This window comes from Halorubellus litoreus (assembly GCF_055378595.1).
In genome coordinates this window covers 223,199-332,044 of the sequence record NZ_AP043836.1, presented here as the reverse complement: position 1 = coordinate 332,044, position 108,846 = coordinate 223,199, and the positions used below count along the sequence as shown (strand labels likewise).

Genomic DNA, 108,846 nt, shown 5'->3' with positions numbered 1-108,846 from the left:
AGCCTGGTGGTTCCTGGGCGGTCGGAGCCCGGTGGTCTCTGCGCGTTCGTACCGGACGAGTAACACGTCTCGGAGGGTTCTTGCGAGCGGCAGCGAGCGGGAGTAGGTGAGAGCGCTAGCTCTCACGGTGGTCGTGGACGCGTTTGACCTTCCCGACCTCGGTTCGGTCGATGGTGTCGGGTGGGACGACGTCGACCTCGTCGGGCGTGAGGCCGAGGACGTCGCTCAGTCGGTCGGTGACGTCGTTCGCGAGCGCGTTCCGGCCGGGGGCGGCGAGGTTCCGGGCGGGGTCGACCTCGACGGTCACCTCGATGGTGTCGAGGCGCTTCTGGCGGTCGACGTCGATGCGGTACTGGGGGGCGAGCGCGTCGAACTCGAGGAGGACGTGCTCTATCTCGGTCGGGTAGACGTTGACGCCGCGGACGACGAGGAGGTCGTCGCTCCGGCCGACGACCCGTATCCGCGAGTGGGTGCGGCCACACTCGCAGGTGTCGGTGACCCGTTCGACGACGTCCCCGGTCCGGTACCGGAGGACGGGGACGGCTTCCTTCTGGAGGCCGGTGAGGACGAGTTCCCCGCGGGTGCCGTCGGGGACGCGCTCGCCGGTGTCGGGGTCGACTACCTCGACGAGGAAGTGGTCCTCCCAGACGTGCATGCCGTCGCGAGCGGCCGCGCACTCGGTGGCGACCCCGGGGCCGTAGAGCTCGGTGAGGCCGTAGTTCTCGGTGACGACCGCGTCGAACGCCTCGGCGATCTCCTCGCGCATCGCTTCGGTGGATGCTTCGGCACCGACGGGGACGTACGTGATGGGGAGGTCGCGGGGGTCGCCGCCGCGGTCGCGGACGTGGTCGGCGAGGTAGAGCGCGTAACTCGGCATGCAGACGAACCCCGATACCTCGAGGTCTCGGATGAGGTCGACCTGTCGGCTCGTGTTCCCGCCGCCCGCGGGGACGACGCACGCGTCGAGCGCCTCGATGGCGTCGTGCCAGCCCAGGCCGCCCGTGAAGAGGCCGTACCCGCACGCGTTCTGGACGGTGTCACCGGGCCGGCACCCGGCGGCGTACAGCGAGCGCGAGCCGAGTTCGCGCCACTTCCGGAGGTCGCCCTCGGTGTACGCGACGACCTTCGGTTTCCCGGTGGTGCCCGAGGACGCGTGCACGCGCCGCAGGTCCTCGCGTGGGACCGCGAACAGCCCGTCGGGATACGTGTCGCGGAAGTCCGCCTTCGTGGTGAACGCGAGGTCCGGGAGCGTCTCGTGAGTGAGGTCGCCGGGTTCGAGGTCGGCGTCCGCGAACCGCTCGCGGTAGAGCGCGACGTCGCTCGCGCGCTCGCCGGCGCGCTTGAGGTGCTCGCGCTGGCGGTCCCGGAGCCGCTCGCGCGACAGCGTCTCCACGTCGTGATACGTCATACCAACACGAGCGAGTGCGGCGGGCAAAAACGTTGCCCGCGACCGACGTCGTGATGGCAGGAATCGAGGCAGCCCGCCCCCTGGACGCCAACTGTTAACCGCTCGCACGGAGAAGCGCGACGCATGCCGACCGACCCACCGACTGGCGACGCCGCCGGCGGCACCACCGGCGGCGACGACGCCGGTGCAACCGCCGACGACACCGACCACGGTGCCGGCGAGCGCGCGGACGCGGCCGTCCTCCAGGACCTCCTCGACGACCTCCTCGTGCAGGACGTCGACCGCCACGAGCGCGCGCTCGCCGAACTCGCCGACATCGGCGACGAGCGCGTCGTCGCGCACCTCGTCGACGCCGCCACGCTCCACGCGGTCGCGAGCGACTGGGAGAACCTCGGATTCCCCGAGGTGTTCAGGGACCGCGACCCGCCGTACGCGTTCCAGCACCCCGAGACGCGATTCCCGGGCGTCGTCGACGCGCTCTGCGCGATAGCCGACCCCGACTTCGACCAGCCCGGCGTCGCGTGGCTCCAGTGGGAGTCCTGGTACACCCAGACAGACCCCGAAACCCTAGAGGGCTACGTCGACTGGAAGGTCCGGTTCTACCGCACCTACCACCCGACCGTCGGCCACCTGCTGGACGCCGACCCGAAGCACCCCGACTTCGACGGCGTCCGCTGGGGGAGCACGGACCCGACCGTCCTCCATCCCCTGAACTACCCCGCGTGGACGACCGACGACGCGCACCTCGAGCCCGACGACGACGTCTACGGGTTCCGCGTCGACGGCGACGCGTACGCCGTCCCGCGCTACCTCCTCTTCCCCCACGAGTTCGCGAACTTCGACCTCGGCGGCGAACGCCTCGCGCTCAGCTACTGCACGATGTGTAACTCGCCCGTGCTCTACGACGCCACGGTCGAGAACGGGAGCGTGGGGGGCCCCCGCCAGTTCGCCTCGACGGGCTGTCTCTGGAACGGGAACAAACTGATGTACGACGAGGAGACGCTGACGCTCTGGAACCAGCAGACGGGGACGCCGGTCGCCGGCCCGGACTACGAGCGCCACCGCGACCGCCGGGACGCCGACGAGGACGGCATCGCCCTCGACTTCCGCCCGGTCACGCAGACGACGTGGCGCGACTGGCGCGACGACCACCCCGAGAGCGCGACGCTCGCACCCGACACCGGCTACGACCTCGACTACGCGTTCTACCGGGACTACGACGGCTTCGTGAAGCGTCACTACTGGGAGAACGACGACGTCTTCCACCCCGGCGTGCGCGCCGAATCGAGCGCGCTCGACGACCGCACGTACGTCTACGGCGTCGACGCCGCCGACGGCCTGCACGCGTACCCCGTCGACGCGGTCCACGAGGGCTGGCCGGTCGCGGACGAGGTCGACGGCCGGCGCGTGGTCGCGCTCCCGTTCGACGGCGACGTCGCCGTGTACGAGGCGCCCGACGCTCCCCTGTCCCGGGACGACGTCGGCGACGGCAACGGCTGGGGTGGCGAGACAGTGCTCGTCGACGGCGAGGGACGCCGGTGGACGCCGACGCACGACGCGCTCGTTCCCGAAGGCGGCCGGGACGACGAAGGTGCGTCGATCCGCGACCGCGTGCTCGGCCGCCACGGCCTCTGGCTCGCGTTCCGACCGCACTACGACACCGTCCACGTCGCCGGTACCGACTCGCCTGCACCGCCAGCGAGCGACGATGAGGTGGGCGACCGATGACTCACGGCACCCCCATCCGCGTCGAACATACCGGTATCGCCGTGGCGGACTTCGACGCCGCCGAGAGCGTCCTGCAGGTGCTCGGCGCGCGGAAGTACGTCGACGACACCGGCCCCGACGACGGGTTCCGGTGGGCAGGATACGTCATCGGTGACGCGAGCCGCCTCGAGCTCGTCACGCCGCTCAGCGACGACAACTTCATCCAGACGTTCCTCGACCGGCACGGCCCCGGCCTCCACCACGTCACGTTCGAGGTCGCGGACATGGACGCTGTCATCGACGCCTGCGAAGCGAACGACCTCGCCGTCGTCGACCGCGCCGAGTACGACACCTACGAGGAGGCGTTCCTGTCGCCAGCGAACCCGACGGGCGTCCTCTTCCAGTTCATGCGGTACCGCGACGGCTACGCCGAGAAGTACGACAGCCCCGACACGTACGTGAACGGGATGCCCGTCCGCGAGGCGTTCGCCGACGAGGACTGACGGGCTCGGGGCGTTCACGCGGCTGCGTTCCCGCGAGCGCTCCGCGCCAGCGTTCGCCGCCACGCCAACCGTTAGGTGGCCCGCGAGCGACGCCTCCCACATGACCACACCGTCCGTCTCGCTTCCGAGCGGGGACGCGCTCCCGCTCGTCGGCCAGGGCACGTACAAGCTCGAAGGCGACGCCGTCCGCGACCCCGTCCACGCGGCGCTCGACGCCGGCTACGACCACGTCGACACCGCGGAGGGCTACATGAACGAGGACGCGCTCGGCGACGCACTCGCCGCGAGCGACGTCGCCCCCGACGACTGCTTCCTCACGTCGAAGGTCCTCCCGAAGAACCTCGCGTACGAGAGCGTCATCCAATCGTGCGAGGCGACGCTCGACGCCCTCGGAACCGACTACCTCGACCTCTACCTCGTGCACTGGCCGAACCCCGCCATCTCGATGCGCGAGACCCTCGACGCCATGGCGACGCTGCACGACCGCGGGCTCGTCCGGAACGTCGGCGTCTCGAACTTCTCCACGTACCAGCTCGGCGTCGCCCTCCACATCTCGGACGTCCCCATCGCCGTCAACCAGATCGAGCACCACCCCTACCTCCAGCGGCCCGACCTCGTCGAGTACTGTCAGGACAACGACATCGTCGTCGAAGCCGCCGCCCCCGTCGCGAGAGGCAGCGTCCTCGACGACGACGTCATCGTCGACATCGCGGCCAAGCACGGGAAGACGCCCGCGCAGGTCGTCCTCCGGTGGGCGGTCGAGAAGGACGTGGTTGTCCTCCCGAAGTCCAGCAACCCGGAGCACATCCGCGAGAACCGCGACGTCTTCGACTTCGAACTCGACGCCGAAGACCGCGAGCGTATCGACGCCCTCGACCGCGACCAGGCCGAATACGACGACCGCAAGCGCGACTGGAGCCGGGACACGTTCGGCATCGCGAAGTGACGGCGCGCTCGCCGTCTCCGCCCAAAGCTTACCCCGTCATCGGTCGATGAGCGCCCATGAAGCGCCGACCAGCCCTCCGGGGACTTCTCGCGGCCGGCGTCGGGGCACTCGCTGGCTGCGTCGGCTCATTGGAGCAGACGGCGAAGCAAACGACGCAGCCCCCGAGTGACGACCTCGTCGACTGCTTCTTCCCCGAGGACGGGGTCGGCTTCCACGTTCGCAACGGGACCGACGCCTCGAAGGCGGTCTCGGTCCGAATCGAACGCCACGACGATGGCGACGTGTACGACGAAACCCTGGAGTTGGCCGCGCGAACCGACGACGGAACCGGACACGTCTGGGCGCCAGACGGCGTCTTCCCCGAGCCCGACAGGTACGTCACGACGGTCTCGACGGGCGACGAGCAAGCAACCGACGCTCGACGCGTTGCTACCCAGTGCGACCGCCCCAGTATCCTACTCAGGCCGAGCGAAGGAATCCACATCGGGTACTTCGGTCGCGACTGACGTCTGGAGTCGCGAAAGAGAGGAGGCCGATTCAGTCCGCGAACGACACGCCGAGGTAGCGTTCGACGGTGTCGTCGTCGGCGCGTAACTCCTCGGGCGTCGCTTCGTGCACGATCTCGCCGTGCGCGAGGACGTACACGCGGTCGGCGAGGTCGAGCGCGACGCGGACGTTCTGCTCGACGAGCAGGACGGTGATGCCGGCGTCGCGGACGTCCTTGACGACCTCCATCACGCGGTCGACGATCATCGGCGCGAGCCCCTCGGTGGGTTCGTCGAGCATCAGGAGGTCGGCGCCGGAGACGAGCGCGCGAGCGATGGCGAGCATCTGTTGCTCGCCGCCCGAGAGGTCGCTCCCGCGGTTCTGCCGGCGCTCCTGGAGGTTCTGGAACGTGTCGAACACCCACGGGAGATCCCGGCGGTTCTCGGTGTCTGCGCCGCCGTAGCTCGCGAGTTCGAGGTTCTCCTCGACGGAGAGCCCCGGGAAGATGCGGCGCTCCTCGGGCACGAGCCCGATACCGCGCTGCACGGTGTCCACCGGGCCGAGTTCGGTGACGTCCTCGCCCCGGTACGTGATGGTGCCAGCCCACGGTTCGACCGACCCGAGTATCGTTCGGAGCGTCGTCGTCTTCCCGACGCCGTTCCGACCGACGAGCGCGACCACCTCGCCCTCGTCGACGTGCGCGTCGACGCCCTGGAGGACGCGCGTCTCGCCGTACCCCGACTGAACGTCGTCGAGTTCCAGCATACTCATCGCTCGACACCTCCGTCGCCGAGGCCGGCCGTGCCGGCCGTTGCTGTGACGTGGGTCATGCGTGACTCCCTCCGAGGTACGCCGCCTGCACCTCCTCGTTGCTCGCGACCTCCTCGGGCGTCCCCGTCGTCACGACGCTCCCGCGGTTCAGGACCGTGATGCGGTCGGAGACGTCCATCACGAGGTCGATGTCGTGCTCGATGAGCAGGAGCGTCTGCTCGGCGAGGACGTCGTCGACGAGGTTCATCGTCGCCTCGGTCTCCTCGACGCCCATCCCCGCCGTCGGTTCGTCGAGCAGGACGACCTCCGGGTCGGTCGCGAGCACCAGCCCGATCTCGAGGCGGCGCTGGTCGCCGTACGCGAGCGTCGACGCGCGCGTCTGCGCGTGCTCCGCGAGCCCGACGTCCTCGAGGACCTGCTCGGCGTGCGCGGTGACGTCCCCGAACGCGCCCTTCTCGCGGAACAACTGCGCGCCCGTACTCATCTCGCGACTCGGGATCGCTTGCGCCGCGAGCCGGACGTTCTCGAGCGCCGTGAGGCCCCCGAAGACGTTCGTGATCTGGAACGACCGCCCGATGCCGCGACGCACGCGCTCGTAGCTCGGGAGGTCCGTGACGTCCTCGCCGTCGAAGACGACCTCGCCCTCCGACGCGCGGAGCGCGCCAGTGATGGTGTTGAACAGCGTCGTCTTCCCGGCGCCGTTCGGGCCGATGACGCTCCGGAACTCGCCCGCCTCGACCGCGAGGTTCACCTTGTCGACCGCGACCAGTTCGTCGAAGCGCTTCGTCAGGTCGTGCGTCTCGAGTTTCGCCATCAGTCACTCACCTCCAATCGTCGAGTTGCGAGCATCAGTCGCTCACCTCCACGTCCGGTTCGCTCGTGGACTCGCCGCCGCCGCCACCGCCCGCCGTGAAGCGCGCGCGGAGGGTGTCGGGGAGCGACACCAGGCCCTCGGGGACGTAGATGACGAACACGACGAATATCGTGCCGAGGATGCCCTGCCACTGTTCCAGCAGGTGGCCGACGGGGCCGCCGACCGTCTCGCCGCCGACGAGCAGTATCTCCTTCAGGCCGAGGAACGCGCCGGCACCGAGCATCGGTCCGTAGAGCGTTCCCATCCCACCGAGCAGGGTCATGACGATGACCTCCCCGGACTTCAGCCAGAACAGGAAGCTCGGGCCGACCCCGAAGCTGTTGATGGTCGCGAGCCCGCCAGCGAGCCCGGCGAGCCCGCCGCTGATCATGAACGCGCGGCGCTTGTACGCGGTCGTGTCGTACCCGAGGAACTCCGCGCGGTCCTCGCTCTCGCGGATCGCCTGCAGGACGCTCCCGAACGGCGCACGCATCATCTGGCGCGCGAGCAGGTACGACCCGACGACGAGCGCGAGCACGACGAAGTAGAACAGCTCGATGTCGCCGAGCAGGTTCACCTGCCCGACCTCGCCGATCCCGAAGCCGTACGTCGCGTCGTACCCCGTGTAGAGGCCGTCCGTGCCGCCGGTCTCCTGGAACTTCGAGATGCCCTTGAACGCGAGCTGTGCGAACCCGAGCGTGATCATCGAGAAGTACACGCCGGACACGCGGATGGAGAGGTGGCCGACGACCCACGCGATCGCGAGCGACAACAGGATGCCCGCGAGCAAGCCCACCCAGAAGACCGGCGTGACGTAGATCGCCATCATGACGGTCGCGTACGCGCCGATCCCGTAGAACAGGACGTGCCCGAGCGACACGAGCCCCGCGTACCCCATCACGAAGTCCAGCGAGAGCGCGAACAGCGCCCAGACGAGGATGTTGAGGATGAGCGAGTTCGGGAGGTAACTCGAGTAGAGGACGCCGATACCGAACGGCGCGAGGAACAACAGGGCGACGACGCCAGCGCCGACGAGCCGCCTGGTGCGGTCGTCGAGGAACCCGTCACCGCCGCCGGTGAGGAGGTCGCCACCCTCGTCGCCGTGGTTCTGCCACTCGGGGTTCCCGAACAGGCCCTGGGGCTTGAACAGGAGGACGCCGAGCATCAGGACGTACACGGTGACGCCGCTGAGCGCCGGGACGTACGTCTGCGTGACCGTCTGCACGATACCGATGAGGAGGCCGCCGAGGACGGCACCGCGGAAGCTCCCGAGGCCGCCGAGGACGACGACGACGAACGCCGCGATGATGATGTCGTTCCCCATCCCGGGCGCGACCTGTTGTTTCGCGCCGAGGACGATCCCCGCGAACGCGGCGAGCACGCACCCGAACGCGAACACGAGCGTGTAGTACCGGTCGATGTCGATGCCGAGTGCGCGCACCATCCCGCGGTCCTGCGCGCCGCCGCGGATGATGATGCCGACGCGCGTCTCCGTGAGCGCGTACCACGTCGCGAGCGCGATGACGCCGCCCGCGAGGATGACGAAGTAGTTGTACAGCGAGTACTCGAACCCGGCGACCCCGATGGTGCCCGCGAGCGACGGCGGCACGCTGAACGCCTGGGGCTGGGTGCCCCACGCCAGCTCGATGAGGTCCGCGAACACGAGCACGAGCCCGAACGTCAACAGGATGTGGTACAGCGGGTTCCGGCCGTACAGCGGCCGTATCGTGATGCGTTCGACGAACCCGCCGACGACGCCGACGATGACGGGCGCCGCGACGAGCGCAACCCAGAACCCGACCCCCGCGCCGCCGAGGACGCCGACTATCGAGACCGCGAAGTACGCGCCGAGCGCGTAGAACTCGCCGTGCGCGAAGTTGATGACGTCCATCACGCCGAAGATGATACTCAGGCCGGCGGCGAGCAGCACGTACACCATCCCGACGGTCAGCCCGTTCAGGAGTTGCGTGAGCAGGGCACCTCCCGAGACCATTATAGCGAGCAGTTCGTCGAGCTACACGAGGGGATGGCGTCCGCCCCGCTGACCTTCTCGATGAGCTCTACGTCCGCGATCTCGCCTTCGTCGGGTTCGACGTTCTGCCCGACCCAGACGGGGTTCATCGCCTGCTGGTCGCACTCGCGGAACCGGTTCGCGCCGAGGACGCTGTTGGTCTCCAGGCCAGCGAGCGCGTCCTTCACTTCGGTCGGGTCGGTCGACCCGGCCTCCTGCATGCCGAGGGCGGTCATCCGCACGGAGTCGTAGCCGACGCGCGCGAAGTTCCCTGGCGCGCCGTCGTCGGGGTACTCGCTCGTGTACGCGTCCACGAACTGAGTGTTCCATCCGGCGTCCACCTTCGCGTTGTACCGGACGCCGCTGTAGATACCGTACGCGGTCGTTCCGAGGCCAGCGCGGAGCGCCTGGAAGGACGCGGTCGTCGTGATCATCGGGAGCTGGTCTTTGAGCCCCTGGCTCTCGGCTTGCTTCGCGAACCGGATGAAGTCGCCGCCAGTGGAGCCGACGACGAGCACGTCGGCGTCGGAGTCCGCGATCTGGGAGATGTACGACTCGTAGTTCTGCGCGCCGAGTTCGGCGCGCGTCACGCCGACCTCGTTGAAATCGGCGTCCGCGGCCTCCATGCGCGACCGCCATTCGCGGAGGACGGACTGCCCGTACGCGTAGTCCGCGATGTGGAACCAGACGTCCGACCCGAGGTTCTCGAGCGTCCAGACCGCGGACCCTTGCGCGATCTGGGCGGTGTTCGTCTCGGCGCGGAACACGTACTCGTTACAGCTCTCGCCAGTGATTGGGATCGCTGCCGCGCCCGGGTTGTAGATGACCTCGTTCTCGAGCGCGAACGAGTTCAGGGCGAGCGCGACGGAACTCGAGATGGCGCCCATGATGTAGTCGGCGCCGTTCTGCTCGACGAGCTGGGAGGCCGCTTGCGTGGCGGTGGACGCGCCGGTCTCGGTGTCGCCTCGCGCGATCTCTATCTCGAACTCGAAGTCGTCGGACTCGTTGAGTTGCTGTATCGCGAGTTCCGCGCCGTGACGCTGGAACGGCCCGAGCGAGGAGTACGACCCCGAGATGGGGTTGAGGAGGCCGTACGTGACGGTTCCCCCACCGCCACCACCGATGTTCGAGAGGCAGCCCGAGAGCCCCGCGACGCCGGCGACGCCGGCGGCCTTGAGGACGTCGCGCCTGTCGACGCGCCGTTGGGGTGCTCGCCGCTCCGTGCCACCATCCGTGCGCATGGTATTTTCTGCCACATCCTGAGTGCGTTGGGAGTCCTCTAAAGCGTAGTCGTTTTTATCACGAACTTTTCCCCGAAACATCGTCGCATCCCGTGATTCACCGGCAAGATGGACGAGAACTGGACGCCGACCACTCGTCGCGCGACCCGAAACGCGCTCACCTTCCGCGGCCTGAACCTATATACTGGCGGGCGATATCGTTCCACACATGGTCTACAACGAGGTCGAGACCGCCAGTCGGGACGAGCTCCACGAGCTCCAGACCGAACGCCTCCAGGAGACGGTCGAGCGCGTCTACGAGAACGTCCCATGGTACCGCGACCATCTCGATGAAGCCGGTGTCACGCCCGAGGACATCGACGACATCGACGACCTCTCCTCGCTTCCGTTCACCAGGAAGGAGGACATCCGAGACAACTACCCGGACAAGCTGTTCGCGGTCCCGCACGAGGACCTGCGACGCATCCACGCGTCCTCGGGCACCACCGGGAAACCGAAGATCGTCGCGTACACCGAGGACGACCTCGGCGTCTGGCACGAGGTCATGGCGCGGTCGCTGTACGCCGCCGGCGTCCGCGAAGGCGACATGGTCCAGAACGGGTACGGCTACGGCCTGTTCACGGGCGGCCTCGGGTTCCACGACGGCGTCGAGGAACTCGGCGCGTGCGTCATCCCGACCGGCGGCGGGAACACCACCCGCCAGATCGACATGCTCCAGGACATGGGGTCGGACGTCCTCTCCTGTACGCCGTCGTACTGCCTGTACCTCGACGAGCGCGCCGAGGACATGGGTATCGACCTCTCCGCGCTCGACCTGGAGCGCGTCATCATCGGCGCGGAACCGTTCACCGACCCGATGCGCGAGGAGATCGAGGAGGCGCTCGGCGTCACCGCCATCGACGTGTACGGCCTCAGCGAGATCATCGGCCCCGGCGTCTCCATCGAGTGCGAGCACGCTCAGGACGGCCTCCACCTCTGGGAGGACCACTTCTACCCCGAGGTCGTCGACCCCGAGACCGGCGAGGTCCTCCCCGAAGGCGAGGAGGGCGAACTCGTCGTCACGAGCCTCACGAAGCAAGCGTTCCCCATGATCCGGTACCGGACCGGCGACATGACCCGGCTCAACTACGACACCTGCGACTGCGGCCGCACCATGGTCCGCATGGACAACGTCACCGGCCGCGCCGACGACCTCCTCATCGTCCGCGGCGTCAACGTCTACCCGAGTCAGATAGAGGAAGTCATGGTCGACATCGCCGAGGTCGCCCCGCACTACCGCATCGACCTCTACCGCGAAGGCAACCTCGACACGCTCGAACTCACCGTCGAGCACGCTCACGACTACGACGGCACCCACGAAGCGCTCGAAGACGACATCGAAGCCCGCCTCAAGGAGGTCCTCGACGTCAAACCCGACGAGGTCGAGGTCGTCGGCCCCGGCGTCATCGACCGCACCGAGGTCGGGAAGGTCAAGCGCGTCTACGACCACCGGGATGAGTGAACTCATCCCTGCTCCCGCTCGCTAGCGCTCGCGGGACCACAGAGCCGAGTAACCTCGTCTCTGCCCTCGTTCGCTCGCAAGTGCTGGCGTTCCGGGGCGAGACGGTCGCCGTCCGGTGTCGACGGGACGACCGGCGTGCGGTGACCGGGCTCCAGTCAGAGAACTAACTATCCCGATGCCTTTTTGTTTCGTCCCTGAACGCTAAGAATCATGTTTGACGGTCACGCGGATGGGAGTGCCGAAGCGGTGCGGAGCGAACAGCCCGACGTCCCACCGCTCGGGGTGAAGGTCCTGCTCGGGCTCACGGTCGTCTCGATGATACTCCTCGTCTTCAGTCGCGGCCCCGGCATCGTCGTCCTCGCCGGACTCGCGGCCGGCGTCGTCCGGATCGGACTCCTCGTCGGGCTCCTCAAGATGAAGTCGCTCGCGTGGGTCGGCTACCTCGTGCTCGAAGCCATCTTCGTCGGCCTGTTCGCGTTCCTCTTCCTCGCCGGGAGCGGCTTCGCCGCCATCGAAGTGCTCTTCGGCCTCCTCGTCATCACGTACCTCGTCAGCATCCGCGATCTGTATCGCTCGGACGCCCCGACCAGCGCCTGACTCGAGCGGACGCGGACGACCCCCGTAACGCCTTCGGGCGTCGCCGTCGAAGCACGAGGCATGACCGACGCGGACGACGGCGCCGACGGACCGACGACGTACGGCGGGCTGTCGCCCGTCGACGCCCTCGCGCTCGTCGGGAACGAGACGCGCGCCGGCATCCTCTTCGCGCTCTCGAACGCGCGCGAGAGCGAGGGCGACCCGCCAGTCCTCTCGTTCAGCGAGCTCCGCGAGCGCGTCGCACCCGACGTCCCCTCCAGCCAGTTCAACTACCACCTCCAGGAGCTCGTCGGCCAGTACGTCGAACGCCGCGACGGCGGGACGCCCACCGGCGACGTCGCGACGCTCCACGACGACCACGGCGCCGGGTACGCGCTCCGCTCCGAGGGCACGTTCCTCACGCGACTCGTTCGCGCCGGCACCTACACCGGACCGCGGACGCGCGGCCCAATCGACCTCGGCGTCGACTGCTATCACTGCGGCGACTCGCTCGCGCTCGAGTACGCGAACTGGATCGCGGAGGTCCAGTGCGACGGCTGCGAGCACGTCTACGACCACAACCTCACGCCGCCGGGCGTGCTCGCCGACGACCCCGCGGTGACGGTCGCGCAGGTCGCCGAGTTCAACCGCGCGCACCGTCTCGCGTTCGCTCGCGGCTCCTGCCCGCTGTGCGGGCATCGCGTGACCGCGTCGTTCGTCGACCCGGCGACCACGTCCTACCCGCGTCCCGACCACCGCGAGGTCCTCGTGCATCGCGGCTGCGAGGGCTGCGGGCACCTCGACTACCTCACCGTCGGCGAACTCCTGCTCGTCGACCCCGCGGTCGTCTCGTTCTGCTGGACGCACGGCGAGGACGTCACCACCGCGCGCATCTGGGACCTCGCGTTCGCGATGACCGACGACGCGGTCACCGTCCGCGGCCGCGACCCGTGGCGCGTCGCGCTCTCGCTCGACCGCGACGGCGACCGACTCGAGGCCGTCCTCGATGACGACGTGACCGTCGTCGAACGCACCCGACGCTGACCGCCGAACGCGCTCCCGTCCCCACTCCCCGAGTAGCCGGTCGCTACTCGCGGGTCCGCGTCCACTGTCCGCAACGCTTGCGGCCGTCACCGGTCGCAACCACCCATTACGGGTTCGTGTCGCCGAACCTGTCCTTGTTTCGTCCTGATGAACAAAGGCGTAGTTTTAAGCAGGCGCTGCGAGGAATCTTCATCGTATGATGGACGAGCGAACGCGGCGAGCCGGCGAACGCGCAGCGCAAGCGCGTCGCCGCGCGTTCTCGAACGGCGACGTCGCGCGGCGTCGCGCACGCCCGCTCGGCGTCGTCCCGGTCCTCCTCCTGTGCCTCGTCGGCGCGGTCGTCGACGGGTACGCCGTCGTCGCGTTCACCACCGCTGGCGCCGGGTTCGCGTTCGTGAACGTCGGGCTCGCCGCGAGCGCGCTCGTCGCCGCGTTCGCACTCACCACCGAACTCTCGTGGGCGTGGACGGTGACGTGGATGTACCTCGCACTCCACGTGTTCGTCGACTTCCTCACGGTCGACGTCGTCGGCCCCGTCGGGTTCGCTATCGCCGCGGTGTACGCGCTCGCGTTGACGTACGCCACCGCGCGCCGCATCGGCGAAGCCGCCGGTGGCACGACGACTCCACCGGCGAGTTCGTCGGTCGGTCAGGCGTCCAGCAGGTAGACGCGCCCGCGGAACGTCGCGACGCGGTCGCCCTCGGCCGTCACCTCGACCTCGTACTCGGCGGTTCGTCCGCCGACGTGCGTCTCCTCGGCGGTCGCAGTCAGTCGGTCCCCGACGTCGACCGCGTCGAGGTAGGACATGTTCGTCTCGAGCGCGACCGCGGGGTCGCCCCGGGAGTTCGACGCCGCGGCGAAGGCGGCGTCGGCGACCGAGTACACCGCGCCGCCGTGAGGCGTCCCGTGGAAGTTCAGGAGGTCCTCGGTGACGACGAGTTCGGTGACCGCGTACCCGGGTTCGACGACCGCGAGCTCGATGCCGAGCGTCTCGCAGAACGCGTCGCTCCGGATGCGCGCCGCGACCTCCTCCTCGACGCCGTCCTCGCCCGCTGCGGACGTGTCCTCTGTCATGGCCGAACGAACGACGTGCGACCGCAAAGTCGTGTCGGCGCCGCCACCGGCCGTCGAAGAGAGGGAGAGTCGTGTCGGCGCCGCCACCGGCCGTCGAAGAGAGGGAGAGTCGTGTCGGCGTCGCCGCTGGCCGCTGCTGCAAGTGTTGGCCAGGGCGGGTGTGCGTGTCGGTTCGAACGGATATCGCCGACGTCGTCAGGTACTTTGATGTACTCGTGGGGCGCGCTTTGGGACATGTACGAGCGAACGTTCATGGAGGGGACGCGCGGCACCCAGGCGGTCGACTGGGAGGAGCGCATCGACGTCAAGCGCATGCGCACCGAGCGCTACGAGAAGGCGCTCGACCGACTCCAGGACTCCGAGCTGGGGTCGATGCTCCTCGTCTCGGACCCGAACATCCGGTACGTGACGGGGCTGGCGATGACGGGCGGGAGCGGTGCGGACCACTACACGCTCCTGACGGAGGACGGCGACGTCGTCCACTGGGACACCGCGGACCACGCGTCCAATCAGCGGTTCAACTGTCCGTGGCTGACGGACATCCGGTACGCGTGCCCGGGGCTCGGGAACGTGCCGCGCGCGAGCGGTCGGGACTCGGCGCGTGACTTCCTCAAGCAGAAGATGGCGGACCTCGTCACGGAGGCGATGGAAGAGTACGGCGTCGACGACGCGCCGATGGGGCTGGACGTCGGGAACGCGGGCCTCATCTCGGCGTTCGAGCACAACGACGTCGACGTCCGCACGAAGGAGTGCGTGGACCTGATGCACGACGCGCGGAAGGTGAAGACCCGCGACGAGATCGAGTGCCTGCGGATGGTCGCCGCCATCTGCGAAGCCGGGTTCCAGCGCATCACGGAGACCGCCAAGCCCGGGATGAAGGAGAGCGAGGTCTGGGGCGAAGCCGTCCAGGAACTCTGGCGTCACGGCGCGATGGCTCAGGGCGGCTACGTCACGTCGGGGCCGAACACGTGGCCGAAGCACCAGGCGAACACGACCGACCGCCAGATGCGCCCCGGCGACATCGTGTACGCGGACTTCTACAACATCGGGTACCTCGGCTACCGCTCGTGCTACTACCGCACCTTCTCCCTCGGCGAGCCGACGCAAGCCCAGAAGGACGCGTACGAGATCGCTCGCGACAACCTCTACGACGTCCTCGAACGCATCGAGCCGGGCGCGACCACCGACGAGATCTGCAAGGGCTTCCCGGACATGGAGGGCGAGCACGCGGACTGGTACGACGCCACCGACCACTGGCAGATGACCACGAATCACTGGGCGCACGGCCTCGGCCTCCAGCTCTACGAGCAACCGCTCATCTGGCGCGGCCTGTCGCCGGAGCACCCCATCGAGATCGAGGAGGGGATGACGATGGCCGTGGAGACGATGGAGCCCGCGGAACGCCAGGGCGTCCGCGTCGAGGAGATGGTCGTCGTCCGCGAGAACGGCGTGGAGATACTCAGCCAGTGGCCCGTCGAAGAGATCACGCAGATCGACTACTGACCCGGCACGTCGCGCGCTGACCCGGCACGTCGACTCCTTCTCGCGCCGGGAGAATCAGGGCTGGCGATGATGCTCGCTGCGCGCGTCCCTCCGAACGAGCTGATCGCCGTGTCCCCGCCGTCTCCCAACCACATGTCCAGTCCCCGAATCGTTCGCCGAGCCCTCGCGGTCGCGCTCGTCGCGGTCGTCGTCGCAACGGTCGCGACCGCCGGGGTCGCGTCCGTCCTCGCGGGATCGACGGCGGGCGCGGCGACGACGGCCGAGCCGTCGGCGAACGACTGGTCGCACCCGCATCACGACGCGCGGTACTCGGGGTTCAACCCGCACGCGACCGGGCCGACGACCGAGGTCGGCCCGACGTGGGTGACCCGGGTCGGGAGCGTCGAGACGGCGGTGTCGCCGACGGTCGCGGACGGAACGGTGTACGTCGGGAACCGCGACGGGCGCGTGGTCGCGATGGACGCGGAGACCGGGCGCGTGGACTGGCGCGCGAACGTCGAGGGCGTGGTGACGACCGCTGCTGCCGTCGGTCCCGAGCGCGCGTTCGTCGTCGCGCAGACGGTCGCCGAGGGAGACGGGACCGAACCGGACTCGTTCGCGGTCGTCGCGGTCGACCGCGAGACGGGCGAGGTCGACTGGCGGTACCCGCTCGCGGTCGACGGGAAGCCGTACGTGCACGCGGAGGACGCGCTGACGTACGCCGACGGTCGCGTGTTCGTCGCGGCGTTCGCGGGCGGTCGGGACGTCGAGAGTGCGAGCGTCGCGTTCGCGGTCGACGCCGCCTCGGGCGAGGAGGTCTGGCGGCACGTCGCCGAGCGCCCCGGCGAGTACCACCTCGCCGCGCCCGTCGTCGCGGACGGCGTCGTCTACCTGCTCGACGGCGGGTACGGCGCGAACCGGAGCACGTACGTCACCGGCGTCGACGCCGCGCGCGGCGACGAGGTCTTCGAGGTGGCGCTCGACGTCCAGGGCCAGTCGTTGCTGTACGCGAACGGCACCGCGTACGTCGTCGGTGACGCGCTCGCGACAGTGGACGTCGCGGCGAACGGGACGCCGGTCGTGGGGCGCGTCGACGGCGTGAACGCGACGCCGTTCGAGCGCGTCGCGATAGCGAACGGGACGCTGTACGCCGCGGTCGGGAGCGTCGGGTCCCCGAGTGCGGTCGCCGCGTACGACCTCGCGACCGGCGCGGAACGGTGGCGCGCGCCAGCGGACTACGTCGACACCGCACCGGCGGTGACGCGCACGATGGTCGTCGTCGGGACGCTCGGCGAGGGTGTCGTCGCGTTCGACCGCGACACCGGCGAGCGCCTGTGGTCCCAGAACCCCCACGAGCACTTCGGCGTCGACCGCCCGGTCGCGGTCGTGAACGACACGGTCTACCTGTACGCGCCGTGGCACGTGTACGCGCTCGGCGACGAGGGGACCGCGGTCGCTGGCGGGTTCCTGGGCGCGCTCGGCGACCTCCTCCAGGAGAACGCGGCGCTCGGGTTGCTCGTCGGGACGCTCGCGACGGCGGCGCTCGTCGGCGTCGGCTACGGGCTGGTCGTCGTCGCCGCCGGCCGGTTCGGGCTGTCGCGGTCGCCGCCGACGTTCCTCGCGGCGCGACTCTTCCGGACCGCGCCCGCGGACGTCTCGCGCGGCAAGCGGGTCGCGGCGGGCTTGGTTGCGAGCGTCGCCGTGGCGTTCGCGTACGGCGTCCTCGGCAGCGCGGCGACCCTGCTCGCGCCGCTCCTCTCGAGCGTCGGGCTCCCGGGCGGTCTCCTGTTCGTGCTCGGGCCCGTGACCGGCGTGGTCGCGGGCGTGTTCGTCGTCGGCGGTGCGTGGTGGCTGCTCGTCAATCGCGTCCTCCCGGCGGACGAGTCGCTGCTCGACGCCCCGCTCGCGACCGTCCGCAGGGAGTGGGCGCTCGTGCACGTCGGGTACCTGCTCGCGCTCGCGGTCGTCTACCCGTTCGTGCAGTTCATCGTCCTCCTGCTCGTGTTCCGACCGATCTGAGAAACGGAGGGTTCGGCTGCGCGAGCGCTACTCGCGCCCGAAGTGCGTCCAGTCGCTCGCGGCGTCGATGGCGGGTGGGTCGCGCATCTCGACGGCGGTCGCTTCGGCCTCGACCGTCGGGTCGCCGCCTTCGGGGCCGGCTTCGCAGACGACGGTGGTCTTCGGGCCGACGTCGCCGTCGACCCACGCGCGGAGGTGGATGGGTTCGTCCATCGGCGTCGGCGCGAGGTACCGCGTCGTCAGCTCGCCGGTGACGTACATGTGCAGCGGGTCGTCGTCGAGGAGTCGGCGGCCCTCGTCGAGGTAGCGGGCGGTCAAAGCGGTCCAGATGCTGTGGCAGTCGACGAGGCTCGCGAGCAGGCCGCCGTACGCGAAGTCGGGGTAGCCCGCGGCGTGCGTGGGCTCGGGGTCGAACGTCGCGACGAGCGCGTCGCCGTCGTCGGCGAGGTAGCTCTCGAGCTGGTGGCCGTCGGGATTAGCCTGCCCGCAGCCGTAGCACGTGTTGTGCGGCCACGCGGCCTGCACGGGCTCGTCAGCGGGCCAGACGTCGGGGACCGTCTCCGCCTGCGCGTCGTTCATTCCACGCGGCGGTACGCTCGAACTCGTCTTGACGCTTGGGAAGCGCCGTCGCAATCGTCGAGGTTTCAGCCGTCGGTGCCGACTCAGAGGTACTTCAGGTAGACGCGTTCGTCGTAGCCGTCGCCGCCGATGGTGGTGGTGTCGGTGGCGACGTGTTCGAACCCGAGGCGTTCGTAGAACGCGGTCCCGGGGTCGTTGCGGGCGAGCACCATGGCTTCGGCGCGCTCGCAGCCGCGGTCGCGGAACGCGTCGAGGGCGGCGTCGACGAGCCCGCGGCCGAGGCCGTCGCCGCGGGCGTCGGGGTGAACGTACGCGCGCAGGAGCGTCCCGCAGTCGCCGTCGACGACGGCGTGCACGAACCCGACGACGGAGGCGTCGGCGTCGTCTGGAGCGCCATCGTCGTCGGCCGCGCCGTCGCCGTCGTCGGGAGCGCCGTCGCGGCGGTCTGCGACGAGGACGAGCGCGTCGCCGCGGCGGACGTCGGCGGCGAGCTGGTCGGCGCCGTACCACGATTCGACGGTGTCGGTTATCGCTTCGCGGTTCACGACGGTGGGGTAGTCGGCCTCCCACGTCGTTCGGGCGACGTCGCGGATGGCGTCGACGTCGTCCGCGGTCGCTTCCCGGTAGGTGACGCTCGCGATGCTTGCCATACGATACCATACGTCGGCGTCCGTCCAAAGCGTTGCGGACGCTGCGGCGAGGGCGCCGTCCGGCGCGGCGACCGCGAGCTACTCGGCGCGCCAGCCGCGGTCGCTGTGGTTCAGTCGCTCGCAGCCGTCCTCGGTGACGACGACGAGGTCCTCGATGCGGACGCCGAACTCGCCGTCGAGGTAGACGCCGGGTTCTATCGAGCACACCATGCCCGGTTCGAGCGTGCGGTCGTTGCCGTCCACGACGTACGGCGGTTCGTGCACGTCGAGGCCGACGCCGTGGCCGGTGCGATGCACGAACGCGTCGCCGTAGCCCGCGTCGGCGATGACCTCGCGAGCCGCGGCGTCGACCGCCTGTGCTTCCACACCTGGTTCGACCGCGTCCACGCCTGCCTGCTGGGCCTCGCGGACGACGTCGTGGACGCGCTCGAACTCCTCCGGAGGGTCGCCAGCGAACACCATCGTCCGCGTCTGGTCGCCCGGGTAGTCGTCGACGAACCCACCGAAGTCGAGCACCACGGGGTCGCCGCGCTCGACGACGCGGTCGCCGTGCGTGTGATGGGGCATCGCGCCGTTCGGCCCGCTCCCGACGATGACCGGGAACGCCAGCCCGCTCGCGCCGCGCTCGCGGAGCTCGCGCTCTATCTCGCCCGCGAGCTCGGCCTCGGTCATCCCGACGACGTCCTCGCCGCGCGCCCGCACCCACTCGCTCACGGCGTCCGCGACCCGGCCGGCCTCGCGGAGCGCCGCCAGTTCCGCGTCGTCCTTCCGGACTCGAACGGATTCGAGCGCCTCGCTCGCCAACTCCCACGACGCGCCCGGGACTACCTCGCGGAGGTCCTGCGTGAACGTCGCCCACATCGAATCGTCGACGAGCACGCGCGGCTTCCCGTCGACGCCCCACAGGACGTCGTCGAGGACGTCCTCGACGACCGCAATCTGGTCGTCGCTGTCGGCGTACCCGCGGACGTCCTCGACCCAGGACTCGCTCGCGACCTGGGTCTCGTAGAGGGCCGGTACCACGAACACGGGGTCGCCGTCGCGCGGGACGAACAGGAACAGGTGGCGTTCGGCGGGCTCCTCGTCGAACCCCGCGACGTAGTGCAGGTTCGAACTCGGGAAGAGAACGGCGAGGTCGGCGTCCGCGTCGCCGAGTGCGCGCTGCACGCGCTCGGCCCGGTCGCGGAAGGTCGTCTCGTCGACGTGCTCGGTCATACCCGAGTCCTCGACCGCACGGGGCTTCAGGGTTCCCCACCGCGATCCGTCCCGACACCTCTCGACGCGCGAGGGGGTCCGTGGTCCCCCACGGTTCAAGAGGCCCGCGGTCGGATACTCGAGTATGACCGACCGAACGCGAGCGCACGTCTTCGTCTCGGGGCGCGTCCAGGGCGTGTTCTTCCGGGACACCACCCGACAGACCGCGCAGACGGAGGGCGTCGACGGCTGGGTGCGGAACCTCGACGACGGCCGCGTTGAGGCGGTGTTCGAGGGTCCCGAGGACGCCGTCGAGGCGATGCTCTCGTTCTGCCACGATGGCTCCCCCGCGGCGCGCGTCGACGACGTCGACGTCGAGTACGGCGACCCCGAGGGCGTCGACGGATTCCGCGTGCGCCGCTAGACCCGCCCTCGCTCGTTCCCTCGCCCCCGTGCCGTTCTCGTGACCCTGTCGACGCCTCCTTTTTCACGTCGGCGAGCGAACCTCCGACCATGATTTCGAGCGACAGGATGGCGGTGGTCGACGCGAACGCGGCGGCGCTCGGCGTCCCCCGGAAGCAACTCATGGAGAGTTCGGGGAACGCCGTCGCGCGCGCCGTCCGCGAGCACGTCGACGCGGACGCCGGCGACCGCGTGGTGGTCGTCGCGGGCCGCGGGAACAACGGCGGTGACGCGTTCGTCGCCGCGCGATTCCTGGACGAGTACGACGTCACGACCGTCCTCCTCGGCGGCCCGGACGACATCGGGACGGACATCGCTCGCGAGAACTGGGACGCGCTCCAGGCCGGCGAGTACGACACGCGGACGGTCGGGGACTCCACCGGGTTCTCGCTCCCCGAGTGCGACGTCGTCGTGGACGCGATGCTCGGCACGGGCGTCACGGGCGCGCTCCGCGAACCCGAGGCGACCGCCGCTCGCACGATCAACGACGCGGACGCGACCGTCGTCGCCGTGGACGTCCCCAGTGGCGTGAACGCGGACACCGGCGAGGCCGAAGGAGTCGCAGTCAGTCCGGACCACGTCGTGACGTTCCACGACCAGAAACCCGGGCTCGTCGACGTCGACGCCGCGGTGACGGTCGCGGACATCGGCATCCCCGATGCTGCGGAGACGTTCGTCGAACGCGGCGACCTCCAGGCTATCTCGCGACCGACCGACGCGCACAAGGGCGACTTCGGACGCGTGCTCGTCGTCGGCGGCGGCCCGTACACGGGCGCGCCGGCGCTCAGCGGCCAGGCTGCGATGCGCGCCGGCGCGGACCTCGCGTTCGTCGCCACGCCCGCCCGCGTCGCGGACGTCGTCCAGGGGTACGAGGAGGGTCTCATCGTCCGCGAGCTCGCGGGCGACCTCGTGCTCGAACGGCACGTCGACCAGCTCCTCGACGAGGCGCTCGACGCGGACTGCGTCGTCCTCGGCCCCGGCCTCGGCGCGTCCGAGGGGACGCTCGACGCGGTCCGCGCGTTCCTCGAATCCTACGACGGCAGGGCGGTCGTGGACGCGGACGCGCTCCGCGTCGTCCCGGACGTGGACACGGACGCTGAACTCCTCTGTACGCCCCACCAGGGCGAGTTCGCACGGATGGGTGGTGAGCCTGCCGACGACTGGCGCGAGCGCGCCGAGCACGTCGAATCGCTCGCCGCGGACCTCGACGTGACGCTGCTCGTGAAGGGCGCGCACGACGTCGTGAGCGACGGCGATACGACGCGCGTGAACCGAACGGGGAACCCCGGGATGACCGTCGGCGGCACCGGCGACGTCCTCGCGGGCGTCTGCGGCGCGCTGTTCGCCACCCACGACGCCGTCACCGCCGGCGCAGTCGGCGCGTACGTCAACGGCGCCGCCGGCGACGCCGTCGTCGACGACCAGGGGTACGGACTGCTCGCGAGCGACCTGCTCGACGAGGTCCCGCGAGCGATGTGGGGGAGCGAGGATGCCTGAGGGCGACGACGTCGCTGACGACAGCGGCTCGGACGGCTCGCGGGACGACCTGACGCACGTGGAGGACGGCGCGGCGAGCATGGTCGACGTCGGCGACAAGCCCGAGTCGGCGCGGCGCGCGGTCGCCCGCGGCCGACTCGCACTTTCACCAGCGTCGGTCGCCGCCATCCGCGCGGACGACGTCGAGAAGGGCGACGTCCTCGCGACGGCGCGCATCGGTGCCATCCAGGCGGTCAAGCACACGTGGGAGACCATCCCGCTCTGTCACCAGATACCCATCACGAACGTCGACACCGAGTTCGCGCTCGACGACGACGCCCTATCGCTCACCGTCGCCGTCGAGACCACCGGGCAGACCGGCTGCGAGATGGAGGCGCTCGAAGGGGTGACGACCGGGCTGAACGTCGTCTTCGACATGGTGAAAGCCGTCGAGAAGGACGGCGACGGCGGGTATCCGACCGCCGCCATCGAGGACGTCCGCGTCGTCGAGAAGACCAAGCGGTCACTCGAGGACTGACCGGCGAGCGGACGACGCGTCACAGCGCAGCGGCTCCGTCGCGTCGAGTGTTCGGAGAAGCGATCGCCAGTTCGGTGGTGCTGCCGGCGCGTTCAGGGAGCGGTGTGCTCGTAGGCGCGCTCCGTGGCGTCGACGAGACGGTCGACGGGGAGCGTGAACCCGAACCGACGGGTGATGAGTGCCAGCGGGAGGAGCGCGATGCCCATCGCGATGGTGACCTGGTACAGCGCGAACAGCGTGGCAGCGAGTGCCCGTTCTATCATCGGACTTCACCCGGACGCTACGCGACTGCCTATATAAGCTTGTCGGGCGGATTGCGGGGAGGGGTGACTGGGTCTCTCTCGCAGACCCCGGCGCCGTCTGCGGGTTCAAGCGGAGTTGTCTCCGAGACGACCTGAGTGGTGCTCGGGGCGTCTCCACGGGTCTCCAACCTCGCGCCAACCACGGTCGTTCACCCCTCGTCGCCGTGGCATCGCCATAACTTACGCAATGACGAGCGCTCTGGTCGGTGGGCGTGACGCGACCGACGACCTCGCGCGTCGAGGGAGTGATCCGAATGTCCACGGCTGCGCCGACGGGAGGCCGTGGCACGCCACGCCGGCCCGTGGGGGCGGACGAACCGCAAACCTAGCCTTGCTCGAACCCACACGGGTTGGTATGAGCAATTACCTCGTTGCGATGGAAGCCGCGTGGTTGGTTCGTGACGTCGACAACGTCGAGGACGCCATCGGGGTTGCGGTCAGCGAAGCCGGGAAGCGACTGAACGACTCGGGGAAGGAGTACGTCGAAGTGAACGTCGGCGGCACGCAGTGTCCGGCGTGCGCCGAGGTCTTCGACAGCGCGTTCGTCGCCGCGGACACCGCGCTCGTCGGCCTCCTGCTGGAGATGGACGTGTTCAACGCGGACAGCGAGGAGCACGCGAAGCGCATCGCGAAGAGCGAGGTCGGCGGCGCGCTGCGGGACGTCCCGCTCTCGGTCGTGGAGACGGTCCTCACCGAGGAGGACGAGGACGACGAGTAATCGGGCGCGTGGCGTTCCGGTCGAGGCCGCGGTCTCGTCGGTCGCGAGGTGTTCGGGCGCGGTCGGAGTCGCTCGCGACCGACAACACTTTTATTACTTCGGGTAATCCCGTTCGGGTATGGAACTGCCGACGGAGGAGGAGTTGCGGGAGCGCCGGGAGGCGCTCGACCTCACGCAGAGCGAGCTCGCGGACGCCGCCGACGTCTCCCAGCCGCTCGTCGCACGCATCGAGGGCGGCGACGTCGACCCGCGGCTCTCGACGCTCCGCCGCATCGTCGAAGCGCTGAACGAGGCCGAAGGCGAGATACGGCGAGCGCGCGACATCATGCACGTCGACGTCGTCACCGTACGGATGGACGACAGCGTCGCCGGCGCGATCGACATCATGGGCGAGGCCGGGTTCAGTCAGCTCCCGGTCGTCGACGAGACGGGAACGCCGGTCGGTATCATCTCGAACAGCGACATCCGCGAGCACCGCGAGGACCGTGACGTCGAATCCCTTCCGGTCGCGGACGTCATGAACGAGGGGTTCGCGACGGTGGCGCCCGAGGCGACCGTGGACGAGGTCGACAACTACCTCGACCACCAGGACGCCGTCATCGTGAAGGACGGCGGGCAGCTCGTCGGCATCGTCACCGAGGCCGACATCGCCACGCACCTCTCGGTCTGAGCGGCCCGCCCGGCGCTTTCGACCACTCGTCGCGTCGCGCGACCGGGAGTCCATCCAGGGCGAGAACGCACACCCTAAGTATCACCGTCGGTAATCGTCGTTCATGGTCTCCGAATCGACGAGCAGGCGAGCCGCCGGTATCGTCGTCATCGTCGGCGCGTTCGTCCTGCTGTACGCGCTCGCGGCACGGAACGACCTCACGCCCGCGTTCGTCGCCTCCACGCTCCCCCTGTTCGGACTCGGCGCGGCACTGGTCGTCGGCGGCGGCCTCGTCCGACGGTACGTCCACCACCTCCACGGCCCGACGGAGTGAGCGACGGTCGCGACCGCCGACGCACGGTGACCGGCGCCATCGCATCGCGGACGTCGGCACTGCGAGGCGGTCGTCGCCGAGAAGTCACCGTCGAGCCGCAGTGACGGGCGACGTCGGGGCAGGACGTCGCCGCGTTCGCATCACCCGGTCGGGCGTCCCCGCGTTCGCATCACCCGGTCGGGCGTCGCCGCGCTCGCGTCGGTGCTGGACCCGTTGCGGGCACGACGACGCGGTGCCTCGCCCTCCCTTCGGGTGCGTCGGCGGACCTCGCTCGTAGCCGGTGCGGGCGCACGGCACCGATTCCCCCCTTCCCGGGTTCCGCGTCCTGCACCGAGACCACGGTCGACGTCCGCCGACGGTCGTATCGCAGTTCGGGACACGGGAAGTCGCCGTGCTTGTTCGATACACGTGTTTATACCCGCAGTCCGCGTTCAGGTAGCTATGGCAGTCATCGTGGAACTCACTATCGACGCGGACGCGTTCGACCTCGGACGCGTCACGAGCGTCCTCGATGGCGTGCACATCGAACTGGAGCGCGTCGTCCCGACCGGCCGCGACATCATGCCGTACTTCTGGGCGGAAGCCCCCGACTTCGAGGCGTTCGAGCACGCGGTCAGACGGAACGAACTCGTGGAGTCACTGGAGGCGCTCAGTCACGTCCACGACCGCGTGCTCTATCACGTCATCTGGCACGATACGGTCACGAACCTCACGCGCATCCTCGAGAGCTCCGGCGCCACCATCCTCCAGGCACACGGGAACGAACGATGGGTGTTCAACCTCCGGTTCCGCGACCACGTCGGCCTCCGGGACTTCCACAACAGCTGTCAAGAGGAAGGTCTCGAGTTCCACGTCGACCGCATCTACACCCTCGAGGAGGACCCCGAGGGCGCGTTCGAACTCGGGCTCACCGACGAGCAACACGACGCGCTCGTCAGCGCCGTCGAACACGGGTACTTCGAGGTGCCTCGCGGCGGGAAGCTCTCGGACGTCGCCGCCGACCTCGGCATCAGCCAGCAAGCCGCGAGCGAACGCGTTCGACGCGGCGCGAACCGCGTCCTGAAGAAGGTCCTGAACGAGCACGGCGGCGAGAACAAGCGATAGCGCGCGTTCGCACGCGTCGACCTCGACGCGACCGTCCTTCGTCGCGACGACCTCGACGCCCTAGAGTTCCATCCCGCGCACGGCGACCGCGTCTCCCTCGGCGACCTCGCCGATGACGCGCCCGTCCTCGGTCGCATCCGCGAGCGCCTCCCCGCTGCCTTCCGGGACCGCCGCGACGAACCCGGTCCCCATGTTGAACGTCTCGTACATCTCGCGGGGCGCGACGTTCCCGAGCTCCTGCACGACCGCGAACACGTCCTGCGCGGGGAACGGGTCCGTTATCTCGTAGCGATGGTCGCCCATCCGAGAGAGGTTCCGCCACCCACCGCCCGTGACGTGCGCCGCCGCCCGGACGTCGTGCTCGCGCATCGGCGCGAGGAGGTCCGTGTAGATGCGCGTCGGCTCGAGGAGTACCTCGCCGACGGTCTTCTCGGGGTCGGCGGGGAACGGGTCGTCGTACTCGTACTCCGAGCGAACGGCCTTCCGAGCGAGCGTCAACCCGTTCGAGTGGATGCCCGAGGACGGCCACGCGACGAGTTCGTCGCCGACCGCGGCCTCGCCGTCGAACACGTCGTCCTTGTCCGCGAGCCCCGCAGCGGTCCCCGCGAGGTCGAGCCCGGAGACGACCTCGGGCATCACCGCGGTCTCGCCACCGAGCAGCGAGACGTCCGCGCGCTCTGCGGCCACGCGGAGGCCTTCGCCGACCTGCTCGGCGAACCCCTCGTCGGGCTCGTCGACCGCGAGGTAGTCCACGAACGCGACCGGCTGGACGCCCGCGGCGACGAGGTCGTTCACGTTCATCGCCATGCAGTCGATACCGACCGTCGAGTAATCGCCGAGCGCCTCCGCGACGAGGAGCTTCGTGCCGACGCCGTCGGTCGCGAGCGACAGGAACTGGTCGCCGATGTCGAGGAGTCCGGCGTACTCGGTCTCGACGACGTTCCCGACCGCGTCGAGGAGCGCAGCGGTCGCGTCCTCGCTCTTCTCGACGTCGACGCCCGCGTCCGCGTACGTCATCCCCTCGCCGTCCTCGCTCGATTCGGTCGCGTCCGCGTCCTCGCCGGCCGCGTCTTCGGTCATGCGTGAACGCCCGCCCGGCCAGCACATAGGTCCGTCGGAATCCCGGACAGTCCGCGACCGAGTGCGGGCGGAATCTCGAACGGATTCTAGAGAGAACCCGGAAAACCCTCTTGACCGGGAGATGCCTTCCGTTCAGTCAGCATGACTCGCTCGTTCTCTCGCGACGACGCGCTCGTCGCCGTCGCCGCCGGCGTGCTCGCGGTCGCCGGGAACGTCGCTGCCGTCGGGTTCGCGACGAACCGGCTCGTGCTCGGTCGCGTCGACGCCGCTGTGGTGAACGCGACGCCGCCGGCGCTCGTCACGTTCAGCATCGAGACACTCGGGAGCACCGGCCACCTCCTGCATCTCGCGCTCGCGGTCGCGCTCACCGTCGGCGCGTTCGCCGCGGTCGCACTCGGCGGCCTCGCCGTCGCCCGACGCGCCGAGACGAAAGTCGCGGCCGTCACCGCGACCGGCGGCACCGTCGCCCTGCTCGCGTACGCCGTGACCGCGACGCCGCTCGCCGCCATCGGCTCCGGCGTCGGCGCGAGCGTCCCCGTCGCCATCGCCGCACTCCGGTCATCTGGGTCGACCGTCGACCTCGACCGTCGCCGCAGCATCGAACTCGTCGCGAGCGTCTCCGCGCTCGCCGCACTCGGATCCGCGGTCGGTGTCCTTCGTACGCCCGAATCCGCCGCGGACGTCGGCGGCAGCGAACCACGGGAGATGCTGGACGCCGCCGCGACCGCTTCGTTCGACGTCGACGGCCTCGGCGGCCTCGTCTCCACGCGCCGCGCGCACTACGAGGTCGACATCAACGCCATCGACCCGTCGCGCAAGGCCGCCACGCACACGGTCTCGATCACGGGCGCGGTCGACGCCGAACGCGAGTTCACGATGGCGCAACTCCGCGCGCTCCCCACCGAGAACCGGTACAACACGCTCCGGTGCGTCGGCGACGACCTGAACGGCGAGAAGATAGACACCGCCGTCTGGACGGGCACCCCCACCGACGCGCTCCTCGACCAGGTCGAACCCCAGGGCGACTGCGAGTGCGTGATGCTGCGTGCCGCCGACGGCTACCACGTCCAGTTCCCACTGGCGGCGCTCCGCGGCGGCCTGCTCGCGTACGGCATGAACGGGAAGGAACTCCCGAAAGGCCACGGGTTCCCGGTGCGCGCGCTCGTTCCCGGCCACTGGGGGGAGACGAACGCGAAGTGGCTCACCGAGATCGAGTTCCTCGACGAGGCCGTCGACGGCTACTGGGAGAAGAAAGGCTGGCAGGGCACCGGTCCCGTGGAGACGGTCGCGAAACTTCACGCGGTGGAACGTCACGGCGACGGCCGCGTCACCGTCGCCGGGCCCGCGTACGCCGGCACCCGAGGTATCGACCGCGTCGAGGTATCGACCGACGACGGCGAGACGTGGACGGACGCCGACCTCACCGAGCCACTCCCGGGCGACGACGTCTGGCGCCAGTGGAAGGCGACGCTCGACCTCGACGGCCCGACCGAGGTCGTCGTCCGCGCGACCGACGGGACCGGCCGCCTCCAGCCCCGCGAAGAGTCCCGGTCGTACCCGAGCGGGCCCACGGGGTGGGTCAGTCGAGAGGTCAGGCCGTGACCGCGCGCCGACGCCGGCGTCGACGGTGCGCGCGACCGCGGAATGCGACGGTGATTTAACCGATGTGTTCGATACCGGAAACAGACAGGAATGGAGAAGGCGCTCTGGTACCTCCTGGTCGGAACGCGAGGCGGCCAGAGCCGCGTACGGATCATTCGCGCCATCGAGGACCGACCGCGGAACGCGAACCAGCTGTCGGAGGTCGTCGACCTCGACTACAACACCGTCCGCTACCACCTCGACACCCTGCTGGAGCACGACGTCGTCGAGAAGGGCGGCGAGGACTACGGCGCGATGTACTTCCTCACCGACCGGTTCGAGCATCACCGCGAGGAATTCGAGCGGATCACGGAGGAGATGGACTAATATGGCAATGAGTACCCTGCTGGTCGTCGCGAGTGCGTTCTCCGCGCTGAACGCCGTACTGCTAGCCACCCTCACCGCAGTGTGGGTGCGTAACTACCGGACGTTCAGGACCCCGATGACGGCGGGGCTCGTCGCGTTCTCGCTCGTCATGCTCCTCGAGAACGTCACCGCGCTCTACTTCTTCTTCTCGACGAACATGCTGTACAGCGGCGACCCGGTCGTCCACCAGGCCGTCGCCGCACTCCGAGGCCTCCAGTTCGTCGCCCTCGTCTTCCTGACGTGGGTCACGCTGAAGTGACCGCCGCGTCACGTCGTCGCGCACCCGAGGTCGCCCCGTCGACGTCGAACGCTGGCGCACCTCAGTCGTCGTTCGAGCCCCGCCGTCCCCATGCCGCGAGGGACGCGCGGAACGCCTGCTTCCAGACGAGCGAACCGCCGACCGCGACCGCGAGGACCCCGAGCGCCGTCAACGCCACCGCGTCCCAGTTCGTCACGGCGAGCGCGCACGAGAGCGTCTCGCGAGCGCAGCCTGCGGCGAACAGCTCGCGGACGAACGCCCCGAGGTAGAGGAGGGTCGCGCCCACGGCCAGCGCGGCGGCCCCGGCGAGCGCCCGACCCACGAGCACCGGCCAGGCTGGCGAGTCATCCGGGCCGTCGCGGTCGCGCTCCCGGCGGCGCGCGCGCTGGGAGGTCGCGGCGGCTGCGAGGAGAGCGAGCGCCGCGGGGACGATGAACACCCCTGCCGACCAGCGGCCGACGACCACGACGGCAGCGACGGCGAGCGCGCCGAACCACGCGACCGTCGGCCGGGTCGTCCAGGCGCCGACGGCCGCGACGACGACGAGCGAGACGATTCCGAGCACCGTCGCCGCGAAGAACGCGTCCGCGAGCGGGCCGACCCCGAGCGAGACGCCCGCGGCGACGGCCGCCGCGAGGACGGCGAGCGCGCTCGCGACGCGAGCACCAGTCGCCGCCGACGCACCGACTCCCGTGCGGACCACACGAACGCCTTCGACCGTCCACGTCATTACGACACTGGCTTTCCACGACGACAGTCGCCGTCGTTCCCGTCGTCCGAGCGTCGGGCTGACCAGGCGAGTCCATCACTCCCTCCGTCCACTCCGTCGGCGTCTGCCGAAGTGACCGCGACGAGGCCATGTCATCACCCTGTCGAAACCGCCGAAGGACGCCGATGGCCGTCGCTCTGGAGTGTAGAGCGACGGGGTAGGCCGGCGAGCCGGCCCCGAGTGGCGAACCACGCGAGGTGAAAGGGGCTCCCCGTCCGTGCCGTCACCCGTTCTCTCTCCCGGGCACGGATAACCCCTCCGACTCCGCGAGGGCCGGCGTCGACCCCGTCGGGTCGACCCGCTCGTCGACGACTGAGAGGCGCGTCGAGAGCGTCCGAGACGCCCGCGTCGCGGGCGGCGCGTTCAGAACGCGATCGGGACGACGTCCGTGAACAGGACGAGCGCGGCGAGGCCGCCCATGACGGCGAACGCGACCGCGAACACGCCGAGGTTCCAGTCCTTCACCGTCTTCCCGTCGAGCGGCCCGAACGGAATCATGTTGAAGCCCGCGAGGAAGGCGTTTATCCAGACGCCGAGGCTCGCGACCGTCGACAGCAGGCCGTCGCCGGGTGCGACGACGAACAGCGCGAAGAACACGCCGGCGAGCACGAGGTTCGTGACGGGGCCGGCGATGGCGATGAGGCCGTTCTGCTTCGGCGTGATGTTCCCGCGATGGTAGACCGCGCCGGGTGCGGCGAACAGGAACCCGACCATCGCCGAGAGGATGGCGAGGCCGAGCATCTGGTAGTCCGCGCGGAACTCCGCTATCTGCCCGAAGTGCTGCGCGACGACCTTGTGCGCGAGCTCGTGCAGGAGGAAGGCGACGCCAGCGGTGAGCGCGCACATCCCGAAGAGCGTCGCGACGACCACGACCTCTCCGGAGAACAGCGCGTTCCGGAAGAGCAGGAGGACGAACGCGACGCTGAGCGCGATCCACGCGAGCCCGAGGTCGCGGAGCTCGGTACTGGAGGTCCTCACAGACCGACCACCCCGCGGACGATGTCGATGCCGTTCTCCGCGCCCTGCACGAGGAGGTCGAGGACGCCCTGGATGCCGCCGACCTCGGGCGCGAGCCACGGGAGGACGACGACCGGGAAGAGCACGCTCGCGACGAGACTCCCGATGTTCGCCGCCGCGACAACCATGATGAGGCGGAACAGCGGAACGGCGAACAGGTTCCGGACGACGTCCATGAGCGGGGACTCCTGGTCGTTCAGGATGTCGTTGAGCTTCCCGATGTCCGCGACGTTCACGGGCGTCTTCCGGAGTTCGACGTACCCCGCGAACCAGCCGGGGGCGAGCAGCGGGTTGAGGCTCGTCATCCACGCGACGGCGCCGGCGACGCTTGCACTCGACCAGTGCCCGCCGGCGAGCTTCGTGAGCACGAACGCGAACGTCCCGTTGAACAGGAACCAGGCCGCGAACAAACGGAGGAGGAACGCGTCCTCCGCGCCGCCGAGGACGAGGAGGCCGAAGAACGCGACGAACCCGAGCGTGATGAGGTACCCGAACAGTTTCGCCACCGAGAACCGCGACCCGGACTCGGTCCCGACGAGCTCGTCCATCGGCGGGAGGCGGTCGGGGTGCTCGAGGTACTCCTCGATGCCAGCGCGGTGGCCGGCGCCGACGACCGCGACGACGTCGTACCCCTTCTCGCGGAGCGCGACGAGGTTGTGCGCGATGTACGCGTCGCGCTCGTCGATGAGCGCGCTCGCACCGCCGGGGCTGAACTGGCGGAACTCCTCCATCATCACCGTGACGACGTCCGCGTCCGTCATCTGGTCGACGTCGAACTCCTCGACGTCCTCGCCGCTGCCGACGCCGAGCGCGTCGAAGAGCACGCCCAGGCCGACGCCGACGCCGATACCGCCGCCGATGCCGATGAAGCCGCCAGCGAGCAGGTTCCGGAGGGGGCCGGCGATTACGCCGCCGAGGTACGGGTCGAGGACGCCCGTGACCGCGACCGCGGCGCCGACGCCGAGGCCGACCGCGGCGGCAGCGACGAGGCTCGTCCACTCGTCGAGGTACCGGTCAGTGACGGTGAGTGAAGCGTACCCGACGACGCCAGCGGCGAGTCCTCCGGTGGCGACCGAGAGCAGGCCGGCGTCGGTGAGGACGCCCGCGAGCGGGAGCCCGAACCCGAGCAGGGGCGCGAGGAACACGCCGAGGACGAGGCCGACGGTCACGCCGACGAGTCGCGGGTCCGCGGCGCCGAACGCGAGCCCGCTCGCGGTCTGGAGCTTCTCGAAGAACGTCATCCGCTTCCAGAACCGCTGGATGGTCGTCTGGATGTCGCGGTCGACGAGCGCCACCCCGAGTCCGCGTTCCTCCGCGGACTCGACCGCGGCGAGCATGTCCGCGCCCGGCGTCACGTCGAACCGGTCGCCGAGGCGCGCCTGCACGTAGCTCAGCATCCAGTACGCGAGGAACTGGAAGACCGTATTGCCCGACAGGAGGTCCGTCGGATCCAAGTCGTCTGGCGTCTCCCCGCGGAGCTGCCGGTACCGGCCCTCGTCGAGCTCGACCGCGACGACGTCCGGATGTCGCTCGTCGATCGTCCGTTCGACCTCGTCGACGGACTCCTGGGAGACGTGCGCCGTCCCGAGGACGTGCACGCTCCCCTCGCCGTCCGCCGGGTCCGGTGCCGTCGGCCCCGGCGTCGGCGGTGCCACGTCAGTCATCACTCCACGCTACCGCGTGGCCTCATAAACACGTGTCGGACCGTGCCAGCGCCCCACGCACTCCCCGCTCGTGGTTCCGGGCTCGTTCACTCGCTCGACGTCGCAACTCCACGACCACCAGCCGCTGGTGGCGGCGCCGCGACCCGAACCGATACCACGCTGGTCGACGTACGCGAACGTATGACACTCCCCGATGGCGTCCACGACCTCGCCGTCCCCTACGAGCACGACGGCCACGCGCTCGAACTCCATCCCGTCGCCGTCGAGACCGCGAGCGGATTCGTCCTCGTCGACGTCGGGCTCCCCGGCGCCGTCCCGAAGGTCCGCGAGGCGCTCGACGCCGCCGGGTTCGCGCTCGCCGAGGTGTCGACCGTCGTCCTCACGCACCACGACGGCGACCACGCCGGGGCACTCGCCGCCCTCGAGGACGAGGTGGACGTGTTCGTCGTCGCGCACGCCGACGAGGCGCCGTACGTCGACGGCCGCGAGTTCCCCGTGAAAGCAGACCCCGAGGGCGACCGGTACCCGCCCGCGACAGTCGACCTCGAACTCGTCGGCGACGAGACCCTGAACACGACCGCCGGCCCGATGCGCGTCGTGAACACGCCCGGCCACAGCCCGGGGCACGTCTCGCTGTACCTCCCCGACCACCGACTTCTCCTCGCCGGCGACGCACTCGTCGCGGACCACGGCGACGACCGCCTCCACGGCCCGAAACCACAGTACACGCCCGACATGGAACGCGCCCACGAGTCCGTCGGCGCGCTCGCCGACCTCGACGTCGACCGCACGCTGTGCTATCACGGCGGCCTCGTGGAGGACGGCACCGACCGCATCGCCGAACTCGCAGCGCAACCGCTCGAGGACTGACGACGAAGTCACGGAATCGACGAGTTCACTATCTCGACGAGGCTGTCGCTACGCGACGCGAGAACGGGTGAAGAAGCTGGGAGCCGCTTAGATGCGGCCGACGGATTCGACGCTGACGGATTCGACGCCCTCGACGTCGATGAAGCCCTCCTCGACGGCTTCCGTCCCACCTGCGTCGTCGGGGACGATGACCGTCGGGAGGAGTGCGACGAGACCGAACGCGACGTCGTCACGCTCGACGCCGTTGATCTTCGCGCCCTCGGGGAGCGAATCCTCGAGGCGGTCCTGGAGGTCGTCCAGGTCGATCTCGGGGCTCTGCGGCATGACCTTGATCTTCGCGGCGACCTTCCCCATCGTTATGGCCCCTCGAAGCCGCAGTCGTCACACTCGTAGAGGTTACTCTGCTTCCGGCACTTCGCGCATCGGAAGATGACGTCCCCACAGTCGGGGCACTTGAAGCGCGCGGCGTTCGTGCCTGCGATGTTGAGCCCGCAGGAGATGCACCGGCGCTGCTCCGTTGATTGCGACTCGCTCATACAACACCGTGTGAGGCGTTTGGGTATAACGGTTGTCTTTCGAATCGACTCCACGAGCATCCGGCGGCCGGCAGGCCGCCGGTTCCTGGGGTGGGTGAAATCGACTCCACGAGCGTCCGGCGGCCGGCAGGCCGCCGGTTCCTGCGAGGGTAGAATCGACTCCACGAGCGTCCGGCGGCTGCTGGGCTGAGGGTTGGGTGAGGGTGGGGGTGCGGTCGGTCTCTCGGGTCGGTGCTGGGGGAGTGATTTGTGATTGGGGCGCGTATGTTTGGGGATGGACGAGTGGCGTCGGTCGGTCCGGTCGTGGTTCGAACGGGTCGACGTTCGAGTCGTCGGGGTCCTCGAGCGGCACGGGCATCGGTTGCATCGACGTTCGCTGGGTGTGTTGTTCGTCTGGCTCGGGTTGCTGAAGCCGATGGGGCACGAGACGGCGACGTCGTTGCTCGCGCACACCGTCTACTGGGGGTCGCCGGAGACGATGGTGGTGGTGTTGGGGTGGTGGGAGGTCGCGATTGGAGTCGCGATGCTGTACCGGCCGCTGGTCCGGGTCGCACTGGCGTTGCTCCTGGTTCGGATACCCGGGACGCTGCTCGCGTTCGTGCTCCTGCCGGAGGTGACGTTCATCGCGTTCCCGCTGGTACCGACGCCGGAGGGACAGTACCTCCTGAAGGACGTCGTGTTGTTCTTCGCTGCGATGGCTATCGGCGGCACCATCCGGCACGGCCGGTCCTGAGCGGCTACGGGCGGTCGATGCGGGACTGGCACGTGCGAGAGCGTCGCGGCGCCGCCGGTTGCGTCTGTGCGTCGAGCGGGCGTCAGCCGAGCGCGATGGGGAGGGTGAGGACGCTCATGAGGTGGACGCGTTTCACGCCGAGGCGCACGGGGGCGAGGCCGACGACGGTGGCGACGGCGAACAGACAGCAGCCGACGACGCCCCCGAACGTCCACGCGGCGAGCGCGAGCGCGAGGAGTGCGAGCGCGACGACGGTCCGCTGGTCGGCGGCGCCGACGACGGCGAGGTAGCGGTCGCCGACGGTGACGACGACGAGCGCGCCCGCGACGCCGGCGACGACGACCGCGGCGACGAGCACGGGGAGGACGAGCGGCGCCCCGATGTCGTCGAACGCGACGAGGACGCCGGTCCGCGGCGTTCCGAACGCGACGAGCGCGAACACGGCGAATATCGAGTTCGCGGTGTTGACGCCGGAGACCGTGGCGAGGTACCCGCGGTCGCCGGCGTCCCCGGGGACGACCGCGAGCGCGAGGACGGCGGCGACGCCACTGGAGACGCCGGGGAGGTAACCGACGGCGCCACCGCCGGCGGTGCCGGCGAGCGCCGCGCCAGCGAGCGCGACCGGCGACCCCCTGACGGCGGCGTCGCCCTGCGGTGGCACGCCGTCGCCCTCCAGCGCGTCGAGGAGAACTGGCGCGCCGAACAACCCGCCGAAGATCGCGGCGAGCGCGCTCTCGCCGAGCGGCCCCGACACGTCGACGTCGAGCGCGAGCGCACCGAACCCGCCAGCGAGCGCCGCAACCACGACCGCCGCACCGCGATGCCGCCACGACCGCTCCGTCGCCGCGAGCGCGAGCGTCGCCACCACGAGCACCACGGCGAGGTGCGCGTTCAGGACCGGGACGAGCACGCGCATCGCTTCCGTCACCGGCCACGCCGCGACGAGCGCGAACGCACACGCGCCGAGACTCCCGAGCGCCGACACCCGCAGCGCCTCCCGCCCCCGGCCCTCCAGGACGAGTCGATGCCCCGGCAACGCCGTCGCCGCCATCGCCGCATCCGGCACCCCGAGCGATATCGCCGGCACCACGTCCACGAACGAATGCGTCACGCCCGCACCCAGTACCGCCACCCCGACCGCGAGCGAACTCCCTGGCATCGACGGCGCCACGCCAGCCAGCATGAGCGCGAACGCGTTCGCGTGCACGCCCGGCGTCAACCCCGACACGCACCCGAGGCTCACACCCAGCACGAGCCCCACGGCGACGTCCACGCCCACCATCACCGACCCTGGCCGCCCACTCACGGAAGAACCCACGCACAGCTACCTGGCTCACGTCACCTCTTGCAGGCCGTTCACAGGACGGAGCTACCGCTACCCGGTCGGCACGTCAAAGAAAGGTCGAAATCGAAATCGAGCGCGCGTTCAGCCGAAGAGGTCGCCGAGGCCCTCGCCGCTGGCCTCCTCGTCCTCGTCGTCGTCGCTCGTGTCCGGGACGTCCGACGTCTCCTCGACGTCCTCGTCCTCGTCGTCGCCGCCCTCGTCGGCGGACTCGTCGCCACCGGCTGCGCCGCCCGCTGCGGCACCGCCCGCGGGGACCGCGGCCGCCTCGGCGACGGCCTCGTCGATGTCGACGTCCTCGAGCGCTGCGACGAGCGCCTTGACGCGGGATTCCTCCACGTCGACGCCGGCGGCCTCGAGCACGCCCGTGATGTTGTCTTCGTTGATCTCTTCGCCCGTCTCGTTCAGGATGAGTGCTGCGTAAACGTACTCCATTGTGAATTATCCGAACATGTTGCCGAGCGCGTCGCCACCGGCCTCCTCGTCGTCGTCATCGTCGTCGTCGGAGTCCTCGGCGTCCGCCTCGGTATCGTCTTCTTCAGTAGTCGATTCGTCCTCGGCCTCGTCAGCAGCGTCCTCGGCGGCCGCCGCAGGCGCTTCCACGTCCTGCAGGCCCTCCGGGAGCGCCTCGGGGTCGTCGACCTGCGCCGCGAGCGCACGCACCTGTGCGTCCGCCTTCGCGACGAGGTCGTCCGCGAGGTCCGGGCTCTCGATAGCTGCCTGCAGGCCGACGGACTTCGCTTCGCCCGTCGCCTTCGCGAGCAGCGTCGACGCCGTCTGCGCGGTCGGATAGACCGCGTTGACGGAGAGGTTCCGGGCACCCGCGGCAGCCGCGGCGACGTCGTCGCGGTACGCGTCGACGTCGATGTCCAGGTCCTCGGGGTCGAACATGACGCCCTCGGAGAACACGGCGCGGAGGTCGAGCCCGACTTCCTTGGGCTCGATGCCGAGTTCGCTCAGGACGTTCGCGAGGTCGTCGGAGACCTCCTCGCCGGTCGAGAGGACAGTCGAATCCTCCGTGACCTTGATGGAGCCCTCCATGATGCGCGCCTGCGCACCGACCTGCTGGAGTTCGCCGACGAACGGCCCGGGGTCGACACCAGTGTCGCCCTCGGGGATGACGATGTCGTTCGGCGCGACCTCGCCCGCGTTGATCGGGGCAGGGGTCTTCGACGCTTCGAGCGTCTTGTAGAGCGTGAACGGGTTGTCGTTCGTCCCGATGAGACCGACCTGACCGGCGATGTGCTCGGTCAGGTCCTCGACGCCCTCGTCGACCTCTTCGAGCGCGCGCACCAGCAGCGTGTTGCGGCTGACGCGCAGTTCCGTGCTCGGCCAGAGGTCAGCGCGCATCGCCTGGAGCTGTCGGCTCGGGATGCCCGCGATGTTGACGACACCGATCGAGTCGTAGGACTCGATGGTCTCGACGAGGTCAGCGACCTCCTCGCGCTTCCATTCGGGAAGGTTCTCGGTCTTGCGCTCCGCTTCGGCGCTCATGCGGGCACCTCCACGCTCGGCCCCATCGTCGTCTTCACGAAGATGGAGTCGATGTTGAGCGGGCCCTTCTCGAGGTTCGCCTCGAGCCGACGGATGATGACGTCGATGTTGTCACCGATGTCCTCGTCCGTCATGTCCTCGGCGCCGACGCGCGTGTGGAACGTGCGGCGGTCGCCGGAACGGAGCTGGACCGTGTTCTTCATGCGGTTGACGACTTCGACGACGTCGTCGTCGGGGCTGAGCGGGGTCGGCATCTTCCCGCGCGGCCCGAGGATGGTCCCGAGGTACCGACCGACGTCCTGCATCTTCGCCTCTTCGGCGATGAAGAAGTCGGTCTCCCCCGCGAGGTCCTTCGCGGCGTCGTCGTCGTCTCCGAGGTCGGCCAGGTCGTCGCCGTCGAGTACTTCGTCGGCGACGTCTTCGGCGCGGAGCCCCGTCTCGCCGTCTGCAATGACGACGATGCGGGTCTCTTGGCCTGTTCCGGCCGGCAATACCACTGACTCGTCGATACGCTTCGACGGGTCGTTGAGGTCGAGGTCGCGCAAGTTAATCGCGAGGTCCACCGTCTCCCGGAAGTTCCGGTCGGGTGCGTCCTCGAGTGCGCGAGAGACTGCATTCTCTATATCCTGGTCTGCCATCGTTCACCTCCGTAGTACGCGTAGTGCTCCTACGGGTCAGTGAAACAGGCGAAGCCTGTCTCGCTTGGAACGTGACCCAACGGACTCTTAAACCCGTCGAAGTGCTGGACCCACGGGAGAGCGACGCAGGGCCGTGCGTGGTCGACGAGCGGATGCAGGGGTGATTCGCCCGCGTGCGGACGAAGGGGTGAATCGCCCAGTGCGCTCATATGTGTGTCCCGCGTCGATTCGGTCAGATGCGACTGTCGACGACGCTCGTCGGCCTCTTGGTCGTGCTCTCGGTCGTCCTCGGGAGTACGGTCTACGCCGGGTTCGCGCTCCACACGGACGACATCGTGCAGAGCGAGCGTGCGAACGTGAACGAGACGGCGGCGACTGTCGCGCACAACCTCCACACGCAACTCGAGGCGAAAGAGCAGGTGGTTCGCGTCGGTGCGCGAGCGCACGGGCTCGCCGACCACGGGAGTGACCATCAGGAGGAGGCGTTGAGTGCGTTCCTGTCGACGTCGCGGTTCGACGGCGCGAGCGTCGTCGCGGCGAACGGGACGGTGATGGCGTTCTCCGCTGAGGGGACGAACGCGACGGAGCGCGAGCGCGTGCTCGGGACGGATCTGAGCGACCGCCGGTACGTCCGCGAGGCGCTCGACGGCAGAGTGTACGTGAGCGAGCCGTTCCGCGCGGACTCCGGGAACCTCGTGGTCGTCGTGAGCACGCCCATCCGCGACGGGACGGCGGTCGTCGGGACGCTGAACGCCGCCATCCACCTCGAGGACCCCGAGGAGGACCAGCACGGCGTGTTCTCGGACCTCAGTCACCTCGTCGACCCCGGGCAGACCGTAACCGTTCGGTCGGGCGCGCGGACGCTCTTCGAGGGCGAGGCGGTCGACGGACGGACGTTCCGTGCGACGGAACCGGTCGCGCAGACGGACTGGGTGGTCGTCGTCGAACAGGACCGGTCCTCAGTCACGACCCGGCTGCGGACGGTATCGATAGTGCAGGGCGTCGCGCTCCTGGTCGTGCTCTGTTCGGTCGGCGCGGTCGGGTACTGGACGTACCGGACGAACATCCAGCAGATAGCGGACCTCCGCGCTGGCCTGAGCGCGCTCGAGAACGGCGAGTACGACGTGGACGTGGCGCTGTCGGGGACCGAGGAGTGGGACGAGATCGGCGAGCGCTTCGACCGCGTCGGCACCCGTCTCGAGCAGCGCGAGAGTCAGCTCAGGGTCCTGAATCGCGTCCTCCGGCACAACGTCAGGAACGAGATGAACCTCGTGCTCGGGCACTCGCAGTCTCTCCGCGAGGACGACGCGGACGTGGAGACCCACGCCACCGCCATCGAGGCCGCCGTCCAGGACACGCTCGAGATAAGTGACAACGCGCGGATGATAGAGGGCCGCATCCGCGAGGCGACGGCCGGTCGGGCACCGGCACCGCTCTCGTCGGTGGTCGCGGAAGCAACCGCGGCCGCGGACGGGCCGTCCGCGGCGAACGTCACCATGGACGTCCCGGACGACGTCGTCGTCGCCGACGGGGACGCCGTCCGCACCGCGCTCGCGGAGATCGTCGAGAACGCGCGCATCCACAACGACCGACCGCCTGCGGACCGCGACGTCGCCATCACCGCACGCGACAGCGAGGACCGCGTCCGCCTCACCGTCAGCGACAACGGCCCCGGGCTCCCCGACATCGAACGCGACCTCCTCGCCGGCGGCCTCGACGCCTCACCCGTCGACCACGGCGAAGGCCTCGGCCTCTGGATCGCGCGCTGGCTCGTCGAACGTGCCGACGGCACCATCACGACGACGTGCGACGACGGGACCGTCGTCCACATCGACGTCCCGACGGTCTACGCGGAGAACTGAGACTGGATGCGGAGAGACTGGATGCACGTCGCAATCGCTGGTGGCGACGTCGAAACGAGTGAGAGAATGCCTGAAATCAGGCTTCGGCTTCGGGGAACGTGTCGTCGTACTCGCCCGCGTCGATGCGCTTCTTGAACTCGCGCGGGTTCTCGCCCTCGATCGTCACGCCCAGGGACGTGCACGTCCCGACGACTTCCTTCGCCGCTTGCTTGGAGTCGTACGCGAGCAGGTCGGTGAGCTTCTGTTCGGCGATCTGCTTGACCTGTTCGACGGTGAGGTCCGCGACGAACTCCTCGTGGGGCTCACCGCTGCCGGTGTCGAACCCGGCCTCGTCCTTGATGAGCTCCGCGGTCGGCGGAACGCCGACCTCGATGCTGAACGAGCCGTCGTCGTCGTACTCGACGGTCACGGGGACTTCCGTCCCGTCGAACGCTTCCGTCTGTTCGTTTATCTCACTGACGACAGCCTGCACGTCCACGGGTGTGGGACCGAGCTCGGGACCGAGCGGCGGGCCAGGGTTGGCCTGTCCACCCGGAACGAGCACTTCGATGGTTCCAGCCATACTCGATAGGAGCCTCGGGCGAGTTTTAACGCTTACCTTTCGCGGGCGACCTGTCGGCGTGGCTGCATCGGTCGGGTCGCGAGCGCGCCCGTTTCCGGCCCAGATGGGGCGTGATAGCGTTCCGCAACGGCAACGCTTACCCGGGTTCCGAGTGTAGCCGTGCGTGTATGTCCAAGCAAGTTCACGCCGTTTCCGAGGAAGGGTTCAGTACGACGACGAGCATCCGCGACTTCGAGCAGACGATCGACGCGACGGGCGAGGACGCGCCGGACACGCTCGAGACACTCCTCAGCACGTACGCGGCGTGTTTCGTCCCGGCGTTCCGCGTCGCCGCGGAGCAGCGCCAGGCGGGCGACCTCGGGCGCGTCGAGGTCGACGTGACCGGCGACCTGAACGACGACGACAAGCTCGCGGCCATCAGTTTCGACGTGGCCGTCGAGGGCGACGTCGGCGACAAGGCCGAGGCGGTCGTCGAGCGCGCGGAGGAACTCTGCAAGGTCCACGACGCCCTGAAGGCAGACCTCCACGCCGACATCTCGTTCACCGGCGACGCGTTCTGAGGTCGAGGTCGGCGCGCGCACTCGCGGCCGAACGACGCTTTTCTTTCGACGGATTGCAGCGGAACCCTGATAGGACGCGTGGGCGTATTCGTGGGTATGACCGAAGAGTGGACGAACCGCGTCGTCGGCGAGCGGATGGCCGTCGACCAGGAGTTCAACGACCGCGTCACGGGGTCGGAGTTCTCGAACCAGGAGTGGAGTCTCATCATGAGCGCGACCAAGTACACCATCGACGACCCCGAGAACCCCGATGGGGCGAGCATCGTCGTGGACCGCGACGCGACGAACCTCGAAGCGATCATGCCCGAGTTGGAGAACATCCAGGAGCAGATGGGCGCGCTCGGTGGCGCCGGCGGCGGGAAGTCCGACGTCGGCGGGAACAAGGGTAGCCTGTTCGATGGCGTGAAGAGCGCGCTCGGCCTCGGCGGTGGCGGGTCGAGCGACGAGGACTACGCCGCCCGTGCCGAGACCGCGCGCGAACTCGCCGGCGAGTACGGCCGCGAACTCCAGAACCACCTCGAAGCGAAGGGTCGCTGGGAGGAGGTGTGCGCGATAGCGGCGGCGGAGGACGCGAGCGGTGGCACGGCCGCGGAGTCGGCGAGTGACGACGGCGACGAGCGTCTCGACGACGCGCCCTGAGTCGCCGAACGCGTCGCCGTCAGATGGAGACCTCGTCGTTGCGCGACGGGTTGGCGGCGCGGTCGTCGTAGTGCTTGCGGCCGATGTGGTCGTCGTCGAGGTTCGCGAGCACGGTCTCGTGGAGCGCGGTGGCGGTCTCGTACGCTTCTTCGTCGGTTCGTTCGAGGACGGTCGCGACGACGACGGGGTCACCGTTGGGTGGGTCGATCTCGACGTCTCCGACGGTGTCGAGGACGTCGCTGTGAGTGGCGGGGAAGGAGAGTTCGGTCTCGAACCGGTCGTGGACGTGGTTCGGGCTGTCCGACTCGACTTGGTCGCTTGCGTGGTCCGTCATCCCGTCTGGACCGTGGCGTTCGTCACGGGAATGTGTCGTCCCGAACCTCGTTGGCTCCCGGGGGGAGCGTCCGACGGGGCGGTGTGGGGCGTCCGGAACCGTGCGCGTGTCGCGTTCGGGTCGCTTAGAGTTCGTCTAGGATGGCGTTCCCGACGTCGTCGGTGGTGGCGTCGCCGCCGAGGTCGGGCGTGCGCGGCCCGGCTTCGAGGACGGATTCGACGGCGTCGCGGACGCGCCCTGCTTCCTCGTCGTAGCCGAGGTGTTCGAGCAGCATCGCCGCTGAGAGCACGGTCGCGCTCGGGTTCGCGACGCCGTCGCCGGCGATGTCGGGCGCGCTCCCGTGTACGGGCTCGAAGAGCCCGTTCTCGCGGCCGACGTTCGCGCTCGGCAGCAGTCCGAGGCCGCCGACGAGGCCGGCGGCGAGGTCCGAGAGGACGTCGCCGGCGAGGTTCGGACAGACGACGACGCCGTAGTCGGTCGGGCGCTGCACGAGGTGCATCGCGAGCGCGTCCATGAGCGCCTCGTCGACCTCGCTCTCGTCGATATCGGGGTGTTCGCGGGCGACCTCGCGGCACCGGTCGAGGAATCGACCGTCGGTCTCGCGCATCACGTTCGCCTTGTGCGCGACCGTGACGTCGTCGTAGCCGTTCTCGACCGCGTAGTCGAACCCGAACTCGGCGATGTCCCGGGAGGCGTCGTCGGTGACGACCCGGGTGAGCGTCGACACGCCCTCGGTGATCTCGTCCTCGATACCCGCGTAGACGCCCTCGGTGTTCTCGCGGACGAACACGAGGTCCGTCTCCGGTTGGAGGGCGTCCACGCCCGGATACGCGCGCGCCGGGCGCACGTTCGCGAACGAACCCACTGCCTCGCGGAGCGGGAGCACGACGTCCGCGGCGGTGTCGCCCGCGGCTCCGAATATCGTCGCGTCAGCGTCAGCGACCGTCTCGTAGGTCGCGTCCGGGAGCGGGTCGCCGGTCTCCGCGGCGACCGCGTCGCCGGCGTTCGCGTGCACGAACTCGAAGTTCCCGACGGCGTCGAGGACGTCCACGGCGACCGGGACGACCTCCTGGCCGATGCCGTCGCCGGGGACGACCGCGATGCGGTCCGCGCTCACGCGTCCTCACCACTGGCGGCGTCGATGCGAGCGCGGGCGTTCGCGACGACGTCGTCGTCGACGTACGGGAGCGACTCGGCGGTGTCCGCGACCGCGCTCGCGTTGCTCGCCATGAGCGCGGTGGTGTCCCAGACGCCGTCGACGAGCGCCGTCCGCTGGGCGTCGTCGACGGTCACGTCCACGGTCGTCTCGCCGTACGTCACCGTCTCCGCGGCGACGTCCACGTCGATACTACCGTTCGGGTTCGCGTCCACCCAGTCCTGGAGGTCCTCGACGGTCGCCTCGTCCGCGGTGACCGTCGGGATGCCGAGCGCGAGGCAGTTCCCCGCGAAGATCTCCGCGAAGCTCTCGCCGACGAGCGCGTCGATACCCCACCGCATCAGCGCCTGGGGCGCGTGCTCGCGCGAGCTCCCGCAGCCGAAGTTCTTGTTCGTGACCATCACGCTCCCCGACCGGAACCGCTCCTCGTTCATCGGGTGCGCTTTCTCCTCGTCGTCGTCCGTGAACCGCTGGTCGAAGAACGCGAACTGCCCGAGGCCGTCGAACGTCACGACCTTCAGGAAGCGCGCGGGAATGATCTGGTCCGTGTCGATGTCGTTCCCGCGGATGGGGACGCCCGTCCCGGAGACGTGCTCGACGATCTCCGCCGGCCCGTCGCTCCCGTCGCTTTCGCCGCCGGTCATGCCTCGGTCACCTCCTCGGGGTCGACGCGGTCGACGTCGCGGACGTCAGTCACCTCGCCGTGGATGGCCGCGGCGGCGACCATCTGCGGGTTCATGAGGATCGTCTTCCCCTCTTTCGACCCCATGCGGCCGACGAAGTTCCGGTTCGACGAGCTCGCACAGGCTTCGTCGCCTTCCAGTTGGTCCTCGTTCATCCCGAGGCACATCGAGCAGCCGGCGTTCCGCCACTCGAAGCCGGCGTCGCGGAACACGTCCGCGAGCCCTTCCTCTTCGGCGGCCTTCTGGACGCGCTGGCTGCCGGGGACGACGAGCGCGCGGACGTCCTCGTGGACCTCGCGGCCCGCGACGACGCTCGCCGCTCTGCGGAGGTCCGGGAGTCGCGCGTTCGTACACGAGCCGAGGAACGTGACGTCGACCTCGTAGCCCTGCATGGTGTCGCCGGGCTCGACGTCCATGTGCTCCTGTGCGCGCCGCGCGGTGTCCTGCTTGTCCGCGGGCAGGTCCTCGGGCGCCGGGATGGGTTCGTCGACGCCGACGCCCTGTCCCGGGGTGGTGCCCCACGTCACCATCGGCGCGAGCGCGTCCCCGTCTATCTCCACGACGTCGTCGTACGTCGCGTCGTCCGCGGAGCGGATGGACTCCCAGTACGCTTTGAGGTCCTCGAAGTCCTCGCCATCCGGGACGCGGTCGCGGCCCTCCAGGAACTCGTACGTCGTCTCGTCGGGGTTCACGTAGCCGGCGCGAGCGCCGCCCTCGACGCTCATGTTGCAGATGCTCATCCGGCCCTCCATCCCGAGAGACTCGACGGCGGGCCCGCCGTACTCGTAGACGTACCCGACGCCGCCGTCCGTGCCGAGCTTGCGGATGATCTGGAGGATGACGTCCTTCGCCTCGACGCCGTCGCCGAGGTCCCCGGTGACTTCGATGCGGCGGACGTCCTGCTTCTCCATCGCGATACACCCGGTCGCGAGCACGTCCCGAATCTGGCTCGTCCCGATGCCGAACGCGAGCGCGCCGAACGCGCCGTGCGTGCTCGTGTGCGAGTCACCGCAGACGATGGTCTTCCCGGGCTGGGTGAGGCCCTGCTCGGGGCCGACGACGTGCACGATGCCCTGGTCGCCCGTGTCCGGATGCGAGAAGTCGATACCGGCCTCGCGGACGTTCGCCTCCAGTTCGGTCATCATCGTCTCCGCGGCGTCGTCGTCGAACGGCCGCGACTGGTCCGCGGTCGGGACGATGTGGTCGACCGTCGCGTGCGTCAACTCCGGATACGCGACCTCCATGTCGCGCTCCTCGAGCATCCCGAACGCCTGCGGGCTCGTCACCTCGTGCACGAGGTGCAGCCCCACGAACAGCTGGTCCTGGCCGGTCGGGAGCGTATCAACCCGGTGGCGTTCCCAGACCGCGTCGTAGAGCGTGCCCTCGCTCATTCTTCGTCGACGACGTCGGCCGTGTCGCCGACGCGCTCGAACATCCGGTTCCCGTGGCCCCCGTCCGGGGCCTCGTGCGATACGTCCTTCATCGGTGTCGCGTCGTCGTCGCGATCGTCCGCATCGCCGGCCGGAGCGTCGGCGTCCGCGTCTGCGTCGCCAGCAGCACCGTCGGCGTCCGCGTCCTCGGTCGGTGACGCCGCGTCGTCGACGGCGTCGCGTCGCCCGCCGTCGGCGACGATGGTGACGCCGTGCTCGAACACGGACCCCATCGACTCGTTCGTGTAGGGGTTCGTGTGGCTGACGTCGCGCATCGGGGTCGATTCGTCGTCGGTGTCTCGTCGGGTATCGGTCATTGAAATATGTCGTGTCGTGTGGGTTCCCGCGTCAGTCGTCCGCGGCAGCCGGCTCTGATTCCTGCTCGTCGCTCTCGTCGTCCTCGCTCCAGGAGAACAGCGCGCGGAGGTCCTCACCGACCGCCTCTATCTCGTGGTCCTCCTCGGCCTGCACGAGCTGGTCGAACTTCGGGCGGCCGGCCTGGTTCTCGAGGATCCACTCGCGAGCGAACTCGCCGTTCTGGACCTCCTCCAGGATCTCCTCCATGTTCTCGCGGACGTCCTCGTCGACCACGCGGTCGCCGCGCGTCAGGCCACCGTACTCCGCGGTGTAGCTCACGGAGTGCCACATCCCGCCGAGTCCGTCCTCGTACATCAGGTCGACGATGAGCTTGAGCTCGTTCAGGACCTCGAAGTACGCCATCTCCGGGCTGTATCCGGCGTCGACCATCGTCTCGAACCCTTGCTTGACGAGCGACGTGACGCCGCCACAGAGCACGGCTTGCTCGCCGAACAGGTCCGTCTCCGTCTCCTCGGCGAACGTCGTCTCGATGACGCCCGCTCGCGTGCACCCGATACCTTTCGCGTACGCCAGCGCTTCCTGTGCGGCTTCCCCGGTCGCGTCCTGGTAGACCGCGAGCAGGCCGGGCGTCCCCTCGTCGCGCTCGTAGTTCCGGCGCACGATGTGGCCGGGCGACTTCGGAGCGACGAGCGTCACGTCGACGTCCTCCGGCGGCCGGATCTGATTGTAGTGCACGTTGAACCCGTGCGCGAACTGGACCGTGTCGCCTTCGTCGAGCGCGGGCTCTATCTCCTCGAACACCGCGGGCTGGACGGTGTCCGGAACGAGGATACTCACCACGTCCGCTTGCGCCGCGGCCTCGCGCGGCGTCGCCACGTCCAGGCCGTCCTCTTCGGCGACCGGCCACGAGTCCGAGGACTCGCGGAGGCCGACCACGACGTCGAACCCGCTCTCGTGGAGGTTCAGCGCGTGCGCGTGCCCCTGGCTCCCGTACCCGAGTACCGCGACCGTCTTCGATTGGAGGTACGATTCGTCAGCGTCGTCGTCGTAGTACACCGTCGTACTGAAATCGTCGTCTGTCATGCTTGCTCCGTGGTTGCGTCGTCCGCCGTTCCGTCTTTCGGTTCGCCGTCGTCGCTCGCGTCGGCGCCGTCGACGGGTTCGCCGCCGTCGGTGGCTGCCGCCGCCGCCTCCGTCTGTCCGGTCGTCTCCGTCGGTGGCGTCCCGGCCGTGCTGTCCGTGCCCCGGGCCTGCGCGGCCGTTCCCGTCCGCGTTATCTCGCGGACGCCGAACTGGCCGAGCGTGTCGATCGCGCCCTCGATCTTCTGTCTGGAGCCCGTGACCTCGACGGTCACCGTCTCCCGGGACGCGTCGACCGTCCGCGCGTCGTACATGTCCGCGACCGCGGCGACCTCGCTCGGGTCCGCCGCGTCGACCTTGATGATCGCGAGCTCTCGACGCACCGCGTCGGGGTCGAGCTCGCGCACCGAGATGACGGGGATGAGCTTCCGCAGTTGCTTCTCGACCTGGTCGATGCCCGGGTCGGGCTCCTCGACGACGACCGTGATGCGCGCGCGCTCCGGGTCGTCCGTCGCACCGACGGTCAGGCTCTCGATGTTGAACTGGCGGCGACTGAAGAGGCTCGACACCTCCGACAGCACGCCGGGCTCGTGCGCGACGAGCACGCTGATGACCGCGCGCCGCGGCTCGCGCTCCGCCTCGACCTCCGGGTCGACGCGGATGCCTTGCTTGTTACGCCGGCCCTGCGGGCGCGGGCGCTCGTCGGGCGTCGGCCCGGCGAGCCCCTCGCGCTGGTGGTCGGCGCGCGCCATCGGCACCATGTCGTCGTGGTTCGTCGGCGTCGGCGTCGTCCCGTCGTCGCTCGCCGTCGCCGGGTCGGTCGATTCCTCGTCCGCTGTCGTCTCGTCGTCGCTCATAACTGATCAGCCTCCAGCGCGAACTGGCCGTTGTCGCCGCCGCTCGGAACCATCGGGTAGACGTTCTCGCCGGGGTCGACGTGGAAGTCGACGACCGCCGGGCCGTCGTACGCGATGGATTCCTCGACGGCGTCGGCGACCTCGTCGTAGTCGTCGACCGTGATGCCCTTCGCGCCGAACCCTTCGGCGAGCGTCGCGAAGTCCGGGCACCAGCCGTACTCGCTGGCGGCGTGCCGGCCGTCGAAGAACGCGTCCTGCCACTGGCGGACCATCCCGATGTACTCGTTGTTCAGGACCGCGACCGTGACGTCGAGGTTCTCGCGGACCGCGACCGCGAGCTCCTGCATCGTCATCAGGAACGACCCGTCGCCTTCGAACGAGACGACGGCCGCGTCCTCCTTCCCTTCCGCGTCGGCGGCGATGCGCGCGCCGATGGCGGCGGGCAGCCCGTACCCCATCGTGCCGAGGCCGTGACTGGAGACCCAGGTACGGGGTTCGGTGTACGTCCAGTACTGCGCCGCCCACATCTGGTGCTGGCCGACGCCGGTCGTGACGATGGCGTCGTCGCTCGTCGCGGCGTCGTACGCCTCGACGACGAACTGCGGTTTCAGGGGTTCGTCGGCGGGCGCGGCGTACTCCATCGGGTACTCGGACTGCCACTGCTTGCAGGTGGCGCGCCACTTCGTCGCCGACGGCTGCTCGTCCATCGCCGCGTCGAGTTGCGTGAGGACGGTCGCCGCGTCACCGATGAGCGGATGGTCGGCCTCGACGTTCTTGCTTATCTCCGCGGGGTCGATGTCGATGTGGACGACCTCGGCGTCGGGCGCGAACGTCTCGATACCGCCCGTCAGTCGGTCGTCGAACCGACAGCCGACCGCGACGAGGCAGTCGGTGTGCGTGAGCGCCATGTTCGCGTACCCCGTGCCGTGCATGCCGCCCATCTCGAGGCTCAGCTCGTGGTCCTCGGGGAACGACCCGAGCGCCGGCATCGTCGTGACGACCGGGATCTCGTAGTCCTTCGCGAACGCGCGGGCCTCTTCGGTCGCTTCGCCTTTGATGACGCCACCGCCGATGAGGAGCACGGGTTCGTTCGAGTCCTCGATGGTGCGCGCGGCGTCCTGCACCGCGTCCGCGGGGGCGCGCTCCTGGACGTGGTACGTGTCCGGGGGCGTCGCCGGCCCGGGCTCGCGGTCGGTCTCGCCCTGCGTGACGTCCTTCGGGAGGTCGACGAGCGTCGGCCCCGGTCGGCCGGTGCTCGCGAGCGCGAACGCCTCGCCGACGTCGTCGCCGACGCGGTCCGAGTTCGCCGCGAACGTGTTGTCCTTCGTGATGGGCGCGGTGACGCCGGTGGTGTCCGTCTCCTGGAACGCGTCGTTCCCGACGAACTCCGTCGGGACCTGGCCGGTGAGCGCGACCATCGGGTCGCTGTCCATGTTCGCGTCCGCGATGCCGGTGACGAGGTTCGTCGCCCCCGGCCCGGAGGTCGCGAGGCACACGCCGGGCGTCCCGGCGACGATACCGTACGCGTCCGCGGCGTGCGCCGCGGCCTGCTCGTGCGCCATCATGTAGTGCGTCAACTCCGAGTCGAACACCGCGTCGTAGACGGGCATGATCGCGCCGCCCTGGACGCCGAAGCAGTGCTCGACGCCGGCGTTCTCGAGCGACCGGACGACGGACTGCGCGCCCGTCGTCACCGGCGTCCGCGCGGGCGCGTCGTCGGCGGCGTGCTCGTCGCTCGCCGTGGAGGTCGCGTCGTCGGTCGCCGGCTCGGCGTCCGCCTCGGCGGCGGCCTTCGCGCGTTCGCTCACGCGCAACACCCCCGGCTGCGTGGTGTCGGCGCCGAACGGTCACGTGACTCGGCAATCCCAGTGGTGGCTGTCGAATATCGGTGCGTCGCTAACTGTGTGCGTCGTGCGTGTGTGGTGTGTGCTGCGGGCATCTGTCGTCGTGCTGTCGAACGGACTCGGTGGTGATGGTCGAACGATACGCGGGGTCGAAGGAGAGGGATGTGAGGGGCTAGTACGCCCCTACAATACCGATGGTCCGTACGACGGCACCGCCGCTCCCGGCGAGGAGCGTGCCCGCGGTCGCGACGGTCGACTGCATGTACCTCCCGCTGAAGGCGACCGGCCGTATAGCTCTTGCGGGCCGTGCAATCGTTACCGCTGTGACGGCTCGCGCGGCCGCGACACGGCCAGCTCGCGGGGGGTGCTGTCGAACGGACCGAGGTCCTCACGCGCGGACCTCCTCGTGGTCCTCTTCGCTGACGCCGACCTCGCGCGCGAACGCCTCGACGTCCTGCATCGTCACGCGCTCGTCGTCGGCGCCCTTGTCCTTCACGCGCCGCGTCACGGCGCGTACCTCCTCGTCGGTCGGCTCGAACCCGGCGTCGGTCAAGCGCTCGCGGACGCTGTGCGCGCCCGTGTGCTTGCCCATCACGAGCTCACGCGTCGCGCCGACCATCGCGGGCGTCATCACGCCCGGCTCGAACGTGTCCGAGTTCTCGATGACGCCGGCCGCGTGGATACCGGACTCGTGACTGAACGCGTTCGCGCCAGTCACCGGCTTGTTCCCCGGGACGTCCATCCCGGACTTCGCCTCGACGAGCTTCGAGAGCGCCGTGATCTCGGTCGTGTCGATACCGGTGTCGACCTGGTAGAGCGACTCCAGCGCCATCACGTACTCCTCGTACGCGGCGTTCCCGGCGCGCTCCCCGATGGAGTTCACCGACACCTGCGCCTGGTCCGCGCCCGCTTCGATGCCAGCGAGCGCGTTCGCGGTTGCGAGCCCGAAGTCGTCGTGCGTGTGCACGTCGATGTTCGCCGTCGTGTGCGCGTCCACGACCTCGATGAGGTCGGCGAAGCGCGTCGGCGTCGCCACCCCGCACGTGTCGGGGATGTTGATCCAGTCGACGCCGGCGTCGGTCACGGCCTCGACCATCTCGACGAGGTAGTCCTCGTCCGTTCGCGTCGCGTCCATCGGGGAGAACATCACGGTCGTCCCCGATTCGGCGACTCGCTCCACGGCCTCGACGGAGCGCTTCTTGACGTCCGCGCGCGTCGAGTGCATGGAGTCCTCGATCTGGACGTCGCTCGTGCTCGCGAACACGTGGACCATGTCCACGTCGGCGTCCAGTGCGGCTTCGACGTCCTTGTCCACGACGCGCGCCAGTCCACACGTCGTCGCCGTCGTGGACTTGGCGATGTCGCGGACGGCCTCGAACTCCGCGTCGGAGTTCACGGGGAACCCGGCCTCGATGACGTGGGTGCCCATGTCGTCGAGCGCCGCTGCTATCTCGCGCTTGTCTTCGTAGCTGAATGAAGTCCGCGGACTCTGTTCACCGTCGCGCAGCGTCGTGTCGAAGACGCGCGCGGCGTCGATTTCAGTCGTAGCGTCCAAAGTGCCCTTGAAGAACTCGATCGCCCTGACTGGTGTCAGAGCGGGACGTGTCGTTGGATGACATCGTACTCCGTCCCAGGGGGAAGGTGGTATTAAAGCGTTCCGCCCAGACAGTTCTTGCCGGCCCCCGCCCCGTGGGCGACCATGGTCGGACGCCACGAAACCGCAGGACGGCGGCGTGTGAATACTCCTTAAACATCCTTGGACACTGCCATGTGGTATGGTGTCGAACCGCGTTTGAACTATCGTGACGTACTTTCCTGCGAGCACAGAACTTGACAACGAACAGAATCGGTGCTGGCGCGCGCCACGAGCCCCGTCGGTTGTCAACCTCGACGCGCTCGAAGTCCACTATTGGTGACAGATAGGGTATCGGAGCATGGCCGGCAACCGCCTGCGTCGCGCTTGCACGCGGCGCACGAACCGGCACCACACGTGTCATGGACGAGTCGTTAAGGGGGATGCGACCCTACCATGAAGTATGGCAGATCAAGAAGTCGTTCGACTCCTCAAGAAGGCGTACCAGGACGAGATCGAGACCGTGATGAACTACCAGACGAACGCCATCGTCCTCGACGGCGTACGCGCCGAGGAGATCAAGGAGAGCCTCCAGACCGACGTGCAGGAGGAGCTCATGCACTCCCAGCAGCTCGGCGAGCGCCTGAAGCAACTCGACGAAGCGCCGCCCGGGAGCGTCGAGTTCGAGGCGAACCAGCACAGCCTCCAGCCGCCCGAGGACTCCACGGACGTCCTCTCGGTCATCGAGGGCGTTCTCGAAGCCGAGGAGGACGCCATCGCGACGTACCGCGCGCTCATCGACGCCGCCGAGGAGGCCGACGACCCCGTCACCGAGGACCTCGCCGTGACGCTCCTCGCCGACGAGGAAGCCCACCGGAGCGAGTTCCGCGGGTTCCGCAAGGAGTACAAGCAGGACTGACGTCGCGGCCGTCCCAGCATCGCCCCTCGATTCTCCGGTTTTTCGACGCTCGACCCCGCAGTCGCGACTGTGGCCGACTCAGAGGTCGCCGCTCGCACCGAGTTCGCGTATCTCGCTCGCGCGCTCGCGGACCGCCGCCAGGTCGTCGTTCTCGCGTTTCCGGTCGACGTGCGAGTACACGAGCCCCATCCGGTGGTTCGACCGCAGGCGGTCCTCGTGTTCGGCGAGGAAGTCCCAGTAGAGCGCGTTGAACGGGCACGCGTCCTCGCCCACCGTCTCGTCTGGGTCGTACGCGCAGTTCGCGCAGTGGTCGCTCATCTTCCCGACGTAGTTCGCCGAGGAGACGTACGGTTTCGTCGAGAGCGCGGGACTGGCGAACGTGCCCATCCCGACGACGTTCGGCGTCGTCACCCAGTGGTAGGCGTCGACGAACCCGAGGTGGAACCACCGGTTCAGTTCCTGGGGGTCCGCGCCGTACGTCGTCGCGAAGTTCGAGAGGAGCATCAGGCGCTCGATGTGGTGCGCGTACCCGCGTTCGCGGACGTGCCCGACTGCCGACGCCATGCACGCCATGTCGGTGTCGCCCGACCAGTACAGCTCGGGGAGGTCCTCGGTCGCGTCGAGCTCGTTCGCCTCGGTCATCTCCGGCATCCGGTGCCGGTAGACGTGCCGGACGAACTCGCGCCACCCCAGGAGCTGGCGGACGAACCCCTCGACGCTCGCGACGTCGACCGCGGGCGCATCCGGGTCCTCGTAGGCGTCGACGGCGGCGTCGATGCACTCGCGCGAGGACAGCAGCCCGAGGTTGACGGCGGGCGAGAGCAGCGAGTGGTTCAGGTGCCAGGAGCGCTCGACCATCGCGTCCTGGTACGGGCCGAACGCGGGCAGGCGCTCGCTCACGAACGCGGCCAGTTCCGCGAGCGCGCCCTCGCGCGTCACGGGCCAGCGGAACGGCGCGAGGCCGGCGCCGTCACCGGGCGTCTCTCCCTCCCCCTCCTCTCCGTCGACGATGACGTCGCCGTCGTCGACGTTCGGCCACGTCTCGAACTCCTGGGCGACCCAGTCCGCGACCTCGCGGACGACCGGGTCGTCGCGGACGCCGTGGTCGGGCGGCTCCGGGAACGTCTCTTCTGGCCGGGGGAACTCGCGGTTCTCGTCGTCGAAGTTCCACTCGCCGCCGACGGGGTCGCCGTCGTCGACGAGGACGCCGGTGCGCTCGCGCATCCACCGGTAGAACGTCTCGTGGCGGAACGACTCCGGCATCTCGCCGTCGTCGCCTCCCGCCCAGTCGTCGAACTCGCTGGGCGAGCACAGGAACGTCTCGTTCTCGCGGACGAGCAGGCGCGCGCTCGGGTCGGCGGTTGCGTCCGCGATGTCGTCCTCGGCGACCGCGTCGCGAGCCGTCGAGAACGTCTCCACGAGCGCCTCGCCCGACCCGTGGCTCGCGGACCGCATCGTCGCCAGGTCCTCGTCGGGGTGCTCGCGGAGGTACTCGCGGAATCCGGTCTCGAAGGAGTCGACGCGGTGGTAGTCGACGTCGAACCCGCGGTCGCGGAGGCGGTCCCGGAAGTGCCGCATCGCGGCGAACACGAGCACGAGCTTGTGCGGGTGGTAGCGCTTCCGGCGCGCGAACCCGCTCGATTCGACGAGGACGACCCGGTCCTCGCCGGGTGTCGCGTCCGCGAGCGGCCCCACCTGCGTCGTCAGCTGGTCGCCGAGGACGAGCACGTTCATGCCTCGCCGTTGGCACGCTGGGGTGTTATCCTGCGGGCCGACGCTGTTCGGTACGAGGACCCGGCCGCCGTTTGTGGATATCTCGCACGGCGAGGTAATGTTTAAAGAACGTGCGGACGACGGCTCGCGTATGCCCGACTTCGTCACCCCGCCGCCGGTCGAGCGCGGCGACCAGGTCGCCGTCGTCGCCCCAGCGTCGACGAACCCAGAATCAGCGAGTCACGTCTACGAACTCGGCCTCCAGCGGATGCGCGACGTCTTCGACCTCGAACCCGTCGAGTACCCGACCGCGACCGCCGACCCCGAGTGGCTCGCCGAGAACCCCGAGGCGCGCGCCGAGGACGTCATGGACGCGTTCCGCGACCCCGACGTCTCGGCGGTCGTCGCGAACATCGGCGGCCACGACCAGATACGCGTCCTCCCGCACATCGACCCGGACGTCCTCGGCGACAACCCGACGCGGTTCTACGGCTGGTCCGACAACACGAACCTCCACACCGTCCTCTGGAACCAGGGCGTGGTGTCGTACTACGGCGGGTCGACGCTCACCGAGTACGCGATGGACGGCGAGCTGTTCGACTACACCCGCGAGTACCTCGGTCGCGCGCTCTTCGAGGACAGCATCGGGGCGTGGACCGAAGCGGACGTCTTCACGGACGAATCCGGCGACTGGGAGGATCCAGAGGGAATCGAGACGCCCCGCGAGACGGAGGCGAGCGACGGCCGCGTCTGGCGCGGCGGCGACGACGCCGTCTCCGGACGAATCTGGGGTGGGTGCTACGAGGTGCTCGTCGAGCAGTTCCTCGCCGACCGGTACGTCCCCGACGACGACGCGCTCGACGGTGCCGTCCTCGCGCTCGAGACGAGCGAACTGATCCCCGACCCGGACGTCGTCCGCGCGAACCTGCGCGCGCTCGGCGAACGCGGCCTCCTCGCGCGCTTCGACGGCGTCCTCGTCGGCCGCCCCGCCGCCCGCAGCCACCTCGAGGACAACCCGCCCGAGTGGCGCGCCGACTACCGCGACCGCCAACGGGACGCCATCACCGACGTCTTCGAGCGGTACAACCCCGACGCCCCCGTCGTGTTCGACTGCGAGTTCGGCCACACCTACCCGACGTGCCCCATCCCCATCGGCGGCGAGGTCGAACTCGACCCCGCGAGCGAGACGATTCGGTTCCCCTAGGCGGGAACGCCTTTTTGTTCAGGTAGCCGTAGGAGGCACCAGATGAACGAGACCACGCTCGCGTCGCGGGTGATGGCGTGCGGATAGTCGTCGTCGGTGCCGGCGAGGTCGGGTCGAACATCGCCGCGAGCCTCTCGGCCGACCACGACGTCGTCGTCGTCGAACGCGACCCGGCGACCGTCGAGGAACTCACGTACTCGATGGACATCCTCGCGCTCGAAGGCGACGGGGCGTCCCGCGAGACGCTCCGCGAGGCCGGCGTCGAGGACGCGGACCTGCTCGTCGCGAGCACCGACAGCGACGAGACGAACCTCGTCGTCTGCGGGACCGCGAAGACGCTCGGCGACCCGCTCACGATCGCTCGCGTCCGCAACATCGAACTCCTCGACACCTGGCAGGCGTCCCAGGGCGCGTTCGACGTGGACGTCATGGTGTCGACCGACCTCCTCACCGCGCAGGACATCGTTCGCGTCATCGGCGTCCCGGGGGCGCTCGACGTCGACCCGTTCGCGAGCGGGCTCGTGCAGGTCGCGGAGTTCCAGGTGCCCGCGGAGAGCGACGTCGCCGGGCGGACGGTCGCGGACGCCGACCGGTTCGAGTCGCTGACGTTCGCCGCGGTCGTTCACGACGGCGAGGTCAGCATCCCGCGCGGCGACACCGTCCTCGAAGCCGGTGACAAGGTCGTCGTCATCGGGACGCCAGCGGGCGTGCAGGCGTTCTCGGGGACGGTCGCGCCCGACCAGACGCTCGACGAGGCCGACGACTTCGTCATCGTCGGCGGGAGCGCCGTCGGCGCGCACGTCGCACGCCTCCTCGCGGAGCGCGGCGTGCAGCCACGACTCGTCGAACGCGACCCCGAGCGCGCTCGCGAACTCGCCGAGGAGCTCCCGGGCGCGCTCGTCATGGAGCACGACGCGACGGACGTCGACTTCCTCGTCGCCGAGGGCCTCGACCGCGCGGACGCGCTCGTCGCGGCGACCGACAGCGACGAGAAGAACCTCCTCGTCGCGCTGCTCGCGCGGAACGTCGGCGTGAAGCGCACGGTCGCGGTCGTCGAGGACGGCGAGTACGCGCACCTCTTCGAGGCCGTCGGCGTCGACGTCGCCGTGAACCCGCGTCGCGCGACGGCCGAGGAGATCGTGCGGTTCACGCAGGAGGGCCGTGTCGAGAACCTCTCGCTCATCGAGGGGCGCGAGGCGGAGGTCGTCGAGTTCGAGGTGGACGCGGGCAGCGTCCTCACCGGTCGCCCGATACGCGAGAGCGTCGGCGACCTCCCCGACGGCGTGGTCGTGGGCGCGATCACGCGCGACCACGAGTTCGTCGTCCCGCGCGGCGAGACCGAGATCCGCGCGGGCGACCACGTCGTCCTGTTCGTCGCCGCGGACGCGCTCGAGGACGTCATGACGCTCGCATGAACGCGGTTCGTGTCCGGTGTGACGCTCCCAAGAACGCGGCGCGAGCGCGCCCGGGCACTCGAACGAGCGTGATGCGTCGATGAGGGTTCGCGTCGATTGGCGCGTCAGCGTGAGTCTCGTCGGCACCATCCTCAAGTGGCTCTGGGTGCCGCTTTCGGGCCCGCTCGCGCTCGCGGTCATCGACGGGAGCGCGCTCGCACCGTTCGTCCTCACGATGGCCGCGACCGTCGTCGGCGGCGTCGCGCTGGAGTCGCTCGCGGACGAGCGCAACCTCCGCGGCCGCGAGGCGTTCCTCATGGTGTCGCTCACGTGGCTCGCGGTCGCGGTCGTCGGCGCCATCCCGTTCGTCCTCGCCGGACAGGGGACGCTCGCGTCACCGACGAACGCGCTCTTCGAGGCGACCAGCGGCATCACGACCACGGGCGCGACCGTCGTCGTCGACTTCGAGACGCACTCGCGCGCCATCCACCTCTGGCGCGCGGTCCTCCAGTGGCTCGGCGGCCTCGGCATCCTCGTCCTCGCGACCGCCGTCCTCAGCCAGCTCGGCGTCGGGGGCGCGCACCTCATGGAGACGGAGACGCAGACGCGCGACGTCAACAAGCTCACGCCCCGGATCTCCGAGACCGCGCGCCTCCTCTACCGGCTCTACATCGGCCTCACCGCGCTCATGGTCCTCGTCCTCATGACGCTACGCTGGCTCGGGCACGCGCCCGAGATGACGCTGTTCGACGCGGTGAGTCACGCGTTCACCGCCGTGTCGACGAGCGGGTTCTCGCCGCGCGGCGAGAGCCTCGCCGCGTTCTCCCCAGCCGTCCAGTGGGCGACCATCCCGTTCATGGCGCTCGGCGCGACCAGCTTCGTCCTCATGTACTTCGTCCTCCAGGGTGACTTCGCTCGACTCCGCGAGAGCGACGAGTTCCGGTTCTACGTCGGCCTGCTCGCGTTCTTCGCCGCGACCGTCGCCGGCGTCCTCGCGCTCGACGGGACGTTCGCGACCACGGAAGCGACCGTCCGGCACGCGGTCTTTCAGGTGGTCTCGATACTGACGACGACGGGGTACGCGAGCGCGGACTTCAACCTCTGGTCGCCCGCCGCCAAGCACGTCCTGTTCGTGTCGATGTTCGTCGGCGGCATGGCCGGGTCGACGACGTGCTCCATCAAGGCGCTCCGGTGGCTCGTCGTCCTGAAGGCGTTCCGCCGGGACCTGTTCACGGCCGCGCACCCGAGCGTCGTCCGCCCCGTCCGCCTCAGCGGGAGCGTCGTCGACGAGAAGACCATCCGCGACATCTACGCGTACACGCTCGTCAGCCTCGTGTTCTTCATCCTCGCCACGGTCTACGTCGTCGTCGACGCATCCCGCGTCGGCCTCGACGTCACCGAGTTCGAAGCGATGAGCGCCGCCGCCGCGACGTTCTTCAACGTCGGCCCCGCGTTCGGCATCGCCGGCCCGCTCGAATCCTACGCGCCGTTCCCGCGGTCGACGAAGCTCGCGATGGTGTTCCTTATGTGGATCGGCCGCATCGAGATCGTGCCCGTGCTCGTCCTCCTCACGCCCTCGTACTGGCGGACCTGACGCCCTCGGTTCGTCCCGGGGCGCTCAGTTCCCGCCGTTCCCGTTGTCGCCCTCCAGAGCCTCCTGCCGGAGGCGCTCGCCCTGGTCGGACTCGACCGTGAGCTTCGGGACCTCCGCGGGGTCGCGGTCCTCGTCTATCGCGACGAACACCATGTACGACTCCGTCGTCAACTCGGTCTCGCCGGTGCGGAGGTTCTCGCGGAACACCTTCACGCGCACCTTCACGCTCGTCTTCCCGGCGTCGTACACGTACGCTTCGACGAGCGCCGCGTCGCCCTGCGGGATGGGCGCGCGGAAGTTCGTCTGGTCCATGCGCGCGGTCACGCACTGATGGCCCGCGAACCGCATCGCGCTCATCGCCCCGACCTCGTCCATCCACATCATCACGTTCCCCCCGTGCGCGGTCTCCAGGATGTTCGCGTCGTTCGGATTCACGATGTGGCGATTCCGGATGTGCGTGTCCATGAGCGTCGGCATACGTAGCACCGAGACGCGGCCGCGGTTTCAGGGTGTCGGGACCCATCACCAGTGCGTGACGACCACACGCGAACACCCAGCAAGCCCCGACGCGCTCGCGGCCGCTCGCTCGCTGTGCTCCTCGGCTCGCTCCGCTCACCTGCGGTGCTTACGTCCCGAGCGACCGCGAGCGCGCCGCCCCTTGCAGTCCCACCCGACGCACCGCGGCCGCGACCGCACCGCGCCCTGCCCTCCCCCTGCTCGCAGCACGCGCCAGCGGCGCGCGCTGCTCGCGGCCCGGTGGCTCGTCGAATCGAGCGTTCGACTGACGACTGGCGCGCGGGCCGTCGGCCGCGCCGTCCGTGGGCGGCGCGGCCGAAGACCGCGTGCGAGGGACGAGCGCGCCGGCGACCGGCGGGAGCCGGTTCGCGAGTCGGCTGGGGAGGACGAGGCTGCGGTGCGGTCGCTGTCGCGGTGCAGTACTCATCTGGTTTCGGCTACAGGAGCGGTCGCGTCGGTGGCGTCGGCGGTCGCGTCGGTGGCGTCGGCGGTCGCGTCGGTGGCGTCGGCGGTCGCGTCGGTGGCGTCGGCGGTCGCGTCGGTGGTGTCGGCGGTCGCGTCGGTGGTGTCGGCGGTCGTGTCGGTGGTGTCGGCGGTCGCGTCGGTGGTGTCGGCGGTCGCGTCGGTGGTGTCGGCGGTCGCGTCGGTGGTGGGTCCCGTCGATTCTCCCCGGGAGAAATCCGTAAGTCGGTCGACTTAGTCGAGCGCGTACTCCATGGCTTGCTGGAGGTCGGCTTTGAGGTCTTCGACGTGCTCGATGCCGACGCTCGCGCGAACGAGGCCGTCGGTCAACCCGGCTTCGAGGCGCTCCTCTCGGGGAATCGCGGCGTGGGTCATCGGCGCGGGCTGCTCGATGAGGCTCTCGACGCCACCGAGGCTCTCCGCGAGCGTGAACACCTGCGTCGCGCTCACGAACTCGCTCGTCTCCGCGAGCGACGCGTCCAGTTCGAAGCTCAGCATCCCGCCGAAGTCGTCCATCTGCTTCGCGGCGACGTCGTGACCGGGATGCGATTCGAGGCCGGGATAGTACACCTCGTCGACGTGGTCGTGGTCGTGGAGCCACGCGGCGAGGTCGCGCGCGTTCTCGCAGTGGCGGTCCATCCGCACCGGGAGCGACTTGGTGCCGCGGAGGACGAGGAAGCAGTCGAACGGCCCGGGGGTCGCGCCGACGGAGTTCTGGTAGAACCCGAACTGCTCGTCGAGTTCCTCGTCGTCGGTGACGAGCGCGCCGCCGACGACGTCCGAGTGGCCGCCGAGGTACTTCGTGAGCGAGTGGCTCACGATGTCCGCGCCGTGTTCGAGGGGGCGCTGGAGGTACGGCGTCGCGAACGTGTTGTCGATCGCGCAGAGCGCGTCGTGGTCGTGCGCGACGTCCGACGCTGCTTCGATGTCGACGATACTCATCAGGGGGTTCGTCGGCGACTCCAACCACAGCAACTCGGTGTTGTCCTGCATCGCCGCAGCGATCTCGTCGACGTCGGTCATGTCGACGAACGTGAACTCGACGTCGTACTTCTCGTACACCTGCGTGAAGATGCGGTGCGTGCCACCGTAGACGTCCTCGCCGGTGACGACGTGGTCGCCCGATTCGAGGAGGTTCAGGACGGTGTTGATGGCGCCCATCCCCGAGGAGAACGCGCGCCCGTACTCGCCGCCTTCGAGGCTCGCGAGGTTGTTCTCGAGGTCCGTCCGCGTCGGGTTACCCGTCCGCGAGTACTCGTACCCGCGGTGCTCGCCGGGCGCGTCCTGCTTGTACGTCGAGTTCGCGTGGATTGGCGTCATCAGCGCGCCCGTCTCCTCGTCAGGCGCTTGGCCCGCGTGGATGCTCCGCGTCTCGAACCGGAACGCGTCCGCGTCACCGTCCGCTGGGTCGTCGGTCATGAGAGACGCGTCGCGCGCCCCGCAGGTACCTCTTGCGTTCCGGGAGCGCGGTCAGGCGTCCGCCGCGGTGGCGTCGTCCTCGACGCCCTCCGCGACCGCCTGGTCCCCGGAATCGGGCGCGTCCCGCTCGTCGTCGCTCGCCGCAGTTCCGTCCGGGGCCGCAGGGGACGGTGGCTCGTCGAGGAACCGGCGCGTGCTGCGCGTCACGACGAACGGGAACAGTTCGGCGAACCGGATGCCGAGTCGCGTCTTCAGGTCGGCGTACACGACGGGTTTCGTCGACTCCACCTTTCGCGCGAGCTTCCGGCCGACGACCGCGGGGTCCTCCATCATCGACTCGGGGTACCCGAGTTCGAGCGCGCTCTCGGTGCGCGCGAGCGACGGCTGCATCACGGAACACGAGACCGCCTCGTTCTGTAATTCGAGGCGGAGCGAGTGCGTGAACGACTCCAGGGCGCCCTTCGTCGCCCCGTACCCGGTCAGGCCGGGGTTCCCGACGCGACCGACGCCCGAGCTCACGAGGTGGATTCGACCGTCGCCGCGCTCGCGCATCCCGGGCAGGACCGCGTGCACGAGCCTGATCGCGCCGAAGACGTTCACCTCGAACTCCTCGCGGGTGTCCGCGAGCGACCGGTCCCGCATCAGGCCGAAGTTGAAGATGCCGGCGTTGTGCACGAGGACGTCGACGCGCTCCCAGGCGTCGAGGACGTCCGCGACGGTGGTGTCGACGGCGTCGTCGCTCGTCACGTCGCACTCGTAGACGCGGAGTTGCTGGCCGTACTGCTCGCCGAGCGCGCCGAGGTTCGCGGTGTCGACGTCGAGCGCCGCGACCCGGTAGCCGTCCGCGAGCAGGGTCTCGAGCATCCCGTGCCCGATGCCCGCGTTCGCGCCCGAGAGGACGACCACGCGGCCCGCAGTGGTGGCGGTCATGATGCGGGAGGTACGCGCCCTCGGAGCATCACAGTGCCGCTCGTTCTCGTGACGAGAGTTCTCACCTGTCGAGAAATGAGGTTTACACTAGACGTAAACCCTCGCGCACGGAACCGGCCGGGGACCACCGACGGCGCGACCGAAGCCCGGCGCAGCCACGCCACCGACCGACCGACGCCAGCACGAGCCCGGAACCCCGGCCTCTTTGTCCCCCGCCACGTACGGCATCTCGACAATGGGGAACGCAGACCTGCGGGACCTCGCGACCATCGAGGAGGTCCCCTGGAGCGAGGTCGAGCCGGGCGTCGTCGCCGTGGACGCGCACAACTGGCTGTACCGGTACCTGACGACGACCGTGCGGTTCACGAACGAGTCCGTGTACACCACCGCGGCGGGCGACGAGGTCGCGAACCTCGTCGGTATCGTCCAGGGACTGCCGAAGTTCTTCGAGCACGACCTCACGCCCGTGTTCGTGTTCGACGGCGGCCCCAGCGAGTTGAAAGCGGACGAGATCGCGGAGCGCCGCGAGCAACGCGAGCAGCTCGAGGACCAGCTCGAGGATGCGCGCGAGGAAGGCGACGCGGCCGAGGTGGCGCGCCTCGACTCGGCGACGCAGCGACTCACGGACGTCATCCAGGAGACGAGCCGCGAACTCCTCTCCCTCCTCGACGTCCCCGTGATAGAGGCGCCCGCGGAGGGCGAGGCGCAGGCGGCGCACATGGCGGCGCGCGGCGACGTCGAGTACGTCGGCACCGAGGACTACGACGCGCTCCTGTTCGGCGCGCCCGTCACGCTCCGCCAGCTCACGAGCAAGGGCAACCCCGAGCGCATGGACCTCGAAGCGACCCTCCGCGACCTCGACCTCACGCGCGAACAGCTCGTCGACGTCGCCATCCTCTGCGGCACCGACTTCAACGACGGCGTCCGCGGCTACGGCCCGAAGACCGCCCTGAAAGCCGTCCGCGAGCACGGCGACCTCTGGGCGGTCATGGAGCACGAGGACGTCGTCGTCGAGAACGCCGACCTCGTCCGCCAGCTGTTCTTCGACCCGGACGTCACGAGCGACTACGCGTTCGACACGACCATCACGCCGGACGTCGACGCCGCGCGAGCGTACGTCACCGACGAGTGGGAGGTCCCCGGCGACGAGGTCGCGCGCGGCTTCGAACGCATCGAGGACGCACTCACGCAGACCGGGCTCGACGACTGGACCTGACCGCGAGACCGGGGACGCGACCCGGTCGCGCAGACCGCCCGCGAGGCACGCGTTTTCAAGTCCCTCCGGCGTGACGCCCGACGTATGGAGACGCTACACGAGCGCGTCCGCCTGCAGTGGTCGCTGCGCGCGCTCATCCTCGCCGCCGTCCTCGCCGCGCTCGCGTACGGCGCCACCGTCCTGCTCGACTGGCTGCCGCAGGTCCCGCTCGTCGTCGGCGCGTTCACCGTCGTCGCCGTCCTCGGCGTCGCACACGCGTTCGCGCACTACCGCCGCTGGCGGTTCGACCTCGAATCGGACGCGCTGTACCTCGTCCGCGGCGTCGTCACGCACGTCGACACCGCCGTCCCGTACGTGCGCGTCCAGCACGTCGACACCCAGCGCACGCCGCTGGACCGCGCACTCGGCATCTCCAGGGTCGTCGTCTACACCGCCGGGTCGCGGGGCGCCGACGTCACCATCCCCGGCCTCACCGTCGAACGCGCACGCACCCTCCGGAACGAACTCCGCGAACTCGCCGTCGACGCCGAACCCGACGACGCCGTCTAGCCATGTCGATGGAACGCCTCCACCCGCTCTCGGCGGTCATCCGCGTGCTCTCCTACGGCGTGAACGGGTTCCTCATCCCGACGTTCCTCGCGTTCGTCGGCGGGAACTTCCTCCCGGACCTCATCGGCGTCCAGGTGCCCGCGACCGACCTCCTCGTCGTCCTCGCACCGCTCGGGCTCGCGATCGGTGGGACGTACGGCTACCTCACGTACCGTCGGTTCTCCTACGAGCTCACGCCGGACACGTTCGACGTCGCGCAGGGCGTCATCGGCCGGACGGAACGCGAGATCCCCATCCGACGCATCCAGAACGTCGACGTCCAACAGAACGTCCTGCACCAGTTGTTCGACGTCGCGGTCGTCCGCATCGAGACCGCCGGCGGCGGGGCGACCGAAGCCACGCTCTCGGTCGTCGACATCGACGAAGCGCGCGCCATCCAGCGCGGCATCCGCGAACGCCGCGCGCGCCTCCGAGAATCCAACGGCGCGAACGCCACCGCGGCGACGACCGACGCGACCGAGACCAACGCGGCGACGACCGACGCGGACGCGACCGCTCCGGGGACGACCGACGCCGACGCCACCGGTGCGGACCCGGTCGTCGACGAACCGGGCGCGACCGGGGACGGGACGTCGACAGGCAGGCGCGAGGACGCACTCGACCGCGAGGGCGAGCACGACGACGCGCTCGCGCACGGCGCCGAGGACTGGAACGACCCCGCGGGCGTCTGGACCGACGAGGAGGACTACGACCGACTGCTCGCGCTCAAGTTCGCGGACCTCCTCGTGCTCGCCGCGACGAACTTCCAACTCGGGTCGCTCCTGTTCGTCCTCGTCGGGTTCCCGCTCGCCGGCGACGTCGCGACGAACGTCCTGCTCGCCGCCGCCGAACCGTTCGGCGGCCCCGCGAGCCTCGACCCGGACGTGATGACGCCCGACCAGTACTTCGTCCTCGGCGGCGTCGCCGGCCCGCTCGTCCTCGTCGGCGGGTACGTCCTCTCCGCGGCGCTCGCCGTCCTCGAGTACTACGAGTTCGAACTCGGTCGCCGCGGGAACGACCTCGTCTACGAGCGCGGCCTCCTCCAGCGGTACTCCGGGTCGATACCGACCGACAAGATACAGACGCTCACCGTCCGCGAGACCGCGCCGATGCGCTGGCTCGGGTACGCCGCGCTCGACGTCGAGACCGCCGGCTACGCCGGTGGCGGCGGGAACGCCGGCACGCAGGCCGCGGTCCCGGTCGCCGCGCGCGACCGCGTCCTCGACCTCGCAGGCGACCTCTTCGACTACGACGACCCCGAACTGGAGCGCCCGCCCAAGCGCGCCCGCGAACGCTACGCGGTCCGGTACTCGCTCGTCGTCCTCGCCGCCGTCGCCGTCGCGTACGGCGCCGCACAGCTCTACCCGTCGTTCACGCTCTGGTTCGTGCCCGCGGTCGCCCTCCTCGCCGTCCCACCGGCAGCGCACCTCAAGTGGACGCACCGCGGGTACGCTGTCCGCGACGACCACGTCGTCGTCCGCACCGGCTTCTGGCGGCGCCGCACGCACGTCGTCCCCTACTATCGCCTCCAGACCGTCGTCGGGACCGCGACCGTCTTCCAGCGCCGCCGTCGCCTCGCGTCGCTCGTCGCCGACACCGCCAGCTCCGCGACGCTCTCACGGTCCTCGCCGACCGCGCACGACCTCGACGCCGACGACGTCGACCGCCTCCAGCGCGAACTCAGAGACCGCCTCCAATCGCACCTCGACGGCGACCACGACCCCGCAAGCCCCGACGACGACGCAGGAGGCGACGGCGACGACAACCGCGGTACCGACGGCCATGGCGGCCACGGCGGACCGACGCCGACGTCCGACTGACCCCTCGCTCGCGCACGAGCACCACGACACGCTCCCTGACGCGAACGACACGCTCCCTGACGCGAACGACACGCTCCTCGACGCGACCGAACCGACGGCAGAAGAGACGCCGCGACCGAGGCAGAAGGGACGCCGCGACCGAGTCAGACGCGCTTGCCGAGCGTCTCGACCTGTTCGAGCGACCGGTTCTTCACCGACTCGCCGGACTTCGCGTCGAACAGGTGCACGGCCTCCTCCGGGATGTGGGCCGTCACCGGCTGCCCGGCCTCGACCTGCTGCATCCCGCCGACCGTGACGACGAACGTCTCGTCGTCCTCGTCGGGCTCCCCGCCCGTGTCGAACGTGAGGTAGACGTTGTTCTCGTCACCCATCGGCTCGACGACGTCCACGACCGTCTCGAAGTCGTGCTCGCCAGTCGCGCCGTCGGTCGACAACGTCACGTCCTCCGGGCGGATACCCAACTCGAGGGTCGTGCGGTCACCGATCTCCTGGAGCGTCTCGTCGCTCACCGGGTACGTGAAGTCCGCCGCCCGGAGCTGGTTGCCCTGGACCTCCACGTCGAAGAAGTTCATCGACGGGTCGCCGATGAACCCCGCGACGAACTCGTTCGCCGGCTCGTGATAGCACTCCAGGGGCGTCCCCGCCTGCTGGAGGCGGCCGTCGTCGAGCACCGCGATGCGGTCGCTCATCGTCATCGCCTCCGTCTGGTCGTGGGTCACGTACACCGTCGTCACGCCGAGGTCCTCCTGGATGCGCTGGAGCTCCGTCCGCATCTTCGACCGGAGCTTCGCGTCCAGGTTCGACAACGGCTCGTCCATCAGGAACACCGCCGGGTCGCGGACGATCGCGCGACCGAGCGCGACGCGCTGCTGCTGGCCGCCCGAGAGCTCGCGGGGCTTCCGACCGAGTAACTCCTCGATACCCATCATCTCCGCCGCCGACGACACGCGCTCGTCGATCTCGTCGTCGCCCATCGACGTGGACTCCTCCAGCCCGAACGCCATGTTCTCCCGCACCGTCATGTGCGGGTAGAGCGCGTACGACTGGAACACCATCGCGATGTCGCGCTCCTTGGGCTCCTTGTCGTTCATGACCTCACCACCCAGCCGGATCTCGCCGTCCGTGATGGTCTCGAGGCCAGCGATCATCCGCAGGGTCGTGGACTTCCCACACCCCGACGGACCGACGAGCACGAGGAACTCACCGTCGCGGATGTCGACCGACACGTCGTCGACCGCCACGATGTGATTCCCGTCGTCCTCGACGAACACCTTGCTAACGTTATCGAGCGTCAGTTCTGCCATACGTAATCACTCCTGTCGTTCAGCGCCGCATCGTCCCGCCGCGATACCGGCGACGGTCGGGTCACGTCGCGATCCCCTCCGCGAACTGCTCGCCGAAGAAGATGTACACGAGTAGCGTCGGGAGCGCCGTCAGGAACGCCCCGGCCATCTTCAGACCGATACCGACGCTACTCAGGTTGTTCCCGAGCTGTGCGAGCACGACCGTCACCATCGCACCGTCGCCGCTCCCGACGAGGACGAGCGCGAACAGGACGTCGTTCCAGATCTGCGTGAACTGGTAGATGAGCACCACCGCGAACATCGGCCCCGACAGCGGCAGGATGAGGCGACGATAGATGCGCGCGATGCTCGCCCCGTCCAGTCGCGCCGCCTCGATCATCTCGTCGTTCAGATCGAGGTAGAACGTCCGGAACAGGAGCGTGCAGATCGGGAGCCCGTACGCGACGTGCGTGATGACGAGCTCCAGAACGTTGAAGTGGTACTGCTCGACGCCCGGCGTCAACAGCCAGACGGGTTCGAACCACGTCTCCAGCGGGACGATACTCCCCCAGAACTTCGACACCGGGATGAGAACCGCCTGATAGGGGATGAAGATCCCCGCGATGAACAACGCCAGGATACCGACCTGGCCCTTCCAGTCGACGTTCGTCAACCCGTACGCCGCCATGCTCCCCATGAGCGCCGACAGTATCGTCGCCGGAATCGTCAGGAGGAACGAGTTCACGAACCCGTGCCCGAGCGCGTCGAACGCTCGCGCGTACTTCTCGGTCGTGAACTGCTCGACCGGCGGCAGGAACGGCGCGCTCGAGAACGGGTCCGCCTTCAACGACGTCATCAACCCGGTCTCTATCGGGAGGAGGTAGAACGCAACCAGCCCCCCGAGGACCGCGTACAGTGCCACTCGTTCGGTGTCCACGCCGACGTCGGTCTCCTCCGGCGTGACTGTCTCGGTACTCATAGTTGACCACTCCGGTACTGGTAGGTGAGGTACGGCGCGACGACGCCGAGCGCGAGCACGAACAGCATGATACCGATCGCTGCCGCGTACGCGAAGTTCCCGTTACTGAACGCCTCGCGCATCATCAGCGTCGCGAGGATGTCCGTGCCCTTGTACGGCAGGTACGTGCCGCGGAGCGCGTACAGGAAGTCGAACGCCTTCAGCGCGAACACCATCAGGACGACCGTCGCCGAGATGGTCGACCCCTTCAATTGCGGGACGATCACGCGCCAGTACATCTTCACGGTGCTCGCACCGTCGACGCGAGCGGCCTCGTAGTGCTCGGTCGGTATCGCGCGTAACCCGGCGAGGTAGACGACCATCGTGTACCCGCTGAACTGCCAGATAAGCGCGAAGATGACCGCCGGCAACGCGAGTTCGGGGTTCGAGAACCACCGGACCTTGTCGACGAACGGCAAGACCTCCAGGAAGAGGTTCACGACGCCGTTATCGAAGTTGTACATCCACAGCCAGAACTGCGCGGTCACGACGAACGACAGGCTCATCGGGAGCAGGTATATCGTCCGGAACGTGTTCTCGAAGCGGATGTTGCGGTCGACGAGGATGGCGACGACGAGGCCGAGCACGAGCGACACGAGCGTGAACGCGACGAGGAGCACGAACGTGTTCACGGTCGCGTTCACGAACGAATCGCTCGCGAACGCCTGGACGTACATCTCGAAGTCCAGGTCCGAGTAATCCGGCGACCCGAGCCCGACCGGGTCCGTCAGCGACAGCGCAAAGTTCCAGATGATGGCGCCGTACACGAACAACGCCATCAGCAGGAACGCCGGCAGCCAGAACGGCATCGACTCCCGGAACTGCTGGTTCGCCAGGTTCCGCTTGAGCGCGGCTATCGGGCCGCTCCCCTGGGTATCGACGGGCTCACCGCCGTCCGCGCGGACCTCGTCCTCGGAGCCATCCGAGCGACCTACGAGGCGTTTCGCGTGTCTTGCTATATCACGCATAAATGAGGGCGTCGGTGTGCCGCCTTAGTTCCCGACGGCACTCATGAACGCCGTCGCGGTGGCGTCCACGGTGTCGGAGGTGTGATCGAACTTGTCGCTGAGTGCCGTCGAGAGCGCGCTGAGCTGTGCCTTCGGGACGGCGAGGCCGTGCGCGAGCGACGGCGGCTGGCTGTCGGAGTTCGTGAACTCCTCGAACTGCTGGGTCTGGAACGCCGGGAACTCGTCCATCGAGACGTCGCTCCGCGGCGGAATCGAGCCCTTCTGCTTGTTGAAGCGCTTCTGGGCGTCCTTCGACGCGCAGTACTTGAGCCAGTTCTTCGTGCTCTCCGGCGACGGGTTGTTCGTCGGGTACACCCACGAGTCCATGTTGAGCTGGTAGACGCCTTCCGTACCGGGGTACGGTACGTGACCCCAGCCGCTCTCGAACTCGAAGTCGCTCCCCTGGAACATGCCGGCGAGCCAGTCGCCCTGGTGCATGAACGCCGCGTTCCCCTTCTGCACCATCGTCCCGGCCTCCTGGAAGCTGATGGAGGAGGCGTCGTCGGGCATGTACTCGGCGTACGAGGCGAGGGTCTCCAGGGACTTCGCGACCTGGGACTTCTTACCGTTCCCGTTGATGAACTTGTCGTACGCGCTCGAGCCGTGCTGGCCGATGAAGACGGTCGCGAACAGCTGGAGGCTCGTCCACGGCCCCTTCAGCGAGTGCGCGTAGCCGACGGCGTCGGTCTCGGACTCGACGGTCTCGAGGGCGTCGACGAGCGCGTTCGGGCTGTCGATGGAGGCGGGGTCGACGCCAGCGCTCTCCACGACCGACTTGTTGTAGAACAGGTTGTTGATGCGGTGGATGTTCGTCGGCACCGCGACGAACGTCCCGTCGACCTTCGCGGCGTCCATCGGACCCTTGAGGTACGCGTCGCGGACCTCGTCGGTCCAGACGGAGTCGCCGATGTCGCCGAACGCGTCGGCGTCCGTGAACTGCTGGAGGTTCGCGCCGGGCCAGTCGGCCCACGAGCTCGGCGGGTCGTCGTTCTTCACGCGCTGCTGGACCTTCGTGTTCAGCGACGTGTTCGCGGAGCCGCCGATCGCCTGCACGTTGAGTTCCGCGTCGGGGTACTCCTGCTCGAAGCCTTCGCGCATCGAATCGAACGCGGCCTTTCCGTCGCCGCCACTCCAACCGTGGAGGAGTTCGACGGTGGAGGTCCCACCGGTGAGGCTGCTGAGGCAGCCCGAGAGTCCGGTGAGGCCCGCTGCGCCGGCTGCGCCGGTCGTCTTGAGAACGGTACGTCTGGAGACGTCTGCTGTTGAGTCGTGTTCTGTCATGCCACCACGCGTCTCTGTGAGAGACTCACCCATGCATAATTCCGCCCGTCACTTAAGGTTTCCCCAAATTTATTCGCTACCGAGTGAATAACCAAGGTCGGTGGCGTGGAATCCGCGACCACGCCGAACCCGGTACACACCCAACGAACGCTCCACCACACAAAAACCACCACACACCAGCACGCGCTGCCGGTTCGAATCGCCACCCGACGCCAGCCAGCACCCGCGTGAGAACCCGACACAGTCGGCCCGCGTTCCGTGGGGCTTAAGTATAGGACCGGAGTAGCAGGGAGTGCAATCGATGCAGGGGCGTCGGCCCCGAGTCCGAGAGGGCGACGATAGACAGCATGTCGTGGTAGCCTAGCCTGGCCCAAGGCGCAGGGTTGCTAACTCTGTGGCGTAAGCCTCCGGGGTTCAAATCCCCGCCACGACGTCGGATTCCACACCACACCAGGCTGGTCGTGGAACTTCAACCGAGAGTGCATCAGCACTCCATACACGCAACACATGAGCGAAGAACAACCACAGGGCGACACCGAGGACGACGAGGACCTTCGCTACTTCGTCCGAATCGGCCAGACAGACCTCGACGGGACGAAGTCCGTCGAGCGGTCGCTCATCGAGATGAACGGTATCGGGCGACGTACGGCGAGAATCATCGCCCACGAGGCCGAGGTCGACCGGACGGCCACCTTCGGCCGACTGGACGACGACGACATCGACGCCGTCGTCGAAACCGTCGAGAACTACGCCGACGAGGTCCCGGACTGGCTCAACAACCGCCAGAAGGCCTTCTACTCCGGCGAGACCACCCACGAGGTCGGGAACGACCTCAACATGTCCCGCCGTCACGACATCAACCGCCTCAAGATGATCGAGGCGTACCGTGGCATCCGCCACAAGCGCGGACAGAAGGTCCGCGGCCAGCGGACGAAGTCCACCGGCCGCACCGAGGGTACCATCGGCGTCAACGTCGAAGAGATCCGCGAAGAACAGGCCGAAGAAGAAGCAGCGGGTGAGGAATAATGGCAACCGGGAACAACACCAAGGGCTACGAGACGCCGAACCACCCGTTCCAGGGCGAGCGTATCGCCGAGGAACACGGTCTCGTCGACACGTACGGCCTGAAGAACAAAGAAGAGCTCTGGCGAGTCCAGTCCCAGCTCCGCTCGTTCCGCCGCGAGGCCCGAGACCTGCTCGGGTCCGTGCAGATGGACGAGGGCGCCGAGGACGAGGACGAGGAGTTCCTCGCTCGACTCAAGCGCATCGGCGTGCTCGACGACGGCGACGAACTCGACGACGTCCTGAGCCTCGAGATAAACGACCTCCTCGAGCGCCGACTCCAGACCGTCGCGTACCGGAAGGGTCTCGCGAACACGACCCAGCAGGCGCGACAGTTCATCGTGCACGGGCACGTCACCGTGAACGGCGCTCGCGTCACGCGACCGTCGTACACGGTCACCGTGAACGAGGAGGACGCCATCGAGTTCGACGAGAACAGCGAGCTCGCGGACGAACTCCACCCCGAGCGCGCGGAGGGTCAGTAACATGGCAGAGCAAGAAGACGACAAGTGGGGCATCGCCCACGTACACGCATCGTACAACAACACCGTGATGACCGTGACGGACCTCACGGGCGCCGAGACCATCGCGAAGTCCTCTGGCGGGACTGCTGTCAAGCAGAACCGCGACGAGGCGTCGCCGTACGCGGCGATGCAGATGGTCGAGAGCCTCGCCGACGAGATCCGTGCGGCCGGCATCGAGGGCCTCCACGTCCGCGTTCGCGGACCTGGCGGGAACCTCCAGAAGTCCCCGGGGCCGGGTGCGCAGGCAGCGATCCGCGCACTCGCTCGCGAAGACTTCGAGATCGGTCGCATCGAGGACGTCACACCCATCCCGCACGACGGCTCCCGAGCCCCCAAGGGCAAGGGCGGATTCTAACAAGCATGGACGAGGAATACGACGTCGAGTTCATCGAACGCGAGGAACGGTCCGCGAAGTTCCTCGTACGTGGCGTCACCCCGGCGTTCGCCAACGGTATCCGTCGCGCGATGATCGCCGACGTGCCGACGCTGGCGATCGACGAGGTGCGCTTCATCGAGAACTCGTCGGTGATGTTCGACGAGCAGATCGCGCTGCGGCTCGGACTCGTTCCGCTGTCGACGCCGCCGAACGAGTTCGACGAGGACGACGTCGTGACGCTCTCGCTTGACGTCTCGGGGCCCGCGACCGCGTACTCCGGCGACATCGTGTCGTCGGACGAGATGGTCCAGCCGGCCGAGGAGAACGTCCCGATCATCGACCTCAAGGACGGGCAGCGGCTCGAACTGGAGGCCGACGCAGTGCTCAGCACTGGGAAGGACCACGCGAAGCATCAGGGCGGCGTTGCTGTGGGGTACCGGAACCTCCAGCGCGTCGAGACCGTGGGCGACCGTGGCGAGTTCGAGGACGTCGACCCCGAGATCTACCGTGGCGTCATCCAGGAGGGTGACGAGCTGGTCGACACCGCGGAGTTCGACCACGACCTCACGAATCGGTATCCCGATCAGGAGGTCGCGGTGGAGGACGTCGAGCACGCGTTCGTCTTCAGCGTGGAGACGGACGGGTCGATGTCCGTCGAGGAGCTGTTCACGCGCGCCGTCGAGTCGCTCGACGCGCGCGCCGCAGAACTCGAAGACGCAGTATCGCTATAACGTAACTATGACCCCTTCCAATCACACCCTGACGGCTGGACGAACGCTCGGTCGACCGTCGACCGACGCCGGGAGTGACGACGCCGACCGTGGCGCCGTCCCCCGTTCGTCCGCCGTAATCGAAAGTGGTTTGAAGGGGGGCACGGAACAAACAGGTGCCTACGAGGGCACGCGCAGGGATAGCCAAGTCAGGCCAACGGCGCAGCGTTCAGGGCGCTGTCCTGTAGAGGTCCGCAGGTTCAAATCCTGCTCCCTGCATCCGTTCTTCTCACATTCAGGAGGAAAGTCATGAGTAAGACGAATCCGAGGCTCAGCAGTCTCATCGCCGAGCTGAAGTCGGTGTCTCGTACAGATGACGCCGACGTTTGGAGCGACGTCGCCGACCGCCTCGAGAAGCCCCGCCGCACGCACGCGGAGGTCAATCTCGGGCGAATCGAGCGGTACGCGCAGGAAGACGAGACGGTCGTCGTCCCCGGGAAGGTCCTGGGGAGCGGCGCCCTGCAGAAGTCGGTCACCGTCGCGGCGGTCGACTTCTCGTCGTCTGCCGAGACGAAGATCGAGCAGGTAGGCGAGACGCTCCAACTGGAACAGGCTATCGAACAGAACCCCGAAGGAAGCAACGTACGGGTGATTCGATGAATACGTCCGAGTTCGACGCGGACGTCGTCGTCGACGCCCGTAACTGCATTCTGGGTCGCGTCGCGTCGCAGGTCGCGGAACGGTCGCTGGACGGCGAGTCCATCGCGGTCGTGAACGCGGAGGATGCCGTCATCACCGGTAACGAGGACGACATCATGTCGACGTACCGCAAGCGCGCGGAGATCGGGTCGGACCAGGGTCCGGCGACGATCAAGCGACCGGATCGCATCTTCAAGCGATCCATCCGTGGGATGCTCCCCCACAAGTCCGACCGTGGCCGTGAGGCGTTCTCGAACGTCCGCGTCTACGTCGGGAATCCGTTCGACGACGACGACGGCGAGGTCCTCGACGGGACGTCGCTCGATCGGTTGTCGAACATCAAGTTCCTCCAGCTGTCGGAGGTCTCAGAGCAACTGGGTGCTAACGTCACATGGTAACGAACACGTCCGGGAAGAAGAAGACCGCTATCGCGCGGGCGACCGTCTCCGACGGGGAGGGTCGCGTCCGAATCAACAGCAAGCCCGTCGAGCTGGTGGAGCCGGAGATGGCTCGCCTGAAGATGCTGGAGCCGTTCCGCATCGTCGACGGCGTGCGTGACGACGTCGACGTCGACGTCTCCGTGCAGGGTGGCGGGTTCGCCGGACAGGCGGACGCCGTCCGCACGGCGATCGCGCGCGGTATCGTCCAGCACAGTGGCGACGCGGAGCTTCGCGATGCGTATCGCGAGTTCGACCGGTCGCTGCTCGTGAACGACGTGCGCCAGTCCGAACCCAAGAAGTGGGGCGGACCGGGTGCGCGTGCGCGCTACCAGAAGTCCTACCGCTAAGGTGATCCAGTCATGATGGTACCAGTCCGGTGTTTCACGTGCGGTAACGTCGTGGGTGAGCACTGGGAGGAGTTCAAGGCGCGGTCTCGCGAGGGCGACGAGGACCCCGAGATGGTTCTCGACGAGCTCGGCATCGACCGGTACTGCTGCCGGCGGATGCTCGTGAGTCACAAGGACCTCGTGGACATCGTCTCCCCTTACCAGTGATGCCCGGGAAACAGCGCTACAATCGGTACGAGAAGGCCCGTATCCTGGGTGCGCGAGCGCTCCAGGTGTCGTACGGGGCGCCCGTGCTGATCGAGACGGACCAGACGGAGCCCATCCTCATCGCGGCCGAGGAGTACGACGCAGGGGCACTGCCCTTTACGGTGCGTCGGGGTCGAGGTGACGAGTAGATGACGCGCATCACGGACGTCCGACTGCGGCGCGTGCTCGATTCGCGCGGGAACGCGACCGTGGAAGCTGACGTGTTGACGGAGAGTGGCGGTTTCGGTCGTGCGGCGGCGCCCAGCGGGGCGTCGACGGGCGAGTACGAGGCGATCGAGTTGCCGCCGTCGGAGGCGATCGCGAAGGCTCGCGAGCTCGCTGTCCCTCGACTCGAGGGTGGCGTGTACGCGGGGAATCAGCGTGACGTCGACGCGGCGTTGCACGCGGCCGACGGTACTGACGATTTCGGTGTCATCGGTGCGAACAGTGCGGTCGCGATCTCGATGGCGGCTGCGAAGGCGGGTGCCGACGTGCTCGGCGCGCCGCTGTTCCAGCATCTCGGTGGGGCGTTCCGTGGTGGGTCGTTCCCGACGCCGCTCGGGAACGTCGTCGGTGGTGGCGAGCACGCGGCCGATGCGACGCACATCCAGGAGTTCCTCGCTGCGCCGGTCGGGGCGCCGAGTGTCGCGGATGCGGTGTTCGCGAACGCGGCGGTTCACGCCGAGGTTGCGGATCTCTTGGACGAGCGCGACGTCGCTTGCGGGAAGGGCGACGAGGGCGCGTGGGCGCCGAGTATCGACGACGCGGAGGCGTTCGAGATAGTCGACGAGGCGACGAGTACGGTCGCTGACGAGTTCGGGTTCGAGATCGGGTTCGGGCTCGACGTTGCCGGTGCGGAGTTGTACGACGCTGACGAGGACGCCTACGTGTACGGTGACGAGACGCGCTCCACCGAGGAGCAGGTCGAGTACATCGCTGGGCTCGTCGACGAGTACGATCTCGTGTACGTCGAGGACCCGCTCGACGAGGACGCGTACGACGCGTTCGCGGAGCTCACGGACCGCGTCGGTGACCGTACGCTCGTGTGCGGCGACGACCTGTTCGTGACGAACACCGAGCGGCTGGCCGAGGGTATCGACGCCGGAGCTGGGAACAGTATCCTCGTGAAACCGAATCAGATCGGGACGTTGTCGGACGCGTTCGACGCGATCGAACTTGCGGTCCGGCACGGGTACGACCCGGTCGTCTCTCATCGGAGTGGTGAGACGGAGGATACGACCATCGCACACCTCGCCGTGGCGACTGACGCGCCGTTCATCAAGACGGGCGCGGTCGGTGGCGAGCGAACCGCGAAGCTGAACGAACTCATCCGAATCGCAGACGACGCATTATGACAGCACAAGACGACGAAGGGCTCGATGCCGCCGAAGAGGAGATCGAGGCGGAGCCCGCGGAGGGCGCCGGTCCGGCGGCCGAAGCGGACGACGTCGAGCCCGTGACTGACGAAGAGAGCGCCGAGGCCGAGGAGGCCGAGGCCGAGACAGACGCGGGCCCTGCGCTCGACGACGACGTCATGGGTGACGAGGAGGCCGACCTCCTCATCCCCGTCGAGGATTACCTCGGCGCTGGCGTCCACATCGGGACCCAGCAGAAGACGAAGGACATGGAGCGGTTCATTCACCGCGTCCGCACGGACGGCCTGTACGTCCTGGACGTGGCGAAGACCGACTCCCGCATCCGTACGGCTGCGGACTTCCTGGCGAACTACGCGCCCGAGCAGATCCTCGTGACGAGTTCGCGCCAGTACGGCCGGTTCCCCGCGGAGAAGTTCGCGGAGGCCGTCGGCGCTCGCGCTCGCACGGGCCGGTTCATTCCGGGGACGCTCACGAACCCGAAGTACGACGGCTACATCGAGCCGGACGTGCTCGTCGTGACCGACCCGATCGGTGACGCGCAGGCGGTGAAGGAGGCTATCACCGTCGGTATCCCCGTCATCGCGATGTGTGACTCGAACAACCAGACCAGTAACGTCGACCTCGTCGTGCCGACGAACAACAAGGGTCGGAAGGCCCTGAGCGTGGTCTACTGGCTGCTCGCGAACGAGACGCTCGACCGCCGTGGGGCGGAGCCGGCGTACTCGCTCGACGACTTCGAGTCCGGTATCTGAACCGCTCGGGATTTCGTTTCTCGCGTTCGTTGATCTGGTAGCGGTGCTGCCGGCGAACGGTCGTTCTGTCTGGCGTTTGGCCGTGAGTGGTCGGTGTGATGCGGGCTGGTTGGTTGCGAGCCGTCGGCGTGTGGTGTGGTGGCCGGCCGTGCTGTCGCTGGGTGGTGTGGTGGTCGAGAGAGGAGATGTAGGGAGGGTGGTTCGTCAGTTGTCGTCGTCGAACGTCGCGTCGAGGTCGGTGTCGGCCTGCTGGTCGTGATTCTCGGTCGGTTCGGTGTCTGCGTCGGTGATCTCGTCGAGTGCGGCGTCGGGGTCGTCGGGCATCGGGTCGGCGGTGTCGTCGGTGAGCGCGCTCGGTTGTCCCTCGGGGAGTTCCGCGTGGTCGTCGGGCGCGTCGTCGGTGCTGGCGTCGGTCGTGAACCGGTCGAGGGCGTCGCTGAGCGTGCTTGCGTTCGTCGCCAGGTTGCTCGCGCTCCGGGAGACCTCGGTGAGTGCGGTGGTCTGTTCCTCGGCGGCGGCGGCGACGTTCTCGGATTCCGCGGTGGTCTCCTCCGAGATGGTGGCGGCGTCGTCGACCATCGCGACGACCTCCTGCGTGCTCGCGGCTTGCTGTTCGGTGGCGGCCGATATCTCTTGGACGCCCGTGTTCGTCTCCTGGGCGTAGTCCGCGATCTCGTCGAGTGCGGCGACGGCGTTCTCGATGCTGCCGGCGTTCTCCTCGACGCGTTCGCTCGTCCGCTGGACCTCCTGGGCGGTGCGCTCGGTCTGGTCCTGGATGCGTTCGAGGCGGCTCTCGATGTCCTCGGCGGCGTCCTTCGCTTCGCTCGCGAGGTCCTTGACTTCCTGTGCGACGACAGCGAACCCTTCGCCGCCGGCGTCGCCGGCTGCGCCGCCGCGACTGGCTTCGATGTTCGCGTTCAGCGCGAGCATGTTCGTCTCCTTCGCGATGTCGCCGATGAATTCGATGAGTTCGTCGATCTCGCTCATCTCGCTCTCGAGGTCCTCGATGGCGTCGACGGCGTCGGTCGAGTCCGCCTGGAGTTCTCGCATCCCTTCGATGGCGGTCTCCGCTGCTTCCCGGCCTTCGCGGCCGGTCTCGGCGGTGCGTTCGGCGAGGTCGGCGACCTCGTTCGAGGACGCCGCGATCTCTTCGGTCGTCGTCGACAGTTGCTCCATCTCGCCGCTGACGGACTGCAGGCTCTCGTTCTGGCGTTCCGCGCCATCGGAGATCTCCTGGATGGATTCCGTGACTTGTTCGCTCGCCGAACGCACCTCCTCGCTGGAGGCGGTGACCTCTTCGCTGGCGGTCGCGACCTCGCTCGCGAACGCCTTCACCTCCGCGGTCGTCGCCTCGATCTCGGCGACCATCTCGTTGAACTCGACGGCGATGGATTCCATCGCGGCGCTCTCGGAGTCGGCGTTCATCCGCTCGGTGAGGTCGCCGTCGGCGCACGCCTGCATCACGGTGGCGTACTCGTCGGCCTTCCGTTCGAGGTGCGCGGTGAGCGCTTCCGCGTCGGCGCGTGCCTCCTCGGCGTCGGCGCGCGCTTCCTGCGCTTCCCGGATCTGGGTTCGGAGCGAGTTCCGCATGCTGTCGAACCCGTCGTAGAGCCGGCCGTACTCGTCGATGCGGCCGTGCGTGAGTGAGACGCTGAGGTCGCCTTCCTCCATCGCGGCGGCCTTGTCGCGGAGGTGCTGGAGGGGGCGCGTGGTCTGACGGACGATGATGGTGCCGACGACGAGCAGTGAGACGAGCGCGGCGGCGACGAGCGCGCCGACGTTCGTCGCGACGGTGTCGCGGACGGCGAACGCGGACGCTTCGGGCTGGGAGCTGACGACGATCCAGTCCGTGCTCGGGACTGGTGCGTACGCCTGGACGGTGTCGCCGCGGACGCGGAACGCGGGCTGGCCGGCGACGGCGTCCTGGAAGCCGCTGCGGACGACCGCGGTCTCGTCGCCGACGACGGGTTCGCGGTCGGTGGTGAGGACGTTCGTGGTCTGGTCGCCGGGTGCGCGGAGGTCGGTGACGAAGTCCTCGAAGCTCCCGACGACGACGACGGCGAGGTCTTCGTTCCCGGGGACGGGGCTCGCGTACGCCATGACGGCCTGGTTGTCGAACGCGGGGAGGTACGCGCGTTCGGTCGCCCAGACGGTGTCGCTGGACCGGAAGTCGCCGGATTCGAGGGCGGTCCACTCGCCGTCTGCTGCGTCGAGTCCCTGGTTCCGGAGGGACGTGGAGGTCGTGGTGACGAGTTCGCTGTCGGCGACGTTCACGACGTGGACGTTCACGATGACGGAGCGACCACCGGTGTTGTACCGCGACTTCTCGGTTTTGGCGTAGTCGAGGATGGCGTCGGTGCTTGCGGTGTCGTTCCGGAGGACGTCGCTGTCGGAGATGGCCGACGTGCTCGCGCGCCGGTCGGCGCTCCATTCGTTGATGGCGTCGGCGTGCATCGTCGCGGTCGCCTTGAGGTTCTCTTCGGTCTGGGTCTGGACGCGTTGTTCGGTCTGGTAGTAACTGAATGCGCCGGCTCCTGCGACGACCGCGAGGACGACGAGCAGGAGGACGAACAGCTTCAGTCCGAATCGTCTGCGGAGGAAGTTCGGTGCGATGCGTGCGCGCAGGCTCGGTCCGGTCGATGCGTCGTCTTGGTCCTCGTCCCCACTTGACATACGTTCTTGGTCTATAGTCCGATACCGTCCATAAACCCTTGGGCTGTAAAGGGACGGTTTATTGTCGTTTCGCGGTTCGGGACGACACTTTCGCGTCTTGCAGGAGACGTATAGGTGACTACGAATCGGGATGTCGTCGAAGCTGTTGGGTCGTGTCGGATGTTCGCGCGGTGAGTGTTTCGAGGTTGCTCGGTGAGTGTCGCGGGGTTGCTCGGTGAGTGTCGCGGGGTTGCTCGGTGAGTGTCGCGGGGTTGCTCGGTGAGTGCTCGTCGCGTGGGGAACTGGCAACACTCTTTTTCCCGGGTGCGAATTGTCGGGTATGGTAACTGCGAGTGCACCCGGGAAGGTCTATCTCTTCGGGGAGCACGCCGTCGTCTACGGGGAACCTGCGGTGCCGTGCGCTATCGAGCGTCGGGCGACCGTGACCGTCGACCGTCGGGACGACGCACGGCTCCGCGTCGAGTCCGCGGACCTCCACATCTCCGGGTTCACCGTCGAGTACGACGCCGTTGGCGGGACAGCACCGGACGTGGACGCGCCGACGCCGCTCCTCGAAGCGGCGACGGGGTACGTCGACGCGGCTATCGAGCAGGCGCGGGACGCGGCCGACGCACCGGATGCGGGCTTCGACGTGCACGTCGAGAGCGAGATCCCGCTCGGCGGAGGACTCGGGTCGTCCGCGGCGGTGGTGGTGGCGACCATCGCCGCGGCGACGGCGGCGCTCGGCGTCGACGTCGAGGACCGCGAGATAGCGGAGCGCGCGTATCGCGCGGAGAGCGCGGTCCAGGACGGCGAGGCGTCGCGCGCCGACACGTTCTGCTCGACGATGGGTGGCGCAGTCCGGGTCGCTGGCGACGACTGCCGGACGCTCGGGAACCCCGACCTGCCGTTCGTCGTCGGCTACGACGGCGGGGCGGGCGACACAGGGGAACTCGTCGCCGGCGTGCGCGCGCTCCGCGACGAGTACGACTTCGCGGCGGACACGGTCTCAGCTATCGGTGACGTGGTCCGTCGCGGCGAGACGCTCATCGCGGACGCCGCCGACGACCCGACCGAGGAGACGCTCGAAGAGCTCGGCGCGTTGATGAACTTCAACCACGGCCTGCTGGAGGCGCTCGGCGTGTCCTCGCGGTCGCTCGACGAGATGGTGTGGGCGGCCCGCGAGGCGGGGGCGGCGGGCGCGAAGCTCACGGGCGCCGGCGGCGGCGGGTGCATCGTCGCGCTCGACGCCGGCGAGGGGACGGAGACCGCGCTCGACCTGACGCCGACGTGCGAGGACGTCTTCCGCGCGGAACTCGCGACCGAGGGGGTGCGCGTCGAATGATCGTCCTCAAACTCGGCGGGAGCGTCGTCACGGAGAAGGACCGCGAGGAGACCGTCGACGGCGCGGCGCTCGAGGAGGCCGCCGCAGCCATCGCGGCCGCCCGCGACGGCGGCGTCGACGACGTGGTGGTCGTCCACGGCGGCGGATCGTTCGGGCACCCTCACGCCGAGGAGTGGGGTGCGAGCACGACCGAGGGCGTCCGGGACGTCGACGGCGTCACCGCCATCCACGGCGCGATGACGACCCTGAACAAGTTCGTGCTCCGCGCGCTCCACGACGCGGACGTCCCCGCCGTCCCCGTCCACCCGCTCTCCGCGGCGCACCGCGACCGCGACGGCGCGCTCACCCTCCCCAGCGAGCAGGTCGCGACGCTCCTCGACGAGGGATTCGTGCCCGTCCTCCACGGCGACCTCGTCGCACACGCGGGCGAGGGCGCGACCGTCCTCAGCGGCGACGAGATCGTCACCAGCCTCGCCGACTCCATGGACGCCGCCCGCGTCGGCGTCTGCTCGACGGTCCCCGGCGTCCTCGACGCCGACGACGCCGTCGTCCCCGAGATACGGAGCTTCGACGACGTCGAGAACGTCCTCGGCGGGAGTTCGGCGACCGACGTCTCCGGCGGCATGGCCGGGAAGGTCCGCGAACTCCTCGCGCTCGGCGCCCCCGCGAGCATCTTCGACCTCGACGCCCTCCCCGCGTTCCTCGCCGGCGACGAACCCGGAACGACCGTCCACGGCGACCGCTAGCGGATCGACGAGGCGTCGACGGGACGCGACTGGTGGTCGTCGCCGGTCGCGCCAACGTGCCTTACCATGGGATTGATACGGGTTGGCGTCTCCGTACCGGGTATGCAATCGGACGACCTCGCGTCGCGCGTCGAGGACGCACTCGCTGTCGACACCGCTGCGTTCGAGGCGCAGGTGCGGGAGGACGCGTCGGTCATCAAGGAGGAGCTTCGCGAGGGGACGTTCGACAACCCGCAGGCGATCGTCGGGTTCGAGTACGAGTTCTACGCGGTGAACGACGAGACCACGGCGTTGATGCGGGTACCGCGGCGGTTGCTGGAGTTCATCGGGTTCGAGAAGGAGCTCGGGTTGCACAACGCGGAGATGTCGACGAGCCCGCAGCCGTTCAACGAGCACGGGCTCCGCGCGCAGGAGTCGGAGGTGCTCGCGCGCCTCCAGACCGCCCAGGAGTGCGCGAGCGCGGAGGGGATGCGGCTCGTGAGCGACGGGATGTGGACGATTCCGCCGGAGGGCGAGACGGCGACGGGCTACCTGACCGATAGCGTCGAGGACCGCGGCGTCAGGGTCGCGACGAACATGAGCGACAGCGCGCGCTATCACGCGATGGCGAACGCCGACGAGGGCGCGAACCAGGCGGGGATGCGCCTGGACGCGCCCCACGTCGACCTGGCGGCGGACACCGTGATGCCCGAGAGCCTCATCACGAGCATCCAACCGCACTATCAGGTGCCTCACGCCGCGGACCTCCCGGAGTACTTCCAGTACGCGCTCCGTATCGCGGGCCCGTTGCTCGCGCTCGGCGTGAACTCGCCGTTCTTCCCGCCGGACTGCTACGACGACGACGTCGACGCGGCGACCATCCTCGACGACGCCTGGATGGGTCACCGCATCGGCGTGTTCGAGACGGTGCTGAACGCGGAGACCGACACCACGGGGAAGGTCCGGTTCCCGCGGGACGTCGAGTCGGTCGAGCAGGCGGTCGACCGCATCGCCGAGGACGACACGTTCGTCCCGATGCCCGTCGAGTCCTCGAACCGCTTCGACGACAAGTTCGCGGCGTTCCGCATGAAGCACGGGACGTACTGGCGGTGGGTGCGTCCGGTGTTCGGCGGGCCGACGCGATCCTCGGCGAACGCGCGCATCGAGTTCCGCCCCATCGCGGGCCAGCCGACGGTCCGGGACGGTATCGCATTCCAGGCGGTGTTCGCGGGCCTCATGGAGGCGCTCCCGAAGGTCGAGCACCCGGTCCTGGACCTGGACTGGTCGGTGGCGCGAGACAACTTCTACGGCGCGATGCGCGACGGCCTCGCCGCGGACACGGTCTGGATAACGAACGACGGCCAGCACACGCGGGACCTCGCGCGCACCTACGAGGACCTGCTCGCGCACGCAGAGGAGGGCCTCCAGATGCGTGGGCTGGACGAGGACGAGGCGGCGCGGTACACGCACCCGCTGAAGGCGCGCGTACGCCGGCGGATGACGCCGGCGCGCTGGAAGCACGAACGGGTCGCCGCGGCCGTGGACGACGGCGCGTCGTTCGCGGACGCGGTCGAGGACGCCCAGCGGTCGTACGTCGACGCCCAGCGGGAGACGTTGCTGTCGGCGAGCTTCGCGGAGTGGCTCCAGGGCGGCCGCCAGTGACCGGCGGCGTCCCGGGCGCGTGTCCGCGGCGGGTATCGAGCGGTGAGTGGGCCGGAACGGTTTAGACGAGCGGCCGGGAACGACCTGGCATGGTGACGTTTCTCTCCGGTGGCACCGGCACGCCGAAGTTGCTGGACGGGGCCGCGGGCGCGTTCTCGCCGGACGAGACGACGGTCGTCGCGAACACTGGCGACGACGTCGAGCTCGGTGGGCTCATCGTGTGTCCGGACGTGGACACGCTCATCTTCCAGGGCGGGGGCGTTCTCGACCGCGAGCGCTGGTGGGGTATCCGTGGGGATACGACGCGAACGCACGACGCGCTCATGGACGTGGCGAAGGCCGCGGACCTCGACACGGGCCCGCAGTTCCTCCCGAAGGAACGACAGACGGAGGGCCGCGAGCTGGCGCGCTGGCGGCGGTTCTCGGGCGTTGCGGAGTTCATGGAGATCGGCGACCGCGACCGTGCGGTGCACGTGACGCGAACGAGCTTGCTCGACTCGGGCCACTCGCTCGCGGAGGTCACGGACCGGCTCGCGCGCGGGTTCGGGCTGGAACTCGACCTGCTCCCGATGACGAACGACCCGGTGGCGAGCCTCATCCATACGCCCGATGGCGTGATGCACTTCCAGGAGTTCTGGGTGGGTCGAGGCGGCGAACCGACGGTCGAGAACGTCGAGTTCCGCGGGTCGTCGAACGCGGAACCGGCGCCAGGGGTGCTGGACGCGCTCGACGACGTGGTCGTCATCGGGCCGTCGAACCCGGTGACGAGCATCGGCCCGATGCTCTCCGTCCCGGGCATCGGCGCGGCGCTCCAGGACGCGACGGTCGTCGCGGTGTCGCCGTTCCTCGGCGACGAGGCGTTCAGCGGCCCGGTCGCACAACTCATGGACGCCGTCGGCGGCGAACCGAGCACGCAGGGGTTGGCGAGCGCGTACCCGTTCGCGGACGCGTTCGTCGTCGACGAGAACGACGACGCGAACTTCGACGTGCCGACCGAACGGACGGACGTCCGTATCGACGACCGCGATGACGCAAAGCGCGTCGTCCAGGCGGTGACGCGCGCCATCGACGCGGCAGAATAGATATTTGGATTTTACGTATGGTAGATTATTCCTGTCGACTTTTCAGAATAAAATAGGTGGTCCCCCAGAACAGAAAGCGAGTAGAAATCGGCACCGGCTTCTGCTTCGATGAAATCATCGACGCCACCGCTTTGAGTGTCCAATTTATAGATTCGGTTTCTTTTAGTGGGAATGAAAACTGCGCCGGGAGTACCAACGCCCGAAGACATCGGCTGGCCAGGTAATTCCGATTCCCATTTTCTCTCGCCAGAGTCACCTGCATGGCAATAGACCTGATTGTCAGTGCAAACCACGATTCCTTGGTCGGTTAGAGTTGGTGATAAAGTAGTATCGCCACCCAACGGTATCGTCCAGTTTGTCGATCCATCGGTTAACGAGAAAGAGCCCAGCTGTGACCCAGAACTGATGAAAATCGAGCCATCGTGAATCATGGGGCTCGAAAGTGACGTTCTACTCCCCATAATCGAACTACGTTTCCATGTCAGGCTCCCATCCTCGGTATCGATTGCTATGAGGCCGCCATATTGGGTCGCAAACACGAGTGTGTTTCCAGACGCAGCAGGTCCACCAACAAATTCTCTGTCGCTCTCGAATTCCCAGTCCAACGTGTGCGATTCTGTCGACAGAGCGTAAATCTGACTGTCAGCACTACCGAGGAGCCGCTCACCATGGTGAATTCCTCGATCAAGCCAGCCATAACCCAGATCGATGCTATCAGTTATCTCGCCCGAACCCGTATCGAGAACTGTAATTGTGGCATTGTATCCGAGCGTGTACAATGAGTTCTCGTCTACGATGGGTTGGTACGGGTATTCGTTATCTACCGTCTGGGTCCATTTTTGAGTACCACTGGGCCATTCCAGCGCTATGAACGTGGGTTTAAGTTCTTCTTCACTGTGGCTGGTCGGGAGAGTTGGAACCGAAATGTAGAGCGTGGACCCGTCATGCACGGGAGCGAGCAGGTTACCGTCCACTTCGAAGAGCGAGCTGGGTTGAGTGCCGATTGAAGGACAGGGATAGTAGCTTGTACGTGCTGAGTTTCGGTGATGTTGTCGCCACGGTGTGGGACGACACGTCGCTTGTGTAGTTGTGGTCGTCGTTTGGGTAGTTGTTCTCTCTTCGGTGGTGACTGTCGTGGTGGAGGAGTCTGTGGTTTGTGGTAATCGGTCCGTGCATCCTGCGGAGATCGTGGAGGACAGGAGGGCGGCAAGGTACTGTCTACGCCGCACAATCACCGTTGGATATTCTGAATAAAAAGGTTTTGTGGAATCATAGCCAAACTAGATGTATGTGCCTAAGGTGCCATCAGAAGGCACGACCAATAATGACAATTTGATTATTATTTTGCCACGTGACTGGCATCTTTTCCAAACGGCCACTCTCTCTGCACTCTACTCACATCCCAAGGTGGATCGAACGGGTGATTCATCGAGACGACGTCCGTGAACAGATTAGCTGGCGAACCAGTGGAACCGACGCAGTGGAGTGACTGGGCGCGCTAGCGGGCGTATGGACGCTCCGTTCGACCCGCCGCTCGCGCTCGCGAGCCTCTCGGGTGATGCCGACGCCGAGTGGGCGAGAGCGGGCGCGCAGTACGCTGGGGCGGCGTTCCTCGGCGGTATCGCGCTCGACGAGCCCTCGCGCGCAGCGGCGCGGGACCTCGTGGCGCGCGACCGGAACGAGTTCCTCCCCGACGACCCGTTCGCGTGGATCGACGACCAGCTCGATGCGCTCGCCGACGTCGACCTCCGGGCGGGCGTGAACGTCCGCGCGACGTCGCCAGCGCCGGTGCGCGAGGCGGCCGCGGTCTGTGCGAGTCACGACGCAGTCGTCGAGGTGAATGCGCACTGTCGCCAGGACGAACTCTGCGCGGTCGGCTGCGGGGAGACGCTCCTCGCCGACACCGCACGGCTCCGCGAGTACGTCGCCGCAGCCGCGGAGACCGGTGCGACCGTCTCCGTCAAGGTCCGCGCCGGCGTCGACGGCGTCGACCTCGCGGCGACCGCACGCGCCGTCGCGGACGCCGGCGCGACCGTCCTGCACGTCGACGCGATGGACAGCGAGCACGCCATCGCGGGCGTCGTCGACGCGGCACCGTCGCTGTTCGTCGTCGCGAACAACGAGGTCAGGGACGAGGCGAGCGTCCGCGAGTACCTCGCCTACGGCGCGGACGCCGTCAGCGTCGGCCGCCCGAGCACCGACCCGGTCGCCCTCGAACGCGTCAGCGACGCGCTCGACGCAGCCCACGCGTCGACGACGTAACCGGTCGGTCACGCTGGCGCACAGACCGAGCCCGCGGTCACGCCGACTCGACGCCCCGGACTCGACCCGCGGTCAGGCCGACTCGACGCCCCGGACCTCGAACCGTGCACCGCCGAGGTCGGAGTCCTCGCGGACGTCGACCGTCCAGTCGTGCGCGTCCGCGATGTCCGAGACGATGGCGAGTCCGAGCCCCGTTCCGTTTCCGTCAGTGGTCACGCCCGGCTGGAACAGCGACGCCTCGACCGCCTCGTCGAGTCCGGCCCCGTCGTCGGCGACGTAGAACCCGTCGTCGTCGCGTAGTCCGGCCACGACGACGCGCTCGCCGCCGTGCTCGACCGCGTTCCGCACGAGGTTCTCGACGAGCCGCACGAACGACCCCTCGTTCGCCTCGACGACCGCGTCGTAGTCGACGGTCACCTCCACGTCCTCCGTATCGACCGTCTCCACCGCCAAGTCAACGACCGACGCGCTCGAAACGGGCGCGGTCTCGACGTCGCTCCCGCCCCTGGCGAGCGCGAGCACGTCGTCGACGATGCGCTCCATGCGGTCGTGCGCCGTCCGTATCGTGTCCAGGTGCTCGCGGCCGTCCGCGTCGACGTGCTCGGCGAGCACCTCGACGGTCCCCGACGCGAGACTCAGCGGGTTCCGGAGGTCGTGACTGAGGACGCTCGCGAACTCCTCCAAGCGCTCGTTCTTCGCCTCCAGCGCCTCGCGGTGCTCGACGCGGTCCGTCACGTCGAACGCCACGCCGACCACCTGGCTCACGTCGCCGTCCTCGAGGACGGGTTCGTAGCGCGTCTCGAACGTCACGTCGCCGACGGTGATCGTCGACTCGGCGGACGACCCGGCGAGCGCGCTCTCGTAGTTCTCGAGGACCGCCTCGTGCTCGCCGTAGACGTCGTAGATGGACTCGCCGACGAGCTCACCCGGCTCGATACCCAGGCCGTCCAGGCCCGCGCCGACCGACCGCGTGAACACGCCGTCCGCGTCGACGGTGAACGCCACGACCGGGAAGTGCTGCACGATGGTCTCCAACTGCTCTTTGCGTTCGCGGACGCGCTTCTCGCGAGTCACGCGCTCCGTGATCTCCTGGCCGAACCCGACGCCGAACTGGCGGCCGTCGGCGTCCTCGTAGCTCGCGACGTGCATCTCGTAGGGTATCCGTTCGCCGTCGGCGGTCAACAGCTCGCCGTCGTACCGCACGGACCCGCCGTCGCGGACGGTCCGGACGTCCTCCTCGACGCGGTCGTGGTACTCCGGCGGGACGAACTTCCCCGGCGATGCGCCCGCGAGCGCGTCGGCGTCGTACCCCGTGACCGCCTCCATGCTGTCGTTCCACTCGACGAGTCCGTCGTCGACCTGGAACACGAAGAACACGCCGTCGAGCGCCTCCAGGAGCGACCGCGTGAAGCCATCCCGTCGGACGACCTCGTGGTGCTCGGTCGCGGTGCGTTCCGCGGTGACGTCGTCGATGACGACCTGTGCGGCCGGTCGGCCCTCGTACTCCACGGGCGCGGACGTCACGACGCCGTACTTCGAGTCGTCGTTCTCGGTGAGGAACCGCGTCTCGACCGCGTTCGGGGTTTCGCGCTCCTCGAGGACGGCGCGGACGCGTTCGGCGGCGCGGTCGCGGTCGGCGGGATGGACGAGCGCCGCCGCGGACTCCCCGAGGAGGTCCGTCTCGTCGTCCGCCGCGAAGAACTCGACGCAGGCGTCGTTCGCGTACCGAACCCGGAGCGCGTCGTCGACGATCCCGATGGGGACCGGCGCGGTGTCGCACACGCGCTGGAAGCGCGCTGCGGTTCGTTCGACCTCGCGTTCCGCACGCATCGCGTCGACGGCGTTCCGGACGCGGTTCGCGAGCACCTCGAACCGGTCGCTCCCCCCACCCTTCGGGACGTAGTCGGTCGCACCGGCGGCGATAGCGTCGCTCGCAACCGTCTCGGAGCCTTCCCCAGTGAACAGCACGAACGGGAGTTCCGGATGGGTCTCTCGGACGCGTTCGAGGAACTCGAGGCCGTCCATCGCTGGCATCTGGTAGTCGCTGACGATGCAGTCCACGTGCGCGTCGTCGAGGACGTCGAGTCCGGCGGGCGCGCCGACGGCGGTGGTGACCTCGAAGTCGTCGTCGACCCGCTCGAGGGACGTCGCGGTGAGGTCGAGCAGTTGCTCGTCGTCGTCGACGTGGAGGACCCGTACCGCGTCGGTCGTCGCGTCTCGCCACCCAGCCATCTCCCTAGACGAAATCGAGGCGGCGAGTAAACGCTTGGGGGGAACCCAGTGAGGTCCTGCATGGACGCACAAGCCCCTGGGGTGGGGGTGCGTCGGCAGGTGGTGCCGGCATCCGCCGGAGTTTTTCGCGGGGCACGCGAACGGTCTCTCGTGCATTCGACAGCGGCGAACGCCGAACTCGCGCTCCTCGTCGAGGTCGCGGGCACGCCCAAGCCCGGGAACGTCGACCGCGAGCGCGACCTCGCGGACCTCCGGTTCGAGCAGTTCCTCGCCGGTGCCGTCGGCGCGCGCCCCGGACTGGACGCGTGCTGCGACCCGAACTTCGGGCTCGGCGACGGGTTCGAGCGCGCGGTGGCGGGGATGAGCGACCGCGCCGAGACGAACACGCAGTTCGGCGCGCTCCTCGTGCTCGCGCCGCTCGTGCGGACCGCAGCGACCGGCGAGCTCTCCCGGGACCGCGTCCGCGACGTCGTCGCGGCGACGACGGTCGCCGACGCCGCCGCGTTCTACCGGGCGTTCGACCACGTCGACGTCTTCGTCGGCGACCCGCCCGCGGACGCCCCCGAACTGGACGTCCGCCGCGGGAGCGACGCCGTCCCGGCCGTCGAGGACCGCGGGCTCACGCTCGCCGACCTCATGCGCGACAGCGCGGACCGCGACGGCGTCGCCGCCGAGTGGACGACCGGGTTCGAGCGGACGTTCGCGGCCGCCGACCGCATCGCCGCCGCGGACGGCTCCCTCGGCGAGCGCGCCGCCGACGCCTTCCTCGCCCTCCTCGCCGCCGAACCCGACACGCTCGTCGCCGAGAAACACGGCGACGACGTCGCCCGCGAGGTCACCGACCGCGCCGCCGAACTCCGCGAGGACGCCGCTCCCTGCGCGCCGGACCGGGACGCGGTCACCGCGTTCGCCGAGGACCTCGTCGCCCGCGGCGTCAACCCCGGGACGACCGCCGACCTCACCGCCGGCGCGCTGTTCGTCGCGCTCGAACGCTACGGGGTGACGCCGTGACCGACACCGAACGGAACTTGGAGTCCGACCCCTGGCCGACGCGCTTGCGGGGCGTCACCGAGACGGTGGTGGCGACGCTCGGCCCGAACGACCGCTGGAATCAGGCCGCGCTCGGCGTGCACGCCGACGGCCCGGCGTCGACCCGCGACGACGACGGTCGACTGCACGCAGTCACCGCGTTCACGTACGGGAACACGCGAACGCGCCGGAACCTCCACGGCCGCGGCGGGGGCGTCGTCCAGTTCACGACCGACGCCGTCGACTTCACGAACGCGGCGCTCGACGTCTTCGAGACCGACGACCCAGTGCTCGAGTCGGCGGACGCGTGGGTGCGCGTCGACGCGACGCAGGTCGACGCGCGCGACGAGGACGGGACGCGCATCGAGACGTGGCGCCTCGACCCCGTCGAGTCGGCGGTGCGGCGACGCGTCGTCCCGGTCGTCAACCGCGGGCACGCCGCGGTCGTCGACGCGACCGTCGCCGCCTCGCGCCTCGGCGTCCCCGGGTTCGACGACGACGCGCTCCGCGAGCGATTGGAGCGCGCCGTCGACGTCGTCGCGACCTGCGGCGGCGCGCGCGAACGCGAAGCCATCCGCCGCTGCGCCGCCCTCACCGACGACTGGACGCCCACAGGCGACCTCCCAGAGGACTGACCGGGGCGGTCGAGCCGGTCGCGGCGCACCCGGGGCACCCGCCGTGGCGAATCCGCACGACGCCCGGAGAACGAACCCTTTTTGGGGGCGAACGGGGAACGAATCGGTATGGCCATCAAACCCGACTACGTCAAGAAGACGGGTACCATCCTCCTCGAGCAGTACCCGAAGGCGTTCACGACCGACTTCGAGACGAACAAGGACAGCGTCGCGAAGCTCACGAACATCGAATCCAAGGGCGTCCGCAACCGCGTCGCGGGCTACGTCACGCGCAAGAAGAACACCGCCGCGGCCGAAGCGTAACGCGCCGTTTCTCTCGAGTTCCCCGCGACCGATAGCGACAGCGCCGCGAAACGTCGACCGGTACGCGTCGATTCCGGTCGCGGTCGACGCCCCCGAGGCCTGCCGCGGGCGACACGCTTACGCGACGAGGGGCGCTCGCGTGCCGCATGGACGAACGACAACTCGGTTCGACGGGCGAGTCGGTGACAGCGGTCGGCCTCGGCACGTGGCAGATAGGCGGCGCGTGGGGTGACGTCCCAGAAGAGCAGGGACGTGACGTCGTCCGCGCCGCGCTCGACGCGGGCGTGACGTTCCTCGACACCGCCGACGTCTACGGCGACGGGCGGAGCGAGTCCCTCATCGCGGACGTCCTCGCCGAGCACGACGCCGATCCGTTCGTCGCGACGAAGGCCGGGCGACGCCTCGACCCGCACGTCGCCGACGACTACGACCTCGCGCACCTCCGCGAGTTCGTCGACCGGTCGCGCGAGAACCTCGCTGTGGAGACGCTCGACCTCCTCCAGTTGCACTGTCCGCCCACGCACGTCTACTACCGACCCGAGACGTTCGACGCGCTGGAGACGCTCGTCGACGAGGACCGCATCGCGCACTACGGCGTCAGCGTCGAACGCGTCGAAGAAGGGCTGAAAGCGATCGAGTATCCGGGCGTCGAGTCCGTCCAGATCATCTTCAATCCGTTCCGGCAGCGGCCAGCAGAACACTTCCTCGACCGTGCCGCCGACGAGAACGTCGGCGTCATCGTGCGCGTGCCCTACGCCTCGGGCCTCCTCACGGGCGCGCTCTCCGCGGACGACGAGTTCCCCGAGAACGACCACCGGAACTTCAACCGCGACGGCGAGGCGTTCGACGTCGGCGAGACGTTCGCCGGCGTCCCCTTCGAGACCGGACTGGAGGCCGTCGACGAACTCCAATCCCGCGCCGGCGTCGAGGACCTCGCGAGCTTCACGCTCCGGTGGATACTCGACCACGACGCCGTCACGACCGTCATCCCGGGCACGACGACGCCCGCGCACGTCCGGTCGAACGTCGCCGCCGCCGACCGCGCCGCGCCGACCGCCGAGGAGCGCGCCGCCGTCGACGCCGTCTACGACGAGTACGTCCGCGAGCACGTCCACCACCGCTGGTAGCGCGACCGACCGCGGTCGACCCACAACTGGGGGTCAGCGCGCGCCGACGTTCTCCTGGCTCTCGAAGCTGTCCGGGTCCGGTTCGATGTTCGCGTACTGGACCGCTTGCCGGCCGAGCGTCCGCACGCGCTCCGCGAGGCCGTCGTCGACGAACGCGCCGTCCTCGAACGCGTCGTAGGCCTTCGGTATCGCGGCCTGATGCGGGATGACCCACGCGTCGAGCGCGCGGCAGACGGACCGCAGGTGCTCGAGCGCGGTCACGGGGAACCCGCCGCCGGCCACCGCCAGGAGACCGACGGTCTTGTCCTCGAACTCGTCGAACCCGCAGTAGTCGAGCGCGGTCTTCAGCGGCGACGAGTACGACCCGTGGTACATCGGCGTCCCCAGGAGGATGGCGTCCGCGGACGCGACCGTCTCTCGCAACTCGTCGGCGTCCCCGGCGTCGTCCGCGTCCGCGTCGAACACCTGGAGGTCGAGTGCGCGGAGGTCGACGAGCTCCGTGCTCGCGCCCGCCTCACTCGCCGCATCCAGCGCGACCTCGAGCGCGGTCCGCGTGTGACTCGCGTCCCTGAGACTCCCGCATAGCGCGACGACGTGCACGTTCTCAGCCATGGAACGACCGTCGACGGCCGACCTGAAAAACCCACTGTCGACGCCGGGTCGTGGCCGTCGCCGCACCCGGCGACGACGACCCTACAGCGGCATCTCGTCCGCGCGCTCGAAGTAGTCGTCGACGAGCGCGTCACCCCACGAGAGCGCGCTCTCCGTGTCGTTCTTCACGAGCGCCGCCATCCCCGTCCCGTCGTAGACGCCCATCGCCAGCACCCGCGACCCGTCCTCCCGCTGGAGGACGCTCACGCCCACCATCGGGAGCGACTCGATGCGATGCACCGCCACGCGGCCCGTCTCGACCGCCCGCTGGATGGGCTCGCGGTGCGTCGTCGTCAGCTCCGCGAGCGCGTCGTCGCTGAACGCGAACTCGGCGGTCATCCCCGCGTCGACGACGCGACGCTCGAACACGTCGACGTACGCGCCGTACGCCGTCGGCGAGAACCCGCGCGCGTGCTCGGCGTCCTCGACGATGTCGAGGAACGCCCGCACCGGGCGGTCGGGTGCCGACGACGCCGCGCGAATCACGGTCGCGTCCTCGAGCACGTCCGGGTGCGCGAACTCGCGAGACGGCAGCTTCGCGACGACGTCCCGCGCGTCACACATCGCGTCCAGTCGCGACGCGAACCGCTCGTAGAGGTCGACCGCAACCTCGCCGCACGTCGTCAACTCGTAGCCGCCCTCACCGCGCTCGACGAGCGCCTGCGTCCCCAACTGGCGTATCGTGCGGTCCACCGTCGACCGAGCCACGTCCAGCTCCCTCGCCAGCTCGGGCTTGCGGCACGCGCTATCGTCGAGCGCTTCGAGCACCTCGCGCCGGCGAGTGAGCGTCCGCACGAGCTCGTCGCGCTCACCCGGATTCATACCCAGCATGTTCGTCGGCGCGTTCTTACGCCTTACGGCAGTTCACTCGAACCGTCGCTCGGGGTGGAAGACGTAGCTGTGGCGCGCGTCGCTGTCGTAGAGGAGCGCGTCGTCTGGCAACCCGAGGAGGGTCGCGACGAGGTAGACGTCGCCCGCGGCGCCGGCAGTGTTGAACAGCAGGCCGACGAACGCCACGAACGCGACGGTCGAGTCCGGAACGAAGAGCGCCGCGAGGAGGACGGCGTCGACGACGACGAGCGGTGCGATGCCGACGACGAGGTTGTGGTCTCGACGCTGGAACTGGTGGAACGCGGCGGCGTAGAACGCGCCCATCCCGACGAGCACGCCGTAGGAGACGTCGTACCCGAGGAGCCGATACGCGAGCCCGTGCACGAACTCGTGGAGGACGGTGACGCCCACGACGCCGAACGCGAGCGCGAGCGCGAGGACGCTCACGTTCGTCGTGAACGTCACGCTGTCCGCGGTCTCCTCGACCGCGAACGCGGTCGCGAGCGCGTCGGGCCCCTGCGCGACGTAGAGCACCCACCCGAACGCGAGCAGCGACAGAACCGTCAGCGTCCCCACGAGCACGACGAGCACGACGGTCGGGTACCGGAACTCGACGGGGTCGGCGTACCCGACCGGCGTCGCCGGGAGCACGGTCGCGTCAGGGTCGTGCTCGCTCGCCACCTCGTCGGGGACGCGGTCGCGCGGGCCGTCACGACCGTCCTCGACGTCGGCCATACGCTGACAGATACGGGCCGCGTACTAATGCGTCCTGCACGGGTTACACGCGCGCTCGCTCGTGCCGCATCGATGCGGTGCCGCCGAGGCCCGGAAGCGACATCCATTCGTCGAGCTCTGGGCGTGCTCTCGACCGGGACCCGGCGAGCAGTACGTTAATCTCGACTCGCGATGAACGTTCCCTCATGCCCGAACGCGTGCTCGTCGCCTTCGACGGTTCTCCACTCTCCGAACGAGCGCTCACGTACGCGATCGAGACGTTCCCGGGTGCATCGCTCACCACGATATACGTCATCAGTCCCTTCGACGCCGTCCTTGACGTGGAGGCTGGCGGCCTCCCGGTCGCCGAAGACTGGTACGACGACGCGACGGACCGAGCGGCCAGCATCCACTCGCGAGCCAGGGACGTCGCCGCCCCTCACGACGTCGACCTCGACACCGTCACGGAGGTCGGAAAGCCGGCGCGAACGATCCTCGAGTACGCCAGAGAGCACGACGTCGACCAGATCGTCATGGGGAGTCACGGCCGTTCGGGACTCGACCGGACGCTCCTGGGGAGCGTCGCCGAGACGATTACGCGTCGCGCACGGTTCCCGGTGACGGTCGTCGGATGAGCCGCTCGAATCAACGCCGTACCGATCCGCCAGGCTCGGACCGCGACGTGACCGACCCGGACTCGCCCGCCCCAGCGACGTGCACCGTCCGGATAGCGCGACGCGGCGGTCGTGGCGAAGCCGGTGCACGAGCACTCGAACGCCACCTCCGGGAGACCAGCGGCGTCCACGACGTCGACGTGTCGTTCCGAACGGGGAGCGTTCGGATAACGTACGACGAGCAGGTCACCTCCGAGCGCGACCTCCGGGCCGCGGTCCGCGACCGGAACGTCTCCGTCGACGACGACGCCGAGTCGACGGGCGACGAAGCGACCTCGCGGTCGGAACTCAGGCGCGAGGGCGCGTTCGTCGCGCTGACGTTCGCCGGGATGGTGACGGGGCTGGCGACCGGCTGGCTCGGCGGCCCACAACTGCTCGCCTGGGCGGGCTACGGCGTTGCGTACGTCTTCGGTGGCTGGTACGGACTGGTGGGCGCCATCGAGACGCTCCGTCATCGCGCGGTCGACATCGACCTCCTGATGATCGTCGCGGCCCTGGGCGCGCTCTCGATCGGCGCCCCGTTCGAGGGCGCGATGCTCCTCTTCCTGTTCTCGCTCTCGAACACGCTCCAGCACTACGCCATCGGTCGGTCGCGTCGAGCGATCCGGTCGCTCGTCGAGATGCGACCGGAGCAAGCGCAGGTGCTGCGCGACGGCGAGGAGGTCACCGTCCCGATAGACGAGGTCGCCGTCGGCGACGTGTTCGTCGTCCGGCCCGGCGACAGGATTCCGCTCGACGGCGTCGTCGCGGACGGCGAGGGCTCCGTGGACCAGGCGTCGCTCACCGGCGAGTCCGTGCCCGTCCCGAAGGCGCCCGGCGACGAGGTGTTCGGTGGCACGATGAACGAGAGTGGGAGCCTCGAGATCGAGGTGACGCGGCAGGCACACGAGTCGGCCATCAGTCGCCTCATCACGATGGTCGAGCGCGCGCAGAGCGAGAAGGCGCCGACGCAGCGCCTCATCGACCGCCTCGAACAACCGTACGTCCTCGGCGTGTTCGCGCTCACGACCGCGGCCATCGCCGTACCGATGGCGCTCGGAGGCGAGTTCGCGGCGACGTTCTACCGGGCGATGACGCTCATGGTCGCCGCGTCGCCGTGCGCGGTCGTCATCTCGACGCCCGCGGCGGTACTGTCCGCGATCGCGTCCGGCGGCCGCCAGGGCGTCCTGTTCAAGGGCGGGGAGCACGTCGAGACCGCGGCTCGCATCGACGCGGTCGCGTTCGACAAGACCGGGACGCTCACGCGCGGGGACACGACGCTGACGGACGTCGTCGTCCGCGAGAACGGCGTCGACGACCCGCCGACGGAAGACGAGGTGCTCTCGGTCGCGGCCGCGGTCCAGGCGCGCTCCGAGCACCATCTCGCTCGAGCGACCGTCGCGGCCGCGGACGACCGGTCGCTCGCGGTCCCCGACGCTCAGCGGTTCCAGTCCGCCGCCGGGAAGGGCGTCAGTGCCGAGGTCGACGGGGAGACCATCCACATCGGGAACCGGAGCTACGTCGAGACCGTCCTCGATGACGCGACGATCGGCGGCGTCGAAGCGGGCTTCGAGCGGCTTCGCGAGATGGAGGCCGCGGGGAAGACGGCCGTGCTCGTCGTCCGAGAGCGAGACGGCGACCACCGCGTCGTCGGGTGGCTCGCGTTCACGGACGCGGTGCGTCCCGACGCCGCCCAGATGATAGCGGACCTCCGGTCGCTCGGCGTGGAGCACATCGTCATGCTCACCGGCGACAACGAGCGCGTCGCCCAGCGCATCGCCGACGAGGTCGGTATCGACGAGGTCCAGGCGGCGCTCCTGCCCGAGGAGAAGGTCGAGACCATCGAGACGCTCGTCGAGCGACACGAGAACGTCGCGATGGTCGGCGACGGCGTCAACGACGCACCGGCGCTCGCCACCGCCACCCTCGGCATCGCGATGGGCGGTGCCGGGACCGACGTCGCGCTCGACACCGCCGACGTCGTCCTGATGGGCGACGAACTCGACAAGATACCGTACGTGCTCGGTCTGGGCCGGAAGACGCGCCGGACGCTCACCGTCAACCTCGCGATCGCCTTCGGCGCGATCGGCGTGATGGTCGGCGCGATCCTCCTCCAGGGAATCCCGCTCCCGCTCGCGGTCATCGGGCACGAAGGGTCGACCGTCCTGGTGTCGCTGAACGGCCTTCGGCTGCTCGGCTTTCGAGGATGACGCGCTCGCTCGGGAGGAATTCGCGTCAGCGCGAGTGTCGTTCGACGAAGCCGTCGTCCTCCACTTCCGCGATGCGGAGACGCGCCAGCGCGTCAGCGACTGGTCAGTAGACGACGGCAACTGAGACCGAGACAGAAGGCACTGCCGCGCATCTAGCCGGACACGATGGTAGCGAACACGTTCCGGACGCTCGCCGACTTCGGCTCCCGGTCCCTCCTCACGCACGCGTTCATGGCTGGGGCGTTCGTCGGCGCGCTCGCGTCCGCTCTCGTCCTCGACGGCCAGCTCCAGGTCGTCTCGTTCGTCGCGTTCGTCAACTTCACCGCCGGCGTCTGGGTGTGTCAAGCGATCCATTCGCTCGGGAACTCGTACACGGACGACGACTACCAGGGCGTCCTCCGGACCATCCTCGACCATGGCAACTGAAGACCGAACCGTCACTCGCGACGACCGCCTCCCAGTCGGCCGGTTCGGGCGCATCCTCGTCCTGGTCGCGTTCGTCAGCGCGAGCTTCATCGTCGCGGCGAACGCCGTCCTCTCTGGGACACTCCTCGCCATCGCCGTCGTCGTCGTCGGCTCCATCGCGATGGTCACCGCGATGGTCGGGTTCCTGATATCAGTCGCCAGCTACGTCGACGAGTGACGGACGGCCGGAGCGCGCTCGTGCTCCCCCCGTGCGGTGCTTGCCGAGGACGGGTGCGTCCGGACTACTGGCGCTCCCCGCAGATGTCAGCGCACGCGTTCAACACGTCGATTCGACGCGAGCGGGGTTCGCTACTTCCGGAGTCGCGCGGTCGCGTCCACGCCCGAACCGTCTAGGTCGACGAGGCCGTCGTCGTCGAGGTCCGCGAGGAGCCCCCGCAGCCACTCGCGGCCGTACTCGCCGTCGGGCGCGTAGTCCACGCGAATCCGCGGGCCGAGTTCGTCGAGCGCGAGCTCGCCGTGCTCGCCGAGGACGTTCACGACGCGCCCGCGGAACTGGCGGCGCGACCCCTCGAAGCTCGGCTGCGTCGGCACGTCCGGCGCCGTGAAGTCTCCGGATTCGTAGGCGTGACACCACCGCCGCCACGGACACCCCGCCTCGTCGCACGACGGCGTCTTCTCGCACGCGACCCCGCCGAGCTCCATGATGGCGTTGTTCCACACGCGGGACTCGCCCGCCGGCATGAGGTCGCCCGCCGCCGCCTCGAACGCGTCGTCGTCGTCCGGCACGTCGAACGCCCGATACAGGACGCGTTTGACGTTCGTGTCCACGACCGCGTCACCCTGGTTGAACGCGAAGCTCGCCACCGCGTTCGCCGTGTACGGCCCGACCCCCATCAGCTCCTGGAGGCCTTCCGGTGTCTCCGGGAACTCGCCGTCGTGCTCGCTCACGACCTGATTCGCGGCCTCGTGGAGGTACTTCGCGCGATTGTTGTACCCCAGCGAGTGATTCGTCCAGAACCCGACGACGTCCCCGCGGTCCGCGCTCGCGAGCGCCTCGACGTCCGGCCACTCCTCGAGGAAGTCCTCCCAGGCGTCGACGACCCGGTCGAGCTGGGTCTGCTGACTCATCACCTCCGACACGAGTATCTCGTAGGCGTCCTCCGTCCGCCGCCAGGGATAGTCGCGGTGGTCGCGCTCGTACCACTCCACGAGCGCGTCCTGCACCGCCTCGACGTCCGCGGGGAGCGACCACGACTCCGCCGCGTCGCCCTCGTCGTCACCTGCACTCATTTATCCCGACTCGGGAACCGACCGACAAGGGACTGCCGGTCTCGGACACACGAACCGCGCTCCGCACCGGCGCGCGACGCGGTCGCCGACGCCCGGCGTGAGTGGAGCGAAAGGCGTAGGCGTCCACGGCCCGCACCTGACAGCATGAGTCTCGACGACCTCGCCGACGACGTCCAGCAGACCGCAGACGACCTGGAGACCGCGACCTTCCACCTCGACGCCGAGGCGCGCACGGAACTCGCGATGCTCGCGGCCGCGATGGACAACGACGACCCGAGCGTCCTCATCGAGCGCGCCATCCACGCGCTCTTCCAGCAGACCGTCGACGCCGGAAAGCTCGACTTCCACCTGCGCGCGAACTACGACGTCACGTACGACGAGTACCTCTCCGGGATGACCTACGACGAGATGACCGGCGGGTCGACGTACCCGACCGACGACGGCGACCGCCGCTACCAGTTCTAGTCGACCCGACGACGGCGACCGCCGCTACCAGTTCTGAGCGACACGACGACTCCCCTGCTTCTCGAGTGCGTTCCCGACCGGGGGCGCCTACATGTGTTCCTCTTCGAGCACCCATCCGATGGCGCGCTTGTAGTACGTGAACATCTGTTTGACGCCTTCGTGATTCATGTCCTCGTCCTCGAGTTGCTCGGTGAGGAACTCGTACTGCTCGCGGATCTCGTCTTCGTCTCGCATACGCCCGGGTTACGGTCGCGGGGACAAAAGTCCAACCACGCGACCGCGACGCTTTTGCGGGCGCCGCCGGTAGGGCGAGTCGAATGGAGTTCGCAGCGTTCGCAGACCGGGCTCGCGCCATCGAGGAGACCGACGGGGACCTTGCGGTGGTCGCGGCGGTCGCCGACCTGTTCGCGGCCGCGGACGACGACCTGGAGACGCTCGCGCGGTTCGTGCAAGGTCGCGCGTTCCCGGCGTGGGACGACCGGAAGCTCGACGTCGGCCCGTCGCTGTGTCACGAGGCGCTCGCACGTGCTGCGGGGCCGAACGTCACCGCGGACGACGTCGAGGACCGGCTCGCGGACGTCGGCGAAATCGGTGCGGTCGCCGCGAGCCTCGACCTCGACGGCCAGCAGGGCTTGAGCGCGTTCGGCGCGGGCGGCGGCGACGACCTCTCCGTCGCGGACGTCCACGAGGCGTTCGTCGCCATCGCCACGGCGAGCGGGAGCGGGTCCGCGGGCGCGAAAGCGGACCACCTCTTCGGGCTGTTCAACCGCGCCAGCTCGGCGGAAGCGCGGTACATCGCGCGGCTCGTGCTCGGCGAGATGCGTATCGGCGTCGGCGACGGCACCGTCCGCGACGCCATCGCCGCCGCGTTCCTCGCTGACGACGAGAGCGTGGAGAAGAACGAGGAGGAGGACGACGGTGAGGACGACGACGGCGCGCAGTTGACGCTCTCTGAGCTCGGCGAGGACGCGGATGCCGTCGAGGACGACGAGACCGAGGCGTTCGAGCGTCCGCCCGAGGACGCGGTGACGGCGGTCGAGCGCGCGCTCCAGGTGTCGAACGACGCGGGACGGGTGGCGGCGGTAGCGCGTGACGCGGGCCGCGACGGGCTCGGGAACGTCCACCTCGAGGTCGGGCGTCCCGTGGGTGCGATGCTCGCGCAGGCGGGAGCCATCACGGACGCGGTCGAGGCGTGGGACGCGGTCGCCGTGGAGACGAAGTACGACGGCGCTCGCGTCCAGGTGCATCACGACCCCGGCGGTGAGACGCGGCTGTTCTCGCGGAACATGGAGGACGTCACGGACGCGCTCCCCGAGATAGTCGAGTTCGTCGCGGACCGCGTCGACGTCCCGGTCATCCTGGACGGCGAGGCGCTCGCGGTCGACGACGACGGCGACCCGCTCCCGTTCCAGCGCGTCCTCGAACGATTCCGACGGAAGCACGACGTCGCTCGCGCCCGCGAATCCGTCGCGATGGAGTTGCGTGCGTTCGACTGCCTGCATCACGACGGCGAGGACCTCCTCGACGCGCCGCTGTCCGAGCGACAGGCGAGACTCGAGACGGTGCTCTCGGAGGGCGTCTCCGAGTCGTTCGTGACGACCGACGCCGACGAGATCGGCGAGTTCGAGGTCGAGGTGCTCGACGAGGGGCACGAGGGGATCATGCTGAAGGACCCGGAGTCGACGTACTCCGCGGGGAAACGCGGCCAGGAGTGGCTGAAGCGCAAGCCCGACGTGGAGACGCTCGACGTCGTCGTCACCGGCGCGGAGTGGGGGGAGGGCCGGCGCGCGAACGTCTTCGGGACGTTCGAGGTCGGCGTGCACGTCGCCGAGCGCGATACCGCGGCCGAGGACGGGAGCGAGTACGCGACCGTCGGGAAGGTCGCCACGGGAATCACGGACGCGGAACTCGACGCGCTCACCGAGCGGTTGCGCGAGCACGTCGCGACCGAGGACGGCCAGACCGTCCGGTTCGAGCCCGCGGTCGTGTTCGAGGTCGGCTACGAGGAGATACAGACGTCGCCGACCTACGACTCGGGGTACGCGCTCCGTTTCCCGCGGTACGTCGCCGTCCGCGAGGACAAATCGCCCGACGACGCCGATTCCTTGGAGCGCGTCGAGCGCCTCGCGAGCGAGTGACCGGCCGCGGGTCGCGAGGGCGACCGCCGCCAGTGTCAGCGTGTGCCAACACGCCCCGAACGGCCACAATCGTAATGTGGCCAGCTATCGGGTTCTCTATCCAGAGAGGAATGATTCCGGGGGAGACACTCGACGAACGCGACCGGGGGGTCGCGGCCGTCGGCGACGGGAGTAGTCCGCATCGTGCAGCCGCGAACCGACTGGCGCGAGCGTTCGACGCGCACCTCGACCGCGAGGACCTCGCGGACTGCTCGCGCGTCGTCGTCCACGAGACCGAGAGTGCGCGCTACGAGTACGTCGACGGCGTCCACTACGTCACGGGCGTCGACGACGGCGTCCGCGAGCGCATCGAGCGGTTCGTCGACGCGCGCGACCTGGAGGTCGTGATGGACGGCCACGTCGGGTTCGCGTTCAAGCACTCGCGACCCGATGGGGCCGCTGACGCGCACGTCGCGGGCGCCGTCGTCGAACTCGCGTTCGAGGTCGCGTTCACGGACCTCGACGACGTCGTCGAGGTCGTCGACGGCGCGACCGAGATCTCGTGGACGGAACTCGACGCCCGCGCCGCCTGAGGCGACGGGGCTTTCGAACAGCGTTTCTCGGCGTCGACCGCGTCCGTCAGTCCTATCCACGGCACTCGAGTACGGTCACGCATGACCGTCACGCACGACGACCTGACAGTGGAGTGGCTCGGGTACGCGACGCTCCGGGTCGCGGACGCCGACGAGGACACCGTCGTCTACTTCGACCCCGGCCGGTACGGCGTCCTCACCGGCGAGTGGGAGCCCGATACGCCCGGCGTCGCGCACCCACCAGCGAGGGACTACCGGCCGGAGGACGCGGACGTCGTGTGCGTCACGCACGACCACCACTACGACCCCGACGGTATCCGCCGAGTCGCCGGCGAGGACGCGACGCTCGTCGTCTTCGATGGCGTGAACACGCACCACATCGACCGCGTCGACGACCGCCCCGTCGACCTCGACGTCGACGTCAAGTGGGTCGACGCCGAAGCGGACTTCGCGGTCGGCGACGCCATCCTCCGCACCGTCGCCGCGTACAACACACCTGATGGCCACGTCGACGCCAACGGCGACCCCTACCACCCCGAAGGACGCGGCTGCGGGTTCCTCCTGACGCTCGACGACACGACCGTCTGCTGGCCGGGCGACAGCGACGTCCTCGACGGCCACGCCGAACTGGACGTCGACGTCTTCTGCCCGCCAATCGGCGGGAGCTTCACCATGGACCGCCACGAAGCCGCCGCCCTCGCCGAAGCCATGAATCCCGAGGTCGTCGTCCCCATCCACTACAACACGTTCGCCGCACTCGAGACCGACTCCGGCGCGTTCGCCGACGACCTCGAAGACCGCGGCGTCACGGTGGCACTCGACGAAGCGTAATCGACTGGAGGAGCGTGCGGCCGCACTGAAGCGGGCCTAGCCCGATAGTCGACGCTGGACTTTTCGGTCCATCCGAGCGAGTCCGCTTCTCGATTCGCACCGCGTTCCTACGACCTCCGTCACGAAACTCGTAAGAGAACTCCGTCTCTCGGTGCCGGCATGCCGACCCAAAACGGTCCCCCGAGCGGGTTCCCGACGCCGTCTGCAGGACAGGTACAGGTCCTGCTACTCGGGACCATCCACATGGAGACGAGTCGAATCGACGACGTCCTCGACGACCCTCGGCAGCGACAGTTCGAGGCGCTCGCCGACACGCTCACCGCCTGGAACCCGGACGGCGTGGCCGTCGAGCGAAGCTACGACACCCGCGAGCACGTCGATCGCGTGTACGACGAGTACCGCCGCGGCGACCGCGCGTACGACGCCGAGGAGCACATCGAGCCAGCGCGCAAGTACGTCGACGACCCGACCGCCACCTGCCGGAACGAGACCGTCCAGGTCGGGTTCCGACTCGCGGACCGCCTCGACCACGAGCACGTCCACTGCGTCGACGACCTGATGCCGATGGACGCCCACGTGGACGAGGAACTCGACGACGACTCGTTCGCGTCCCTGGTCGAACGAGGTGCTGCGACGCTCCCCGACTCGCTCGTTCCCGAGCGCGCGGACTGGCTCCCCGAGTGGGAGGCGAGGACCGTCGAGTCCTTCCTCCGCTGGTTCAATCAGCCGGAACGACTGCTCACGGGCGACGAGAACCACTACCTCGCCGCGTTCGGTGGCTTCGAGGAACGATACGGGGGGGCGAAGCTCCTGACGGGGTTGTACGAACGCAACCTCCGGATGGCAGAGAATATCTGGCGGGCCGCTACGGACGACGACCTCGACCGCGTTCTCCTCGTGGTCGGGCAAGCACACGTCCACCTGCTCCGGCACATGCTCGGAACGATGCCAGGGACGTGCCCCGTGAGTCCAGTGTCCGTGCTCGAAGCGTGACGAGGTGCCGCTCTCCATCGGACCCTCGGATGGCAGTGTTGGGGCGTTATCAGTTCTCCTCGTATGAGACGAGGGTGAGCGACATCTCGAGGGTGCCGTCTTCGCCGTAGTACGCGGCGTAGGGTGCGAGGCCGAGGTCGGGCGAGAAGCACGCTTCGTGGAACACCGAGTCGTTGATCTTCATCTCGCTCGTCCAGCAGTCGACGCCGGCGATGGTGTCGGTGCCGGTGACGGCGAAGCTCGCGGAGCCCTGCGGGGTGGAGTACGACCACTTCGTGCCCGTGGAGAGGTCGCGGCCCTCGTACCAGACGGCGGGCTGGGACATCGTCGTCACGAGGACGATGCCGCCGGGGTTCGTGAAGAACTGCTGGGCGACGGTGTCCTTCGTGCCGGTGGCGGTCGTCTCGTAGCGCTCGTCGCCCATCTCGTAGATGAGGGTGACGGTGTACTCGCCGTCGTCGACGGATTCGACGTCCCAGACGATGGTGCCCTCGCCGTCGTCCTCCATGAACACGTCGTACTCGTAGCGAGCGGGCGTGTCGAACGCGAACGGCTCCCATTCCCCGGAGACCGCGTCACCGCCGTCTGAGCTATCCGGTGCGTCGCCGTCGCTCGAATCGCCGCCATCGCCACCGTCTCCCGCGCCGTCACCGGACCCGCCGTCATCGGCGCCGTCGCCACTGCTCCCGTCGGATTCGGGGGCGCCACCGCCGCCGCTGAGGCAGCCTGCGGTGAGGACGAGCAGTGCGACGACGAGGACGAACCTGGCCTTCATGCCAGCTAGACGACGCCAGAAAAGATAATACTACGTATGTGTTGGCTTGGCGTCAGATGACGCCCATCTCGTCGAGGCGCTCCGGGAGATACGTCTCCGTCACGAAGTCCAGCCCGCGCGCCGCCAAGGCCTGCTGCTCCGCCTTCTTCCCGATGTCGAGCTGGAGCTCGATCTGCTCGGTCCAGAACTCGTCCTGGAACCGCGGGTCCTCCAGCTCGCTCTCCAGCGCGTTCACGTCCGAATCACCGAGCGGGTCCGTCGGCAGGTCGTACTCGACGATGTCCTCCGGACGGATACCCACGAACTGCGCCTCCGGCGTCGCCAGGTACTCCGAGAGGTGCGCGGACTTGATAGAGCCATAGGACACCGACCCGAAGATGCGGTACGACCACGGGTCGCCGTCAGTGAACACCATCACCGGCAGCCCGAGTTCGTCGTGCAGGCGCTTCGTGATGCGCCGCGTCGCCCGCGCCGGCTGCCCTTTGAGGTGCACGACCATGCAGTTGTACTCCGTATCGAACCCGTTCTCCACGAGTCGGTCGCGCATCCCACCGGTCTCCACGCACATCACGAAGTCGATGTCGTGGTCGAGGAACTCGATCGTGTCCGGGTTGTTCGGGATCTGGTAGCCGCCCTCGCCGACGTCCTTCTGGCAGTGGATGACGCGCTCGCCGCGACGCGTCTGCTCGCGCAACTCCAGCGGCCCGATGAGCGTCGCCCCGGACTCCTCGGGACGCATGTGGAAGTCCTCCCGCTTCACGTCGCTCACGATCTCGAGGTCCTCCACGAGCTTGTTCGACTCGTCCTGCCCGTTGAACTGCGCCTCCTCGTTGTCCCACGACTCAGAGAGGTAGTACAGTTCACGCAGCGTCGACGAGCGGTCCTCCTCGAGCTGGCGCGCGAGGAACTCGATCGTGTACGCCGCCTTCAGGAGCTTGCGGGCACCACGCACCGAGTTCGCCGACCGCGTCGACGTCCGGTCGCCGTACACCCACACGTGCTTGTCCTCGTCGAAGACGATGTTGCTCTTCGTCCGCGTCGGCAACGTCATCTCCGGGATGTCGCCGCGCTCGAACTGGTCGTAGAACTCCGCCGCCAGGTCCACGAGCTTCTGTCGGGCCTCCGCGTTCGAATCCTGTGTATCGCTCATTGTCAGTCACTCACCGTCAGCTTCGGGCCCTCGACCTCAGAGACCGACAGGTCCAGGGTCGCGTCCGTCTCGACCGTGTACGTCAGGCGGGCCTCCTCGCCCGCCGGGACGTCCGGCGTCCACTTCACGAACCACTCGCCGTCCATCTCGACGACGTTCGCACCGTCGCTCACGTCACGCGGCTCGCGGTCGACGATGTCCGTCACGTCCGGCGACTCCGACCGGTCGGAGTGATTCTCGACCACCACCGTCACCGTCTGCTCGCCGTCGCCCTCGCTCACCTCGCGCTCAACGAGGACGTTGTTCATGATGCGCGCCAAAGCGTCACCGATGTCCGGGTCCGGTCGCCCCGTCACGTCCGCGACCTTCTTCGCCATCACCGGAAGGATGTCCGCGAGGACGTTCTGCTTCTTCTGGCGCTTCCGCATCGACTGCTGCTTCTTGAGATAGGACTTCAGTTCGCGGGCGGCCTCGCGGACCGCGAGCTCGATCTCGTCCTCGATGGCCTCGACGCTCGCGACCGCGTCCTTCGACTCGCTCGTGAACGGCACGTTCGTCGACGCGACGTGCACCATGATCACGACCGGGCCGTTCGGGATGCCGCTCCCGCCGGGCTGGTCGAGGTTGTAGTTCCGCCACCCGATGCCCTTGATCGTTTGCGTGATGGCGCACCCGCCGCGCTTGTAGACGAGCGGCACGCGGTTCGCGAACCGCAGGAGGTCCGCCTGCCCTTCGGCTTCGATGTCGCCACCGTACGCGATGCCGGCCTCCGCGATGAACGGGTCGCCAGCGTGCACGTCCGCGTCGCGCGACGACGACGCGTAGAACTCCGCGTCGTACTCCTTCCGCAGCCCCGCTTCGACCTTGTCCGCGCCGATGGGCGACAGGCACGACGTCGGCGGTGCGATGATGTCCGTCTCCCGCATCCCGTGCACGAGTCGACTGACGGCGTCGCGGTCGCCGACGAGGTCGCTCACGAGCGGTGCGTCGTCCGGCACCGTCCGCATCACGCGCCAGAACGCAGTCGTGACGTTCTCGCGAGCGGTGTCGCCGAACGTCGCGTCCTCACGCTCCTCGGTCATGTCCGCGGACCGGTCGACGAACTCGCGGACCGCGTCGCGCGTGAACCGCCCGCGCCACGCGTCCGCGTCCTCCGGGTCCGGCACGAACTTCTCTGCGAGGCGCTCGGCGAACGCCCGCACCGTCTCGTCGTCCTTGCGCTTCGACGTCGCCTCGTCCGCCAGCGCGTACGCGTCGGCGATGAGGTGCTCGCTCGCGGACTGGTCGGGTTCGTTCGCGTCGAAGCCGGTGATGGCGCGCCACGCCGCGTCCACAGCGTTCTCGCGCACCGTCTCGCCGAAGTTCTTCCCGTACTCGTCCTCGACCGCTTCGGCCTCCTCGTCGACGAACCGTCGGACGTGCTGGTGCGCGACGCGGTCCATCTCCTGCACGCGGTCGGCGACCGCGTCCGCGAACGCCGCCGTCGCGTCCGCGCCCTTGTTCGACACCGCCGACGACACCGCGCGAGCGACGTCGCCGTCCTCGTGACTCGCCGGCGGCGTCCACGCCATCTCCCGCCCGAAGTGCCGGTCGCGGAACGCGTCGATGACCTTGTCCGCGGTCTTCTTCCCGACGCGCGTGAACTCCGTCTGCAGGAACCCCGACACCGTCTGGGAGTTCGTCGCGTCCAGCATCTTCAGGACGTTCCCCAACTCGACGCCGTGGGGATGCGGCTTGATCTCCTCGGTCTCCTCCGGGAGCTCGTCCGTCGCCCGCTCGAACTTGAAGTGCTCCTGGGGCTCCTTCAGCTCCAGGCGAGCGTGCGGGTTCACGACCGCCGTGTGCTTCACGTAGTCGTGGAGCTGCTGGCGAGCGCGCATGTTCCCCTCCATCTCCAGTTCGATACGCGTCCCGTGCGGGCGGTCCCACGACGTCTCGGACTCGTCGCGGATCTCCGGCTCGTTCGTGTCCGTGTCGATGACGAGCTCGAAGTACTGGGCGGTGTCGCTGCCCTGCGTGCGACTCGTCACCTTCGCCGGCTTCCCCGACGTCAACTGCGAATAGAGGACGGCCGCGGAGATACCGATACCCTGCTGGCCGCGAGACTGTTCGCGAGCGTGGAAGCGGCTCCCGTACAGGAGTTTCCCGAAGATCTTCGGTATCTGCTCCTTCGTGATACCGGGGCCGTTGTCCTCGACGACGAGCTTGTAGTAGTCACCGGCCTCCTCGATCTCGACGTAGATGTCGGGGAGGTGCCCGGCTTCCTCGGTCGCGTCGAGCGCGTTGTCCACCGCCTCCTTGACGGCTGTGACGAGCGCTCGGGCGCCCGAGTTGAACCCGAGCATCTGCTTGTTCTTCTCGAAGAACTCGGCGATGGAGATGGCGCGCTGGTTCTCAGCCAGCTCGGCGGCCATCCCCTCGTCCTCGCCGAGTGTCGACTGGAACGAGGTCATTCTGTACGGCCTCATACCTCCCGCGGGATTAAAAGCCGTTCCCTACCCGAGTGAAAGTGAAACGCCGGACGGCAGCGGGCCGAGCGCGGACGCGACGAGTGACTCGCCGCCGGGGGGTGAGGCCCCCAGCCTCGCGTCTGGCGTCGGGCCGTCGTCGTTCGCCCGACGGACTCCGCACGTAATCGTCCCATTCCTGACTGGTTTCCAGGTGGTCGATTCGGCCGCTGGCGACCCCCGAACGCGACCCAGAATCGCCAACGGAGGGCACCATTACGAATCGACTCCCTGCGCACGCTTTTCGGGGCGGTTCACGCGCGTGGGCGAGCGCGCACACGGTACCTTTATCAGTAGGTATCGTCTATGCCTGACCAGGTATTACATGTCCGAAGAAAGTGACTACAGCGCCGGACAGATCCAGGTCCTCGAGGGCCTGGAGGCCGTCCGCAAGCGTCCGGCGATGTACATCGGTTCTACAGATTCTCGGGGGCTACACCACCTGGTGTACGAGGTGGTGGACAACTCCATCGACGAGGCCCTCGCCGGTTACTGCGACTCCATCGACGTGACCATCCACGAGGACGGGTCCGTGACCGTCAGCGACGACGGCCGCGGCATCCCCGTGGACACGCACGCCGAGTACGACCGGCCGGCGCTGGAGGTCATCATGACCGTCCTCCACGCGGGCGGGAAGTTCGACAACAAGTCCTACCAGGTCTCCGGTGGCCTGCACGGCGTCGGCGTGAGCGTCGTGAACGCGCTCGCACAGCGTCTCGAGGTCGAGGTGAAACGCGAGGGCGCGGTCTGGCGCCACGCGTTCGAGCGCGGTGAACCGCAGGGCGACATGGAGCGCGTCCGCGACATGGAGCCGGGCGAGGAGAACGGGACGAGCATCCAGTTCTGGCCCGACACGGACATCTTCGACGAGACCGAGTACAAGTTCTCCACGCTCGCGAACCGCCTGCGCGAGCTCGCGTTCCTGAACTCGGGCGTCGCCATCACGCTCGACGACGAACGCAGCGACAAGTACCAGTCCTTCGAGTACGAGGGCGGCATCCGCGAGTTCGTCGAGTACCTCAACGAGACGAAGACCCCCTTGCACGAGGACGTCATCTACTTCGACGACGAGGAGGCCGTCGACGACGGCGTCATCCAGGTCGAGGTCGCGATGCAGGCGACCGACGAACTCCAGGGCTCGATCCACGCGTTCGCGAACAACATCAACACGCGCGAGGGCGGGACGCACCTGACGGGGTTCAAGACGGCGCTGACGCGGGTCGTGAACGACTACGCGACCGACCAGGGGATGCTGAAGGACCTCGACGAGAACCTCAAGGGCGAGGACATCCGCGAGGGCCTGACTGCCGTGATCTCGATCAAGCACCCGGACCCGCAGTTCGAGGGGCAGACGAAGACCAAGTTAGGTAACGGCGAGGTTCGCGGCGTCGTCGAATCGGCGATGCACGAGAACCTCGACACGTACTTCGAGGAGCATCCCGACAGCGCGAAGCAGATCGTCCGGAAGGCCGTGGAGGCGGCGAAGGCGCGGAAGGCCGCGAAGAAGGCCGAGGAGCTCACGCGCCGGAAGAGCGCGCTCGATTCGACGAGTCTCCCCGGGAAGCTCGCGGACTGCCAGACGAAGGACCCGAAGGAAGCCGAGTTGTTCATCGTGGAGGGCGACTCCGCGGGCGGGAGCGCGAAGCAGGGCCGGAACCCCGAGTTCCAGGCCATCCTCCCACTGGGTGGGAAGATCCTGAACGTCGAGAAGCACCGGCTGGATCGCGTGCTCGAGAACGAGGAGATCAGGAACAT

At 68.8% G+C, this 108,846-nt stretch carries 112 protein-coding genes and 2 tRNA genes (1 of these 114 running past the window's edge); 65 read left to right on the top strand and 49 right to left on the bottom strand.

The window, feature by feature from the left end:
• Nucleotides 1–115 precede the first annotated feature (115 nt).
• Complete coding sequence (locus ACZ48X_RS06040) at nt 116–1,408, bottom strand: phenylacetate--CoA ligase family protein (protein ID WP_336350010.1); 1,293 nt, start codon at nt 1,406–1,408, stop codon at nt 116–118.
• Between the two features lie 123 nt (nt 1,409–1,531).
• On the opposite strand from ACZ48X_RS06040, the gene ACZ48X_RS06035 reads away from it, so the two are divergent.
• From ACZ48X_RS06035 to ACZ48X_RS06020, 4 genes are all read left to right on the top strand, one after another.
• A complete protein-coding gene (locus tag ACZ48X_RS06035; protein ID WP_336350011.1) occupies nt 1,532–3,136 on the top strand; it encodes a DUF3179 domain-containing (seleno)protein in 1,605 nt (534 codons plus the stop codon).
• Entirely contained in the window at nt 3,133–3,618 is a 486-nt protein-coding gene (locus tag ACZ48X_RS06030; protein WP_336350012.1) for a VOC family protein, read from the top strand. Before ACZ48X_RS06035 ends, ACZ48X_RS06030 begins: the two co-directional genes overlap by 4 nt.
• Nucleotides 3,619–3,718: 100 nt before the next feature.
• A complete protein-coding gene (locus tag ACZ48X_RS06025) occupies nt 3,719–4,564 on the top strand; it encodes an aldo/keto reductase (protein ID WP_336350013.1) in 846 nt (281 codons plus the stop codon).
• Nucleotides 4,565–4,620: 56 nt separating this feature from the next.
• Nucleotides 4,621–5,070, top strand: coding sequence for a hypothetical protein (locus tag ACZ48X_RS06020; RefSeq protein ID WP_336350014.1), 450 nt, complete (start codon nt 4,621–4,623; stop codon nt 5,068–5,070).
• A gap of 31 nt (nt 5,071–5,101) precedes the next feature.
• Here the strand turns inward: ACZ48X_RS06020 and ACZ48X_RS06015 are convergent, their stop codons facing one another.
• The 4 genes from ACZ48X_RS06015 to ACZ48X_RS06000 all read right to left on the bottom strand — a co-directional run bounded on the left by ACZ48X_RS06015 (nt 5,102) and on the right by ACZ48X_RS06000 (nt 9,926).
• Nucleotides 5,102–5,815, bottom strand: a complete 714-nt coding sequence (locus ACZ48X_RS06015; protein WP_379762517.1) for an ABC transporter ATP-binding protein — start codon at nt 5,813–5,815, stop codon at nt 5,102–5,104.
• A 61-nt stretch (nt 5,816–5,876) separates the two neighbouring features.
• Nucleotides 5,877–6,635, bottom strand: a complete 759-nt coding sequence (locus ACZ48X_RS06010; protein WP_336350016.1) for an ABC transporter ATP-binding protein — start codon at nt 6,633–6,635, stop codon at nt 5,877–5,879.
• 34 nt (nt 6,636–6,669) lie between these two features.
• Nucleotides 6,670–8,667, bottom strand: a complete 1,998-nt coding sequence (locus ACZ48X_RS06005) for an ABC transporter permease (RefSeq protein WP_336350017.1) — start codon at nt 8,665–8,667, stop codon at nt 6,670–6,672.
• Nucleotides 8,667–9,926: an ABC transporter substrate-binding protein gene (locus ACZ48X_RS06000; RefSeq protein ID WP_379762519.1), complete on the bottom strand. Its 1,260-nt coding sequence runs from the start codon at nt 9,924–9,926 to the stop codon at nt 8,667–8,669. The genes ACZ48X_RS06005 and ACZ48X_RS06000 overlap by 1 nt, the downstream gene beginning before the upstream one ends.
• Nucleotides 9,927–10,134: 208 nt before the next feature.
• Between ACZ48X_RS06000 and paaK the strand changes: the two genes are divergently transcribed.
• The 4 genes from paaK to ACZ48X_RS05980 all read left to right on the top strand — a co-directional run bounded on the left by paaK (nt 10,135) and on the right by ACZ48X_RS05980 (nt 13,714).
• Nucleotides 10,135–11,427 carry a phenylacetate--CoA ligase PaaK gene (paaK, locus tag ACZ48X_RS05995; RefSeq protein WP_336350019.1) on the top strand — a complete coding sequence of 431 codons (1,293 nt, stop codon included), beginning with the start codon at nt 10,135–10,137 and terminating at the stop codon, nt 11,425–11,427.
• A 210-nt stretch (nt 11,428–11,637) separates the two neighbouring features.
• A complete protein-coding gene (locus tag ACZ48X_RS05990; protein WP_336350020.1) occupies nt 11,638–12,024 on the top strand; it encodes a hypothetical protein in 387 nt (128 codons plus the stop codon).
• A gap of 60 nt (nt 12,025–12,084) precedes the next feature.
• On the top strand, nt 12,085–13,047 hold the full coding sequence (locus tag ACZ48X_RS05985) for a DUF7351 domain-containing protein (protein WP_336350021.1): 963 nt from the start codon (nt 12,085–12,087) through the stop codon (nt 13,045–13,047).
• Nucleotides 13,048–13,243: 196 nt separating this feature from the next.
• Complete coding sequence (locus ACZ48X_RS05980) at nt 13,244–13,714, top strand: hypothetical protein (protein WP_336350022.1); 471 nt, start codon at nt 13,244–13,246, stop codon at nt 13,712–13,714.
• On the opposite strand, the gene paaI is transcribed toward ACZ48X_RS05980, so the two are convergent.
• Nucleotides 13,696–14,121 (bottom strand): hydroxyphenylacetyl-CoA thioesterase PaaI, encoded by a 426-nt coding sequence (gene paaI, locus ACZ48X_RS05975; RefSeq protein WP_336350023.1) that lies wholly within the window; start codon nt 14,119–14,121, stop codon nt 13,696–13,698. The two genes, ACZ48X_RS05980 and paaI, sit on opposite strands and share 19 nt — an antisense overlap.
• A 234-nt stretch (nt 14,122–14,355) precedes the next feature.
• Here paaI and ACZ48X_RS05970 point away from each other — a divergent pair, with 234 nt between their 5' ends.
• Nucleotides 14,356–15,624, top strand: coding sequence for a M24 family metallopeptidase (locus tag ACZ48X_RS05970; RefSeq protein WP_336350024.1), 1,269 nt, complete (start codon nt 14,356–14,358; stop codon nt 15,622–15,624).
• A gap of 132 nt (nt 15,625–15,756) precedes the next feature.
• Nucleotides 15,757–17,622, top strand: a complete 1,866-nt coding sequence (locus ACZ48X_RS05965) for an outer membrane protein assembly factor BamB family protein (protein WP_336350025.1) — start codon at nt 15,757–15,759, stop codon at nt 17,620–17,622.
• Nucleotides 17,623–17,649: 27 nt separating this feature from the next.
• Here ACZ48X_RS05965 and ACZ48X_RS05960 read toward each other — a convergent pair whose 3' ends face one another.
• The 3 genes from ACZ48X_RS05960 to ACZ48X_RS05950 form a co-directional block, all read right to left on the bottom strand.
• Nucleotides 17,650–18,201 carry a PaaI family thioesterase gene (locus ACZ48X_RS05960; protein WP_336350026.1) on the bottom strand — a complete coding sequence of 184 codons (552 nt, stop codon included), beginning with the start codon at nt 18,199–18,201 and terminating at the stop codon, nt 17,650–17,652.
• 83 nt (nt 18,202–18,284) lie between these two features.
• Entirely contained in the window at nt 18,285–18,851 is a 567-nt protein-coding gene (locus ACZ48X_RS05955) for a GNAT family N-acetyltransferase (protein ID WP_336350027.1), read from the bottom strand.
• A 78-nt stretch (nt 18,852–18,929) separates the two neighbouring features.
• The gene (locus ACZ48X_RS05950) at nt 18,930–20,066 is read right to left on the bottom strand and encodes a M24 family metallopeptidase (RefSeq protein ID WP_336350028.1); all 1,137 of its coding nucleotides are present in this window, start codon (nt 20,064–20,066) and stop codon (nt 18,930–18,932) included.
• A 124-nt stretch (nt 20,067–20,190) separates the two neighbouring features.
• Between ACZ48X_RS05950 and ACZ48X_RS05945 the strand changes: the two genes are divergently transcribed.
• The 3 genes from ACZ48X_RS05945 (at nt 20,191) to moaC (ending at nt 22,521) form a co-directional block, all read left to right on the top strand.
• Complete coding sequence (locus ACZ48X_RS05945; RefSeq protein ID WP_336350029.1) at nt 20,191–20,469, top strand: acylphosphatase; 279 nt, start codon at nt 20,191–20,193, stop codon at nt 20,467–20,469.
• 89 nt (nt 20,470–20,558) lie between these two features.
• Entirely contained in the window at nt 20,559–22,004 is a 1,446-nt protein-coding gene (locus ACZ48X_RS05940) for an NAD(P)H-hydrate dehydratase (RefSeq protein WP_336350030.1), read from the top strand.
• A complete protein-coding gene (moaC, locus tag ACZ48X_RS05935) occupies nt 21,997–22,521 on the top strand; it encodes a cyclic pyranopterin monophosphate synthase MoaC (protein WP_336350031.1) in 525 nt (174 codons plus the stop codon). The genes ACZ48X_RS05940 and moaC overlap by 8 nt, the downstream gene beginning before the upstream one ends.
• Before the next feature lie 92 nt (nt 22,522–22,613).
• On the opposite strand, the gene ACZ48X_RS05930 is transcribed toward moaC, so the two are convergent.
• Nucleotides 22,614–22,784: a hypothetical protein gene (locus ACZ48X_RS05930; RefSeq protein ID WP_336350032.1), complete on the bottom strand. Its 171-nt coding sequence runs from the start codon at nt 22,782–22,784 to the stop codon at nt 22,614–22,616.
• 394 nt (nt 22,785–23,178) lie between these two features.
• Between ACZ48X_RS05930 and ACZ48X_RS05925 the strand changes: the two genes are divergently transcribed.
• The 4 genes from ACZ48X_RS05925 (at nt 23,179) to ACZ48X_RS05910 (ending at nt 25,628) form a co-directional block, all read left to right on the top strand.
• Entirely contained in the window at nt 23,179–23,541 is a 363-nt protein-coding gene (locus tag ACZ48X_RS05925) for a DUF555 domain-containing protein (protein ID WP_227131387.1), read from the top strand.
• Between the two features lie 118 nt (nt 23,542–23,659).
• Nucleotides 23,660–24,211, top strand: coding sequence for a CBS domain-containing protein (locus tag ACZ48X_RS05920; protein ID WP_336350033.1), 552 nt, complete (start codon nt 23,660–23,662; stop codon nt 24,209–24,211).
• A 103-nt stretch (nt 24,212–24,314) separates the two neighbouring features.
• Nucleotides 24,315–24,524, top strand: coding sequence for a hypothetical protein (locus tag ACZ48X_RS05915; protein WP_336350034.1), 210 nt, complete (start codon nt 24,315–24,317; stop codon nt 24,522–24,524).
• 441 nt (nt 24,525–24,965) lie between these two features.
• On the top strand, nt 24,966–25,628 hold the full coding sequence (locus ACZ48X_RS05910) for a helix-turn-helix domain-containing protein (protein WP_336350035.1): 663 nt from the start codon (nt 24,966–24,968) through the stop codon (nt 25,626–25,628).
• A 60-nt stretch (nt 25,629–25,688) separates the two neighbouring features.
• Here the strand turns inward: ACZ48X_RS05910 and purM are convergent, their stop codons facing one another.
• Entirely contained in the window at nt 25,689–26,708 is a 1,020-nt protein-coding gene (gene purM / locus ACZ48X_RS05905) for a phosphoribosylformylglycinamidine cyclo-ligase (protein WP_336350036.1), read from the bottom strand.
• Between the two features lie 141 nt (nt 26,709–26,849).
• Between purM and ACZ48X_RS05900 the strand changes: the two genes are divergently transcribed.
• The 3 genes from ACZ48X_RS05900 (at nt 26,850) to ACZ48X_RS05890 (ending at nt 28,974) form a co-directional block, all read left to right on the top strand.
• Nucleotides 26,850–28,310 (top strand): molybdopterin-dependent oxidoreductase, encoded by a 1,461-nt coding sequence (locus ACZ48X_RS05900; RefSeq protein WP_336350037.1) that lies wholly within the window; start codon nt 26,850–26,852, stop codon nt 28,308–28,310.
• A gap of 90 nt (nt 28,311–28,400) precedes the next feature.
• The gene (locus ACZ48X_RS05895) at nt 28,401–28,676 is read left to right on the top strand and encodes a winged helix-turn-helix domain-containing protein (protein WP_227131381.1); all 276 of its coding nucleotides are present in this window, start codon (nt 28,401–28,403) and stop codon (nt 28,674–28,676) included.
• Nucleotide 28,677: 1 nt separating this feature from the next.
• Nucleotides 28,678–28,974, top strand: coding sequence for a DUF8036 family membrane protein (locus tag ACZ48X_RS05890; protein ID WP_336350038.1), 297 nt, complete (start codon nt 28,678–28,680; stop codon nt 28,972–28,974).
• A gap of 61 nt (nt 28,975–29,035) precedes the next feature.
• Here the strand turns inward: ACZ48X_RS05890 and ACZ48X_RS05885 are convergent, their stop codons facing one another.
• The 3 genes from ACZ48X_RS05885 to ACZ48X_RS05875 all read right to left on the bottom strand — a co-directional run bounded on the left by ACZ48X_RS05885 (nt 29,036) and on the right by ACZ48X_RS05875 (nt 32,424).
• Nucleotides 29,036–29,677 carry a hypothetical protein gene (locus ACZ48X_RS05885; RefSeq protein ID WP_336350039.1) on the bottom strand — a complete coding sequence of 214 codons (642 nt, stop codon included), beginning with the start codon at nt 29,675–29,677 and terminating at the stop codon, nt 29,036–29,038.
• A gap of 429 nt (nt 29,678–30,106) precedes the next feature.
• The gene (locus ACZ48X_RS05880) at nt 30,107–30,721 is read right to left on the bottom strand and encodes a metalloprotease (RefSeq protein ID WP_336350040.1); all 615 of its coding nucleotides are present in this window, start codon (nt 30,719–30,721) and stop codon (nt 30,107–30,109) included.
• Complete coding sequence (locus ACZ48X_RS05875) at nt 30,718–32,424, bottom strand: TraB/GumN family protein (protein WP_336350041.1); 1,707 nt, start codon at nt 32,422–32,424, stop codon at nt 30,718–30,720. The genes ACZ48X_RS05880 and ACZ48X_RS05875 overlap by 4 nt, the downstream gene beginning before the upstream one ends.
• A 180-nt stretch (nt 32,425–32,604) precedes the next feature.
• Between ACZ48X_RS05875 and ACZ48X_RS05870 the strand changes: the two genes are divergently transcribed.
• Entirely contained in the window at nt 32,605–33,294 is a 690-nt protein-coding gene (locus tag ACZ48X_RS05870) for an MBL fold metallo-hydrolase (RefSeq protein ID WP_336350042.1), read from the top strand.
• A gap of 87 nt (nt 33,295–33,381) precedes the next feature.
• Here the strand turns inward: ACZ48X_RS05870 and ACZ48X_RS05865 are convergent, their stop codons facing one another.
• Together ACZ48X_RS05865 and ACZ48X_RS05860 are read right to left on the bottom strand one after the other, a co-directional pair.
• Entirely contained in the window at nt 33,382–33,648 is a 267-nt protein-coding gene (locus ACZ48X_RS05865) for an elongation factor 1-beta (RefSeq protein WP_336350043.1), read from the bottom strand.
• Between the two features lie 2 nt (nt 33,649–33,650).
• On the bottom strand, nt 33,651–33,830 hold the full coding sequence (locus ACZ48X_RS05860) for an HVO_2753 family zinc finger protein (protein ID WP_336350044.1): 180 nt from the start codon (nt 33,828–33,830) through the stop codon (nt 33,651–33,653).
• 274 nt (nt 33,831–34,104) lie between these two features.
• On the opposite strand from ACZ48X_RS05860, the gene ACZ48X_RS05855 reads away from it, so the two are divergent.
• The gene (locus ACZ48X_RS05855) at nt 34,105–34,563 is read left to right on the top strand and encodes a hypothetical protein (protein WP_336350045.1); all 459 of its coding nucleotides are present in this window, start codon (nt 34,105–34,107) and stop codon (nt 34,561–34,563) included.
• Nucleotides 34,564–34,645: 82 nt separating this feature from the next.
• Here ACZ48X_RS05855 and ACZ48X_RS05850 read toward each other — a convergent pair whose 3' ends face one another.
• The 4 genes from ACZ48X_RS05850 to ACZ48X_RS05835 all read right to left on the bottom strand — a co-directional run bounded on the left by ACZ48X_RS05850 (nt 34,646) and on the right by ACZ48X_RS05835 (nt 38,037).
• Entirely contained in the window at nt 34,646–35,869 is a 1,224-nt protein-coding gene (locus tag ACZ48X_RS05850) for a tripartite tricarboxylate transporter permease (RefSeq protein WP_336350046.1), read from the bottom strand.
• A gap of 120 nt (nt 35,870–35,989) precedes the next feature.
• Nucleotides 35,990–36,340, bottom strand: a complete 351-nt coding sequence (gene rpl12p / locus ACZ48X_RS05845) for a 50S ribosomal protein P1 (protein ID WP_336350047.1) — start codon at nt 36,338–36,340, stop codon at nt 35,990–35,992.
• Nucleotides 36,341–36,346: 6 nt separating this feature from the next.
• Nucleotides 36,347–37,399 carry a 50S ribosomal protein L10 gene (locus ACZ48X_RS05840; RefSeq protein ID WP_336350048.1) on the bottom strand — a complete coding sequence of 351 codons (1,053 nt, stop codon included), beginning with the start codon at nt 37,397–37,399 and terminating at the stop codon, nt 36,347–36,349.
• Nucleotides 37,396–38,037: a 50S ribosomal protein L1 gene (locus ACZ48X_RS05835; RefSeq protein WP_336350049.1), complete on the bottom strand. Its 642-nt coding sequence runs from the start codon at nt 38,035–38,037 to the stop codon at nt 37,396–37,398. Before ACZ48X_RS05835 ends, ACZ48X_RS05840 begins: the two co-directional genes overlap by 4 nt.
• Before the next feature lie 236 nt (nt 38,038–38,273).
• On the opposite strand from ACZ48X_RS05835, the gene ACZ48X_RS05830 reads away from it, so the two are divergent.
• Nucleotides 38,274–39,899 (top strand): sensor histidine kinase, encoded by a 1,626-nt coding sequence (locus ACZ48X_RS05830; RefSeq protein ID WP_336350050.1) that lies wholly within the window; start codon nt 38,274–38,276, stop codon nt 39,897–39,899.
• Nucleotides 39,900–39,975: 76 nt separating this feature from the next.
• Here ACZ48X_RS05830 and ACZ48X_RS05825 read toward each other — a convergent pair whose 3' ends face one another.
• Nucleotides 39,976–40,461, bottom strand: a complete 486-nt coding sequence (locus tag ACZ48X_RS05825) for a 50S ribosomal protein L11 (protein WP_336350051.1) — start codon at nt 40,459–40,461, stop codon at nt 39,976–39,978.
• A gap of 167 nt (nt 40,462–40,628) precedes the next feature.
• Here ACZ48X_RS05825 and ACZ48X_RS05820 point away from each other — a divergent pair, with 167 nt between their 5' ends.
• Both ACZ48X_RS05820 and ACZ48X_RS05815 read left to right on the top strand, forming a co-directional pair.
• Nucleotides 40,629–41,021 carry an OsmC family protein gene (locus ACZ48X_RS05820; protein WP_336350052.1) on the top strand — a complete coding sequence of 131 codons (393 nt, stop codon included), beginning with the start codon at nt 40,629–40,631 and terminating at the stop codon, nt 41,019–41,021.
• A gap of 96 nt (nt 41,022–41,117) precedes the next feature.
• Complete coding sequence (locus ACZ48X_RS05815; RefSeq protein ID WP_336350053.1) at nt 41,118–41,660, top strand: DUF5799 family protein; 543 nt, start codon at nt 41,118–41,120, stop codon at nt 41,658–41,660.
• Nucleotides 41,661–41,679: 19 nt separating this feature from the next.
• On the opposite strand, the gene ACZ48X_RS05810 is transcribed toward ACZ48X_RS05815, so the two are convergent.
• The 9 genes from ACZ48X_RS05810 to ACZ48X_RS05770 form a co-directional block, all read right to left on the bottom strand.
• Nucleotides 41,680–41,994: a DUF5789 family protein gene (locus ACZ48X_RS05810; RefSeq protein WP_336350054.1), complete on the bottom strand. Its 315-nt coding sequence runs from the start codon at nt 41,992–41,994 to the stop codon at nt 41,680–41,682.
• Nucleotides 41,995–42,118: 124 nt separating this feature from the next.
• Complete coding sequence (locus tag ACZ48X_RS05805; RefSeq protein WP_336350055.1) at nt 42,119–43,111, bottom strand: isocitrate/isopropylmalate dehydrogenase family protein; 993 nt, start codon at nt 43,109–43,111, stop codon at nt 42,119–42,121.
• The gene (gene leuD, locus ACZ48X_RS05800) at nt 43,108–43,794 is read right to left on the bottom strand and encodes a 3-isopropylmalate dehydratase small subunit (RefSeq protein ID WP_336350056.1); all 687 of its coding nucleotides are present in this window, start codon (nt 43,792–43,794) and stop codon (nt 43,108–43,110) included. Before leuD ends, ACZ48X_RS05805 begins: the two co-directional genes overlap by 4 nt.
• Nucleotides 43,791–45,224 carry a 3-isopropylmalate dehydratase large subunit gene (gene leuC / locus ACZ48X_RS05795; RefSeq protein ID WP_336350057.1) on the bottom strand — a complete coding sequence of 478 codons (1,434 nt, stop codon included), beginning with the start codon at nt 45,222–45,224 and terminating at the stop codon, nt 43,791–43,793. Before leuC ends, leuD begins: the two co-directional genes overlap by 4 nt.
• Nucleotides 45,221–45,580 (bottom strand): hypothetical protein, encoded by a 360-nt coding sequence (locus tag ACZ48X_RS05790; RefSeq protein ID WP_336350058.1) that lies wholly within the window; start codon nt 45,578–45,580, stop codon nt 45,221–45,223. The genes leuC and ACZ48X_RS05790 overlap by 4 nt, the downstream gene beginning before the upstream one ends.
• A 31-nt stretch (nt 45,581–45,611) precedes the next feature.
• A complete protein-coding gene (gene ilvC / locus ACZ48X_RS05785; protein ID WP_336350059.1) occupies nt 45,612–46,664 on the bottom strand; it encodes a ketol-acid reductoisomerase in 1,053 nt (350 codons plus the stop codon).
• Nucleotides 46,661–47,413, bottom strand: coding sequence for an acetolactate synthase small subunit (ilvN, locus tag ACZ48X_RS05780; protein WP_379762521.1), 753 nt, complete (start codon nt 47,411–47,413; stop codon nt 46,661–46,663). Before ilvN ends, ilvC begins: the two co-directional genes overlap by 4 nt.
• A gap of 101 nt (nt 47,414–47,514) precedes the next feature.
• A complete protein-coding gene (ilvB, locus tag ACZ48X_RS05775) occupies nt 47,515–49,326 on the bottom strand; it encodes a biosynthetic-type acetolactate synthase large subunit (RefSeq protein WP_336350060.1) in 1,812 nt (603 codons plus the stop codon).
• Nucleotides 49,327–49,750: 424 nt separating this feature from the next.
• Nucleotides 49,751–50,956 (bottom strand): homocitrate synthase/isopropylmalate synthase family protein, encoded by a 1,206-nt coding sequence (locus tag ACZ48X_RS05770; protein ID WP_336351106.1) that lies wholly within the window; start codon nt 50,954–50,956, stop codon nt 49,751–49,753.
• Between the two features lie 442 nt (nt 50,957–51,398).
• Here ACZ48X_RS05770 and ACZ48X_RS05765 point away from each other — a divergent pair, with 442 nt between their 5' ends.
• On the top strand, nt 51,399–51,854 hold the full coding sequence (locus tag ACZ48X_RS05765) for a ferritin-like domain-containing protein (RefSeq protein WP_336350061.1): 456 nt from the start codon (nt 51,399–51,401) through the stop codon (nt 51,852–51,854).
• A 78-nt stretch (nt 51,855–51,932) separates the two neighbouring features.
• Here ACZ48X_RS05765 and ACZ48X_RS05760 read toward each other — a convergent pair whose 3' ends face one another.
• Nucleotides 51,933–53,588, bottom strand: a complete 1,656-nt coding sequence (locus tag ACZ48X_RS05760) for a cryptochrome/photolyase family protein (RefSeq protein ID WP_336350062.1) — start codon at nt 53,586–53,588, stop codon at nt 51,933–51,935.
• A gap of 130 nt (nt 53,589–53,718) precedes the next feature.
• Here ACZ48X_RS05760 and ACZ48X_RS05755 point away from each other — a divergent pair, with 130 nt between their 5' ends.
• From ACZ48X_RS05755 to ACZ48X_RS05745, 3 genes are all read left to right on the top strand, one after another.
• Nucleotides 53,719–54,771, top strand: a complete 1,053-nt coding sequence (locus ACZ48X_RS05755) for a S66 family peptidase (protein WP_336350063.1) — start codon at nt 53,719–53,721, stop codon at nt 54,769–54,771.
• 77 nt (nt 54,772–54,848) lie between these two features.
• The gene (gene trkA / locus ACZ48X_RS05750; RefSeq protein ID WP_336350064.1) at nt 54,849–56,186 is read left to right on the top strand and encodes a Trk system potassium transporter TrkA; all 1,338 of its coding nucleotides are present in this window, start codon (nt 54,849–54,851) and stop codon (nt 56,184–56,186) included.
• A gap of 79 nt (nt 56,187–56,265) precedes the next feature.
• On the top strand, nt 56,266–57,759 hold the full coding sequence (locus tag ACZ48X_RS05745; RefSeq protein ID WP_336350065.1) for a TrkH family potassium uptake protein: 1,494 nt from the start codon (nt 56,266–56,268) through the stop codon (nt 57,757–57,759).
• A 24-nt stretch (nt 57,760–57,783) separates the two neighbouring features.
• Here the strand turns inward: ACZ48X_RS05745 and ACZ48X_RS05740 are convergent, their stop codons facing one another.
• Entirely contained in the window at nt 57,784–58,236 is a 453-nt protein-coding gene (locus ACZ48X_RS05740; protein WP_336350066.1) for an acyl-CoA thioesterase, read from the bottom strand.
• Nucleotides 58,237–58,732: 496 nt separating this feature from the next.
• Between ACZ48X_RS05740 and ACZ48X_RS05735 the strand changes: the two genes are divergently transcribed.
• Nucleotides 58,733–58,975, top strand: a complete 243-nt coding sequence (locus ACZ48X_RS05735) for a hypothetical protein (protein WP_464379834.1) — start codon at nt 58,733–58,735, stop codon at nt 58,973–58,975.
• On the opposite strand, the gene ACZ48X_RS05730 is transcribed toward ACZ48X_RS05735, so the two are convergent.
• The gene (locus ACZ48X_RS05730) at nt 58,972–60,156 is read right to left on the bottom strand and encodes a cystathionine gamma-synthase (RefSeq protein ID WP_336350068.1); all 1,185 of its coding nucleotides are present in this window, start codon (nt 60,154–60,156) and stop codon (nt 58,972–58,974) included. The genes ACZ48X_RS05735 and ACZ48X_RS05730 overlap by 4 nt on opposite strands.
• A 51-nt stretch (nt 60,157–60,207) precedes the next feature.
• On the bottom strand, nt 60,208–61,086 hold the full coding sequence (locus ACZ48X_RS05725) for an SDR family NAD(P)-dependent oxidoreductase (protein ID WP_336350069.1): 879 nt from the start codon (nt 61,084–61,086) through the stop codon (nt 60,208–60,210).
• Between the two features lie 235 nt (nt 61,087–61,321).
• Here ACZ48X_RS05725 and fen point away from each other — a divergent pair, with 235 nt between their 5' ends.
• From fen to ACZ48X_RS05710, 3 genes are all read left to right on the top strand, one after another.
• Entirely contained in the window at nt 61,322–62,302 is a 981-nt protein-coding gene (gene fen / locus ACZ48X_RS05720) for a flap endonuclease-1 (RefSeq protein WP_336350070.1), read from the top strand.
• An 84-nt stretch (nt 62,303–62,386) separates the two neighbouring features.
• Nucleotides 62,387–62,851, top strand: coding sequence for a PH domain-containing protein (locus ACZ48X_RS05715; protein ID WP_336350071.1), 465 nt, complete (start codon nt 62,387–62,389; stop codon nt 62,849–62,851).
• Nucleotides 62,852–62,853: 2 nt separating this feature from the next.
• Nucleotides 62,854–64,710 carry a PH domain-containing protein gene (locus tag ACZ48X_RS05710; protein ID WP_336350072.1) on the top strand — a complete coding sequence of 619 codons (1,857 nt, stop codon included), beginning with the start codon at nt 62,854–62,856 and terminating at the stop codon, nt 64,708–64,710.
• Between the two features lie 143 nt (nt 64,711–64,853).
• On the opposite strand, the gene ACZ48X_RS05705 is transcribed toward ACZ48X_RS05710, so the two are convergent.
• The 4 genes from ACZ48X_RS05705 to ACZ48X_RS05690 form a co-directional block, all read right to left on the bottom strand.
• A complete protein-coding gene (locus tag ACZ48X_RS05705; RefSeq protein WP_336350073.1) occupies nt 64,854–66,014 on the bottom strand; it encodes an ABC transporter ATP-binding protein in 1,161 nt (386 codons plus the stop codon).
• Between the two features lie 61 nt (nt 66,015–66,075).
• Entirely contained in the window at nt 66,076–66,972 is an 897-nt protein-coding gene (locus ACZ48X_RS05700) for a carbohydrate ABC transporter permease (protein WP_336350074.1), read from the bottom strand.
• Entirely contained in the window at nt 66,969–67,979 is a 1,011-nt protein-coding gene (locus ACZ48X_RS05695) for a carbohydrate ABC transporter permease (RefSeq protein WP_336350075.1), read from the bottom strand. Before ACZ48X_RS05695 ends, ACZ48X_RS05700 begins: the two co-directional genes overlap by 4 nt.
• A gap of 24 nt (nt 67,980–68,003) precedes the next feature.
• Nucleotides 68,004–69,299, bottom strand: a complete 1,296-nt coding sequence (locus ACZ48X_RS05690) for an ABC transporter substrate-binding protein (protein WP_336350076.1) — start codon at nt 69,297–69,299, stop codon at nt 68,004–68,006.
• A gap of 349 nt (nt 69,300–69,648) precedes the next feature.
• Here ACZ48X_RS05690 and ACZ48X_RS05685 point away from each other — a divergent pair.
• From ACZ48X_RS05685 to rpsB, 13 genes are all read left to right on the top strand, one after another.
• Nucleotides 69,649–69,732: transfer RNA gene (locus tag ACZ48X_RS05685), tRNA-Ser, on the top strand.
• A 74-nt stretch (nt 69,733–69,806) separates the two neighbouring features.
• Nucleotides 69,807–70,325, top strand: coding sequence for a 30S ribosomal protein S13 (locus tag ACZ48X_RS05680; protein ID WP_336350077.1), 519 nt, complete (start codon nt 69,807–69,809; stop codon nt 70,323–70,325).
• Nucleotides 70,325–70,846 (top strand): 30S ribosomal protein S4, encoded by a 522-nt coding sequence (locus tag ACZ48X_RS05675; protein WP_336350078.1) that lies wholly within the window; start codon nt 70,325–70,327, stop codon nt 70,844–70,846. The genes ACZ48X_RS05680 and ACZ48X_RS05675 overlap by 1 nt, the downstream gene beginning before the upstream one ends.
• Nucleotide 70,847: 1 nt before the next feature.
• On the top strand, nt 70,848–71,240 hold the full coding sequence (locus tag ACZ48X_RS05670; protein ID WP_323676637.1) for a 30S ribosomal protein S11: 393 nt from the start codon (nt 70,848–70,850) through the stop codon (nt 71,238–71,240).
• Between the two features lie 5 nt (nt 71,241–71,245).
• Nucleotides 71,246–71,992 carry a DNA-directed RNA polymerase subunit D gene (locus tag ACZ48X_RS05665; RefSeq protein WP_336350079.1) on the top strand — a complete coding sequence of 249 codons (747 nt, stop codon included), beginning with the start codon at nt 71,246–71,248 and terminating at the stop codon, nt 71,990–71,992.
• A gap of 173 nt (nt 71,993–72,165) precedes the next feature.
• A tRNA-Leu gene (locus ACZ48X_RS05660) sits at nt 72,166–72,250 on the top strand.
• Nucleotides 72,251–72,280: 30 nt separating this feature from the next.
• Entirely contained in the window at nt 72,281–72,631 is a 351-nt protein-coding gene (locus tag ACZ48X_RS05655; protein WP_227131341.1) for a 50S ribosomal protein L18e, read from the top strand.
• A complete protein-coding gene (locus ACZ48X_RS05650) occupies nt 72,628–73,068 on the top strand; it encodes a 50S ribosomal protein L13 (RefSeq protein WP_336350080.1) in 441 nt (146 codons plus the stop codon). Before ACZ48X_RS05655 ends, ACZ48X_RS05650 begins: the two co-directional genes overlap by 4 nt.
• Nucleotides 73,062–73,457, top strand: a complete 396-nt coding sequence (locus tag ACZ48X_RS05645) for a 30S ribosomal protein S9 (RefSeq protein WP_227131339.1) — start codon at nt 73,062–73,064, stop codon at nt 73,455–73,457. Before ACZ48X_RS05650 ends, ACZ48X_RS05645 begins: the two co-directional genes overlap by 7 nt.
• Nucleotides 73,458–73,469: 12 nt before the next feature.
• Nucleotides 73,470–73,664, top strand: a complete 195-nt coding sequence (locus ACZ48X_RS05640) for a DNA-directed RNA polymerase subunit N (RefSeq protein ID WP_227131338.1) — start codon at nt 73,470–73,472, stop codon at nt 73,662–73,664.
• Nucleotides 73,664–73,852 carry a DNA-directed RNA polymerase subunit K gene (locus tag ACZ48X_RS05635; RefSeq protein WP_227131337.1) on the top strand — a complete coding sequence of 63 codons (189 nt, stop codon included), beginning with the start codon at nt 73,664–73,666 and terminating at the stop codon, nt 73,850–73,852. Before ACZ48X_RS05640 ends, ACZ48X_RS05635 begins: the two co-directional genes overlap by 1 nt.
• Entirely contained in the window at nt 73,853–75,058 is a 1,206-nt protein-coding gene (gene eno, locus ACZ48X_RS05630) for a phosphopyruvate hydratase (protein WP_336350081.1), read from the top strand. It begins immediately after the preceding gene.
• Nucleotides 75,055–75,831, top strand: a complete 777-nt coding sequence (gene rpsB, locus ACZ48X_RS05625) for a 30S ribosomal protein S2 (RefSeq protein ID WP_336350082.1) — start codon at nt 75,055–75,057, stop codon at nt 75,829–75,831. The genes eno and rpsB overlap by 4 nt, the downstream gene beginning before the upstream one ends.
• Nucleotides 75,832–76,035: 204 nt before the next feature.
• Here rpsB and ACZ48X_RS05620 read toward each other — a convergent pair whose 3' ends face one another.
• Nucleotides 76,036–78,504, bottom strand: coding sequence for a methyl-accepting chemotaxis protein (locus tag ACZ48X_RS05620; RefSeq protein WP_336350083.1), 2,469 nt, complete (start codon nt 78,502–78,504; stop codon nt 76,036–76,038).
• Between the two features lie 319 nt (nt 78,505–78,823).
• On the opposite strand from ACZ48X_RS05620, the gene mvk reads away from it, so the two are divergent.
• The 4 genes from mvk (at nt 78,824) to cofD (ending at nt 83,297) form a co-directional block, all read left to right on the top strand.
• Nucleotides 78,824–79,828 carry a mevalonate kinase gene (gene mvk / locus ACZ48X_RS05615; protein ID WP_336350084.1) on the top strand — a complete coding sequence of 335 codons (1,005 nt, stop codon included), beginning with the start codon at nt 78,824–78,826 and terminating at the stop codon, nt 79,826–79,828.
• Complete coding sequence (locus ACZ48X_RS05610; RefSeq protein WP_336350085.1) at nt 79,825–80,574, top strand: isopentenyl phosphate kinase; 750 nt, start codon at nt 79,825–79,827, stop codon at nt 80,572–80,574. Before mvk ends, ACZ48X_RS05610 begins: the two co-directional genes overlap by 4 nt.
• Nucleotides 80,575–80,676: 102 nt before the next feature.
• Nucleotides 80,677–82,215 (top strand): glutamate-cysteine ligase family protein, encoded by a 1,539-nt coding sequence (locus ACZ48X_RS05605; RefSeq protein WP_336350086.1) that lies wholly within the window; start codon nt 80,677–80,679, stop codon nt 82,213–82,215.
• 89 nt (nt 82,216–82,304) lie between these two features.
• Nucleotides 82,305–83,297, top strand: a complete 993-nt coding sequence (gene cofD, locus ACZ48X_RS05600) for a 2-phospho-L-lactate transferase (RefSeq protein WP_336350087.1) — start codon at nt 82,305–82,307, stop codon at nt 83,295–83,297.
• Between the two features lie 11 nt (nt 83,298–83,308).
• Here the strand turns inward: cofD and ACZ48X_RS05595 are convergent, their stop codons facing one another.
• Nucleotides 83,309–84,247 (bottom strand): PQQ-binding-like beta-propeller repeat protein, encoded by a 939-nt coding sequence (locus ACZ48X_RS05595; RefSeq protein ID WP_464379833.1) that lies wholly within the window; start codon nt 84,245–84,247, stop codon nt 83,309–83,311.
• Nucleotides 84,248–84,806: 559 nt separating this feature from the next.
• Here ACZ48X_RS05595 and ACZ48X_RS05590 point away from each other — a divergent pair.
• Entirely contained in the window at nt 84,807–85,559 is a 753-nt protein-coding gene (locus ACZ48X_RS05590) for a tRNA-dihydrouridine synthase (protein WP_336350089.1), read from the top strand.
• 72 nt (nt 85,560–85,631) lie between these two features.
• On the opposite strand, the gene ACZ48X_RS05585 is transcribed toward ACZ48X_RS05590, so the two are convergent.
• Nucleotides 85,632–87,791, bottom strand: a complete 2,160-nt coding sequence (locus ACZ48X_RS05585) for a PAS domain S-box protein (RefSeq protein ID WP_336350090.1) — start codon at nt 87,789–87,791, stop codon at nt 85,632–85,634.
• A gap of 150 nt (nt 87,792–87,941) precedes the next feature.
• On the opposite strand from ACZ48X_RS05585, the gene ACZ48X_RS05580 reads away from it, so the two are divergent.
• The 4 genes from ACZ48X_RS05580 to ACZ48X_RS05565 all read left to right on the top strand — a co-directional run bounded on the left by ACZ48X_RS05580 (nt 87,942) and on the right by ACZ48X_RS05565 (nt 90,885).
• Nucleotides 87,942–88,802: a triphosphoribosyl-dephospho-CoA synthase gene (locus tag ACZ48X_RS05580; RefSeq protein WP_336350091.1), complete on the top strand. Its 861-nt coding sequence runs from the start codon at nt 87,942–87,944 to the stop codon at nt 88,800–88,802.
• Entirely contained in the window at nt 88,799–89,455 is a 657-nt protein-coding gene (locus tag ACZ48X_RS05575; RefSeq protein ID WP_336350092.1) for a DUF447 domain-containing protein, read from the top strand. The genes ACZ48X_RS05580 and ACZ48X_RS05575 overlap by 4 nt, the downstream gene beginning before the upstream one ends.
• A gap of 108 nt (nt 89,456–89,563) precedes the next feature.
• Nucleotides 89,564–89,758 carry a 30S ribosomal protein S17e gene (locus ACZ48X_RS05570; protein ID WP_227131326.1) on the top strand — a complete coding sequence of 65 codons (195 nt, stop codon included), beginning with the start codon at nt 89,564–89,566 and terminating at the stop codon, nt 89,756–89,758.
• A 146-nt stretch (nt 89,759–89,904) separates the two neighbouring features.
• A complete protein-coding gene (locus ACZ48X_RS05565) occupies nt 89,905–90,885 on the top strand; it encodes an aldo/keto reductase (protein WP_336350093.1) in 981 nt (326 codons plus the stop codon).
• Between the two features lie 33 nt (nt 90,886–90,918).
• Here the strand turns inward: ACZ48X_RS05565 and ACZ48X_RS05560 are convergent, their stop codons facing one another.
• From ACZ48X_RS05560 to ACZ48X_RS05550, 3 genes are all read right to left on the bottom strand, one after another.
• Nucleotides 90,919–91,497 carry an NADPH-dependent FMN reductase gene (locus ACZ48X_RS05560; protein ID WP_336350094.1) on the bottom strand — a complete coding sequence of 193 codons (579 nt, stop codon included), beginning with the start codon at nt 91,495–91,497 and terminating at the stop codon, nt 90,919–90,921.
• Nucleotides 91,498–91,578: 81 nt separating this feature from the next.
• Nucleotides 91,579–92,358, bottom strand: coding sequence for a helix-turn-helix transcriptional regulator (locus ACZ48X_RS05555; protein ID WP_336350095.1), 780 nt, complete (start codon nt 92,356–92,358; stop codon nt 91,579–91,581).
• A 42-nt stretch (nt 92,359–92,400) separates the two neighbouring features.
• On the bottom strand, nt 92,401–93,102 hold the full coding sequence (locus tag ACZ48X_RS05550; RefSeq protein WP_336350096.1) for a DUF3267 domain-containing protein: 702 nt from the start codon (nt 93,100–93,102) through the stop codon (nt 92,401–92,403).
• Nucleotides 93,103–93,287: 185 nt separating this feature from the next.
• On the opposite strand from ACZ48X_RS05550, the gene ACZ48X_RS05545 reads away from it, so the two are divergent.
• From ACZ48X_RS05545 to ACZ48X_RS05530, 4 genes are all read left to right on the top strand, one after another.
• On the top strand, nt 93,288–93,716 hold the full coding sequence (locus ACZ48X_RS05545) for a universal stress protein (RefSeq protein WP_336350097.1): 429 nt from the start codon (nt 93,288–93,290) through the stop codon (nt 93,714–93,716).
• A gap of 47 nt (nt 93,717–93,763) precedes the next feature.
• A complete protein-coding gene (locus tag ACZ48X_RS05540; protein ID WP_336350098.1) occupies nt 93,764–95,944 on the top strand; it encodes a heavy metal translocating P-type ATPase in 2,181 nt (726 codons plus the stop codon).
• A 165-nt stretch (nt 95,945–96,109) separates the two neighbouring features.
• Nucleotides 96,110–96,370 (top strand): hypothetical protein, encoded by a 261-nt coding sequence (locus ACZ48X_RS05535; protein WP_336350099.1) that lies wholly within the window; start codon nt 96,110–96,112, stop codon nt 96,368–96,370.
• A complete protein-coding gene (locus ACZ48X_RS05530) occupies nt 96,360–96,587 on the top strand; it encodes a hypothetical protein (protein WP_336350100.1) in 228 nt (75 codons plus the stop codon). The genes ACZ48X_RS05535 and ACZ48X_RS05530 overlap by 11 nt, the downstream gene beginning before the upstream one ends.
• 131 nt (nt 96,588–96,718) lie before the next feature.
• Here the strand turns inward: ACZ48X_RS05530 and ACZ48X_RS05525 are convergent, their stop codons facing one another.
• Nucleotides 96,719–97,660: an HhH-GPD family protein gene (locus ACZ48X_RS05525; RefSeq protein ID WP_336350101.1), complete on the bottom strand. Its 942-nt coding sequence runs from the start codon at nt 97,658–97,660 to the stop codon at nt 96,719–96,721.
• Between the two features lie 144 nt (nt 97,661–97,804).
• Between ACZ48X_RS05525 and ACZ48X_RS05520 the strand changes: the two genes are divergently transcribed.
• Nucleotides 97,805–98,125, top strand: coding sequence for a hypothetical protein (locus ACZ48X_RS05520; protein WP_336350102.1), 321 nt, complete (start codon nt 97,805–97,807; stop codon nt 98,123–98,125).
• Between the two features lie 87 nt (nt 98,126–98,212).
• Here the strand turns inward: ACZ48X_RS05520 and ACZ48X_RS05515 are convergent, their stop codons facing one another.
• Nucleotides 98,213–98,359 (bottom strand): hypothetical protein, encoded by a 147-nt coding sequence (locus ACZ48X_RS05515; protein WP_227131317.1) that lies wholly within the window; start codon nt 98,357–98,359, stop codon nt 98,213–98,215.
• Between the two features lie 83 nt (nt 98,360–98,442).
• Here ACZ48X_RS05515 and ligA point away from each other — a divergent pair, with 83 nt between their 5' ends.
• From ligA to ACZ48X_RS05495, 4 genes are all read left to right on the top strand, one after another.
• The gene (gene ligA, locus ACZ48X_RS05510) at nt 98,443–100,263 is read left to right on the top strand and encodes an ATP-dependent DNA ligase LigA (RefSeq protein ID WP_336350103.1); all 1,821 of its coding nucleotides are present in this window, start codon (nt 98,443–98,445) and stop codon (nt 100,261–100,263) included.
• Between the two features lie 110 nt (nt 100,264–100,373).
• The gene (locus tag ACZ48X_RS05505; protein WP_336350104.1) at nt 100,374–100,835 is read left to right on the top strand and encodes a hypothetical protein; all 462 of its coding nucleotides are present in this window, start codon (nt 100,374–100,376) and stop codon (nt 100,833–100,835) included.
• An 81-nt stretch (nt 100,836–100,916) separates the two neighbouring features.
• Entirely contained in the window at nt 100,917–101,666 is a 750-nt protein-coding gene (locus tag ACZ48X_RS05500; RefSeq protein ID WP_336350105.1) for an MBL fold metallo-hydrolase, read from the top strand.
• A gap of 159 nt (nt 101,667–101,825) precedes the next feature.
• Nucleotides 101,826–102,659, top strand: a complete 834-nt coding sequence (locus ACZ48X_RS05495; protein ID WP_336350106.1) for a DUF5694 domain-containing protein — start codon at nt 101,826–101,828, stop codon at nt 102,657–102,659.
• Between the two features lie 49 nt (nt 102,660–102,708).
• On the opposite strand, the gene ACZ48X_RS05490 is transcribed toward ACZ48X_RS05495, so the two are convergent.
• Genes ACZ48X_RS05490 through ACZ48X_RS05480 form a run of 3 tightly spaced genes read right to left on the bottom strand, consistent with a single transcriptional unit; the run spans nt 102,709 to nt 107,037 of the window.
• On the bottom strand, nt 102,709–103,434 hold the full coding sequence (locus ACZ48X_RS05490; RefSeq protein WP_336350107.1) for a hypothetical protein: 726 nt from the start codon (nt 103,432–103,434) through the stop codon (nt 102,709–102,711).
• Between the two features lie 52 nt (nt 103,435–103,486).
• Complete coding sequence (locus ACZ48X_RS05485; protein ID WP_336350108.1) at nt 103,487–104,584, bottom strand: DNA topoisomerase IV subunit A; 1,098 nt, start codon at nt 104,582–104,584, stop codon at nt 103,487–103,489.
• Between the two features lie 2 nt (nt 104,585–104,586).
• Nucleotides 104,587–107,037: a DNA topoisomerase VI subunit B gene (locus ACZ48X_RS05480; RefSeq protein ID WP_336351107.1), complete on the bottom strand. Its 2,451-nt coding sequence runs from the start codon at nt 107,035–107,037 to the stop codon at nt 104,587–104,589.
• A 379-nt stretch (nt 107,038–107,416) separates the two neighbouring features.
• Here ACZ48X_RS05480 and gyrB point away from each other — a divergent pair, with 379 nt between their 5' ends.
• Nucleotides 107,417–108,846 carry the 5' portion of a DNA topoisomerase (ATP-hydrolyzing) subunit B gene (gene gyrB / locus ACZ48X_RS05475; protein WP_336350109.1) on the top strand. The gene runs 496 nt beyond the window's last position, so 1,430 of the gene's 1,926 nt are visible here — the first part of the coding sequence; it begins with the start codon at nt 107,417–107,419; its stop codon lies off the right edge, out of view.

Excerpts from the sequence above, each read along its gene's own strand:
- ACZ48X_RS06040 (WP_336350010.1), bottom strand. The coding sequence starts at position 1,408 with ATGACGTATCACGACGTGGAGACGCTGTCGCGCGAGCGGCTCCGGGAC.
- ACZ48X_RS06035 (WP_336350011.1), top strand. The coding sequence starts at position 1,532 with ATGCCGACCGACCCACCGACTGGCGACGCCGCCGGCGGCACCACCGGC.
- ACZ48X_RS06030 (WP_336350012.1), top strand. The coding sequence starts at position 3,133 with ATGACTCACGGCACCCCCATCCGCGTCGAACATACCGGTATCGCCGTG.
- ACZ48X_RS06025 (WP_336350013.1), top strand. The coding sequence starts at position 3,719 with ATGACCACACCGTCCGTCTCGCTTCCGAGCGGGGACGCGCTCCCGCTC.
- ACZ48X_RS06020 (WP_336350014.1), top strand. The coding sequence starts at position 4,621 with ATGAAGCGCCGACCAGCCCTCCGGGGACTTCTCGCGGCCGGCGTCGGG.
- ACZ48X_RS06015 (WP_379762517.1), bottom strand. The coding sequence starts at position 5,815 with ATGCTGGAACTCGACGACGTTCAGTCGGGGTACGGCGAGACGCGCGTC.
- ACZ48X_RS06010 (WP_336350016.1), bottom strand. The coding sequence starts at position 6,635 with ATGGCGAAACTCGAGACGCACGACCTGACGAAGCGCTTCGACGAACTG.
- ACZ48X_RS06005 (WP_336350017.1), bottom strand. The coding sequence starts at position 8,667 with ATGGTCTCGGGAGGTGCCCTGCTCACGCAACTCCTGAACGGGCTGACC.
- ACZ48X_RS06000 (WP_379762519.1), bottom strand. The coding sequence starts at position 9,926 with ATGCGCACGGATGGTGGCACGGAGCGGCGAGCACCCCAACGGCGCGTC.
- paaK (WP_336350019.1), top strand. The coding sequence starts at position 10,135 with ATGGTCTACAACGAGGTCGAGACCGCCAGTCGGGACGAGCTCCACGAG.
- ACZ48X_RS05990 (WP_336350020.1), top strand. The coding sequence starts at position 11,638 with ATGTTTGACGGTCACGCGGATGGGAGTGCCGAAGCGGTGCGGAGCGAA.
- ACZ48X_RS05985 (WP_336350021.1), top strand. The coding sequence starts at position 12,085 with ATGACCGACGCGGACGACGGCGCCGACGGACCGACGACGTACGGCGGG.
- ACZ48X_RS05980 (WP_336350022.1), top strand. The coding sequence starts at position 13,244 with ATGATGGACGAGCGAACGCGGCGAGCCGGCGAACGCGCAGCGCAAGCG.
- paaI (WP_336350023.1), bottom strand. The coding sequence starts at position 14,121 with ATGACAGAGGACACGTCCGCAGCGGGCGAGGACGGCGTCGAGGAGGAG.
- ACZ48X_RS05970 (WP_336350024.1), top strand. The coding sequence starts at position 14,356 with ATGTACGAGCGAACGTTCATGGAGGGGACGCGCGGCACCCAGGCGGTC.
- ACZ48X_RS05965 (WP_336350025.1), top strand. The coding sequence starts at position 15,757 with ATGTCCAGTCCCCGAATCGTTCGCCGAGCCCTCGCGGTCGCGCTCGTC.
- ACZ48X_RS05960 (WP_336350026.1), bottom strand. The coding sequence starts at position 18,201 with ATGAACGACGCGCAGGCGGAGACGGTCCCCGACGTCTGGCCCGCTGAC.
- ACZ48X_RS05955 (WP_336350027.1), bottom strand. The coding sequence starts at position 18,851 with ATGGCAAGCATCGCGAGCGTCACCTACCGGGAAGCGACCGCGGACGAC.
- ACZ48X_RS05950 (WP_336350028.1), bottom strand. The coding sequence starts at position 20,066 with ATGACCGAGCACGTCGACGAGACGACCTTCCGCGACCGGGCCGAGCGC.
- ACZ48X_RS05945 (WP_336350029.1), top strand. The coding sequence starts at position 20,191 with ATGACCGACCGAACGCGAGCGCACGTCTTCGTCTCGGGGCGCGTCCAG.
- ACZ48X_RS05940 (WP_336350030.1), top strand. The coding sequence starts at position 20,559 with ATGATTTCGAGCGACAGGATGGCGGTGGTCGACGCGAACGCGGCGGCG.
- moaC (WP_336350031.1), top strand. The coding sequence starts at position 21,997 with ATGCCTGAGGGCGACGACGTCGCTGACGACAGCGGCTCGGACGGCTCG.
- ACZ48X_RS05930 (WP_336350032.1), bottom strand. The coding sequence starts at position 22,784 with ATGATAGAACGGGCACTCGCTGCCACGCTGTTCGCGCTGTACCAGGTC.
- ACZ48X_RS05925 (WP_227131387.1), top strand. The coding sequence starts at position 23,179 with ATGAGCAATTACCTCGTTGCGATGGAAGCCGCGTGGTTGGTTCGTGAC.
- ACZ48X_RS05920 (WP_336350033.1), top strand. The coding sequence starts at position 23,660 with ATGGAACTGCCGACGGAGGAGGAGTTGCGGGAGCGCCGGGAGGCGCTC.
- ACZ48X_RS05915 (WP_336350034.1), top strand. The coding sequence starts at position 24,315 with ATGGTCTCCGAATCGACGAGCAGGCGAGCCGCCGGTATCGTCGTCATC.
- ACZ48X_RS05910 (WP_336350035.1), top strand. The coding sequence starts at position 24,966 with ATGGCAGTCATCGTGGAACTCACTATCGACGCGGACGCGTTCGACCTC.
- purM (WP_336350036.1), bottom strand. The coding sequence starts at position 26,708 with ATGACCGAAGACGCGGCCGGCGAGGACGCGGACGCGACCGAATCGAGC.
- ACZ48X_RS05900 (WP_336350037.1), top strand. The coding sequence starts at position 26,850 with ATGACTCGCTCGTTCTCTCGCGACGACGCGCTCGTCGCCGTCGCCGCC.
- ACZ48X_RS05895 (WP_227131381.1), top strand. The coding sequence starts at position 28,401 with ATGGAGAAGGCGCTCTGGTACCTCCTGGTCGGAACGCGAGGCGGCCAG.
- ACZ48X_RS05890 (WP_336350038.1), top strand. The coding sequence starts at position 28,678 with ATGGCAATGAGTACCCTGCTGGTCGTCGCGAGTGCGTTCTCCGCGCTG.
- ACZ48X_RS05875 (WP_336350041.1), bottom strand. The coding sequence starts at position 32,424 with ATGACTGACGTGGCACCGCCGACGCCGGGGCCGACGGCACCGGACCCG.
- ACZ48X_RS05870 (WP_336350042.1), top strand. The coding sequence starts at position 32,605 with ATGACACTCCCCGATGGCGTCCACGACCTCGCCGTCCCCTACGAGCAC.
- ACZ48X_RS05865 (WP_336350043.1), bottom strand. The coding sequence starts at position 33,648 with ATGGGGAAGGTCGCCGCGAAGATCAAGGTCATGCCGCAGAGCCCCGAG.
- ACZ48X_RS05860 (WP_336350044.1), bottom strand. The coding sequence starts at position 33,830 with ATGAGCGAGTCGCAATCAACGGAGCAGCGCCGGTGCATCTCCTGCGGG.
- ACZ48X_RS05855 (WP_336350045.1), top strand. The coding sequence starts at position 34,105 with ATGGACGAGTGGCGTCGGTCGGTCCGGTCGTGGTTCGAACGGGTCGAC.
- rpl12p (WP_336350047.1), bottom strand. The coding sequence starts at position 36,340 with ATGGAGTACGTTTACGCAGCACTCATCCTGAACGAGACGGGCGAAGAG.
- ACZ48X_RS05840 (WP_336350048.1), bottom strand. The coding sequence starts at position 37,399 with ATGAGCGCCGAAGCGGAGCGCAAGACCGAGAACCTTCCCGAATGGAAG.
- ACZ48X_RS05835 (WP_336350049.1), bottom strand. The coding sequence starts at position 38,037 with ATGGCAGACCAGGATATAGAGAATGCAGTCTCTCGCGCACTCGAGGAC.
- ACZ48X_RS05830 (WP_336350050.1), top strand. The coding sequence starts at position 38,274 with ATGCGACTGTCGACGACGCTCGTCGGCCTCTTGGTCGTGCTCTCGGTC.
- ACZ48X_RS05825 (WP_336350051.1), bottom strand. The coding sequence starts at position 40,461 with ATGGCTGGAACCATCGAAGTGCTCGTTCCGGGTGGACAGGCCAACCCT.
- ACZ48X_RS05820 (WP_336350052.1), top strand. The coding sequence starts at position 40,629 with ATGTCCAAGCAAGTTCACGCCGTTTCCGAGGAAGGGTTCAGTACGACG.
- ACZ48X_RS05815 (WP_336350053.1), top strand. The coding sequence starts at position 41,118 with ATGACCGAAGAGTGGACGAACCGCGTCGTCGGCGAGCGGATGGCCGTC.
- ACZ48X_RS05810 (WP_336350054.1), bottom strand. The coding sequence starts at position 41,994 with ATGACGGACCACGCAAGCGACCAAGTCGAGTCGGACAGCCCGAACCAC.
- leuD (WP_336350056.1), bottom strand. The coding sequence starts at position 43,794 with ATGACCGGCGGCGAAAGCGACGGGAGCGACGGGCCGGCGGAGATCGTC.
- leuC (WP_336350057.1), bottom strand. The coding sequence starts at position 45,224 with ATGAGCGAGGGCACGCTCTACGACGCGGTCTGGGAACGCCACCGGGTT.
- ACZ48X_RS05790 (WP_336350058.1), bottom strand. The coding sequence starts at position 45,580 with ATGACCGATACCCGACGAGACACCGACGACGAATCGACCCCGATGCGC.
- ilvC (WP_336350059.1), bottom strand. The coding sequence starts at position 46,664 with ATGACAGACGACGATTTCAGTACGACGGTGTACTACGACGACGACGCT.
- ilvN (WP_379762521.1), bottom strand. The coding sequence starts at position 47,413 with ATGGCGCGCGCCGACCACCAGCGCGAGGGGCTCGCCGGGCCGACGCCC.
- ACZ48X_RS05765 (WP_336350061.1), top strand. The coding sequence starts at position 51,399 with ATGGCAGATCAAGAAGTCGTTCGACTCCTCAAGAAGGCGTACCAGGAC.
- ACZ48X_RS05760 (WP_336350062.1), bottom strand. The coding sequence starts at position 53,588 with ATGAACGTGCTCGTCCTCGGCGACCAGCTGACGACGCAGGTGGGGCCG.
- ACZ48X_RS05755 (WP_336350063.1), top strand. The coding sequence starts at position 53,719 with ATGCCCGACTTCGTCACCCCGCCGCCGGTCGAGCGCGGCGACCAGGTC.
- ACZ48X_RS05745 (WP_336350065.1), top strand. The coding sequence starts at position 56,266 with ATGAGGGTTCGCGTCGATTGGCGCGTCAGCGTGAGTCTCGTCGGCACC.
- ACZ48X_RS05740 (WP_336350066.1), bottom strand. The coding sequence starts at position 58,236 with ATGCCGACGCTCATGGACACGCACATCCGGAATCGCCACATCGTGAAT.
- ACZ48X_RS05730 (WP_336350068.1), bottom strand. The coding sequence starts at position 60,156 with ATGACCGACGACCCAGCGGACGGTGACGCGGACGCGTTCCGGTTCGAG.
- ACZ48X_RS05725 (WP_336350069.1), bottom strand. The coding sequence starts at position 61,086 with ATGACCGCCACCACTGCGGGCCGCGTGGTCGTCCTCTCGGGCGCGAAC.
- fen (WP_336350070.1), top strand. The coding sequence starts at position 61,322 with ATGGGGAACGCAGACCTGCGGGACCTCGCGACCATCGAGGAGGTCCCC.
- ACZ48X_RS05715 (WP_336350071.1), top strand. The coding sequence starts at position 62,387 with ATGGAGACGCTACACGAGCGCGTCCGCCTGCAGTGGTCGCTGCGCGCG.
- ACZ48X_RS05710 (WP_336350072.1), top strand. The coding sequence starts at position 62,854 with ATGTCGATGGAACGCCTCCACCCGCTCTCGGCGGTCATCCGCGTGCTC.
- ACZ48X_RS05705 (WP_336350073.1), bottom strand. The coding sequence starts at position 66,014 with ATGGCAGAACTGACGCTCGATAACGTTAGCAAGGTGTTCGTCGAGGAC.
- ACZ48X_RS05700 (WP_336350074.1), bottom strand. The coding sequence starts at position 66,972 with ATGAGTACCGAGACAGTCACGCCGGAGGAGACCGACGTCGGCGTGGAC.
- ACZ48X_RS05695 (WP_336350075.1), bottom strand. The coding sequence starts at position 67,979 with ATGCGTGATATAGCAAGACACGCGAAACGCCTCGTAGGTCGCTCGGAT.
- ACZ48X_RS05690 (WP_336350076.1), bottom strand. The coding sequence starts at position 69,299 with ATGACAGAACACGACTCAACAGCAGACGTCTCCAGACGTACCGTTCTC.
- ACZ48X_RS05680 (WP_336350077.1), top strand. The coding sequence starts at position 69,807 with ATGAGCGAAGAACAACCACAGGGCGACACCGAGGACGACGAGGACCTT.
- ACZ48X_RS05675 (WP_336350078.1), top strand. The coding sequence starts at position 70,325 with ATGGCAACCGGGAACAACACCAAGGGCTACGAGACGCCGAACCACCCG.
- ACZ48X_RS05670 (WP_323676637.1), top strand. The coding sequence starts at position 70,848 with ATGGCAGAGCAAGAAGACGACAAGTGGGGCATCGCCCACGTACACGCA.
- ACZ48X_RS05665 (WP_336350079.1), top strand. The coding sequence starts at position 71,246 with ATGGACGAGGAATACGACGTCGAGTTCATCGAACGCGAGGAACGGTCC.
- ACZ48X_RS05655 (WP_227131341.1), top strand. The coding sequence starts at position 72,281 with ATGAGTAAGACGAATCCGAGGCTCAGCAGTCTCATCGCCGAGCTGAAG.
- ACZ48X_RS05650 (WP_336350080.1), top strand. The coding sequence starts at position 72,628 with ATGAATACGTCCGAGTTCGACGCGGACGTCGTCGTCGACGCCCGTAAC.
- ACZ48X_RS05645 (WP_227131339.1), top strand. The coding sequence starts at position 73,062 with ATGGTAACGAACACGTCCGGGAAGAAGAAGACCGCTATCGCGCGGGCG.
- ACZ48X_RS05640 (WP_227131338.1), top strand. The coding sequence starts at position 73,470 with ATGATGGTACCAGTCCGGTGTTTCACGTGCGGTAACGTCGTGGGTGAG.
- ACZ48X_RS05635 (WP_227131337.1), top strand. The coding sequence starts at position 73,664 with ATGCCCGGGAAACAGCGCTACAATCGGTACGAGAAGGCCCGTATCCTG.
- eno (WP_336350081.1), top strand. The coding sequence starts at position 73,853 with ATGACGCGCATCACGGACGTCCGACTGCGGCGCGTGCTCGATTCGCGC.
- rpsB (WP_336350082.1), top strand. The coding sequence starts at position 75,055 with ATGACAGCACAAGACGACGAAGGGCTCGATGCCGCCGAAGAGGAGATC.
- ACZ48X_RS05620 (WP_336350083.1), bottom strand. The coding sequence starts at position 78,504 with ATGTCAAGTGGGGACGAGGACCAAGACGACGCATCGACCGGACCGAGC.
- mvk (WP_336350084.1), top strand. The coding sequence starts at position 78,824 with ATGGTAACTGCGAGTGCACCCGGGAAGGTCTATCTCTTCGGGGAGCAC.
- ACZ48X_RS05610 (WP_336350085.1), top strand. The coding sequence starts at position 79,825 with ATGATCGTCCTCAAACTCGGCGGGAGCGTCGTCACGGAGAAGGACCGC.
- ACZ48X_RS05605 (WP_336350086.1), top strand. The coding sequence starts at position 80,677 with ATGCAATCGGACGACCTCGCGTCGCGCGTCGAGGACGCACTCGCTGTC.
- cofD (WP_336350087.1), top strand. The coding sequence starts at position 82,305 with ATGGTGACGTTTCTCTCCGGTGGCACCGGCACGCCGAAGTTGCTGGAC.
- ACZ48X_RS05590 (WP_336350089.1), top strand. The coding sequence starts at position 84,807 with ATGGACGCTCCGTTCGACCCGCCGCTCGCGCTCGCGAGCCTCTCGGGT.
- ACZ48X_RS05585 (WP_336350090.1), bottom strand. The coding sequence starts at position 87,791 with ATGGCTGGGTGGCGAGACGCGACGACCGACGCGGTACGGGTCCTCCAC.
- ACZ48X_RS05570 (WP_227131326.1), top strand. The coding sequence starts at position 89,564 with ATGGCCATCAAACCCGACTACGTCAAGAAGACGGGTACCATCCTCCTC.
- ACZ48X_RS05565 (WP_336350093.1), top strand. The coding sequence starts at position 89,905 with ATGGACGAACGACAACTCGGTTCGACGGGCGAGTCGGTGACAGCGGTC.
- ACZ48X_RS05560 (WP_336350094.1), bottom strand. The coding sequence starts at position 91,497 with ATGGCTGAGAACGTGCACGTCGTCGCGCTATGCGGGAGTCTCAGGGAC.
- ACZ48X_RS05555 (WP_336350095.1), bottom strand. The coding sequence starts at position 92,358 with ATGAATCCGGGTGAGCGCGACGAGCTCGTGCGGACGCTCACTCGCCGG.
- ACZ48X_RS05550 (WP_336350096.1), bottom strand. The coding sequence starts at position 93,102 with ATGGCCGACGTCGAGGACGGTCGTGACGGCCCGCGCGACCGCGTCCCC.
- ACZ48X_RS05545 (WP_336350097.1), top strand. The coding sequence starts at position 93,288 with ATGCCCGAACGCGTGCTCGTCGCCTTCGACGGTTCTCCACTCTCCGAA.
- ACZ48X_RS05535 (WP_336350099.1), top strand. The coding sequence starts at position 96,110 with ATGGTAGCGAACACGTTCCGGACGCTCGCCGACTTCGGCTCCCGGTCC.
- ACZ48X_RS05530 (WP_336350100.1), top strand. The coding sequence starts at position 96,360 with ATGGCAACTGAAGACCGAACCGTCACTCGCGACGACCGCCTCCCAGTC.
- ACZ48X_RS05525 (WP_336350101.1), bottom strand. The coding sequence starts at position 97,660 with ATGAGTGCAGGTGACGACGAGGGCGACGCGGCGGAGTCGTGGTCGCTC.
- ACZ48X_RS05520 (WP_336350102.1), top strand. The coding sequence starts at position 97,805 with ATGAGTCTCGACGACCTCGCCGACGACGTCCAGCAGACCGCAGACGAC.
- ACZ48X_RS05515 (WP_227131317.1), bottom strand. The coding sequence starts at position 98,359 with ATGCGAGACGAAGACGAGATCCGCGAGCAGTACGAGTTCCTCACCGAG.
- ligA (WP_336350103.1), top strand. The coding sequence starts at position 98,443 with ATGGAGTTCGCAGCGTTCGCAGACCGGGCTCGCGCCATCGAGGAGACC.
- ACZ48X_RS05505 (WP_336350104.1), top strand. The coding sequence starts at position 100,374 with ATGATTCCGGGGGAGACACTCGACGAACGCGACCGGGGGGTCGCGGCC.
- ACZ48X_RS05500 (WP_336350105.1), top strand. The coding sequence starts at position 100,917 with ATGACCGTCACGCACGACGACCTGACAGTGGAGTGGCTCGGGTACGCG.
- ACZ48X_RS05495 (WP_336350106.1), top strand. The coding sequence starts at position 101,826 with ATGCCGACCCAAAACGGTCCCCCGAGCGGGTTCCCGACGCCGTCTGCA.
- ACZ48X_RS05490 (WP_336350107.1), bottom strand. The coding sequence starts at position 103,434 with ATGAAGGCCAGGTTCGTCCTCGTCGTCGCACTGCTCGTCCTCACCGCA.
- ACZ48X_RS05485 (WP_336350108.1), bottom strand. The coding sequence starts at position 104,584 with ATGAGCGATACACAGGATTCGAACGCGGAGGCCCGACAGAAGCTCGTG.
- ACZ48X_RS05480 (WP_336351107.1), bottom strand. The coding sequence starts at position 107,037 with ATGACCTCGTTCCAGTCGACACTCGGCGAGGACGAGGGGATGGCCGCC.